The sequence below is a fragment of the Tepidiphilus margaritifer DSM 15129 genome (assembly GCF_000425565.1).
GTDB classification, from domain to species: Bacteria; Pseudomonadota; Gammaproteobacteria; order Burkholderiales; family Rhodocyclaceae; genus Tepidiphilus; species Tepidiphilus margaritifer.
In genome coordinates this window covers 113511-226208 of sequence record NZ_AUDR01000014.1, presented here as the reverse complement: position 1 = coordinate 226208, position 112698 = coordinate 113511, and the positions used below count along the sequence as shown (strand labels likewise).

Genomic DNA, 112698 nt, shown 5'->3' with positions numbered 1-112698 from the left:
TCGATGAGGGCGAGCTCGCGCGCATCGAGGGGCTCTTGATCCGGGCCGGTCTGCCGGTACAGGGGCCCGGCTTGCCGGTGGATGAGATGTTGCACTGGATGGCCGGCGACAAGAAAGTGAGCGGTGGGCGGCTACGCCTGGTCCTGCTCCAAGGGATCGGCAAGGCGGTGGTGACGGCAGACGTGGCGCCATCCGTATTGCGCGCCGCGATCGAAGCAAGGAGCTGAGATGCTGGCCCCGTACGCGGTCCATGAAGCGGCGAGCCGCGGGCGCCGGCACCCGGAGCCGAGCGCGGCGCCGCGCAGCGAGTTCCAGCGCGACCGCGACCGGATCGTGCATTCGAGCGCCTTTCGCCGGCTGGAATACAAGACGCAGGTCTTCGTCAACCACGTCGGGGATCACTTTCGCACGCGGCTCACTCATTCACTGGAAGTGGCGCAGATCGGGCGATCGATCGCTCAGATGCTCGGCGTGAACGACGTGCTGGTCGAGGCGATCACTTTGGCGCACGACCTGGGGCATACGCCTTTCGGGCACGCCGGGCAGGAGGCGCTCGACGAGTGCATGAAAGACGAGGGCGGGTTCGAACACAACCTGCAGTCGCTGCGCATCGTCGACGAACTCGAGGAAAAATACGCCGAATTCGACGGGCTCAACCTCATGTTCGAGACGCGCGAGGGTATTTTGAAGCACTGTCGTCCGGAACACTGGGCCCGGCTGGGAGAGGTTGCCGAGCGTTTTCGCCGCGACTTGCGCCCCTCGCTGGAAGCGCAGATCGCCAACCTGGCCGACGAGCTCGCCTACAACAACCATGACATCGACGACGGTCTGCGCTCCGGCCTCCTTACCCTCGAGGCGCTCGAGGCAGTGCCGATTTTCGCACGCACGCGGGCCGAGGTGGAGGCGCGCTATCCGGGTCTGGAGCGCAAGCGGCTCATCCATGAAACGATTCGCCGCATGATCTCGCTCATGGTGCTCGACCTCGTCGGGGAGACTCGGCGGCGTATCGCCGAGGCCGATCCCGCCTGCGTCGAAGATGTACGCCGCGCGCCGCCGCTCGTGCAGCATTCGAGTGCGATGCGCGAAGAAGTCGCGCTGCTCAAGCGTTTTCTCTTTCTCCAGCTCTACCGCCATCCGCGGGTGATCGACATGAACCGCCGCGCGCAGCGCATCATCCGTGAGCTCTTCGCCGCCTATGCCGCCGATCCTTCCCTGCTGCCAGAGGGGTACCGGCGACGTTTCGCGGAGAAAGGCCGTCGCGCCTTGGCCGATTACATCGCCGGGATGACCGACCGCTATGCCGTTCGCGAGCATCGCCGCATTTTCGGTCTGGAAGAGGCGTTCTGAGCGTTTTGTCCGACTTTGGCTGAAATAGCGCCAGGGACAAATTTTTTCTCGGTGCGATCTTGATCGATGGCCCCTTCGACGGTATATTGTTCCGCCCGCCTTTTCGCGCGCCAGGATACTCCGCCCGTCTCTCGCAACGGTCCCCGGTCGATCCCGTAGCGCCACAGCGGCGCGCCCTTTCTTTCACCGTCATTGGATCCGAGTCGAGGAAAGCCTGACCATGTCCGAATCGTCGCCATCTGCCGGTCTCTATCGTCCCGAGTTCGAACACGACGCCTGCGGCGTCGGTTTCGTCGCCCACCTGAAAGGCGTCAAACGCCATGATATCGTCACTCAGGGGCTGGAGATCCTGAAAAATCTCGATCACCGTGGTGCCGTGGGGGCCGATCCCCTGCAAGGCGATGGGGCCGGTATCCTTATCCAGATCCCGGACCGGCTCTATCGGGAAGAGATGGCCAAGCAGGGAGTGACCTTGCCGCCGGCCGGCGACTACGGCGTGGGGATGATTTTCTTGCCGCAGGAGACTGCCTCGCGCCTGGCCTGCGAGGAAGAGATCGAGCGGGCGGTACGTGCCGAGGGACAAGTGGTGCTCGGCTGGCGCGACGTACCCGTCGATCGCACCATGCCCATGTCGCCGGCGGTGAAGGCCAACGAACCGGTGATCCGGCAGATCTTCATCGGTCGCGGCCCCGAAGTCATGGTCACCGACGCGCTCGAGCGCAAGCTCTACGTGATCCGGCGCCGCTCGGCCAACGCCATTCGTGCGCTCGAGCTCGAGCATGCCAAGGAATTCTACGTCCCTTCCATGTCGGCGCGCACCGTCGTCTACAAAGGGCTGCTGCTCGCCAACCAGGTCGGACGCTACTATCGCGACCTCGCCGATCCGCGCACCGAATCGGCGCTCGCGCTGGTGCACCAACGGTTCTCGACCAACACCTTTCCCAAGTGGAACCTCGCCCATCCGTTCCGCATGATCGCGCACAACGGCGAGATCAACACCCTGCGCGGCAACTACAACTGGATGCGGGCACGCGAGCGGGGTGTCTCCTCCACCTTGCTGGGCAAGGATCTGGAAAAGCTCTGGCCCATCATCTATCCGGGACAGTCGGATTCGGCCTCTTTCGACAACGCGCTCGAGCTCCTGGTGATGAGCGGCTATACGCTCGCGCACGCCATGATGATGCTCATCCCCGAAGCCTGGGAGGCACACACCCTCATGGACGAGCGGCGTCGCGCCTTCTACGAGTACCACGCGGCGATGATGGAGCCCTGGGATGGCCCGGCGGCGGTGGCCTTCACCGATGGCCGCCAGATCGGGGCGACGCTCGATCGCAACGGCTTGCGGCCGGCGCGCTACCTCGTCACCGACGATGATCTCGTCGTCATGGCGTCCGAGGCCGGCGTGTTGCCGATTCCCGAGGAAAAGATCGTGCGCAAGTGGCGCCTGCAGCCGGGGAAGATGTTCCTCATCGACATGGAGCAGGGCCGCATCATCGACGACAAGGAGCTCAAGGAAACGCTCGCCAACGCCAAACCTTACCGCGAGTGGATCCAGCGCATCAACATCAAGATCGATTCCCTGCCCGCGCCCGGCAGCGCCGCCGTGTATGCGGCGCAGTCGCACGTCCCCATCCTCGATCTGCAGCAGGCTTTCGGCTATACCCAGGAAGACCTCAAGTTCATCCTCGATCCCATGGCCGAGACCGGGGAGGAGGCGGTGGGGTCGATGGGCAACGACGCGCCGCTCGAAGTGCTCTCGGCGCGGCCCAAGCCCATCTACCATTACTTCCGCCAGCTCTTCGCGCAGGTGACCAACCCGCCGATCGATTCGATCCGCGAGCAGATGGTGATGTCGCTCGTCTCCTTCATCGGTCCGAAACCGAACCTGCTGGAGTTGAACGAGATCAACCCGCCCTACCGGCTCGAAGTGCCGCAACCGGTGCTCGATTTCGAGGCGATGGCCAAGCTGCGCGACATCGCCCGCTTTACCAAGGATCGTTTCCGCAGTCACGAGATCGACATCTGCTATCCCGTTTCCTGGGGTAAAGACGCGGTGGAGGCGCGGCTCGCCTCGCTGTGCGCCCAGGCCGAGGATGCGGTGCTCAATGGCTACAACCTGCTCATCGTGTCCGATCGCAAAGTCGATGCCGAGCACGTCGCCATCCCGGCGCTGCTGGCCACTTCTGCCATCCACCAGCACCTGGTCAACAAGGGGCTGCGCACCCGCACCGGCCTGGTGGTCGAGACCGGCTCGGCGCGCGAGGTGCACCATTTCGCCGTGCTCGCGGGCTACGGGGCGGAGGCCGTGCATCCCTATCTCGCGCTGATGACGCTGCGTGAGCTCGCCAACGGCGACGAGAAACAGGAGAAGGAATACGTCAAACACTTCATCAAGGCCATTGGCAAGGGGCTGATGAAGACGATGTCCAAAATGGGCATCTCGACTTACATGTCTTATACCGGCGCGCAGATTTTCGAGGCCGTGGGCATCAAACAGTCGGTGTGCGACAAGTACTTCACCGGCACGGTGAGCCAGGTGGAGGGGCTGGACGTCTTCGATCTGATGGACGAGGCGATCCGCCTGCACCGGGCGGCGTTTGGCGAGAACCTCTTCCTCGAGAACCGGCTCGACGTCGGCGGCGAGTACGCCTACCGGCGCTTCGGCGAGGAGCACATGTGGACGCCGGATGCCATCGCCAAGCTGCAGCATGCCACGCGCTCGGGGCGTTTCGAGACGTACGAAGAATACGCCCGCATCATCAACGACCAGAGCCGGCGCCTCATGACCTTGCGTGGCCTCTTCCGCTTCCGCAAGGCGGCGCAGCCGATTCCGCTCGAAGAGGTCGAACCGGCGAGCGAGATCGTCAAGCGCTTCGCCACGGGAGCGATGTCGCTCGGCTCCATCTCCACCGAAGCGCACACCACGCTCGCCGTGGCGATGAACCGCATCGGCGGCAAATCCAACACGGGTGAAGGCGGCGAGGATCCGGCGCGATTCAAACGAATCGCCAAACCGACCAAACTCTCGGAGGTGATCGGACCGCATCGCATCGCCCGCGATCTCGAGCTCAAGCCCGGCGACAGCCTGCGCTCGGCGATCAAGCAAGTGGCGTCCGGCCGCTTCGGAGTGACGGCCGAATATCTCGTCAATGCCGATCAGATCCAGATCAAGATGGCGCAAGGTGCCAAACCCGGCGAGGGCGGTCAGCTGCCGGGGCACAAGGTCACCGAGTACATCGGCTTTCTGCGCCACTCGGTGCCGGGCGTCGGCCTCATTTCGCCGCCGCCGCACCACGACATCTATTCGATCGAGGATCTGGCCCAGCTCATCCACGACCTGAAGAACGCCAATCCGAAGGCCTCGATCTCGGTGAAACTGGTGGCCGAGGTAGGGGTGGGTACCGTCGCGGCGGGCGTGGCCAAGGCCAAGGCGGATCACATTGTGATCGCTGGGCACGACGGCGGCACGGGGGCTTCGCCCATCTCCTCGATCAAGCACGCCGGTTCGGCTTGGGAGCTGGGTCTGGCGGAGACGCAGCAGACGCTGGTGATGAACCGCCTGCGCGGCCGGGTACGGGTGCAGGTCGACGGTCAGATCAAGACGGGGCGCGACGTGGTCATTGGCGCGCTGCTCGGTGCCGACGAGTTCGGCTTCGCCACGGCGCCGTTGGTGGTCACCGGCTGCATCATGATGCGCAAGTGCCATCTCAACACTTGCCCGGTGGGGGTGGCGACGCAGGATCCCGAGCTGCGCCGGCGTTTCTCCGGGCAGCCCGAGCACGTGATCAACTACTTCTTCTTCGTGGCCGAGGAAGTGCGTCGCATCATGGCCGAGCTCGGCGTGCGCACGTTCGATGAGCTCATCGGCCGGGTGGATCTGCTCGACGTGCGCGAGGCCGTCGATCACTGGAAAGCCAAGGGGCTGGACTTCGGCAAGGTGCTCGCGCGCATCGAAGCGCCGGAGGGGGTGGCCACTCGCCACTGCGAGACCCAGGACCACGGGCTCGACAAGGCGCTCGATCTGCACTTGCTCGAACTCGCCAAGCCGGCGATCGAGGCGCGCAAGGTGGTGCACGCCGAGGTGCCGATCCGCAACGTCAACCGCACGGTGGGCGCGATGCTCTCCGGCCGCATCGCCGAGCGTTATGGCCATGAGGGTTTGCCCAACGATACGGTGCGATTCACGTTCCGCGGCACGGCCGGGCAGAGCTTCGCCGCCTTCCTCGTGCGCGGTGTCACCTTCGACCTGATCGGCCAAGCCAACGATTATGTCGGCAAGGGGCTCTCGGGCGGGCGCGTCATCGTGCGCCCCGATCCGGCTTTCCGCGGCGAGGCGCCGGAGAACATCATCGTCGGCAATACCGTGCTCTACGGGGCGATCGAGGGCGAAGCCTACTTCAGCGGCGTGGCCGGTGAGCGCTTTGCCGTGCGCAATTCGGGGGCGGTCGCCGTCGTCGAGGGCGTGGGTGACCACGGCTGCGAATACATGACGGGCGGCACGGTGGTGGTGCTCGGACGTACCGGGCGCAACTTCGCCGCCGGCATGTCGGGTGGCGTTGCCTATGTGCTCGACATCGACGGGGATTTCGCGCAGAAGTGCAACCAGGTGCAGGTGGCGCTCGAGCCTCTGCCCGAGGAGCTGGAGGTGCGGGCGCAGTCCGACTTCGGCCCCGAACTCGAAACGCACGGTTTCGTTCGCATCGACCACCTGACGATGGGCGATGAGCTCATCCTCAAAGGGCTCATCGAGCGCCATGCGCGCCTCACCGGCAGCCGCCGCGCCAAGGAGATCCTGGCGCACTGGAGCCTGTGGCGCGCCAAGTTCGTCAAGGTGATGCCTCATGAATACCGTCGCGCGCTGCGCGAACTCGCTGCCGCCCGTGCGGCCAGCATGGCCTGATTCTCTCTGGAGACTGCAAGGAAATGGGCAAACCCACAGGTTTTCTCGAATACCGCCGCGTCACGGAAGCCTACGATCCGGTTCCCGAGCGGATCCGGCATTACAAGGAGTTCGTGCATCGCCTCTCGGAGAACGAGGCGACGATCCAGGGCGCGCGCTGCATGGACTGCGGCATTCCTTTCTGCCACAACGGCTGTCCGGTGAATAACCTCATCCCGGACTGGAACGACCTCGTCTATCGCAAGCGTTGGCGCGAGGGTTGGAACGCGCTCGATGCGACGAACAATTTCCCCGAATTCACCGGCCGTGTGTGTCCGGCACCGTGCGAGGCGGCCTGTACGCTCAACATCAATGACGAGGCCGTCGGCATCAAGTCGATCGAGCGTTTCCTCATCGATCTCGCCTGGGAACGCGGCTGGGTGCTGCCGCATCCGCCCAAGCGCAAGACCGGCAAGAAAGTCGCGGTGGTTGGCTCCGGCCCGGCGGGCATGGCGGCGGCGCAGCAATTGGCGCGCGCCGGGCACGAGGTGACGCTCTTCGAGAAGAACGACCGCATCGGTGGCCTGCTGCGCTACGGCATCCCCGACTTCAAGCTGGAGAAATGGCTCATCGACCGGCGGCTGGCGCAGATGGAGGCCGAAGGGGTGCGTTTTCGCACCGGCGTGCTCGTCGGGGCGTCGGATACTCCCGCCGCGATCCAAAACGCGGCCAAGAGTTTCGTCTCCGCCGAGGAGCTGCGCCGCGAGTTCGACGCGGTGGTGCTCGCCGCGGGTTCGGAAGTGCCGCGCGATCTGCCGGTGCCGGGGCGCGAGCTCGAAGGCGTCTACTTCGCCCTGCAGTTTCTCATCCCGCAAAACCGGGAAGTGGCCGGCGACGCACCCAATCCGATCTCAGCCAAGGGCAAGCACGTGGTGGTGATCGGCGGCGGCGACACCGGCGCCGACTGCGTGGGCACGGCGATTCGCCACGGTGCCAAATCGGTGACCCAGCTCGAGCTCATGCCGCGTCCGCCCGAGCAGGAGGACAAGGCCCTCACTTGGCCTTACTGGCCGAACAAGCTGCGCACCTCGACCTCGCACCTGGAGGGGGAGGTGAAACGCGAGTTCGCCGTGCTCACCAAGGCCTTCCTGGGTGAGAATGGCCGCGTGCGCGCGCTGCGCCTGGCGCGGCTCGACTGGAGCGGGGGGCAGATGAAAGAGATCCCGGGCTCGGAATTCGAGATTCCCGCCGATCTCGTGCTGCTCGCCATGGGATTCGTCCATCCGCTCGGGGCACTGCTCGAAGCCTTCGGCGTGGAAAAAGATGCACGCGGCAACGCCGCCGCGCCGACCGAAGGACCTGGAGCCTACGCGACCAGCGTGCCGGGCGTGTTCGCTGCCGGGGACGTGCGCCGCGGCCAGTCGCTGATCGTTTGGGCGATCCGCGAGGGGCGGCAGGCGGCTCGCGCGGTCGATCTCTATCTGATGGGCGAGAGTATCCTGCCGGCCTGAGGCGGCGGGATTCGTCGTGAATCTCGAGGAAGCCGGCCGCCTTCGTGGCCGGCTTCGTTTTTGCCGGAGTGTGCGCATGGATGATCGACTCTCTCGCAGCGAACGGATGGCGGTGGTGCGGCTCGCGGCGGTGTTCGCGCTGCGCATGCTGGGGCTCTTTCTCATCCTTCCTGTTTTTTCCGAATACGCCCGGCACTTGCCGGGCGGTGAGGACAGGGCGGCGATCGGCCTGGCGATCGGCATCTACGGGCTTACCCAGGCGGTGCTGCTGATTCCTTTCGGCGCAGCCTCCGACCGCTTCGGGCGCAAACCGGTGATCGTCGCCGGACTCGGGCTCTTCGTGCTGGGCAGCCTCGTGGCTGCTTTTGCGCCCGATCTGCACTGGCTCACCTGGGGGCGTGCCTTGCAGGGCGCGGGGGCGATCTCGGCCGCCGTGACGGCGCTGGTGGCCGACCTCACGCCCGAGACGCATCGCACGCGGGCCATGGCCATGATCGGTTCGACCATCGGCCTCACGTTTGCCCTCTCGCTGGTGCTGGGGCCGGCGCTCTACGGCCTGGTGGGGATGCGCGGCATCTTCCTCTTCACGGGGCTGCTTGCCGCCGGCGCGGCGGTGATGGTCTGGCGGGGCGTGCCCACGCCGAATCGACCCGCTGTTGCCGCAACGGTGCCTCGCACGTCCTTGTGGGGGGTGCTCCGGGATTCCCGGCTGCTGCGGCTCGATGCGGGCGTATTTTTGCTGCATTTCATCCAGATGGCGATGTGGGTGGTGGTGCCGGGGGCCTTGGTTACGCGGGGAGGGTTGCCGCTTGAGCGCCATTGGAGCGTCTATCTGGCGGCAGTGCTCGTTTCTTTCGCGGTGATGGTGCCAGCCATCGTCTTCGCCGAGCGCCATGCTCGCCTGAAACCGGTCTATCTGGCTGCCATTGCGTTGCTCGCCGTGGTGCAACTCGGGTTCGCCTTATGGGCGAACGATTTGTGGATGATCGGGTTGTGGCTCACGGGGTTTTTCGTCGCCTTCAACATCCTGGAGGCGACCCAGCCCTCCTGGGTGTCACGCATCGCACCGCCGGAACGCAAGGGAGCCGTGCTCGGCGTGTACAACACCTTGCAATCCCTGGGACTTTTTTGTGGCGGCTGGGTGGGAGGGCTGATCGCACAAACCCTCTCGCCGCAGGCGATCCACTGGGCGGCGGCAGGGCTCGCGCTCGCATGGTATGCTTTGAGCCTGGGGTTGCAACCGCCGGCAACGCCCAAAGATTCACGCACATCCTGAAGAGGAAGAAACGATGGCATCGGTCAATAAAGTGATCCTGATCGGCAACCTCGGCCGAGATCCCGAGACGCGCTACATGCCCAGCGGCGAGGCCGTGTGTACTTTTTCCCTCGCCACCACCGAGACCTGGAAGGACAAGGCTACCGGTGAGCGCAAAGAGGCCACCGAGTGGCACCGGGTGGTGTTCTTCGGCCGTCAGGCGGAGATCGCGGCGCAATATCTGCGCAAGGGCTCCTCGGTCTATATCGAGGGCAGCCTGCGAACGCGCAAATGGACCGATCAGAGCGGTCAAGAGCGTTATACCACCGAGATTCGCGGCGACGTGATGCGCATGCTCGGTTCGCGCGGTGGTGCCGGAGGCGGCGCCGATGCGCCGATGGATGAGGGCGCTCCTTCGCCTGCTGCCGCACCACGCCCAAGCGCCCAGTCGGCGCCGGCGGCCAAAGGGGGCTTCGACAACGGATTCGAGGAAGACGACATCCCGTTCTGAGGCAGGGGATCGCTCCGGGTTTCGATCATCCCGGTGCAGGGATTTCCCGTATCGGGATTTTCGTTTGCCGGCTCGCCGGAATCGCTGGATCGGGGAACACTGCGGATGCGGCGAGCAGGGTCTTTCGCTACCATGAAGAGGCAGGGCTGGACCTGCCAAGCGAAAGGGGACAACGGTGGACTATGTGATCGCACACGAGGACGGGGTGCTCACCGTCGATACGGGCTATCTTCGCTCGGGGCTGGCGGCGGTGCACCTGATCGTGCAGGACGGGCGGGCGGCAGTGGTCGATACCGGCGTGAATGCCTCGGTGCCGCGGGTCTTGGAGGCGCTGGCGGCGAGCCATGTTCCTCCGCAGGCGGTGGACTACGTCCTGCTCACGCACGTGCATCTGGATCACGCTGGCGGGGCGGGGCACCTGATGGCTGCCTTGCCCAATGCCCGTTTGGTGGTGCACCCGCGCGGCGCACGCCACATGATCGATCCGTCGCGCTTATGGCAGGCGGCCGCCGCCGTCTATGGCGAAGCCGAAACGTATGCGATGTACGGGCACCTCGTGCCGGTGCCGCCCGAACGGGTGATTGCCGTCGAGGATGGCCAAACGCTCCTTTTCGGTGAGCGGCCTCTGACGATCTGGCACACGCCGGGTCATGCACGTCACCATATCGTCATCCATGATCCAGTGGCGCAGGCGATCTATACCGGCGATACGTTCGGGCTTTCCTACCGAGAGTTGGACGTGGCAGGGCGGGCTTCGGTGATTCCGACGACTACCCCCACCGAATTCGAACCGGAAGCGCTCCATGCCTCCATCGACCGGATCCTTGCCGCCCGTCCCACGGCCGCTTATCTGACGCATTTCGGCCGGGTACGCGAACTCGAGCGACTGGCGGCGGATCTGCACCGTTTGATCGACGCCTACGTCGAGGTTGCGCGAGCGGCCCGCGGTGAGGGAGTTGCGCGGCACCTGGAAATTCTCGCCGGCTTGGATGCCCTGATGCAGGAAGAGGCGGAGCGTCAGGCTTGGCCCTTGCGGGGCGAGGCGCTCACCGAATTTCTACGCATGGACATGGAGCTCAACGCCCAAGGCTTGGGGGTGTGGCTCGATCGGCAGAAACGGGCAAGCTCTGGATGAATGAGGCCATCGACCTCGAGCGGCGCTTCGGCGGCATCGAGCGCCTCTACGGTACGGGGACGCTCGCCTGCTTGCTGCGCCGAAAAGTGGCGGTGGTGGGCGTGGGCGGGGTCGGTTCCTGGGCGGCCGAGGCGCTCGTGCGCAGCGGCGTGGGCGGGCTGCGCCTCATCGATCTCGATGTGGTGGCAGAGTCGAATTGCAACCGCCAGGTGCATGCGCTCTCGTCGACGCTGGGGCGAGCCAAGGTGGACGTGATGGCAGAGCGCTTGGCTGACATCAATCCTTCCTTGTCGTGCGAGCCGATCGACGACTTTCTCACGCCGGAGAATTGCGACGCGCTCGTCGCCGGGATGGACGCGGTGATCGATGCCGTGGATGCGGTCCGCGCGAAAGCGGCGCTGGCCGCGCAGTGCCGGACGCAGGGAATTTTCCTCGTGACGACGGGAGCTGCTGGCGGCAAGCGCGATCCGGCGCGGATCGAGGTGGCGGATCTGGCACACACCCTTCAAGATCCGCTGCTGGCGAAGACCCGGGCTCTGCTGCGCCGTGAGTATGGCTTTCCTCGTGGCCGGGAGCGTTTCGGCATCCCGGCGGTGTTCTCCGCCGAGCCGATGCGCCGCGAGGCCCTATGTGATGCCCGCGCCGGGCTCGCCTGTGCCGGCTACGGCTCGAGCATGATGATGACGGCCACGATGGGCTTGATCGCCGCCGAACGGGTGGTCGCACGCTTGGTGCAGGAGGGGAGATGAATACGACCCCGGCGGTGATCCTCTTCGCGCATGGGGCGCGCGATCCCCAGTGGGCGGAACCGGTGCTCGCGGTGGCGCAGCAGCTGCGGCAGTCTCTGCCCGGGGCGTTCGTGCAGCCGGCGTTCCTCGAATTCCTCCCGCCCGGCCTGCCAGAGGCGGTGGAGGTGGCACTCGCGCGCGGCCATCGGCGCGTGGTGCTGGTGCCGGTGTTCATCGCCGTCGGTGGACATCTGCGCGAAGACCTGCCGCGCCTGGTGGATTCCGTGCGTGCCGCGCATCCAGACGTCTCGATCGAGGTTTTGCCGGCCCTGGGGGCGACGGAATCCGTGCGCCGGGCGATGGCCGATACCGTTTTGGAATGGGTCGTGGGAGGCGTATGAAACGCATGGGACCACTGTGGTAATATCGACACACGAACGATAGCCCGCGAACGATCCATGCGTTTCCTGCTCAGCAACGACGACGGTTATTTTTCTCCCGGCCTCGAGGCGCTCGCGCACACCTTGCGCACTCTGGGCGAGGTGACGGTGGTCGCCCCCGAGCGCGACCGCAGCGGGGCGAGCAATTCCCTCACGCTCGATCGTCCGCTCATCGTGCGGCGGGCGCCCAATGGGTTTTATTTCGTCAATGGCACGCCGAGCGATTGCGTACACCTCGCAGTGACCGGCATGCTCGACCTGCAGCCGGACATGGTCATCTCGGGCATCAACATCGGCGCGAACATGGGCGATGACACCGTCTATTCGGGCACGGTGGCCGCGGCAACCGAAGGCTATCTGTTGGGGGTGCCGTCGCTGGCCGTGTCGCTGGTGAGCAAGTCCCCCCAAGATTTTTCCACGGCGGCCTATGTCACGCGCCGGCTGGTCGAACGGCTCATGTCCCATCCTTTGTCGCAGCGGGCGGTGCTCCTGAACGTCAATATTCCCGACGTGCCGCTGCCCCGGTTGAAGGGGTATCGCGTCACGCGCTTGGGGCGGCGGCACAAGGCCGAAGCGGTGATTCCGGCGCAGAACCCGCGCGGTGAGACGGTCTATTGGATCGGCCCTGCGGGTAAGGCCGCCGAGGCAAGCGAGGGAACGGATTTTCATGCCGTGTCCGAGGGCTATGTCTCGATCACCCCCTTGCAAATGGATTTGACGCACTACGAGTTGCTGCCGGAGGTGGAGCGTTGGCTCCAGGAGACGGGCGCGCCATGAACCGGGTACCGGTGCGCTTCGATGGCATCTCGGCGCGGGCGCTCGAGCGTCTGCTCGAGAATCTGCGCCATGAGGGCATCCGCGACGAGCGGGTGCTCGAGGCGATGCGCCGCGTGCCGCGTCATCATTTCGTCGAGGAAGGGCTGCAGCCGCGTGCGTACGACGACATTGCGCTACCGATCGGCTTTCAGCAGACGATTTCCCAGCCCTATGTGGTGGCGCGGATGCTGGAGCTGCTGCTCGCCGGCCGCGAGGCGGGGCGGACGCTGGAAGTGGGGGTGGGGTGCGGGTACCAGACGGCGCTGCTCGCTCAACTCTCGCCGGAAGTCTATGGGATCGAGCGCATCCGGGCGCTGTTCGAACTCGCGCGGGAAAACCTTCGCCCGTTTCGCTTGGCGCACGTGCGCCTGAAACACGGCGATGGTATGCTGGGCCTGCCGGAAGTGGCGCCGTTCGACTCGATCGTCGTCGCCGCCGCCGCGCCCGTCGTCCCGCCGGCGCTCATCGAGCAGCTCGCCGAGGGCGGACGGCTGGTGATGCCGGTGGGCGATGCGGCGCAAACGCTGAGGGTGGTCGATCGAGTCTCTTCCGGTATCGTGATCGCGGAGCACGACCCGGTACGTTTCGTGCCTCTGTTGAATGGGGTGGGTTGAATGAATGCCGAAGGAGCCGTGAGATGACGAACGTGTGGAACCGCCGCGTGGCGTTCCTCTTGGGGTGGACGGTGGTTCTGGCTGGCTGTTCGAGCGCGGTCAAGGCGCCGGTGGCCGACCGTTCCACGGGAAGCCCATCGACCGCGTCGACGCCGGCCGCGAAGGCGCCGGAGGCGGCCTCCGGGCCGGTCTACCACGTCGTGCAGCCGGGCGAGACCTTGCGTGGCATCGCGCGGCAATACGGCGTGACGACGGAAGAGCTGATCTCCCTCAACCAGCTCTCCGATCCGAACCGCATCGTCGTCGGTCAGCGTCTGAAGATCCGCGAGGGAGCCGCGGCGGTGGCGAGCCCGGGGGCGGGGGTGCAGGTGGTGCCGGTACCGGTTGAAGGCGGGCCCGAAGCGGTGAGCGCGGCGCCGGTGGTCACCTCGCCAAAGGGAGGACGCACGGGGGCGGAAGCGACCCCTGCACCCGTCGCACCGAAAGCCGAGGACAAAGCGCCGGCGGCCGCGAGCGAGGGCTGGCAGTGGCCGGCCGACGGGCAGATTCTCACCCGATTCAACGGCACGACCGTCAAGGGGATCGACATCGGTGGCAAAGTGGGCGATCCGGTGCGCGCGGCCCTCGATGGCACGGTTTCCTATACCGGCGAGGGGATCGAGGGCTACGGGCTCATCGTCATCATCCAGCATCCCAACGATTACGTTTCGGTGTACGCCCACAACAGCAAGGTCCTCGTCAAGGAAGGCCAGCAGGTCAAGCGCGGCGAGGTGATTGCGGCCATGGGTCAGACCGGCAAGGACGTGAAGCAACCCAAATTGCATTTCCAGATCCGCAAGGCCGGACAGGCCATCGATCCGCTCAAACTCTTACCGCCACGCTGAGGAGGCGCGATGCCATGGAGGAGGAAGATGTCACCGGAGTCGGGGAGATTCCCGTTGGCGGGGAGCTGACGTGGTGGGACGACGAGGGCAGCGCCGACGAGGAGGTGCCGCCGGAGATCGCCGCCTTCGACGAAGAGGCGGCCGTCGACGATGAGCTCTTCTCGGACGTCACGCAGCGCTATCTCAACGAGATCGGCAGCTTTCCCTTGCTCTCAGCCGAGGAAGAGCGGCGGCTCGCGCAGCTCGCCAAGGAAGGGGACGAGCAGGCGCGCCGCACGATGATCGAGCGCAACCTTCGCCTGGTGGTGAGCATTGCCAAGCACTACCAGCACCGCGGACTGCCTTTCCTCGACCTGATCGAGGAGGGCAACTTGGGGTTGATGCACGCGCTGGAGAAGTTCGACCCTTCCCGAGGGTTCCGTTTTTCTACCTACGCCACGTGGTGGATCCGGCAGAACATCGAGCGGGCGATCATGAACCAGGGGCGCACGATCCGCCTGCCGATCCACGTGATGAAACGCATCAACCGGCTCTATCACGCGCGTCGGGCGGAAGCCACGGAAAACGGCGGTGAAACCCCCCAGTCGCTCGCCGAGCGCCTCGGGCGCCCCGTCGAGGAAGTCCACGAATTGCTTGCGCTGCTGGAGCCGACGGCCTCGCTCGATGCGCAGATCGACCGCGACACCGCGCGTTCTCTCGTCGAATTGGTGGCCGATGAGTCCAGCCTCAGTCCGGAAGAGCAGATCTACAACGCCGAACTCGAGGCGTTGGTGCAGCGCTGGCTCGACGCCTTGCCCCCGAAACATCGTTTCGTCGTCGTGCATCGCTACGGCCTGCGGGGCATCTTGCCCCACACGCTCGAAGATCTGTCCGATCAGATGGGGCTCACGCGCGAGCGGGTGCGCCAGATCCAGCTCGAATCCCTGCGTCGGCTGCGCCGCATGGCGCGTGAGTCGGGGCTCGACGGTCAGATGCTCTTTTCTTGACGCAGGCGCCGGCGCAGCCGGCGCAGGGCGTGTCGCATCGCGGCGGCGGCTTCATCCGCTTCCAGACGGCCACCGTAGCGGGCCGCGAGATAGGGGCGAATCACGGCGTCGATCGCATCGCGTGCTTCCGGGAAACGGTTCATCACTCGCCGGCCGTAGTCGAGTGGTCCCTCCGCGGGGGCGCGCGCCAAGCCGTGCCGTGCCATCAGACGGCAGAATCGCCGCCACTGCCGCTCCAGGGGATCGCGCGGTGCCGGCGGGCGCTGCAGCCACCAGACGAGCAGGGCGGTGAGCGCGAGCGCGATTCCCGTGGCGGCGAGCGCCCAGCCTAGGGCGCGATCCGACCTCCAGCCCAGGCGCTGCCACAGGCGATGCTGGCGTTCGGCGTCGAAACCCGCCACCCAAACGTTCCAGCCGTATTCCCAGGCTTCGAGCTGGGCGCGCAGGCGCCAGGCCCAGCGCCACTCGGGGCGCAGCAACAGGGGCAAGCCCTCGCGTTCGCCGAGTACTTCTCCCAGGGGACGTTCGGCGCGATCGGGCTGGGCGAAGGTGGTGGGATCGACGCGAACCCAGCCCCTCCGGGCGAGCCAAACTTCCACCCACGAGTGGGCATCCGCCTGGCGGATGACCCAGGTACCGTTGGCCGGATTGCGTTCCCCTCCGAGATAGCCGAGCACGATGCGGGCGGGAATTCCCGCGGCTCGAGCCATCACGGCAAACGCATCGGCGAAGTGCTCGCAGAATCCGGCGCGGGTGTCGAAGAGCACCTGGTCGGCGCTGTCGCGCTCCATGGGCGGAGGGGTCAGGGTATAGCGCAGTTGTCGCCTGCGGAAGAAGTCGGCGATGGCTTCCAGCCGGGCTTCGGGCTGGAGGTGCGCTTGGGCGATGGATTCCCCTGCTTCGCGGGTGCGCGGATTCGCCTGCGGCGGCAGGAAGGTCAAGGCGCGGATCGCGGTCGGCGTCAAAGTCTCGGGCAGCGGCTCGCCGGAGCGCGCCTCGCCCGTGAAGAGCGTGCGCTGCAGCAGCGGTTGCCGGGCACGCCAGGAACCGGTCGGAGTGCGCTCCACGTCCACCGCACCGCGCAGCACGTGGGTGCGCTCCAGGGTGAATATCCACGGCAGATCGGACGGCTCCTGCAGGCTGCGGTAGCGCACCTGAGCCGGCCCCTGCGTGGCGTCGAGCGCCGGGTTCGGCACGCGCCAGGGGGAGGGTTTCCAGCTGCGGCCGTCATAGACTTCGAGCACCGGGCCGCGCCAGTAGCGCGCGGAGGGTAGTTCTCCCTCGAGAACTTCGACGACGAAGGCGATTTCGTCGGAGCGGGCAAGGCTCGCGATGCTGCCGGCTTCCAACGTTTCGGACATCCCGGTGCGACCGGCGCGAGCGTCGGCGGGGAGCCCCCACAGCGGCCCCGGGACACGCGGCACCAGAATGAAGAGCAGCAATGCGAGCGGAATCGCCCGGACCATCGTCCTGCCGGCTTCGCGCTCGCCCTCACCGCCGGGCGGGAGTGAAAAGGGGGAGAGCGCAAGCCGGGCGCAGGCCAGCAGCGTGAGCCCGGCCCCGGCGAAGACTGCCAGCGCGTGCAGCGGCGTCTGGCCCCGCAAGAAGACGGCCGTCAGCAGAAAGAGCGTGAGCGAGGCGATCAGGCGTTCGTCCCGTTCGCTGCGCGCCTCGAGCCATTTGAGCCACACCAGCAGGGCGACGAGGGCGACGCCCGGTTCCTGGCCGAACCAGTAGCCGTACTGCCAGCGTACGCCGAGCGCGCAGGCCAGGCCCGTGAGCCACAGGCGCCAACCGGTGAGCGCCCCGGCTCCCTGGCGACGGCGCATGAACCAGACGAAGGCAAGGAGGGCGATGCCGGCCTGGATACCCGGAGGGAATTCCTCGAACTGACTCCCCAGGGCGAGCACGAGGGCGAGGGCGAGCGGGGCGGCGGCCGTGCCGGCCAGCGGCCCAGTAAGCAGGGAAAGCGCACGAAACCGCCGTGCGATCGGTGCCGGCAGGATCATGCCGCCTCCGGGGGAAAGAGAGCGAGGCGGCGCAGCACGGCGTGCAGATGGACTTCTCCCCGATCCGGCGGTATAAGGCCGTCGGGCAACTCCACGCCGAAAGCCATGCCCTGGCGATGCGCGGCAAGGACCCAAGCGCACAAGCGCGACAGGCGCGCTTCCGTCTCTCCGGCCTCCACGGTGTCGCTCCAGCGCAGTAACACGATACCTCCGCCCGGACTTTCCCGCTTGGTCAGCATGCGTGGCCCCCCGCGGGCGACGATTTTCCAGACCACGCGCCGCAGCGGTTCACCCGCCGTCCAGGGGCGGAGATCGGTGAAATCTTCCTCTCCGGGGAGAGCGGCCGGCGAAGGCGCATTCGTCCCGTCGGACAAAGACGCGGTCGCGGGCCAGGGCGGGGCTTCGGGTTCGGGGCGGGGATAGACCCAAGCCGTGGCCGCGGGCCACAGCACCGTCCAGGCGCGAAACCAGCCGAAGGGATGGCGCGTGGCGACGACGAGGCGACCAAGGCGCTGCAGGCCGCGTTGCTCGGCTTGTTGTTCGAGAAAAGCCCGAACGGATCCGGTGGAGGGGGTGAGCAGGGCACAGGCATGCGATGAAGGGGCCGTGAGTTCCAACGGACGGAAACGCGCCACCTCGGAGCGCAGCGTCACCGGCCAGCGCAGGATCGCACCGGCGAACGCGGCTCCGGGTTCGCCGACGCCGATCGTCACGCCGCGCAGGGTGGCGGCCGTGGCCGGGATCGCCACCACCGCGACGGCGGCGAGCCAGAAGACGAGGGCGTGCCCCAGTGAGAGCGAATAATTGATGGCGAGCAGCCAGAGCACGAACAGGGTGAGGGCGTAACTGGCCCCGGCCGCGGTGGGAAGAATGTAGAGGGTGCGGTGTGTGACGGTGAACGTGCCCCCGGGCGCGGCGGCGCGGCGGCGCTGCCAGCTTTCCAGCCATCCCCGCCAGGGCGCGGCGCCACGCGGGATCACGGCACGGGCACCGCGGCGAGGATGCGGGCCGCCGTTTCCTTGGCGGCCTCGCGTTCACCGCCCCGAAGTACCAGACGATGGGCGGTGGCGGCGACGAACACGGCCTGCACGTCTTCGGGCAGGGCAAACTCGCGTCCCGCGAGAAAGGCGTGGGCGCGGGCCGCGGCGAGCAGGGCAAGCCCCCCGCGCGGGCTCAAACCGAGCCGCACGCCCGGGTGCGTGCGCGTTTCCCGTACGAGCGAGAGCACGTAGTCGAGGAGCGCCTCGCGCACCGTCAGGGAACGCACGGCGGCTTGCCAGGTACGCAGCTCGGCGGCGTCCGCCAACGGGCGCAGGGCCGCCAATGCGGCAGTGCCGCCTTCACCAGCGAGCAGGCGTTTTTCCACTTCCGGCGGCGGATAGCCGATCTCCAGGCGCAGCAGGAAACGATCCAGCTCGCTCTCCGGCAAGGGGTAAGTGCCCACCTGTTCGAGGGGGTTCTGCGTGGCGATCACGCAGAACGGGTCGGGCAGGGGATGCGAGATGCCGTCGACGGTGACCTGGCGCTCGGCCATGGCCTCGAGCAGGGCGCTCTGCGTCTTGGGCGAGGCGCGGTTGAGCTCGTCGGCGAGCAGCACTTGATGGAAGATCGGACCCGGCACGAAACGCAGTTCCCGACGCACCTCGTCATACATCGACAGCCCCAGGAGGTCGGACGGCAGCAAGTCGTTCGTCCCCTGCACGCGGCCGAAGTCGAGTCCGAAGACCCGGGCGAGCGCCTGGGCCAGGGTCGTCTTGCCGACGCCGGGCAGATCTTCGAGCAGGAGATGGCCGCCGGCAAGCAGACCGGCAAGGGCCAGACGGACCGTCGCTTCCTTGCCCAAAAGCACAGATTCCAGGGTCTGGCGGATCGCGCACAGGCGTTCGAATGAAGGGCTCATCGCGGGAGATTGTCAGCCAGGAAGAAAGGCCCGATAATAGCCGATACGGACGGGCGAAGTGGAGGAGACGGCCCTGGGAGCCCGCCCGCTCAAGGAGGGGATTCCCACGATGACGATGACCGCCCTGATCACCCATCGCGATTGCGCCTTGCACGAGATGGGTTCCTATCACCCCGAATGTCCCGAGCGGCTGGCGGCGATCCAGGATCGCCTGATCGCCACCGGCCTCGACCAGTACCTCGTCTATTACGATGCGCCTTTGGCCGAGCGTGAGCACCTCCTGCGGGCGCACACTGCCGAGTATCTCGACGCCCTCATTGCCAGTGCTCCGGAGAAGGGCTTGGTGCACCTCGACCCGGACACGGCCATGAATCCGCACACCCTGCGCGCGGCGCTGCGCGCGGCCGGCGCCGGTGTGCTCGCCGTCGATTTGGTGATGAAGGGGGAAGTGGAGAACGCCTTTTGCCTCGTGCGTCCGCCCGGCCACCACGCCGAACGCGGCAAGGCGATGGGTTTTTGCTTCTTCAACAACGTGGCCGTGGCCGCGCTGCATGCGCTGGAGGCGCACGGCCTCGAGCGGGTGGCCATCGTCGATTTCGACGTGCATCATGGCAACGGGACGGAAGACATTTTTCGTGACGACCCGCGGGCGATGATGGTGAGCATTTTCCAGCACCCCTTTTATCCGTATTGCGGCACCGAGGATCCCCCCAGACACATGGTCAACATTCCGGTGCCGGCGGGAACCCGGGGAGACGCCTTCCGTCAAATCGTCTGGGACATCTGGATCCCGGCCTTGCGCGAGCACCAGCCGCAGATGATCTTCATCTCGGCGGGGTTCGACTCACATTACGAAGACGACATGGGCGGATTGGGACTCGTGGAGAACGATTATTTCTGGGTGACACAACAACTCATGGATTTGGCGAAGGAATGTGGTCACCGACGTATCGTCTCCACGCTCGAGGGTGGCTACAATCTCTCCTCGCTCGCGCGCTCCGCGGCCGCCCATATCAAGGCCCTCGCGGAAAGCTGAATCTCCGACGTACAATACGCATCTTGCGCAACTTTTTGCAGGAACCGCTCGCATGAACCGCATCACCGGCTCCCTGGTCGCCATCGTCACTCCCATGCACGAAGACGGCAGCCTCGACCAGGAGCGATTCAAATCCCTGATCGATTGGCACATTGCCGAAGGGACTGACGCCATCGTCGTGGTCGGCACCACCGGCGAATCGCCCACCGTCTCGTTCGAAGAGCACGTCGAGCTCATCCGCGTGGCCGTGGCGCACGCCGCCGGGCGCATTCCCATCATCGCCGGCACGGGGGCCAACGCCACGCGTGAAGCGATCTACCTCGCCCAGGCGGCGAAGGAGGCCGGGGCCACGGCGCATCTCTCGGTCGTGCCCTATTACAATCGTCCGACGCAGGAGGGCCTCTACCGGCATTTCCGTGCCATCGCCGAGGCGGTGGATCTGCCGATGATCCTCTACAACGTGCCGGGGCGCACCGTGGCCGATCTGGCCAACGACACGATCCTGCGTCTGGCGCAGATTCCCAACATCGTCGGCATCAAGGATGCCACCGGCAGCCTCGATCGCGCCTGCGATCTCATCGATCGGGCGCCCGAGGGGTTTCTGCTCTACTCCGGCGACGACATGACGGCGATGGCGTTCATGCTGCTCGGCGGCCACGGCACGATTTCGGTCACTGCCAACGTCGCGCCGCGCCTGATGCACGAAATGTGCGCCGCCGCGGTGGCGGGCGATGCCGTGCGGGCGCGCGAGTGCAACCAGAAGCTGGTCGGCCTGCACCGCGATCTCTTCTGCGAGGCCAACCCCATTCCGGTGAAATGGGCGCTGGCGCGCATGGGGAGAATTGCCGAAGGGATCCGCTTGCCGCTCACCCCTTTGTCTTCCGTCTACCACGACCGTGTGCGCGCTGCCCTGGCGCGTGCCGGTATCACGCTTTGATCTCTTGGAAACGACTGCATGAAGCCTTTTTTCTCACGCGAACTGGCCGGCTCGCTCGCGGCGCTGGCGGCCGTCGGCGTGCTCTCCGGTTGCAGCAGCAGCGAGCTGCTCCAAGGCAAAAAAATCGATTATCGCAGTGAGCAGAAGGTGGCACCGCTCGAGGTGCCTCCCGATCTCATCTCTCCGGCCAAGGACGACAAGTTCGTCGTGCCGACCACCGCCGGCAAGGGTGGGGCCACGTTTTCGGCCTACGTTGCCGAGCGCAACGCCCCCAAGGACGCTTCCCAGCGCGAGGTGCTGGTCGAGCCGAAGGCGGGCATGCGTATCGAGCGCGCCGGCACACAGCGCTGGCTCGTGGTCGAAGGCACACCCGACGCGGTTTGGCCGAAACTGCGGGATTTCTGGCTCACGATGGGTTTTTCGCTGGCAGTCGATCGGCCCGACATCGGCGTGCTCGAGACCGACTGGGCGGAGAACCGGGCGAAGATCCCGCAAGACTTCATCCGCAATACGCTCGGCAAGCTCGTCGACAGTATCTACTCCACGCCCGAGCGTGACAAATTCCGCATGCGCATCGAACCGGGCAAGCGTCCCGGTGAGATCGAGATCTACATCTCGCACCGTGGCATGCAGGAAATCTATCCGAGCGAGGCCAAGGATCGCACGATCTGGCAGCCGCGGCCACCCGATCCCGATCTCGAAGCCGAGATGCTGCGCCGCCTCATGGTCTATCTCGGCGTGAAGGAAGAGCAAGCGCAGCAGATGCTGGCGCAGGCCCAGCCCAACCAGCGCGCGCGACTCGAGACCGACGGCAACGTCGCCCGCCTCGTGGTCGACGACAACTTCGACCGGGCCTGGCGGCGTACGGGCCTGGCGCTCGACCGCATCGGGTTCACCGTCGAGGATCGCGATCCGGCGAAGGGAGTTTATACCGTGCGCTACCTCGATCCGGACGTCGATACCGGCGAGAGCAAAGGGTGGTTCTCGCGCCTCGCGTTCTGGAAGGGCAGCGACAAGCCGCAGCAGAATTCGCAATACCGCGTGCGCGTGCAAGGGCAGGGCGACACGGCGGTGGTGCAGGTGCTCACACCCGACAGCCAGCCGGATACCTCGAAGACGGCCAAGCAGATCCTCGAGCTGCTCTACGAAGAGCTGAAGTAAGGCCGATGGATCGGGTCCGCATCGAATCGCTCGACCTCGAGGGTCGCGGCGTGGCGCACGTCGAGGGCAAGGCCGTCTTCATCGAAGGGGCGCTGCCCGGCGAGCTGGTCGAGTTCACCGTAGTGCGGCGCCGTCCGAGCTACGAGCTGGGGCGGCTCACGCGAGTGGTTCGTCCCTCCAGCCAGCGCATCGCGCCGCGTTGCCCGCACTTCGGCGTGTGCGGCGGCTGCGCCCTGCAACACTTCGAACCGGCGGCACAGGTGGCGGCCAAGCAACGGGTGCTGGAAGACGCGCTGTGGCACATCGCTCGCGTGCGTCCCGCCCGGCTGCTCGCACCGATCCACGGGCCTTACTGGGGCTACCGTAGCCGCGCGCGCATCGGGGTGCGCTTGGTGCCGAAGAAAGGCGGCGTGCTCGTGGGGTTTCGCGAGCGCAAGAGCAGCTACATCGCCGACATGACGCGCTGCGAGATCCTGCCGCCGCACGTCTCGGCGTTGCTGCCGACGCTGCGCACCCTCATCGGTGAGCTTTCTTGCCCCGACCGCATCCCCCAGCTGGAAGTGGCGGTGGGGGACGACGGGACCACCGTCCTCGTCTTTCGCCATCTGGTGCCGTTGCTGCCGGTCGATTTGGAGGCGCTCCGTGCCTTCGGGGCGCAGCACGGGGTGCAGGTGTGGTTGCAGCCGAAGGGGCCGGATTCGATCGTCCCGCTCTTTCTCGGCGAGGGGCGGCCTCTGGCCTACCGGTTGCCCGAGTTCGGCCTGACGCTGCGGTTCACGCCCACCGATTTCACCCAGGTGAACGTGACCGTCAACCGCTTGCTGGTGCGCCGCGCGATCGATCTGCTCGAGCCGCGCGCCGGGGAGCGCATCGCTGATTTCTTCTGCGGGCTGGGGAACTTCAGCCTGCCGATCGCCCGCCGGGGCGCGCAGGTGCTGGGCATCGAGGGTTCGGAGGCGCTGGTGGCGCGCGCTCTGGAAAACGCGCACACGAACGGCCTGGCCGAACGTTGCCGGTTCGATGCCGCCAACCTCTTCACCGTCACGCCCGACAGCCTCGCCGCGCTCGGTGCCTTCGACAAGTGGCTGGTGGATCCGCCGCGCGACGGGGCGATCGAGCTCGTCAAGGCGATCGATCCGGCCCGGGGGCCGCGCCGCATCGTCTATGTCTCGTGCAATCCGGCCACGCTCGCGCGCGACGCAGCGGTGCTGGTGCATGAGAAGGGCTATCGGCTGGAATCGGCCGGGGTGGCGAACATGTTCCCGCACACGGCGCACGTCGAGTCGATCGCGCGCTTCGAGCGGGTGGGCTGAGGGCGGATCGTGCGCAAGAACGAGGGAGGATGGCGGCACGCGCTCGTCGCCTTCGTCTATTCTTGGCAAGGATTGCGTGCGGCCTGGCGCCATGAGATCGCATTCCGCCAGGAGGTGATCATCTTCCTGTGTGCCGTGCCGGCGGCGTTCTGGCTGGGCAGGAGCGCCGCCGAACGGGGGCTGCTGCTTGCCGCGACGCTGGCGGTGCTCGCCGTCGAGGTCCTCAATTCCAGCTTGGAATCCCTGTGTGACCTCGTCTCACCGCAGCACCATCCGCTTGCCGGCCGCGCCAAGGACTTGGGGAGTGCGGCGGTGCTGCTCACCATCCTGTGTGCCGTGCTCATTTGGGGCGGGGTGCTGTGGGATCGTTTCGTTCCTTGAGCTAGTTCGAGGGTAGGTCGATCGCGCGGGCGAGCTCGGCCACCAGGGCATTGCGCCGCTCGGGTGCTTCGAGAATCCCGCCGCGGATGAGGAAGGTGTCTTCGGCACGTTCCCCCAGCGTATCGATGCGCGCCATGTCGATGGCGATGCCGTGGCGCGCGAGCGTGCGCACGATCTTGTAGAGCAGTCCCGGCTGGTCGACGGCGGTCACGCTCAGCACGTAGTGCTGGCCGCGCTCGTCCGGACGCAAATGGATTTGGGGCGGGAAAGGGAAATGGCGGACGAGGCGCGGCAGGCGCCGTGCGCCGAGATCGGGCTCCGGCGGGGGGCCTTGCTGCATCAGCCGCCGGGGGAGTTCATATTCGAGCAAAGGCAAAAGTTCGCGCGCCGGAAGGTCGTCCGGAGCCTGCAACACGAAGCTGTCGAGCGCATGGCCGGCATGGGTGGTGTGGATTTTCGCTTCCCAGACGTCCAACCCCAGCTGGGCGAGACCGGCGATGAGCCGCAAGAGTAGCTCGGGAGCGTCGCGGGTATACACCATGAGCTGGATACTGCCGGCATCGGGCAGCAGCCGGGCGCGCACTACCGGCTCTTCCTGTTGGAAACGGCCGTAGAGGATGCGGGTATGCCATGCGATCTCTTCGGCGGAGTGTCGCAGGAAGTAGGCGGTGTCGAGCGTGCGCCAGAAAGGGGTCTCGGCTTCCGGCCGCAGGCCGTAGAAGCGCAGCAGCCGGCGGGCGTCTTCGAGCCGGGCGGTGAGCGGATCGTGCGCGAGGCCCTGGCGGCGCTGGCGCAGATGGCGGCGCGTCGTCTCGAACAGATCCTGCAGTAAGCGCTCTTTCCACGGCGTCCACACTTTCGGACTGGTGCCGCGGATGTCGGCGTGGGTGAGCAGATAGAGGGCGATGAGGCGACGTTCGTCCCCCACGAGCGTGGCGAAGCGCGCCACCACCTCCGGATCGCTGATGTCTTCTTTTTGCGCGGTGCGCGACATGTCCAGGTGATGGCGCACGAGCCAGACGACGAGTTCGGCCTCTGGCGCAGCGAGCCGGTGTTCGCGGCAGAATCGTTCGGCCTCCTGAGCACCGATGAGGCAGTGATCGCCCCCTCGTCCTTTGCCGATGTCGTGGAAAAGCGCGGCGAGGTAGAGCAACCAAGGCTGTCCGAACTCGAACATCAGCGCATTCATCGCCGGATATTCGTGCGCATGCTCTCCCATGGTGAAGCAGCGCAAGTTGCGTACGACCATCAGCGTGTGGGTATCGACGGTGTAGGCGTGGTAGAGGTCATACTGCATCTGGCAGATGATGCGCCGCCAGGGAGGGAGGTAGCGTGAGAGAATGCCGAACTGATTCATCCGCCGCAGACCATGCACGATGCCGCGGCGTTGTTTCAGGAGGTCGAGGAAGAGCGCCTGGTGGCGGGGCTCGAGGTGATAGGCCTCGTCGATGAGCTCGCGGTGCGCCCAGAGCAACCGCAGGGTGCGGGCGGTGAGGTCGGTGAGCTCGCTTCTTTGCGCGAGCAGCAGGAAGACTTCGAGCAGTGCCTCGGGGTGACGCAGAAAAACGTCCTCGCTCACCACATCGAGCCGGTCGCCCCGCTGCTGGAATCGCTCGTTGATGGGGAAGGGCAGGCGCTGGCGCTCGGGGAAGAGGGCTTCGGCGAAGGTAGCCATGAGGATGGCATTGACCTGCAGCACCTGTTTGGCGGTGAGGTAATAGCGCCGCATGAAGACTTCGGCCGGGCGACGACCCTCGCGCCCGGGAATACCCAAGCACTGTGCGAGTTTCTCTTGGTGATCGAACAGCAGACGATCTTCGGCACGGCGTGCGAGCAGGTGCAGGTGGATGCGTACGCGGACGAGAAAGCTCTGGCAGTGTGACAGCGCTTGCGCTTCGGCGGCAGTGAGCAGCCCTTTGGTAGCGAGCGCAGCCCAACCGCCACGGTAACCGAGCGCCCGGGCGATCCAGATGAGGAGCTGGAGGTCGCGCAATCCGCCGGGGTGTTCCTTGCAATTGGGCTCGAGCGCGAAGGGCGAGCCGAGCATGCGGGCGTGGCGCTGCTCTTGCTCTTGGCGCTTGGCTTCATAGAAGGCGCGCGGATCGAGCCAAGCGCGGTAGCGTTCGCGGAACGTGCGATGGAGGGTGCGCGATCCAGCCACCAGGCGCGATTCGAGGAGCGTCGTGGCGACCGTGATGTCCTCATCGGCGAGCGCGAGCGACTGCTCGATCGTGCGCACGCTCGCCCCGACCTGCAAGCCCACGTCCCACAGCGCCGCCACGAGCGTGTGCACCCGTGCCTCGTCTTCGGCATCCGCCGTTTGGGCCAGCAGGATGAGGACGTCGATGTCGGAGTGGGGATAGAGTTCGCCGCGGCCGTAGCCGCCCACGGCCAGGAGCGCTGCGCCGCGCGGCAAGGGATGGGTTTCGAGCAGGCGACGCAGGGTTTCGTCGACCAGATGCGCATGGTGCGCGAGGTAACGCGTCGGGGAGAGGGTAGATTCGAGAAAGGCGCGTGCGAGCGCTTCGCGCCCGTTGGCGAGTTCATCCTTGAGAGGGGCGAGGTTCTCAGCCGATGAAACCATGGTCAAAACGCTCGCGCACGATTTCGGGTGGCGGCGGACAGCCAGGCGAGACGGTGAGCACTTCCACGCCGGTGTCGGTGACCAGCACCGCGTGTTCCCATTGTGCCGAGAGGCTGCGATCCTTGGTGATGACGGTCCAACCGTCGGGCAACACCGAGGTGGCCGCGCGTCCGGCGTTGATCATCGGCTCGATGGTGAAGATCATGCCGGGTTTGAGTTCGATGCCGGTGCCGGCTTTGCCGTAGTGCAGCACCTGCGGGTCTTCGTGGAACTTGCGCCCCACGCCATGGCCGCAGTATTCGCGCACCACGGAAAATCCGTGGCGCTCGGCGTGGCGCTGGATGGCGGCGCCGATGTCGCCCAAGCGCGCGCCGGGGCGTACCTGGGCGATGCCCAGCCACATGCACTCGAACGTCACCTCCACCAGCCGTTTGGCGAGGATGCTCGTCTCGCCGCCGACGATGAACATGCGGCTGGTATCACCATGCCATCCGTCCTTGATGACGGTGATGTCGATGTTGAGGATGTCGCCTTTCTTCAGTTTCTTCGGCGCGGGGATGCCGTGGCAGACGACGTGGTTGACCGAGGTGCAGATCGACTTGGGGTAGGGTCGGCTACCGCCGCCGGTGTAGTTGAGCGGCGCCGGGATGGTGCCCTGGACGTTGACCATGTAGTCGTGGCAGAGCCGGTCGAGTTCTTCCGTGGTCACGCCCGGCTGCACGTAGGGGGCGATGTAGTCGAGCACTTCGGCGGCCAGGCGCGAAGCGACGCGCATCTTTTCGTGGTCTTCGGGATTGGTGTAGATGGCCATCGTTGGTTCGTTTCCGGTCAGACGCCCTGTTTGAGCGAGGCTTCGATGAAGTCGTCGAGATCGCCGTCGAGCACGGCTTGGGTGTTTCCTACCTCGTAGCCGGTGCGCAGGTCCTTGATGCGCGACTGATCGAGCACGTAGGAGCGGATCTGGTGTCCCCAGCCGATGTCGCTCTTGCTCTCTTCGAGTTTTTGCTGCTCCTCGCGGCGCTTGCGCAATTCGTGCTCGTAGAGGCGGGCGCGCAGCATGGACATGGCCGCGGCCTTGTTCTTGTGCTGCGAGCGGTCGTTCTGACATTGCACGACGATGCCGGTGGGTAGGTGGGTGATGCGCACGGCCGAGTCGGTCCGGTTGACGTGCTGCCCGCCGGCGCCCGAGGCGCGGTAGGTGTCGATGCGCAGATCCGCCGGGTTGATCTCGATCTCGATGGAGTCGTCGACTTCGGGGTAGACGAAGACCGAGGCGAAGCTGGTGTGCCGTCGGGCGTTGGAGTCGAACGGGCTTTTGCGCACCAGGCGGTGGATGCCCGTCTCGGTGCGCAGATGCCCGTAGGCGTAGGGGCCGGAGACCTTGATGGTCGCGCTCTTGATGCCGGCCACTTCTCCTTCGGATTCTTCGAGCAGTTCGGTCTGGAAGCCTTTGCGTTCGCAGTAGCGCAAGTACATGCGCTCGAGCATCGCCGCCCAGTCCTGGGCTTCGGTGCCGCCGGCGCCGGCCTGGATCTCGATGAAACAGTTGCCCGGATCCATCGGGTCGGAGAACATCCGGCGCAGTTCGAGCTCGTGCAGCTTCGCATCCAGCGCGTCGACTTCGGGGATGAGCTGCTCGAGCGAGGATTCGTCGTTTTCTTCCTTGGCGAGCTCGAAGAGTTCGGCGAGCGCCTGGGCCGAGTCGGCCACTTCGTCGAGCGTCAGGACGATGTCTTCGAGTTCGCGCTTTTCCTTGCCGAGTTTTTGTGCCTGCTCGGGGTCGTTCCACACCGCCGGGTCTTCGAGTTCGCGGTTGACTTCTTCGAGCCGGCTTTTCTTCTCGGCGTAGTCAAAGATACCTCCGTAGGTCGGCGCCGCGCTCGGCGAGACCATGGATTCGGGCTTCGAGTTCGTTGATCGCTTGGGCGTCCATCGTTTCTCCTGGGAAATGGGGAAAAATTTTGCTCGGGGATTATACGCTGCCGACTTCGACCCCGGCTGGGCGGGCGAGTTCGATCTGCAATCGCAGCCGCTCGACGCCGTTCCACGCGTCGCGTATGGGGCGGTAGGCGAGCTCGACCTCGGAGGGCAGCGGTTCGGCATGGCCGAAGAAGATCGCCTCGCACGATTGGCGGGCCCGGCGCAGCTTGAGCTGCAGGTGCGATTCCTTGAGGAGGCGCTGTTCGGTGACCGTGAAAGCGTCGAGAAAGACCGGCGGGGGAAAACCCTGTCCCCAGACTTCGCCCTCGAGCTTGCCGACGGTGGCGAGCGTGAGCGCTTCGAGCGGAAGCGACCCGTCGGTGGGCAGCTCCGCCACGCCCAGAGCTTCGGTGCCGATCGTGTGCGCCGCCTCTTCGAAGGCCTGCTCGAAGCGGGCGAGGTCAGCGGCGCGCAGGGTCACCCCGGCGGCCATGGCGTGTCCGCCGAAGCGCAGCAACAGCCCGGGGTGTTTCTTGCTGATCCAGTCCAGCGCATCGCGCAAGTGTAGTCCGGGGACGGAGCGCCCGGAGCCCTTGAGCAGATCTTCATCGCCCGGAGCGAAAGCGAAGACGGGGCGATGGTAGCGCTCCTTGATGCGCCCGGCGACGATGCCGATCACGCCTTGATGCCACTCGGGGTGGAAGAGCGTGAGCGTGGCGCGTCCCTCGAGCGTGAGGGCATCGAGCGCGAGCTCGGCCTGCTCGCGCATCTGCGCTTCGATCCCGCGCCGTTCCCGGTTGATGTCTTCGAGTCGCTGGGCGAGTTCCAGCGCGCGGCTTGGGTCGTCTTCGAGCAGGCAGGCAATGCCCAGGCTCATGTCTTCCAGTCGTCCGGCGGCGTTGAGGCGGGGGCCGAGAAAGAATCCCAGATCCTGGGCGGTGGCGCGGGCGGGGTCTCTCCGAGCCACCTGGAAGAGGGCACGTATTCCCGGTTGCATCCGGCCGGCGCGGATGCGGCTCAGTCCCTGGGTGACGAGGATGCGGTTGTTGTGATCGAGCCGTACGACGTCGGCCACCGTCCCCAAGGCGACGAGATCGAGGAGCTGCGCGAGATTGGGTTCGGGGCGGGCTGCGAACGCGCCGCGCTGGCGCAGCTCGGCGCGCAGGGCCAGCATCACGTAGAAGACGACCCCCACGCCGGCGATCGCCTTGCTGGGGAAGTCGCAGCCGGGCTGATTGGGATCGACGATGGCGTCGGCTTCGGGCAAGACGTCGCCGGGAAGGTGGTGGTCGGTGATCACGAGGCTCATGCCGAGCGCGCGGGCGGCCGCGGCCCCCTCGACGCTGGCGATGCCGTTGTCGACCGTGATGAGTACGTCCGGTGCGAAACGTTCGGCCGCGAGCGCCACGATTTCGGGTGAGAGCCCGTAGCCGTAGGTGAAGCGGTTGGGGACGAGGAAATCGGCCCGGGCCCCCAGGGCGCGCAGCGCGCGTACGGCCACGGCGGTGGCGGTGGCGCCGTCGCAGTCGTAGTCGCCGACGACCACGATGCATGCCTGTGCTTCGATCGCGTCGGCCAACAGCTCGGCCGCCTCGCGCGTGCCTTTCATCGCTTCGGGCGGCAGAAGGCGTGTGAGCGCCGTGTCGGTCTCGGCGGGGTGTTCGATGCCGCGGGCAGCGTAGAGGCGGGCGAGCAGGGGGTCGATGCCGGCTTCGAGCAGTCGCTCCAGGGCACGGCGCGGCGTGGGGCGGACGATGGGACGGGGGGTCATTGGGCGGTTTCCTCCAGCAGCCGCGCGAGCGTATGCGGGCGGCGAAAAAGGCGGCGCAAAGGAGCGAGGCGGCGGCGCGATGGGGTGATCTCCAGGTGCACGCTCGCCTTGTCCCCCGGCAGCACGAGCGAGAGGCACGGCAGGCGGGCTTCGAACCCGGCGAGCCAGTCGCGATCGAGCGCGGCGAGGGCCATGCGCCAGGCGGTGAGATCGAGCCGGCGGCAAGGGACTTCGGTGGCATCGAGGAGCGCCACGTCGAACGCCTGGCCCGGATCGCGTTCGGCGAGCACGAGGTCGTGGCCGGCGGCGCTCGCCCAGCCGCGCGCGAGGGGATCGAGCGTATCCATGCCGAGCACGCGGCGCAAAGGGACGGCGTTCGCCGCGGGTTGTTCGTTGCCCCACAGCCACAGCGAATCGAGGGTGGGCCACCCCCGGCGGCGGCGTTCGGCATTGAGGGGATGTGCATGCAGCCAGACCTGGATTTCGTTCATCAAGCGTCGCCAGCGCCGGGCGTCTTCCCCTTGGGGTAAAAGGAGGTCGAGCGAGCGGCCGGAGGCTTCGTCGAGCGGGGTGAAACGCACCCCCCAGGCAGGAGCGGCAAGCCGCAGATATCCGCGCTGCGGCGTGGCGAGCTCGAATCCCAGGATCCACTCTGGAGCGAGCTGTGTGAGCCAGGCGGAGAGATCGGAGGCCAGGGCAGCGGCTTCTTCAGGGTTGAGTCCGGCTTCGCCCGGTTCGGTAACGACGATGCGATCGCGCGCGAGCGTCAGCGTCACCGGGTCGGCACACAAGAGGAACCCGTCGGCGGAAGGCGGCACCCCTGTTTTACCTCTCCAGCGCAGCTCGGCGAGCGGGGCCGGTGCCGGTCCCAGTACGGAGGCAAGCGTTTCGCGGTATGATCGCGGCGATTCGCGACGGCAGGCGCCCACGGCGAGCCAGCGTTCGAGCGTGGGATGCGCAACGCCGTCGAGCAGGCCATGCGCGCCGGCATTGGGCCAGAGCAAGCCCGGGAGGACGACGGTCGGAATCATGGGGGCGATTGTACCGTCGACGACGTACCCCACGGAAAACGGAAAAGGAACGATGTACGAATGGTTCATCGGCTGGCGCTATACGCGCCGGCAACGCGGCACGCGCACGCGCAACGCGTTCGTGTCGTTCATCTCGCTGGTCTCCATGCTGGGTCTGATGCTGGGCGTGGCCGCCCTCATCGTGGTGCTGTCGGTGATGAACGGTTTTCAGGACGAACTGCGTCATCGCATCTTGGGAGTCGCTTCGCACATCGAGGTCACGGCCCAGAGTGGCATGCTCGAAGAATGGCCGGCGGTACTCGACCGGGTGCGCCGTCATCCGGAGGTGCTCGGGGCGGCACCCTTCATCCAGGAACAGGCGATGGTGAGCGGCAACGGCCGCGTGCAAGGAGTGGGCGTACGGGGCATCGAGCCCTCGCTCGAGCGTGGCGTCGCCCAGTTCGACGATTATCTGCGGGCGGGCAGCCTCGATGCCTTGCAGCCTCATTCCTATGGGATCGTGCTGGGCACGGATCTGGCCCGACGCCTGGCCGTGGGGCTGGGGGACGAGGTGACGCTGATCGCACCCACGGCCACGGCAACCCTGGCGGGTGTCATGCCGCGAGTGCGCGCCTTTCGCGTGGTCGGACTCTTCGAATCCGGCATGTATGAATACGACTCGGGGCTGGTGCTGGTGCATCTGCGCGATGCCCAGGCGCTCTATCGCTACGGCGAGGCGGTTACCGGAGTGCGCCTGAAAGTGCGCGACCTCTTCGCCGCCCCGGCCGTGGTGCGTCAACTCGCCCCGACGCTGCCCGCCGGCCTGTGGCTGCGCGACTGGACGCAGACGCACGCCAATTTCTTCCGGGCAGTGCAGCTGGAAAAAACGATGATGACCCTCATCCTCTTTCTCATCGTGGCGGTGGCCGCGTTCAACATCGTCTCGACCCTGGTGATGGCGGTGCAGGACAAGACCGCCGACATCGCCATTCTGCGCACCCTCGGCGCCAGCCCGGCTTCCATCATGGCGATTTTCATCGTGCAGGGCACGACCATCGGCGTGCTGGGGCTGACGGCGGGGCTCGCGCTGGGGCTCGCGATCGCGCACCACCTCGACGTGGTGGTGCCGGCGCTCGAACATCTCACCGGGGCAACCTTGTGGAACAAGGAGATCTACTTCCTGAGCGAGCTGCCCTCGAAGGTGCTCGCTGCCGACGTGCTGCGCGTGCTCACCGGTTCTTTCGTGCTCACCCTCCTCGCCACCCTCTATCCCAGCTGGCGCGCTTCGCGCCTGCAACCGGCCGAGGCGCTGCGCCATGAGTGAGACGACGATGCCCGACGCTCCGGTGCTGCAGGCGCAGGGGCTGAGCAAGGTGTACCTCGACGCGGGCGCACCGCTCACCATCCTCGAGGGCGTGGATTTGTCGGTGCAGGCTGGCGAGCGGGTGGCCATCGTCGGCGCCTCGGGCTCTGGCAAGAGCACCTTGTTGCACCTGCTCGGCGGGCTTGATCGGCCAAGCAGCGGAGAAGTACGCTGGTCGGGACAGACGGTGTTCGCGCTCGACGAGGCGGCACGCGGGCGGCTGCGCAATGCCATGCTCGGTTTCGTCTATCAATTCCATCATCTGCTGCCGGAATTCACCGCGCTCGAGAACGTGGCACTGCCATGGATGATCCGGCGCCGGCCGAAGGCTGAGGCCTTGGAACGGGCCCGGGCGCTGCTGTGTGAAGTCGGGCTGGAGGCACGCCTCGCGCATTTCCCGTCCCAGCTCTCGGGCGGAGAGCGCCAACGCGTGGCGATCGCCCGGGCGCTGGTCACCGAGCCACTCTGCCTGCTCGCCGATGAGCCCACCGGCAACCTCGACCGGACGAACGCCGAGCGCGTCTTCGAATTGCTGCTCTCGCTCACCCACACGCGCGGCATGGCGCTGGTGGTCGTCACCCACGACGAGCGCCTGGCCGCCCGGCTCGACCGCCGGCTCGTGCTGGAGGCGGGGCGGCTGTACGAATCGGGATAAATTGCTCAGATCAATTCAATGATCTTTTCTCCTCGTGTCAGAGCGTCGATGATGTGCGGAATCAGTGGCTCGAGCCATTGGAGTAATGCTCGGTGATCCGCAAGACGGGATGATCACTTTGACGTGCTGCGTATTCGAGGGCGGCGGTAATATCTTCGTCTTCGAGATAAGGATAATCCTGAAGGATTTCTTCACGCGAAACGCCCGCGGCGAGCAATTCGAGGATGTCTTTGACCCGTACGCGCAGGCCGCGAATGCAGGGTTTGCCGCCGCAGACGTTCGGATCGATGGTGATGCGATGTAATTGGCTCATCTTTCTCTCATCTTCGTGATTCGGCAGGATACGTTTGAATCAGAGCCGCAAGGGAACCTCAGGGCGAGGAGCGATCGAGCAGAAATTCCTCGACGATGGCGATCTGTTCCCGATCCATCAGCGCCGGGGCGTGGCCGACGCCGGGGATCTCGACCAGCTTGGCGCGCGGGCCGCGGCGGGTCATCGCTTCGGCGGTCTCGTGTGTGAGGAGGTCCGATTCGGCGCCGCGCAGCACCAGGGTAGGGCAGCGGATGGCGTCCCAGAGTGCCCAGAGATCGACGTCGAGTGCCGGCTGCGTCTGGAAGGGGACGGCGATGCCCGGGTCGTAGCGCAGCACCCAGCGGCCGTCCACGTCCTGGCGCACCGAATGCAGGGTGAGGTGTCGCCACTGCGCGTCCTTGAGCGGCCCGAAAGGGGCGTGGATGCGCCGCAGGTAGGCTTCGGCCTCTTCCAGCGTGGCGAAGTGCGGTGTTTCGGCCACGTAGCACCCGATGCGTTCGAGCGAGGCGGCCGGGAGCACGGGACCCACGTCGTTGAGCACGAGCTTGTCGATCGGACTCATGGGTTGCGCGGCGAGCGTCATGCCGATCAAACCCCCCATGGAGGTGCCCACCCAGTGCAGAGTCTTGGGCCGGATCTTGCCAAGCAGGGTGAGCATGTCCGAGACATAGAGCGGGATCGCGTAGTCGGTCTTCACCGTGAGCCAGTCGGAGAGCCCGCGGCCAACTATGTCAGGGCAGATGACCCGGTAATAGGGGGCGAGTGCGCGGGCGAGTTCGTCGAAATCGCGTCCGGTGCGCGTGAGACCATGCACGCACAGCAGCACCCGGGGATTGCGGGGATCACCCCATTCGTAATAGACCATGCGGTGGATGCCGTGCGGGCCGACGCACATGATGTGATCGGTGCGCATTTCAGTGGGATGGTCGGTGCGGGGCGGTGCGGATGTACTCTCGGAAGTGCGTGAGGCGGAGCGCGCGCCGGTAAGCCAGCGCTTGGCGCGTTCGATCCAATGAGCAAGATTCATGGGGATGGCTCCTCTTCTTCGCAGGAAGGGTCTTGCCATACAGAATACCAGTAGCGCCGCGTTTCTGCCCGGTGAGTTCGCACGCTCAAGCCCTCGGTCGCGAAGAAGGCCGTGACCGCGCCGTCGCGGTCGCTGCGCCACGCCTGCGCCCCGGCCCGCCGCCAGGCCGAGGCCACGCCGCAGTCCGGATGGTGAAAACGGTTGCGGTAACCAGCGGCGTAGACGACGTGGCGCGCGCCGGTGGCGGCGATCCACTTCGGCGAGGAGCTCGTTTTGCTGCCGTGGTGCCCGGCCACGACGAGCTCGGCGCGCAGCGCCTGCGCCGGCAGGGTGGCGAGCAGATGGCGTTCGCCGCGCTGCCCCAGGTCGCCCGGTACGATCGCCGCCCCGCCGGCCGCCTCCACGCGCAGCACACAGGAGGCGTCGTTGTCTCCGCGCCCTTTCCAGGGATCGGCAAGGTCGGGATGGAGGATGGCAAAGCGCACACCGTCCCATTCCCAGCGATCGTCGCGGCTGCAGGGTAGTGCCAGCGGAGGCAGCGCCGCCAGGCGGGCTTCGTCCATGCCGCCGGCGCGCACGGAGGTCACGGGGACTGCCCGCGCGAGCGCAGGCCAGCCGCCCACGTGGTCGTTGTCCGGATGCGAGAGGATGACCCGATCGAGCCGGCGAACGCCTTGGGTGCGAAGATAGGGGACGAGCACGCGGCTGCCGGCGTCGAACCCGCCTTGCCGGGGGCCGGTGTCGAAGACGAGATCGTGCGCGGCGGTCTGCACGTGTACCGCCAGCCCCTGTCCGACGTCGAGCACCGTGAGGCGCGCCTCTCCCGGTCCCGGGCGCGGCGGCTGCCAGAAAAGGATCGAAGCGATTCCGACGAGACCGATCGATCGGGCCGGCGTGCCGCGCGGCAGCAGCATCCAAGCGATCGCGACGGTGGCGGCGAGCACCACCGGCCAGGGAGGTGGCGGCAGGATCAGCATCGCACCGGGCAGCGCCGCGCAGAAACGCAGCACCGCTTCGAGCGCATCGACGCTCGCATCGAACGCCCCTACGAGAAAGCCGGCCGGGAATGCGAGCACCAGCAGCGCGAGCGGCGTGACCACCCAGCTCACCCAAGGAATGGCCACCAGGTTGGCGAGGGTACCGAGCGCGGCGACGCTGCCGAACCATCCGAGCACCACCGGCGCGAGCAGAAGGGTGAGGCGCCATTGCACTGTGACGAGTTCTCGTCCCACGGCAAGCAGCGGCTGGTACCGGGGCGGAGGGGTTTCTGGCGATGCCGATTCAGATCCTGCCGGATCCTTTGCCGACGGTGAACCATAGACGATGAGCGCCCCCATGGCGAGGAAGGAAAGCCAGAAACCGGGCGCGCCCACCGCCCAGGGATCGAAGACGAGCACCGCCCACAAGCTCAGCATCAGCACCGTCCAGCCAGAGACGAAACGGCCGGTGAAGAGCGCGCCGGCCGCCGCCACCAGCATCACCACCGCCCGCTGCGTCGGCACTTCCATGCCCGAGAGCGCGGCATAGGCGAGCGCCGCGAGCACGCCGGCGACCAGCCCCACCTGTCGCGCCGGTACGCGCAGCAGACGATCCGGATCGCGTCGCCACAGCGCCGCCGCGATACCCCCGGCGAGCACCGCCACCAGCGTCACGTGCAGGCCGGAGATGCTCACCAGGTGCGCCGTACCGGTCGCCGCGATCGTCTGCCAGGATTCTTCGTCGAATCCCCGCATCTCGCCGATCGCCAGTGCCCCCAGCCAGTCGGCGTGGCGCGAACCCGCGCGTTCCAGCCGTTGCCTTGCCGCCTCGCGCCAGCGCTCCAGCCCCACCCGTGGCGTCCACAGGGTGCCGGGAAGGGCCGTGGGCGTCGCCGTCACCCGGCCGGTGGCACCGATACCGCGGGAAAACCAGAAAAACTCACGATCGAAGACGCCAGGATCGGCGAGTCCGTGCGGCGGGCGCAGGGTTACCCGCAGCCGCCAGCGCGAACCGGGTTGCCAGAATGCGTCGGGGAAGGTCGGGGCATTGCGCGCCGCCGGGGCGAGCAGCCACAGAGCGGACGGAACGCCCGCCGGAGCCTTATCGACGGCGAAGGCGAAACGGCGGCCGACCTCATCGGCCGCCCCCAGAGCGCGCACGTAGCCCTCGACGTCGAGCTCACGCTCGGCGAGCGCCTCCGGCAGGCGATCGGCCAAGCGCTGCGCGCTGCGCCAGCCACTCGAAGAAAAAGCGAGCAGCACGGCGGCGAGCAGGATCAGCCCGTGCGTGCCCAGATTCGGCGCCTCGGGCGCTTCGCGCCAGCGCCGCCAGCCCAGAGCGAAGGCGAATACCCCGCCAAGGAACAGGGCTGCCAACGCCCCTCGGCCCGGCAACGCCGGCAGCAGGTGCAGCATGGCGCAACCGAGCAGCCAGCCGGGCGCGAGCGTGGCGATCACGGCCGCTCATCCCGCCGCTCAATGCAGGTAGCGCGGACCCGACGGCGTGTGATTGGGATTGTCGCCCTCGTCCTCTTCTTGGGCGGGCAGCTCGGCGTGCACCAATTCACCCTCGGCATTGGGAAAGAGCGGCGCACCGCAATCCTCGCAGAATTCGAGCGGCAGGGTGCGGCGTAGGGTCACGATATCGTGGATGCCGACCGCCTTGAGGGTCTCCTGGATCTGCCGCTCCGCCTCGGCTTCGGTCTCGTCGGCGCCCAGCAAAGGCCAGGGAATGCCGTGTACCACTTGGCCGCCATGCTTGAGCGCGAGCCCGATGCGGTATTCGAATTCGCCCTGGCTTTCGCAGGGGGCGATCACGGCGCGCAAGTGACTCGCGGCAATGTCGGCCTCGGCGGCGAGGAAGGCGATCGCGGCATGAATCGCGAAGGGGCGGGCGTCACGGTTCGCCTTGCGTGAGGCAGTAAAATAGGCATCGGGCAATTCGGGCTCGGTGCCACAGCCGGGCATGATTTGGGTGAGCACCGGTCCGGCCTGCTTGCGCCATTGGGCAAACGCGAAATCCCGGTCCCCCTCCGCTTCCTGCCAGGTGAAGATGGGACCTTCTTTGGGCACCGCGGCGGCGACCAGAACGTAGCGGATGTCGGACAGGAAAACGGCCGACTCGGGCAGCGCGTCGCGATCGACGGCGTGATCGCGCTCGGCAAGCGCATCCTTGCCCGCGGCTTGCAACCAGCGCCGCGTGGCGACGAACCCCTGGGGCAACTGGTCCGGGCTGAAGAGGTAGTCGAAGAGCGCGAATTTCACCCCGGCGGCGAAAATGTGCGCCCCCAGATGCACGCGCAGATTCTCGCGCACCGCCTGGGGAATGGGGCGGGCGGGAATCTGGAAACGCGACCAGGCAAGCACCGGCGCGGCCACCAGCACCAGGTCGTGGTTCTTGTCGACCCCGGTCAGCGTTTCGGCTTCCGAGTCGAGCACGTCGCTCAGCTCCTCGTAGGCTTGCGGGTCGCCTTGATAGAGGTGGTCGAGCGCGCGCTCGAGGGCGGCTTCATCCTCGGCCTCGAGCAGGGCACGTACCGTGTCGCCGAGCAGCCGCTCCCAATAGCGATCCTCGATGCGGCTGCCCGACTGAGCCAAGCCTTTGGCCAGCCAGCACAAGCGCTCGACGTCGCGCGGCAGGCTGCTCGGGCGGGGAATGCGGGTTTTCTTTTTCATGGGGTCACTCCAAAAAACCCGTCTCACAGATCGGCGTATTTTTGCATCTTCTGCAGGTGCTGCATGATCACGGCGGCAATCTCCTCGATCGATTTGGTGGTCGAATCGATCCAGGGAATGCCCTCGCGGCGCATCAGCGCCAAGGCTTCTTCCACTTCCTTGCGGCAGTTCTCCAATGAGGCATAGACGCTGTTGGGCCGACGCTCCTCGCGGATCCGGGCCAGACGCTCCGGGGAGATCGTCAGCCCGAACAATTTGGCGCGATGTGGCTTGAGCGGCGCCGGTAGCGCCTTGCGTTCGAAATCCTCGGGGATGAGCGGGTAATTGGCCGCCTTCACCGCATACTGCATGGCCAAGTACAGGCTCGTCGGTGTCTTTCCCGAGCGAGAGACGCCGATCAGGATGATATCGGCGTCGTCGAGCGTGCCGTCCTGCACGATTCCGTCGTCGTGCGAGAGCGCGAAGTTGATCGCCTCGATCCGGCGCTGGTAGCTGCGGTTGTCAAGGATGCCGTGGAAACGCCCCACCGCGTGCGTGCTCGGCATGCCAAGCTCGCGCTCCAGCGGCCCGAGAAAAGTGCCGAAGAGATCGACGATGTGCGCGTCGGCCCGATGCAGCACGGCCACTACGTTGGGCTGCACCAGCGTGCTGAAGACGATGGGCCGCACCCCGGTGCGCCGCTTTACGCGCTCGATCCGTTCGACGAGATCGCTCGCTTTTTCCGGTGCATCGATGAAAGGCGCGCGCACCTCGTCGTAGTCGAACTCGGGGAATTGCGCGAGCAGACTGTGACCGAGCGTTTCGGCGGTGATGCCCGTGCCGTCGGAGACGTAGAATACGGTGCGTTTGGGGGTATCCGGCATGGCGGTGGGGCGGCGCCAGTGGCGCTTTGCGCTTACCAAAACGAGGGAAAACCCTTAGAATACCATTTTTCCGTGCCTCACGAACTCAGGAAAGGCTACGATGACTCGATACGTGATTCCGTTCAACGAGCTGCGCATGACCGACGTCGGCATCGTCGGCGGCAAGAACGCCTCGCTCGGCGAGATGATCAGCCAACTGCCCTCGGACGTGCGTGTGCCGGGCGGTTTCGCCACCACCGCCGAGGCCTACCGCCTGTTCTTGGCGCAAAATGGTCTCGCGCAGCGTATCCACGATGCGCTCGACACGCTCGACGTGGACGACGTCACGGCGCTCGCCAAGACCGGCGCCGAGATCCGTCGCTGGATCATGGAGACGCCTTTCCCCGCCGAGTTCGAGGCCCAGATTCGCGCCGCCTATGCCGAGCTCGTCGCGCGCGAGGGCGAGGGCGCGAGTTTCGCCGTGCGCTCCTCGGCCACTGCCGAAGACTTGCCCGATGCCTCCTTCGCTGGCCAGCAAGAAACGCTCTTGAACGTTTCCGGTATCGAGAACATCCTGCATGCCATCAAGGAAGTCTTCGCCTCGCTCTACAACGATCGGGCGATCGCCTATCGCGTGCACAAAGGCTTCCGGCACGCCGAAGTGGCCTTGTCGGCCGGCGTGCAGCGCATGGTGCGCTCCGACGTGGGTGCCTCCGGCGTGATGTTTACCATCGACACCGAATCCGGTTTTCGCGACGTCGTCTTCATTACCGCCTCTTATGGCTTGGGCGAGATGGTGGTGCAAGGGGCCGTCAACCCCGACGAATTTTACGTCCATAAACCCACCCTGATGCAGGGCAAACCCTCCATCATCCGCCGCAACCTCGGCTCCAAGCTCATCAAAATGGTCTTCGGCGAGCCGGGCGAGGGCGTGCGCGTGAAAGTGGTCGACGTGCCCGAATCCGATCGCAACCGCTTCTGCCTCGAAGACGCAGACATCCTCGAACTCGCCCGTTACGCGGTCATCATCGAACGCCACTACGGCCGCCCCATGGACATCGAATGGGGCAAGGACGGCATCGACGGCAAGATCTACATCCTCCAGGCGCGCCCCGAGACGGTGAAGTCGCACGAGAGCGGCCGTGTGATGGAGAAATACCGCCTCAAGCAGCACGGCAAGGCCCTCGTGCATGGGCGCGCCATCGGGCAGAAAGTCGGCGTGGGTCCGGTGCGCATCGTCACCGACCCCAGCCAGATGGAACGCGTGCAGCCCGGTGACGTGCTCGTCACCGACATGACCGACCCCAACTGGGAGCCGGTGATGAAACGCGCCGCCGCCATCGTTACCAATCGCGGCGGACGCACCTGCCACGCGGCCATCATCGCCCGCGAACTGGGCATCCCCGCCATCGTCGGCTGCGGCAACGCCACCGAGATGCTGCAAGAAGGGGAGGTCGTCACGGTCTCCTGCGCCGAGGGTGACACCGGCTACGTCTATCGCGGCAAGCTCGACTTCGAAGTGCAGCGCACCGACTTGGGCGCCTTGCCCGAGCTGCCGGTCAAGATCATGATGAACGTGGGCAATCCGGAGCTTGCCTTCGAGTTCGCCCAGATCCCCAACGCCGGCGTGGGGCTCGCCCGCCTGGAATTCGTCATCAACAACGTCATCGGCGTGCATCCCCGCGCCATCCTCGAATTCGACCAGCTGCCGGCCAAGCTGCGCGAGGAAATCTCGCGCCGTGCCCGCGGCTACGCCAGCCCGCGTGCCTTCTACGTCGAGAAACTCGCCGAGGGCATTGCCACCATCGCCGCCGCCTTCTATCCCAAACCGGTGATCGTGCGTCTGTCGGATTTCAAATCGAACGAGTACCGCAAGCTCCTGGGCGGCGAGATCTACGAGCCCGAGGAAGAAAACCCCATGCTGGGCTTTCGCGGCGCGGCGCGCTACATCGCGCCGAGTTTCCGCGAATGTTTCGAGATGGAATGCGAGGCCGTGAAGAAAGTGCGCGACGTCATGGGGCTCACCAACGCCAAGGTGATGATCCCCTTCGTGCGCACGGTGGGCGAGGCCGAGCGTGTGGTCAAGCTCCTGGCGGCCAACGAGCTCGAACGCGGCAAGAACGGGCTCGAACTCATCATGATGTGCGAGATCCCCTCGAACGCACTGCTTGCCGAGGCCTTCCTCGAGCACTTCGACGGGTTCTCCATCGGCTCGAACGACCTCACCCAGCTCACGCTGGGGCTGGATCGGGACTCGGGGCTGGTGGCCGAATCCTTCGACGAGCGCGACCCTGCGGTGAAGGTCCTGCTCGGCATGGCGATCGATGCCTGCAACAAACTCGGCAAATACGTCGGCATCTGCGGCCAGGGACCGTCGGACCATCCGGATCTGGCCGAATGGCTGATGGAGCGCGGCATTCAGACGATCTCGCTCAACCCCGATACCGTCATCGACACCTGGATGCAGCTCGCCGAACGCCTGCGCGAGTCGAAGGGCGCTTGACACGCATCGGAGAATGGCTATAATTTCAATCTCTGTTGCGCGCCCGTAGCTCAGTTGGATAGAGTACCTGGCTACGAACCAGGGGGTCGTGGGTTCGAATCCTGCCGGGCGCGCCAAGAATCGGAACCCGGAGCTGCCGGCGCGGCTTCGGGTTTTTTTGTCGTCTATACTACGGCCCGTAGCGTTTTACGGGCTGCCTCCTCGCTCCAGCGCCGGTTGCGGCGAATCATCTCCAGTATTCATCCCTCCTTTGCCCGAGGGCGTCCCTCGGCCATCAGACGTTTGGCAGCTGCAGCCGCGACTCCATTCCATCCTGTAGCGTCATTTTTTGCTGGATGGGGGCAAGGTTTGCCGACTCTGCCAAACATTGGCGAGTGATCGCCACGCATCGACGTTGGTTTTCGTCATCTGCTCGAGCATGGCGCGCGATTGCTCAAAGAATCCCTGCAACGTCTGGGCGGATGGGATGGCGTCTACGTCGGGCAAGAGATTTCCGGCCGAGGAATGAAGGGTCTGGCCCCATTCCTGTACTTGGGCGGTGAGGGTCTCCGTGAGCAGGCGGTTGAGCTCCGCCTGGGTTTTGACGGAAAGTTTGACGACCTCATTGATACAGCGCATGATTGCCTCGGCGGATTTCTGGATCAGTTCCTGCTGCACCCTGAGCTGTGCAGCAGGGGTGGGTGTGACGAGTAAGGTGGCCGCGCTCCTCACTTCCTGCTCCAGGATGGCCTTGAACGCTTCGATCTGCACCGTCAGCAGCCGCTGGCCGTTATCGATCATCAGTTGGGCGCACTTCGCTGCGTGATCGAAATATTTGGGCTGGACACAAGGGAAGAAAAGAAAATTTTGCATGCTTCGCTCCTGAGGGTGGAAAATCATTGCCTTGCTAAGGGTTTTAGCCGATTTTAGTCCTCATTGCAACCTCAATGTCAAGATTTTCGTTTGGGCGAAACAACAAGTTTTATAATTCCCCGGTGCCGAGAAAATGACTACGTCCGCCTGGCTTGCCCCGCTCCTCACCCGCAAGATGCTGGTCTGCGTCTTCACCGGCTTCGCTTCGGGCCTGCCGCTTTACTTGCTCATCAATTTGCTGCCCGCCTGGCTGCGCAGCGAAGACGTCGATCTGAAGACCATCGGATTCTTCGCCCTGATCCAGTTTCCCTACACCTGGAAATTCCTCTGGTCGCCGCTGCTCGACCGGTTTGCGCCGCCGCTCGGCCGGCGGCGCGGCTGGATGTTGATCACCCAGATCGGCCTGTTGTTGTGCATCGGCGGCTTGGGCGGGTTCGATCCGCGAACGCACATGCTCGCCATTTCCTGCCTCGCCGCGCTGCTGGCGCTCTGTTCTGCCACGCAGGACGTGGCGCTCGATGCCTTTCGCCGCGAACTGCTCGCCGAGGCGGAATTGGGCTTGGGCAATGCCGTGCATGTCAATGCCTACCGGCTCGCCGGCCTCGTTCCCGGTTCGCTGTCGCTGATCCTCGCCGACCACCTGCCGTGGAACGTGGTCTTCTGGATCACGGCGCTGTTCATGCTGCCGGGCATGGCGATGGCGCTCTTCATCCGCGAGCCGGCCATCGTCGATCGGCCGCGCACCCTGCGGGCGGCCTGCATCGAACCCTGGCAGGAATTCATCGGTCGACGCGGCTGGCGCGATGCGTTGTGGATCCTGGCTTTCCTATTTTTCTACAAGCTGGGCGATTCGCTCGCCACTGCCTTGTCGACGCCGTTTTACCTGGACATGGGCTACGGCAAGACCGACATCGGCCTGATCGCCAAACATGCCGGTCTGTGGCCGGCCATCCTCGGCGGTTTGGCGGGCGGGCTGTGGATGGCGCGCATCGGCATCGATCGCGCCCTGTGGCTCTTCGGTCTGGTGCAGATGCTCACCATCCTCGGTTTTGCCTGGCTCGCCTGGCTCAGCCCTTTTGCGCACATCGGCACCTTCGAGCGCGCCGCGCTCGCCGGCGTGATCTCCGCCGAATACCTGGGCGTGGGCCTGGGCACGGCGGCCTTTACCGCCTTCATCGCGCGTGCCACCCATCCGGCCTACACCGCCACGCAGTTCGCGCTCTTCACGAGCCTTGCCGCTGTGCCGCGCACCGTGGTCAATGCCTTTGCCGGCGTGCTCGCCGAGCACCTGGGTTGGGTGAGTTTCTTCTTCTGCTGCGTGGCGCTGGCCGTGCCGGGGATGCTCTTGCTCGGGAGGGTCGCGCCTTGGAACGGAGGCGGATGGTGCGACTCGGAGTGCCTGATCGAGCATGACTTCGGCATCGAACAGCCCGAGAACTTCGCTCCAAGTCTCCAGGACGATACCCCTGCGGTCGAGGTGGAGAGTAGTCATACTCGTCCGCGCTCAAGGGATATATGAGAGATATAACAAATTGATTAGTGATTAGTCCCGATCGGTTCGACACCCTCTTCATCGACGAAGGGTTTGGCAGCCTCGATCCCGAGTCACTCGACATGGCGATGAAAGCCCTGAGTGAGCTTCGGCAAAAGGGTCGAATGGTCGGCATCATCTCCCACGTCGATGAGCTCAAGCGCCGGATCGAAGTCGGCATCGAGGTGATCCCCGGCAGGAGCGGCAGCCAGGTCCGGGTCGGGATGGTGGGGTGATCGCGGCAGGATTCAACCCGTCGAACGCCGCTGCCGCACGATTTCCCATCGATTCGTGTATAGGGTTATCTGACCGCAGAAGAGATTCCTGCGCGCGAACGCCGCTGGGGTGAGTTCGATGGCCATGGCCTGCGATTGCGGGCTATAGCCGAAGACGAGGGGTTCGGGCAGGAAACGTTCGGGCTCGTTGGCCCAATCAGGGACGGGAATGCCAGCCCTCTCGGCGATCATCTCGGCCATGGCGGCGAGCATCGCGTTCATCCAGGGAATCGCCAAAACGCGCGGTTGTTCCGCGATCATCAGCGCCTTGCGCTGCGGCGGATCGTTGTCCGGATGGCACAGTTCGTCGACGAATTCTTTGGTGTACAGGACGAACTCCGTCGGCGCGCGTTCGCCGAGAGCGGCGATGTACTCGGCGACTTTGGCGAGGGAGCGGCGAGGAGGGGGTAGGGGAGAGTAGGAGATGTGCGTATGACGAGAATCTCGTAACTGCTTGATTTTACTGGTGGTGCAGACGCGACCGGAATCCAACCCACTCTCTCAACGATTGAGCAATCCCGGGCAATCCTGCGGGTTGTTGTGGACGCAATGGCCTCGGCAATGAACGCCGGTCAGTCAGTGCAGGGCGGACTCTCACCTTGTGCGGCGCCGATTGACCGGTAGCGTCGCAGCCTACCATCGAGTGGTTAGCCCCAGCTATGACCGATGGCCCGCCAGCGCGTGTTGGTCAACGAGTTGGCCCGACATCCGCTGGCGTGCAGTTCACGAATTGAATCGAGTAGTCAACCGCCGGAATGACCCTGACGGAGAAGACCATCGAGTCGAGCGACCTCGTTGCCGTTGGCTGTAATCTTCTGGCCATCGACCGTTTCGAGCGATTGCCCCTCTTTCAGGTTGATAGCCCGTCCGAACTTGTCTTCCAGCGCCGTCTTGCCGTCCTCGAATACATACAGGGTTCCACCGTCCTTGAGGAGGAACATTTTCTTGGCGCTGGCCGCTGCCGCGTCACCAGCGAACGATGGGGTTACGATGGCGCTCAGCACGGTGGCGGCGACAACAGCGGTAATCCTGGCTTTCATCTCTACACTCCTTTCAATCAAACGTGAAGGCATTTCTGTCAATGCCTTGTGCGACTGCACAGTATGTATTCTGCGAAGTCACCGCTGACGGGAAGATGAGACGGCCGTTACGTATATATCAGATTCCATTCGGGATGGGATCGGGATTAATCGTGTGCCAATCTCAATGCATTCCTGCTCACCGAGGCGGGGCGCGGACTCATCGCCACATCGGTGCAAGTGCTTATGGCGATGCCGACTGGGCGCCAAGTGCGGTATCGGTGTGAGGCGGCTCAGGTGCCGTGGTCGAGAGCATTCCAGGCCTCGATAGGGATCAGGTGTCCAACGTCGGGTGGCAACCGATACGACAGACCCAGCGATCTGGGAGTGCAACCAGCACCCACCACGGCACGCGCGACGATCCTCGTGTTCAGACAAGACGGACGCCGCGCAAACGCAGCGCATTGCCGATCACCGATGCGGAGCTGAAACTCATCGCCAGGGCGGCGATCAACGGTGAAAGCAGCCAACCGGTGAGCGGATACAGCACGCCGGCCGCAATGGGAATGCCCAGTGCGTTGTAGAGAAAGGCGAACATCAGGTTCTGCTTCATGTTGCGGACCGTGGCCACTGACAAGGCGCGCGCCACCGCAATACCGCGCAGGTCACCCTTGACGAGCGTGATCTGTGCGCTGTTCATCGCCACGTCGGTGCCGGTGCCCATGGCGATACCGACGTCGGCCTTTGCCAAGGCCGGGGCATCATTGATGCCGTCACCAGCCATCGCAACGATACGCCCCTCGCGCTGCAGCCGCTCCACCAGTTGCAGTTTGTCGGCGGGCTTGACCTCGCCATGCACCTCATCGATGCCCAAGCGCGCCGCCACGGCCTTGGCCGTGGTCAGACCGTCGCCCGTGGCCATGACGACGCGCAAGCCCTCCGCGCGCAGCGACGCCAGCGCTTGCGGTGTGGTCTTCTTCACCGGGTCGGCGACGGCCAGGACTGCGGCGAGCACGCCATCGACGGCCAGATGCATCACGCTGGCACCCTCACCGCGCAGCGCCTCCGCCCGCTCGGCCAATGGCCGCACGTCCACACCGAGCTGTTCCATCAGCGCGGTGTTGCCCAGTGCCACGGCATGTCCATCGACGCGCCCGCGCACGCCGATGCCTGAGTGCGAGTCGAACTCCTCGGCGCGTGAGAGCACCAGGCCCTGCTCGCGCGCGGCCGTGACGATGGCTTCCGCCAGCGGGTGCTCGCTGCCCTGGTCGAGGCTGGCAGCCAGTCGCAAGGCTTCGCCGGCGGTGAAGCCTTCGGCTGCGATCGTCGTCTGATAGCGCGGCCGGCCCTCGGTCAATGTGCCGGTCTTGTCGACGATCAGGGTATCGACCTGGCGCATTTTCTCGATCGCGGCGGCATCGCGAAACAGCACCCCCTGCGTAGCCCCTCGCCCGGTCGCCACCATGATCGACATGGGCGTGGCCAAGCCCAGCGCGCAGGGGCAGGCGATGATCAGCACAGACACGGCGTTGATGAGGCCAAAAACCCAACGCGGTTCCGGCCCGAACAGGCCCCAGGCAAAAAAGGTCAGCACGGCGATGGACACCACCGCGACCACGAAATAGCCCGCCACGACATCGGCCATGCGCTGCATCGGCGCCTTGGACCGCTGCGCCTGCGCCACCATCTGCACAATCTGGGACAGCATGGTCGCCGAGCCGACACGTTCGGCGACCATGACGAGCGCGCCACTGGTATTGAGCGTCCCACCGATGACCTTGTCGCCCACCCGCTTGGTCACGGGCAGGGACTCCCCCGTCAGCATCGATTCGTCCACAGCGCTGCTGCCCTCGATTACCGTACCATCTACCGGAACCTTTTCGCCGGGTCGAATGCGCAGCCGATCGCCGACATGGATGTGCGTCAGGGGCACGTCCTCTTCCGTGCCATCGTCGCGAAGGCGCCGGGCGGTCTTGGGGGCCAGTTCGAGCAAGGACTTGATGGCGGCCGAGGTCTGCGAACGCGCCTTGAGTTCCAGTACCTGCCCCAGCAGGGTCAGGGAAATGATCACCGCCGCCGCCTCGAAGTACACCGCGACCCGTCCCATGGACACGAACGAGTCCGGGAACAGTTGTGGGGCCACGGTCGCCGCCACGCTGTAGACGAACGCCGCCCCGGTGCCCAGCGCGATCAGGGTCCACATGTTCGGGCTGCGATGGACCACGGACTGCCAGCCGCGCACGAAGAACGGCCGACCCGCCCACAGGACGATGGGCAGGGACAGAACGAGTTCGATCCAGGTCTGTGTGCGCGCCTCGAACCAATGCAACTGGTGGCCGAACATGGCAAGCACAGTGACCATGACGGTCAGCGGCAGGGTGCACCAGAAGCGGCGCTGGAAATCGCGCAGCTCGGGACTCTCTTCTCCTTCGAGATCCGGCAGCACCGGCTCCAGCGCCATGCCGCACTTCGGACAATAGCCGGGGTGATCCTGCCGGATCTCGGGGTGCATGGGGCAGGTGTAGATCGTGCCTGCCGCCAGGGCCGGCGCTTCGACAGACGAAGGCTCATGGCCGCTGTAGGCATAGCGCGCCGGCTCGGCGACGAACTTCGCCCGGCACTTGGCGCTGCAGAAGTAAAAGAGTCGGCCTGCGTGCTCGACGTGGTGCTCGGACTGCGCGGTCACGTCCATGCCGCAGACAGGGTCCTTCAGACCTTCGGCCCACTGCAGTGCGCTCGGGTGGTCGTGGGCGTGTTGGCGGTGTTCGTGGTCTGATCGCAGGTCCATGACTTCACGCCTCCCTGTTGGCGGGTTTGTCGGGCGGCGCACCATGCCCGCCATCGCCACCGTGGCCATGCAGCAGGTGCATCAGCGGGCACGCCAGCAGCAACAGGTACACCCAATTGCCTGCGACATGGATCCAGTGCTCGCGCAGCAGATAGAAGCCGCCGATGAGGGCAACCATCAGCAACGCGGTCCTCATGCGCCGATTCAGGCTGGACTGGCCGCGCGTGTCGTGGAGGTGTTCTTGGTCAGTCGCGTTCATCGCGGTGTTCCCTTCATCGAGGATCGGCGCGGTCGGCGCCGGCCTCCTGTTCCAGGTTGCAAGACCGCTGCTGCGCCTCATGGATCCAATCGGCACACGGTCAGTGCATGGTTTCTTCACGGATAAGAACCGAAAACTTGCGCTGCTCCGTCTTTCCCAACCAGCAAGACTTTGTAGGCATCACGGCGTCCTCCGTAGGCGACACCATCCATGCCGGGTGAACCAATGGGCATGCCCGGCACCGCCAAGCCCAGGGCTTGGGGCTTTTCCTTGAGCAGCCGCTGGATGTCCGTTGCGGGTACGTGGCCTTCGATCACATAGCCCTGGATCAGGGCCGTATGGCAGGAACCGAATTTCTGCGGCATCCCGAGGCGAGTGCGGGCTGCGCTGTTGCCCTGGTCGACGGCACTCACGCGGAATCCGCTTTTCTCCAGGTGGGCAATCCAGTCCTTGCAACACCCACAGTTCGGGTCCTTCCACACCTGCACGGCAAGCGTCTGCGGTGCGGCGGCTGGTGCCAGGGAGGGAAGACTCAGCGCAAGCACCGCCAGCAGCAGCCTGCGCCGCCGGGGGAACGGTTGATCAACGGTTTGGTGCATGATAAGGACTCCCGGTGACGCTGCTTATTCGACGACGATCTTGCCCGCCATGCCCGCTTCCATATGGCCGGGGACGAGGCAGGCGAAGTCCACCGTACCGGGCTGATCGAACTGCCAAACCAGCCCGCCGCGCTGGCCAGGCTGGAGCGTCACCATGTTCGGCTCGGCATGCTGCATCTGGGGCATCTTGCGCATCATCTCGGCGTGCGCCTTGAGTTCCTTCATTGAGCCGATCACCATTTCGTGCGGCACCTTGCCCGTGTTCTTGACGAAAAAGCGGATGGTCTCGCCCTTCTTGACCGCGATGTTCGCCGGCGTGAACCGCATCGAGTCGTCCATGACCACCTCGATGGTGCGGTCGACCTTGGCGGGATCGCCTGGTTTGCCGACTTCGGAGGGTGATGTGTCCCCGTGCATCGAACCGTGCATGCCGTGCATGCCCTGCATGTCATGCCCGGCCATGCCATGGCCGCCCTGATGGCCCCCACCGGCCAGCGCCAACACAGGCAAGGCGGCCAGCATCAAAACGCTCAGGGTTTTCTTCATCATCGGTTTCTCCTTAGGGTTGGTGAATAAGATCGGAGTTGCGCGTGGCGGCTTCTAGAACCACAGCCGCACACCCGCCACATAACGCGTTTCCCGGGTACGCTGTCCTTCGGCGCGCGCAAAATCGGCGGTCTGTCCGAACTTGCCAGCCCATTCGACGCCGACGTAGGGCGCGAACTGGCGCGAGAACTCGTAACGCAGGCGCAGGCCTGCCGCCGCATCGGCCAGCCCACTTCCCAGGCCACGCGCTTCATCGCGCTGGCCATACAGATTGACTTCCATGCGGGGCTGCAGAATCAGGCGCTGGGTGAGCAGGAGTTCGTACTCGCCCGACAGGCGCAGTGCCGTGCGTCCCGAGCTGCCGACGTAGGCGGTGGCATCGACATCGAACCAGTACGGCGCGAGCCCCTGGATGCCGAAAGCGAGCCAGGTCCGGTCAGGCCCCGTGCCGCTGTCCTGCCGTACCCCGAGTTGGGTGTCCCAGTACGAGGCGATCGCATGGCCCCACAGGACCTCCGTGCGTGCCTCCTCCAATTTGCCTTTGGCGACGTCACCTTCAGCCTTGAGGACCAGGCGGTCGTAGGTGCTGCCGAACCAGGCTTGCGCGTCATAGGCGGTCGCGTTCCCGTCCTTCGTGTAGACGCGCTCCAGGCGATCGAGCAGCACGCTGCCGAACGCATGTTCATCGGACAGCCGAAGTTGCCGTGGCCCGGGGAGTACGTAAGGGCCCGACTCCAAAGTCAAGCCATTGGAATACGCGTGCGGATCACGGGCATCGGCGGGTGCGGGGCCGCCCTGCATGTTCATGCTGCCGTGGTCCATGGTGGCGCTGGGGGCATTCGCGGGAGATTCGGCTCGCGTCGGCGCGGCAGCCGCGCCCGAGTGAGCGGCATGGCCGCCGCCTTCCATCGGTGTTTGTGCCCAGACGGGTGCCGCACCGAGCAACACCATCGCCGCAGTGAAGAGAGAACGGGGTTTCATCGAGAATCGTCCTTGGATGAGTTTCATGACACGACCACCTCGCGGAACATGCCCATGTCCATGTGCAACATCAGGTGGCAGTGCCAGGCCCAGCGACCCAGGGCGTCGGCGGTCACGAGGAAGCTGACGCGCTGCGCGGGTTGAACCGGGATGGTGTGGCGACGCACCAGGAACTGCCCGTCGGGCGTTTCCACCTCGCTCCACATCCCGTGCAAATGCATCGGGTGCGTCATCATCGTGTCGTTGTGCAGGATGACGCGCACCCGCTCGCCGTACTTCAGGTGCACCGGCGTGCTCTTGCCGAACTCGAGGCCGTCGAGCGACCAGGTATAGCGCTCCATGTTGCCGGTGAGGTGCAGCTCGATCTCGCGCTCGGCGCCGCGAGGATCGAGAGGACCGCCGATCGTTTTGAGGTCGGCCAGCGTCAGCACGCGCCGGCCGTTGTTGCGCAGGCCAATGCCCGGATCGTCGAGATTGGTCCGCGGCATGTCCACCCGCATATCCGTGCTTGGGCCGTATTCCGTGCGTGCGTGACGGACCGTGGCGCTGGGCTTGGCCAACGCGCCGCCAGCCATGCCATGCATCGCGTGCTGACCATGGCCCATCGCCATCGCGCCATGGTTCATGCCGGACATGTCGTGCTTCATGCCCGGCATGTCGTGGCCCATCGCCGCGTGGTCCATCGCGCCCATGGCCGAGCCGCCATGCCCCATCGCGCCGTGATCCATCGCGCCCATCATGTCGGCCATGGTGAGCCATTCGACGGGATCGAGCGCAGGCACGGCGGCGCTCAAGCCCTCGCGCACCGCGAGCGTGCCGCGGGCAAAGCCCGTTCGATCCATCGATTGCGCGAAGATCGTGTAGGCGTCCTCCTGGGGCGTGACGATCACGTCGTAGGTCTCGCCCGGCCCGAAGCGGAACTCATCGACGGTGACGGGCTCGACGTTCTGCCCGTCGCTTTGCACCACTGTCATCTTGAGCCCGGGGATGCGCACGTCATAGAAGGTGTTGGCCGCGCCATTGATGAAGCGCAGACGCACCCGCTCACCCGGCCGAAACAGGCCGGTCCAATTGCCGGCAGGGGTGACGCCGTTCATCAGGTAGGTCAAGGTCGCCCCCGAGAGATCGGCCAGATCGGTCGGGTTCATCCGCATCTGGTTCCACATCGCACGCTTGTCGAGTGCGCGGGAAAGCCCCATGTCGGCGACGTCGCGGAAGAAGTCAATGGCCGTCGGCTGGTGGTAGTTGTAGTAGTCGCTCTGCACCTTGAGCTTGGCGAGCACCCGCATGGGGTCTTCGTCGGTCCAGTCGGACAGGTGCACGACGTAGTCCCGGTCGGCACGGATCGGGTCGGCATCGCGCGGCTCGACGATCAACGCCCCGTACATGCCGGTCTGCTCCTGCATGCCGGAGTGCGAGTGATACCAGTAGGTGCCGGTTTGTTCGAGGCGGAACTGATAAGTGAAGGTTTGGCCCGGGGGGATGCCCGGAAAACTGATACCGGGTACCCCGTCCATCTGGTAGGGCAGGATGATCCCGTGCCAGTGGATCGACGTGGCTTCGCGCAGGCGGTTGGTGACGCGGATGGTGACTGTGTCGCCCTCCCGCAGTTTGAGCGTCGGCGCCGGGATGGAGCCATTGATGGTGGTCGCCATCCGTGGCTTACCGGTGAAATTGACCGGCGATTCGCCGACCACCAGGTCGATGTTCGTGCCGCTGAGCACGGGCGCTGCACCCGTGCGCGTGTCGGACAGCCCCTGCGCCGCAGCACGCAGCCAGGGTGACAGGCCGATCATGACGCCGCCAGCGACCAAGCCGCGCACGAAACGCCGCCGAGCGGGCACCAACGGCAACGGTGAATGAAACGGTCTCAAGGGTGGCATGGGCTCCTCGCAATGAATTGCTGATTTCGTGGATGACATGCTAGAGGGCCACCCCTGTTAGGAAGCTGTCTGTCAGATTACATTTTTGTTATCATCGTGTCAGGTGCGCCCAAAATCGTCACACTAGCGGCTATTCGATATGGCGGAGCACCCTCATGAAAATACTGATCGTCGAAGATGAACCCAAAACGGGCGAGTACCTGCGTCAAGGCTTGAGCGAAGCGGGTTTCGTGGTTGATCTGGCGCAGGACGGCACGGATGGCCTGCACCTGGCCTTGCAGGGCGAATACGACCTGGTGATTTTGGATGTGATGTTGCCCGGCCTCGACGGCTGGCAGGTACTCCAGTCCTTGCGCCATCGCGGCCTGCAGATGCCGGTGCTGTTCCTGACCGCACGCGATCAGCTGGAAGACCGGGTCAAAGGCCTTGAACTCGGTGCGGACGACTATCTGGTCAAGCCTTTCTCCTTTGCCGAATTGCTGGCCCGCGTGCGCACGATCCTGCGTCGAGGGCGCAGCGGCAACGAGAGCACCGTGCTGCGCGTGGCCGACCTCGAACTGGACCTGCTGCGCCGACGCGTTTCACGCGGCGGGCGACGAATCAGACTGACGGCCAAAGAGTTCGGCTTGCTGGAACTGCTGATGCGCCGTCATGGCGAGGTCCTGCCCCGCTCGCTGATCGCCTCGCAGGTCTGGGACATGAATTTCGACAGCGACACCAATGTGATCGAGGTGGCCATCCGGCGCTTGCGCGCGAAGATTGATGAGGGGCATGAGGTCAAGCTGATCCACACCGTACGTGGCATGGGTTACGTATTGGAAGCGCCGGAGGAGCACTGAATGTTTCGCTCCCTGTCACTGACGACCCGGCTCACCCTCTTCTTTACGTTGGCGGCTGCGGCTGTGGTGTTTGGATTGGCCTTGTTGGTCATCGCTGCATCCGAGCGGCATTTCATCGAGCTGGATCACATGGCGCTGCAGGACAAGCAGCACCTGATCGAGGATATTTTGGCGCGATCCAATTCGGCCGAGGACGCCAAGTGGCTGCTGCGTGAGGCATTGAGCCACCATCACGGGCTGTACGTCAGCGTCCATGATTCGAAAGGTGAAACGCTCTTCCAGTCCGAAGGATTTCGCCTCCCGCGCGAACTGTCACCGGCGGATGAAGGCAACGGCAACGACGCGCTGATCCATTGGGCCGACGAAGGGCAGGCGTTTCGCGGGATGCTTGTCCGGGTTATTCCAGCCTATGACGCAACGACGCGGCTGGACATCCTCGTTGCCATGGACACGGCGCATCACACACGGTTCATGCTGGAGTTGCGGCGCACCCTGATGACCTATGCCGTCGTGACGATCGTCATCTGTGGCTTGCTGAGCTGGTTTGCCGCGTACAAGGGGCTGGCGCCATTGCGTGCCATGAAATCCAGAGCCACCACGCTCACGAGCCAGCGGCTGCACCAGCGCATGCCCGTCGAGGCGGTACCCATCGAAATGGCCGATCTGGCTCACGAACTCAACAAGATGCTGGACCGGCTGGAAGACGCGTTCACGCGACTGTCGGAGTTCTCGTCGAATCTGGCGCATGAGCTGCGCACCCCCCTGAGCAACCTGCTGACCCAGACCCAGGTCGCGTTGGCTACCCGGCGGGATGCCGATACCTACCGGGAGATTCTGGCTTCCAATGCCGAGGAACTGCAGCGTCTGGGCCGCATGGTGTCCGATATGCTGTTCCTGGCCAAGGCCGAACGCGGGATGATGCTGCCGAACCGGGAACGTTTCTCGGCAGCCGAGGAAACGCACGCCCTGATCGAGTTCTATGAGGCGGTCGCCGAGGAGAAGGGCGTCAGACTGGCTCAGCGTGGTGAGGGCGAGATCGTCGGTGATCGCTTGATGTTCCGCCGTGCCCTGAGCAATCTGCTTTCGAACGCGCTGCGCCACACCCCGCCACATGGCGAGGTCACGATCGAGATCAGCCAGTCTTCCCAAGCCACCCGGGTGAGCGTCGAGAACACCGGCGAGGACATCGACCCGAGGGTACTGCCGCGCCTGTTCGATCGGTTTTACCGTGCTGACCCATCGCGGTCACATCCGGAAACCGACGGCGCAGGGCTGGGATTGGCGATTACCCGCGCCATTATGCAAACCCATGGAGGATCGATCAGCGTGACGTCCGCGCAGGGCAGGACCCGGTTCTGCCTGGAGTTCCCAGGCGGAACCTGATGAGGTGAAGCAGTTGGGGCGAGCCAGCCCAAGTGCCTTTGGTCTGTGCGCTTTCGCAGAGGCAATGGCCCCGATCGCTGTTGAACCGACCGGGCTGACGGCTCCCGATCACGGATCAGCGTGAACGCTACGAAGAGTTTGAGAGAACTCGAGGGCGTGATCATGCGCCGGGGCCCGGTGCCATGGAGCGGCTTTGCCGTCATGTACCGAGGTGGCCTTGCTCTTGGCGATCCACGTCCTGACCGAGATCATGACTCGGACATGCGCTTTGCAACCACCTGCGCGCGAAAACCTCGGCCGGCTCCGGACGGGCGAAGTAATACCCCTGTGCTTCGTCGCAACCCAATGCCAGCAAGTGTTCCGCCTGCGCTGCCTCTTCCACACCTTCGGCCAGGGTCTTGAGGCCGAGGCTCTTCGCCATGGCAACGATGGCGGACACAATGGCGAGATCGTTGCGATCGGTCAGCATGTCCCGCACGAACGAGATGTCGATCTTCAGTTTATGAACGGGAAATCGCTTGAGGTAAGCCAGTGAGGAATACCCGGTGCCGAAATCATCGATGGACAGCGCAAACCCGGCCGAGGTCAGGGCGCGCGTGACCCTCCATCACCGAGATCGCGGCAGCCGAGAGCATTGACCGGGGGCATGCAAGTCGGATCGCGCAACTGACCCGGCTTGCACCTGACATCGTCGAGGCGTGCGTGGTGGAAAAGGCAGTCGGGCTTGTGCTGGAGCGCCTGATCCGGCGAGCCTTGCCATTGGATTGGGCAGCGCAGCGTGAAATTCCAGGGCGGGAATTCAGTCGTTGATATTGCCGGGGCGGCATGTCCCGCGCTCGCTGCTTCAGGCACCGAGGCGCAGGATGCGCCGCGCACCGTTCAATACCAGCAGCGCGATGAGCGAGCCAATCACCAAATCGGGGTAACGCGATCCTGTCCAGGCGACCAACGCCCCGGCCGCGATCACCCCCAGGTTTGCCAGCACGTCGTTCGTGGAGAAAATCCAGCTTGCCTTCATGTGAGCGCCGCCTTTTCGATGACTGGAGATCAAGACAAGGCAGGTAACGTTTGCAATGAGCGCAACGAGCGCGATCCCCATCATGAGCGGTGGCTCGGGCTCGCTACCAAAGACGAAGCGGCGCAGCACCTCGGACATTGCGCCGAGCGCGAGCAACAGTTGCAGCCAGCCTGACAACCGCGCCGCCTTCAGCTGGTGCCCGGTATCACGGCCGACGGCGTAGAGCGCGAGCCCGTAGACGGCGGCATCCGCGAACATGTCCAGTGAGTCAGCCATGAGCCCCGTGGACTGCGCAATCCACCCGGTCGTCACTTCGACGACAAACATGGCGGCGTTGATGGCAAGCAACCATTTGAGAGCGCGAGACTCTTGCTCGGAGGACGGCTGGCTGTCGCTTTGCCCATCGACAGTGTGCGGGCCATTCGATTCAGTTGACGCAATGAGACGGGCGCCCAAGCCGAGACTTTCAAGCTTGCTTGCAATGGGTTCGACGGGGCCGTCGTGAAAAACACGCAACTCGCGCTTGCCAAGATCGAACTCGAGTGCGGCCAGCCCGCTCGTATTCTCGAGCGCGAGCCGGATCATGCGCTCCTCCGAAGGGCAGTCCATCTTCGGCACCGAGAACAGACTCATCCTTCCCGTCCCGGTCGGCGTGGCACCCGTCATGGACTCCGCCTTCCGCTCGGACGCACATCCGCAGGATTTCTGGCATTCATCAGTCATAGTCATTGGTCCTTGATTCTTCTCGTTCCTGATCCGGCGAGGCTCTTGCAGAAACCAGCAAGCATCCGGAGGGTATTTTGAGATTTAACACTCTATAGCTACTATAGAGTCAAGTCGATGATAAAAAGGGGTTGCAGCTATGCAGATCGGAGCGCTTGCCCGGCAAACCGGGTGTCCGATTCAAACGATTCGCTTTTATGAGCAGGAAGGACTCCTGCCGCCCCCGTCCCGGAGCGCGGGCAATTTCCGCTTATATGGCGACGCACACGTCGAACGCTTGCTTTTCATTCGCCGCTGTCGTTCGCTGGACATGACGCTCGACGAGATTCGTGTGCTGTTGCGCCTCAAGAACGTGCCAACCCAAGATTGCAGTGAGGTCAACCGTGTTCTTGAGGCACACATCGAGCAGGTCGCGGTGCGTATCCAGGAACTGAGCGCACTTGAGCAGCAGCTCAGATCCTTGAGGGAAATGTGTTCCGAAGGCAGAAGCGCCGAACAGTGCGGCATCCTGTGCGAACTGTCTCAACCAGTATCTGCCGCCGAGCTCGCCGTACCTTGATGCAAGACGAGGTGAGCAGTGCAGATTCGGTAACCAACGGCCGACCAATTCACAATCGCAACCCGGAAGCCGGAAACCCGCGCCAGTGCTGGCTCTGGCTCGGTGAACGCTCACGAGCCCAGCAGAGAAAAACGGCAGCAGAGAGGCGAGAAGTACTCCGAAACGGCGTCGTTTGGCGGTGCAGCGCTCACGAGGCAACGGGCCGGAACCGCGCCAACACTGGCGCTCAGGGCAAAAAAATCCCAACCGATAAGGGTTGGGATTTTGGGTTTTGGTGGCCAGGGGCGGAATCGAACCACCGACACGCGGATTTTCAGTCCGCTGCTCTACCGACTGAGCTACCTGGCCGCCGAAGACCGCCATTATAGCGGCGGGAAAGAGAAAGTCAATCATCCTTGGCGCGGGGGCGCTCGTCCTGCCGGGCGGGGCTTCGTGCCGGCAGGGGGAAGCGCACGCGGGCGAGCGTGCCCTGGCCGTGGGGGTTGGGTTCGAGGCTGACGTCGGCGCGGTGCATCTCGGCGATCTCGCGCACGATCGCAAGGCCCAGGCCGGAGCCGTCGACGCCGGTGTCGAGCACGCGGTAGAAGCGCTCGAAGACGCGGGGGCGGTCGGCGGGGGGGATGCCGATGCCGGTGTCTTCGATCTCGACGTCGACCGAATCCCCGCGGGCTAGCGCGCGCAGGGTGACGCTGCCGCCGGGCGGGGTGTATTGGATCGCGTTGTCGACCAGATTTTTGAAGAGTTCTTGCAGCATCAGGCGGTTGCCTTCGACTTCCAGCGTCGCTTCGCTTTCGTCGAGTCCGAGCTCGAGCGCCTTGTGCTGGGCCTTGGGATAGAGCTCGAGGGCGACTTCGCGCAGTAATTCCTGTACGTCGAGACGCTCGATACGATGCACCGCTTCGGAGCTCGATTCGGCGCGCGCCAGCGTGAGCAGTTGCTGGATGAGGTGGGCGGCGCGTTCGGCGGCGCCGTGCAGGCGCAGGAGGTCCTGGCGCAGCGCCTGCGGGTCGCGCTCGCGCAAGGCGAGTTCGGCTTGCATCTTCAGCCCGGTGATGGGGGTGCGCATCTGGTGGGCGGCGTCGGCGATGAAGCGGCGCTGGGCCTGGAGGTTTTCTTCGAGGCGGGCCATCATGTCGTTGAAGGCGACGATGAGGGGGCGCACCTCTTCGGGAACGCTCTCGGGTGGAATGGGCGAGAGGTCGGTGGGGCGGCGCTGGCGGATGCGCGCCTGCAGGCGGGCGAGCGGGGCGATGCCGCGGGTGAGGCCGAACCAGACGAGCACGACCGAGAGCGGAATCAGGGCGAATTGCGGCAGCAGCACGCCGGTGACGACGTCGGAGGCAAGCTCGCGGCGCTTGTTGAGGGTTTCTGCCACCTGGGCGATGACGAAGCGCGGCTGCTCGGGGCCGGGGCGGCGGTCGATGCGGGCGGCGACGCGCACCGGTTCCCCGGCGACGACGTCGTCGCGCCAGCGCACTTCGCCGTCGGGCAGCCAGGGGCGGGGTGGGGCGGGGATCTCGGCGTCGCCGCCGACGAATCCTTCGTCGGTGCGCACTTGGAAGAAGACGACGTCGCTCGCCGATGAACGAAAGAGGATGCGACCCGGCGCGGGCAGGTCGAGCTGGACGCGATCGCCGTCGATCGTCACGAAGCGCGCGAGCATATGAACCTGCTCGCCGAGGGCGTGGTCAAATGAGCGGTTGGCGATGCGATCGGCCACCTGGTGCGTGACGATGATGGAGAAAGGCCAGAGAAAGAGCAGCGGGGCGAGGAGCCAGTCGAGGATCTCGCCGAAGACGGAGTTCGGCGAGCCGTCGGGCGTGCGCTTACCCCAGGGAAGCATCGCCGGGCTCCAGGCTGTAGCCGAGGCCGCGCACCGTTTGGATGCGCACGCCGCTTCCTTCGATCTTTTTGCGCAGCCGGTGCATGTACACTTCGATGGCGTTGGTGGAGACTTCCTCTCCCCAGCCGCAGAGGTGCTCGACGAGCTGTTCCTTGCTCACGAGCCGGCCGGGGCGGGTGATGAGGTATTCGAGGAGCGCGAGTTCCCGGCCGGAGAGCTCGAGCGGCGTGCCGTCGAGCCAGACGCGCCGGGCGGTTTGGTCGTAGCGCAGCTTGCCGGCTTCCACCACCGGCGGGGCGGCGAGCGAGCGCCGCGTGAGCGCCCGCACGCGGGCTTCCAGCTCGGGGAGCGCGAAGGGCTTGGTGAGATAGTCGTCGGCGCCGGCATCGAGCCCCCGCACGCGGTCTTCGATTCCGTCCTGGGCGGTGAGGATGAGCACGGGAGTGGTGTTCTTGCGCGCACGCAGGCGGCGCAGCACCTCGATGCCGGGCAGTCCCGGCAGGCCGAGATCGAGGATGACGAGGTCGTAGGGGGTGGTCTGCAGGGCCACGTCGGCCTCGCGGCCGTTCATCACCGTGTCGATGGCGCAGCCGGATTGTTTGAGCGCGCGGGCAAGGCCGTCGGCAATGACGGCGTCGTCTTCGACGATGAGGATGCGCATGCCTGCGTTCTCCCTTGGGCGATGGCTTCGCCCGCATTGTGGGTGCCCCGCCGCCCGCCGTCAAGGGTGGGGTCGGGGCGGGTGATATAATCGATTCCTTTCTTCGGATCTCCATCTCGCGCGCTCATGCCGTTCTATGCCTTGGGTCTGAACCACCATTCGGCGCCGATCGCGATCCGGGAGCGGTTCGCGTTCGATCCGCAGCGCGTGGTGCCGGCCCTGCAGGAATTGTGCGGCGGCGTGGTCGGTGTATCGGAAGCCGCCATCCTCTCCACCTGCAACCGTACCGAACTCTACGTGGCGGCGCGCGAGGCGGAGCCGGTGGTGGCTTGGCTCACCGCCCGCCAAGGAACGCCGCTGCCGGAAGTGGCGCCGCACCTCTTCACCTATATTGACCAGGCGGCGGTGCGCCACGTCTTTCGCGTGGCGAGCGGCCTCGATTCCATGGTGCTGGGCGAAGCGCAGATCCTGGGGCAGTTCAAGGACGCAGTGCGGGCGGCGCAAGCGGCCGGAACGCTCGGCAAGCATTTGCACAAACTCTTCCAGCACACCTTGGCGGTGGCCAAGGAAGTGCGTTCGGGCACGGCGATCGGGGCGAACGTGGTCTCCATGGCCGCGGCGGCGGTCAAGCTCTCCGAGCGCGTCTTCGGGCCGGTATCGGAGCAGCGGGTGCTCTTCGTCGGCGCCGGCGAGATGATCGAATTGTGCGCCACGCACTTCGCCGCCGGCCGCCCCAGGCGGATGATGGTGGTCAACCGCACGCTCGCCCGGGCCGAGGCGATCGCCCAGCCGCTGGGCGCGGGCGTGGGGCGGCTCGAGGACCTGCCGGACATCCTGCCCGAATTCGACACCATCGTCTCGAGCACGGCCAGCCCACTGCCGCTCATCGGCCTGGGGATGGTCGAGCGCGCCCTGAAAAAGCGTCGGCGCCGGCCCTTCGTGATGGTGGATCTGGCCGTGCCGCGCGACGTCGAGCCGGAGGTGGGTGAGCTCGACGACGTCTTCCTCTATACCGTGGATGATCTGGCGCAGATCGTGCAGGCGGGGCTCGCCTCGCGGCAGCAGGCGCTGGTGGCGGCGGAGCGCATCGTCGAGGAGCGGGTGGCCGAGTTCATGGCCTGGGTGCGCTCGCGCGAGATCGTGCCCTGGATCCGCCGCCTGCGCGAGCGGGCCGATGCGCTGCGGGAGGCGGAGCTACAGCGGGCCTTGCGCCGCCTGCATGGGGGCGAATCGCCCGAGGCGGTGCTCATGGCCCTGAGCCATGGGCTGATGAACAAGTGGCTGCACGCGCCCACGCGCTTTTTGCAGGAGGCGGGCGACGCGGAACGCGAGGCGCTGCTCGCGGCCCTGCCGCGGCTCTTCGCGCTGGAAGAAAGTACGCCCCCGGCAAAAGACAAGGGGGAAGACGCGACGCAGGAAGAATCCCTGCCTCTGGCGGTGCCGCGGGGGGAGCGGGGATGAGGGAGCGTCTCCGCGAACGGCTGCGCCGCATGGAGGAACGGCTGCAGGAGCTCGACCGGGCCCTGCTCGATCCGACGGTGGCATCCGACCCGCAGCAGCTGCGCCGCCTGGGGCAGGAACGTGCGGAACTCGAACCGGTGGTGGCGCAGTGGCGCACCCACCTTGCGCTCGAAGAAGAGTTTGCCGCGGCCGAGGCGCTGACTGCCGATCCGGAGCTGCGCGCGCTCGCGGAAGAGGAGAAGACGCGGCTCGCCGAGCGGCTCGCCGAGAGCGAGCATGCGCTCACCGCGGCGCTTACGCCGCGCGACCCGGAGGACGACCGGCCGGCCTTCCTCGAGATTCGTGCCGGCACGGGCGGCGAGGAGGCGGCGCTCTTCGCGGCGGATCTGCTGCGCATGTATCTGCGCTACGCCGAGCGCCGAGGCTGGCGCAGCGAGATCCTCTCGGCGAGCGAGTCCGACCTGGGGGGGTACCGCGAGGTGATCGTGCGGCTGGAGGGGCGCGGCGTCTATGGCCGGCTCAAATTCGAGTCGGGTGTGCATCGGGTGCAGCGGGTGCCGGCCACCGAGAGCCAGGGGCGCATCCATACTTCGGCCTGCACGGTGGCGGTGCTACCGGAGCCGGACGAGGAGGCCGTGGTGCGGCTCGATCCGTCCGAGCTGCGCATCGATACCTTCCGCGCGAGCGGCGCGGGCGGACAGCACGTCAACCGGACCGATTCGGCGGTGCGCATCACGCACCTGCCCACGGGGCTCGTCGTCGAATGCCAGGACGACCGCTCGCAGCACCGCAACAAGGCGAAGGCCATGGCGGTGCTGGCCGCACGGCTGGAAGCGCGGCGGCGGGACGAACAGGCCGCGGCGGTGGCAGCGGCGAGAAAGAGCCTGGTGGGCAGCGGCGATCGCTCCGAGCGCATCCGTACCTACAATTTCCCGCAGGGCAGGGTGACGGACCACCGCATCAACCTCACGCTCTACCAGCTCGATGCCATCCTCGATGGCGACCTGGATCCCCTCATCGAGCCGCTGCGCCTCGAATACGAGCAGGAGCGGCTGCGCGCGCTGGAAACGGCGCCGGAGGGTGAGGCGTGAGCGTGGCACCGGAGCCCCTACCACACGACGCGACGGTGGGCGAGGCGCTCGCCTGGGCCCGCGCCCGTATCGGCGCGCTGGAGGCGCGCGTGCTGCTGCGCCACGCCAGCGGCTGGAGTTCGACCAAGCTCACCGCCTGGCCGGAACGCCCGTTGCCGCCGGAGGTGCTGCAACGCTTCGCCGCGTGGGTGGAGCGGCGCGCGGCGGGCGTGCCGGTGGCCTATCTCGTGGGCGAGCGGGAATTCTACGGACGGCGCATTCGTGTCACACCGACGGTGCTGATTCCCCGGCCGGAGACCGAGACGCTGGTAGAAGTGGCGATCGCGCTCGCCCTCACTCTGCCGCCGGGACACGCGCCACGGATCCTCGATCTGGGTACTGGCAGCGGCTGCGTCGCCATCACCCTGGCGCTGGAACTACCGCAGGCGGAGGTCACGGCGGTGGACGCCTCGCGCGAGGCGCTCGCCCTGGCGCTGGAGAACGCGGCCAGATTGGGGGCGAGCGTGTCGTTTCTGGAGAGCGACTGGTTCTCCCGCCTTGGCCCGGGCGAGGCGTTCGACCTCATCGTCTCCAATCCGCCCTATCTCGCCCAAGACGATCCGCATCTCGAAGAGGGCGACCTGCGCTTCGAACCGCGCCAGGCGCTGGTTGCCGGAGAAACCGGGCTGGAAGCGATCGCGGCGATCGTCTCCGAGGCGCCGCGCCACCTCGCCGAGGGCGGCTGGCTGCTGCTGGAGCACGGCTGGGATCAGGCGCAGCAGGTGCGGGGGCTGCTGCTCGATGCGGGCTTTCTCGAGGTGCAGAGCTGGAAGGATCTGGCCGGGCACGAGCGGGTGAGCGGAGGGCGGCGACGGAAGCGAGGGTAGTGACGTAGGGGAAAACAAAAAGGCCTGCCGCAGGGGCAGGCCTTTCGATTGGTTGCGGGGGCAGGATTTGAACCTGCGACCTCCGGGTTATGAGCCCGACGAGCTACCGGACTGCTCTACCCCGCGATCGATTTGCACATTATAGCCGATTCCCGGGCGGAGTCAAGCATTTTTGTGCACCGCGAAGATTGCGCGGCGCGCGCTTCCGGGGAGGGGCAAGGGGCGTCGTATAATGCGACGCCATGGTTGCCCGTTTCTTCGTTCCCGATCTCGTGCCCGAGGCTGGCGCGCAGGTGCCGCTGCCGCCTGCCGCGGCCCATCATGCCCTGCGCGTGCTGCGGCTGCGTGCGGGCGAGCCGGTGGTGGTATTCGATGGGCGCGGCGGAGAGTGGCGGGGCGTGCTGGAAGCTGCCGGGCGCGATGTGGCGCGGGTGCGGCTCGAAGCCTTCGATCCCGTCTCGCGGGAATTGCCGTTCGCGGTGACGGTGGGTCAGGCGCTCCTGCCGGCCGAGCGCATGGACTGGGCGATTCAAAAGGCGGTGGAGCTAGGGGCGGCGCGCATCGTGCCGCTCCTGACGGAGCGCACCCAGACAGGGGGTGCGCTCGAGCGGGGGGCGCGCAAGCAGGCGCATTGGCAACAGGTGGCAGTGGCCGCGGCGCAGCAGTGTGGCCGCACGGTGGTTCCGGAAGTGGCGCTGCCGCGGCGCTGGCGGGACTGGATCGAGGAAGCGCGAAAGGCGCGTGCCGAGGCCCGTTACTGGCTGCTCGCGCCGGGGGGCGTTCCCCTTTCCCGCCTGTCCGCACCTTCGGCGCCGGTGATCCTGCTCATCGGCCCTGAGGGGGGCTGGAGCGAAGAGGAGCTGGACGAGGCCAGGCGGCTCGGCATCGAGCGCGTCGGCCTGGGGCCGCGGATCCTGCGCAGCGAGACGGCCGCAGCCGCAGCCTTGGCAATGATGCAGGCCCTGTGGGGAGGGATGGACTGATGTTCGAGAACGTGGAATTGGGCCATTGCCTCGACAAGGAGACGTATCGCCAGCGTTCGGAAGCCGTGCGTCTGCAGTTGCTCGATCTGGAATACCGGTTGGTGCAGGAGCGCGCCTTCGCGACGCTGATCCTCATCAACGGGGTCGACAAGGCGGGCAAGGGCGAGACGATGAACCTGCTCAATTCCTGGCTCGATCCGCGCCATCTCGACAGTCACGCGATCGACCGCCCGAGTTCCGAAGAGGAAGAGCGGCCCTACATGTGGCGTTTCTGGCGCCGCTTGCCGCCCCGCGGGCGCATCGGGGTCTTCTTCGACAACTGGTACGCCGACATCATCGAGGATCGGGCGACGGGTCGAAGCAAGCGCACCGCCTTCGAAGCGGCGCTCGAGCGGGTACGCCGGTTCGAGGAAATGCTGGCGGCCGAGGGCGTGCTGCTGCTGAAACTGTGGTTCCACATCTCGGCCAAGGAATTGAAACGCCGCCTGGAGAAACTCTCCAAGGACGAGCGTACGAGCTGGCGGGTGCGGGAGTCGGACTGGCGCTATCTCGAACACTACGACGAATACGCTCAGACGGCTGCTGCCGCCATCCGGCACACGAGCACCGGCGTGGTGCCTTGGGTGCTGGTCGACGGGGCCGATGACCGCTACCGGGCGGTGTTCGTGGGCGAGACGCTCGCCGGCGCCTGGCAGCGCAAGTTCGAGGCCGTCGAGCGCGGGGAGGGGGGCGCGCCGCCCCTCGTCCTCGTGCCGGATCTCGAAGAGCGTCCCAACGCCGTGAGCGCGCTCACGCTCCAGCAGCCGATGGGAAAGAGGGAGTACGAGCGTCGGCTGGAGGAGCTGCAGGGACGGCTCGATACCTTGGTGCGCGATGCGCGTTTCGCCAAGCGCAGCCTGGTGGTGGTCTTCGAGGGGATGGATGCGGCCGGCAAGGGAGGGGCGATCCGGCGTGTGACGGCGGCGCTGGATGTGCGGCGCTATCAGGTGGTTCCGATCGCCGTACCCACCGACGAGGAACTCGCCCAGCCTTATCTGTGGCGATTTTGGCGCAGGATGCCGGGGCACGGCCGGGTGGTGATCTTCGACCGTTCCTGGTACGGGCGCGTGCTGGTCGAGCGGGTCGAGGGGTTGTGTGCGCCGGCCGACTGGATGCGGGCCTATGCCGAGATCAACGATTTCGAGGAGCAGCTGATCGAAAACGGGACCGTGGTGGTGAAATTCTGGCTGGCGATCGATCCCGAGGAGCAATTGCGGCGCTTTCGCGAGCGCGAGGAGGATCCTCTCAAACGCTACAAGATCACGCCGGAGGATTGGCGCAACCGTGAGAAGTGGCCGCAGTACGAATTGGCGGTGGGCGACATGATCGAGCGCACAAGCACCGAGATCGCACCGTGGACGCTGGTCGAGGCGAACAACAAGTACTATGCGCGGGTCAAGGTGCTGCATACCTTGTGCGAGCGACTGGAGGCGTCTTTGTGAAAGGGGGCTGGGAAATGGACGGGCACAGGCAGCAGACGGGGCGCCGCGGGCTGCCCGAAGAGCGCATTCCGGAGGTTTCTCCGCCCGTGTCGCTCCAGGACGGCTCGGCCGCGGCCTTCGTCGGCTGGATGCGGCATTCCGCCCCCTACATCCATGCCTTCGGCGGCAAAACCTTCGTGATCGCCTTCGACGGCGAGGTGGCGCAGGGCGAGCGCATGCAGCGGCTCGCCTACGACTGCAACCTGCTCGCGGCGCTGGGCATCCGCCTGGTGCTGGTGCACGGCGCACGGCCGCAGATCGACGCGGAGATGGCGCGCCGCGGCTTGACGCCCGTGTTTCACAAAGGGGTGAGGGTGACCGATGCGGCGGCGCTCGAGTGCGTCAAGGCGGCGATGATGGTCACCCGCGTCGAGATCGAGGCGAAGCTCTCGCAAGGGCTGCCCAATACCCCCATGGCGGGCAGCTACATGCGGGTGACGGGGGGGAATTTCATCACCGCCCGGCCGCTGGGGGTGATCGACGGGGTGGATTTCCAATACACGGGGGCGGTGCGCCGCGTGATCGCCGAGGAGATCGTCGCCGACCTGGAGCAGGAAAACGTCGTGCTCATCACGCCGCTCGCGCCTTCCCCCTCCGGGGAGATCTTCAACATCACGATGGAAGAGGTCGCCACCGAGGTGGCGGTGGCGATCGGCGCGGAGAAGCTCGTCTTCCTGTGCGATGCGCCGGGACTATTGGATGCTCAGGGCAAGCTCGTCTCCTCCGTGACGGCGGACGTCGCTGCCCGGGCGCTCGCCGAAGGAACCGGGCTCACCGAGGATTTGCACCTCTATCTGCCGCAGGCGGTCGAAGCGGTGCGCCGCGGCGTGGGGCGGGCGCACCTCATCGACCGCGACCTCGACGGCGGCCTCTTGCTCGAATTCTTCACCCATGCCGGCGTGGGAACGCTGGTGACGCGTGACCCGATCTTCCGCTTCCGCGACGCGCGTCCCGAGGACGTGCCGGCCCTCATCGCGCTCATCGCGCCGATGGAGGCCGACGGCACCCTCGTGCGCCGTGACCGTGAACTGCTGGAAAAGGAGATCGAGCGTTTCTTGCTCGTGGAGTACGACGGCGTGGTGGTGGGTTCCGCCGCCATTTATCCGTTCAGCGAGGAACGGGCGGCGGAGTTGGCGTGTCTGGCGGTAGCCCCGGAGTTCCGCCGCGCCGGCATCGGGGAGGAGCTGCTGCACCGGATCGAGGCGCGCGCTCGGGCGATGGGGCTGGAGCGGCTCTACGTGCTCACCACCCGCACGGCGCATTGGTTCCTCGAGCGGGGTTTTCGCGAGGTGGGGCCCGAGGCCCTGCCGCGGCGCAAGCGCGAGCTCTACAACTATCAACGCCGCTCGAAAGTATTCGTCAAGGAACTGACTTGAACCGTGGAGAAAGGAGTATCGATGGCAAGGACCGTGTTTTGCGTGAAACTGGGACGAGAGGCCGAGGGGCTGGAGCGGCCGCCGCTGCCGGGGGCGCTCGGCAAACGCGTCTTCGAGAACGTCTCCAAGGAGGCGTGGCAGGAGTGGCTGCGCTACCAGACGATGCTCATCAACGAGCATCGTCTGAACTTGATGGAACCGGCGGCGCGCAAGTATCTGCAGGAACAGATGGAGCGCTATTTCTTCGGCGAGGGTGCCGACGAGATCGCCGGCTACGTGCCGCCGCAGCGGTGAGCCTTACTCGGGTTCGGGTTTGGCCTCGGGGGTGTAGCGGATGTCGCGCCCCTCGACGAGGTAGACCACCTGCTCGATCACGTTCTTCGCGTGATCGCCCACGCGCTCGAGCGATTTGGCGATGAAGACGAGCTCCAGCGAATGCGAAATCGTGCGCGGGTCTTCCATCATGTAGGTGACGAGCTCGCGCAGGATCCCCTTGAACATCGCGTCTACCGTACGGTCATCGGCGAGGATCTCCTGGGCGTGGCTGTCGTCGAGCCGGGCATAGGCGTCGAGCGAGGCATGCAGCATGGTCAGCGTCGTGCGCGTGATGAGTTCGAGCTCGACCGAGGGGGTGAAAGCAGGCGAAGACTGATAGAGACGGATGCCGCTCTTGGCGATTTTCTTCGCCTCGTCACCGATGCGCTCGAGGTCCTTGCTGATCTGCAAGGAGGACATGACCAGGCGCAGATCGGCGGCCGCGGGCGCATGGCGCACGATGAGCTGGACGCTCTGCTCGAAGACGCGCCGGTCTTCGGCATTGATCGAACGCTCCGTCTGCAGCACTTCGTCGAAGAGCGATTGATCGCCTTTGCGCACGCCCTCGACGGCTTTCTCCACTTGGCGCTCGACGGTGCGCCCCATCTCGAGCACGGTTTGACGCAGCTGGTTGAGCTCGCGGTCGTAAGGGCGGAACGTGTGTTCTTCCATCGTCTTCATGGCATCCTCGGGGCAGGGGCAGATCTCATCATCTCAAAGCAACGTTACCGTTTCGTGACGACGCGCTCACGGCGCTGCACGCCCTCGCCGGTGGCGAGCAGCAAGACGTCGGCACGCCGGTGGGCGAAGATGCCGTTGGTGACGACGCCGGGGATATCGTTGAGCGCCGTCTCGAGCGCGTCCGGGTCGTCGATGACGAGGCCGTGCACGTCGAGGATGGCGTTGCCGTTGTCGGTGACGAAACCGAGGCGCCGGCGCGGCTCGCCGCCGAGTTCGCGCAGCCGGCGTGCGACGAGCCGCTCGGCCATGGGGATGACCTCGATGGGCAAGGGGAATCGCCCCAGGCGCTCGACGAGCTTGCGTTCGTCGCAAATGCACACGAAGCGCTCGGCCATGGCGGCGACGATCTTCTCGCGGGTGAGTGCGCCGCCGCCGCCCTTGATCATGGCAAAGGCAGGGTCGATCTCGTCGGCGCCATCGACGTAGAGCGGCACGGTATCGAGCTCGGTGGCGTCGAGCACGGGGATGCCGTAGCGGCGCAGTCGCTCGGTGGTGGCCTCCGAGCTGGAGATGGCGCCGCGGATGCGCTTGCCGCTGCGCACGAGCGCATCGATGAAGCAATTGACGGTGGAGCCGGTGCCCACCCCGAGGAAGATTCCTTCGGGGACTTCGGCCACGGCGGCCTCACCGGCCAGGCGCTTCAACTCGTCGGCATGCGTCATCGCCATCAGCGCAGGCTCGCGGCGTAGTCGGCGAGCGCCGAGATTTCGGTGTCGGTGAGCTTGTTGGCGATCTGGCGCATCATTTGTTCCGGATCGTTGGCGCGCTGCTGCTCGCGGAACGCCTTGAGCTGCACGACGACATAGTCGGGCGACTGGCCGGCGAGCCGCGGATACATGCTGGGAATGCCCGCGCCGTTGCTGGCGTGGCAGCCGGCGCAGGCGGGTACGGCCTTGTCGGGAATGCCATAGCGCCAGATTTTCTGGCCGAGGGCGAGCGTTTCCTGGGCTTTGGGTTCGGCCGGGACTTGTTTCTGCTGGGCGAAATATTGGGCCAGACCCAGCATTTCTTCCTTGGAATACGCCATGACCATGGCGTTCATCGTGGCGTTCTCGCGGGCGATGGGCTTGTCGTCCCAGCCCTTGAAGTCGACGAGCTGCTTGTAGAGATATTCGGGATGCTGGCCGGCGAGCTTGGGATACTCGGGCATCAGCGGGGTGTTGCCGTCCGGGCCGTGGCAGGAGGCACACACGGTAGTGGCGATTTCCTGCGCGTGAGCGGGGTCGACGGGTTCGGCGGCGTAGACCAGGCCGGAAGCGGCGAGCGCGGTGAGCACGATGGTACGCTTGATCATGGGAATCCTCGACGCGATGGGTGAGAATGTGCAAATTTTGCTATTCTATCGCATCTCCCCGTTTTGCGCAGGCCCGCCTGTCGCCTCTTTCCCATGCCTCTTTTCCGCCATGCCGAGTTCGTCACCTCCATTGCCAAGCCCGCGGGGCTGCCGGCAGCCAAAGGGCCGGAGATCGCCTTCGTCGGACGCTCCAACGCCGGCAAATCCAGCGCGATCAATGCCTTGGTCGGGCACACGCGGCTGGCTTACGTCTCGAAGACGCCGGGGCGGACGCAGTTGCTCAACCTCTTTCGCACGCCGGCGGGGCTCTATCTGGTGGATCTGCCGGGATTCGGCTACGCCAAGGTGCCCGAGGCGATCCGTCGCGGTTGGGCGGAGCTGATCGAGCGTTATCTGCGCGAGCGCGAGGCGCTCGTCGGCCTCATCCACATCATGGACGTGCGCCATCCGCTCACGGCGCTCGACCGGCAGCTGCTCGACTGGTTCCTTCCCAGCGGCAAGCCGGTGCATATCCTCCTCTCGAAAGCCGACAAGCTCTCGCGCGGGGCACGGGCAGCGACCGTGGCCCAGGTCCGCCGCGCTTTGACTTCATGGGAGGGTCAGGTGACGGTGCAGGCGTTTTCGGCGCTCAGCAAGCTGGGGGTGGAGGAGGCCGAGGCGGTAGTCCAAGGGTGGTTGGCGGGCGTTCTGCCTGAGGCGGCAGGCACAGAGGTTGCACCAGAATAAAAAATGGCCCGACCGCAGGGGGTGCGTTCGGGCCGTGAACCCGGCGGCTTGCGCCGGGATCCCGCTCAACTAGGGGGAGTTGATGCCGGGCGGAGTCGAGCTGAGAAAGTAGAAAGTTTTCACGAGCAGAAGTTCCCGCCGCTGCGGGAATGCCGACAAGGAGCGAATGATGCAGTTTTTCGGTAGGTTTCCCACGACGCGCATGCGGCGCATGCGGCGCGACGAGTTTTCCCGACGCTTGATGCGCGAACACGTGCTCACGGCAGACGATCTCATTCTGCCGGTGTTCGTGCTCGATGGCGAAAACCGCGAGGAGGCGGTGCCTTCCATGCCTGGCGTGAAGCGCCTGTCGATCGACCGCTTGCTTGCGCTCGCCGAAGAGGCGGTCGGGCTGGGTATCCCGGCGCTCGCCCTCTTCCCCGTGATTCCGCCGACCCTCAAAACCCCGGGAGCGGAGGAGGCGTGGAATCCGGCGGGTCTGGTGCCGCGGACGGTGCGGGCGCTGAAACAGCGCTTTCCCCAGCTCGGGGTGATCACCGACGTGGCGCTCGACCCCTACACGAGCCATGGGCAGGATGGGCTGATCGCGCCGGACGATCCGCGCGGCTACGTGATGAACGACGAGACGGTGGCTGCCCTCATGCGCCAGGCGCTGTGTCATGCGCACGCCGGCGCCGACATGGTGGCGCCCTCCGACATGATGGACGGGCGCATCGGCGCGATCCGCCACGCGCTCGACGAGCAGGGGCTCATCCACGTGCGCATCCTCGCCTATTCGGCGAAATACGCTTCGGCCTTCTACGGGCCGTTTCGCGATGCGGTGGGCTCGGCGGCCAATCTCGGCAAGGGCAGCAAGGCGACTTACCAGATGGATCCGGCCAACAGCGACGAGGCGCTGCGCGAAGTGGCGCTCGATCTCGACGAGGGGGCCGATGCGGTGATGGTCAAGCCGGGCATGCCGTATCTCGACGTGATCCGCCGGGTCAAGGAGACCTTCGGCGTGCCGACCTTCGCCTATCAGGTGAGCGGCGAGTACGCCATGCTCAAGGCCGCTTTCGGCCACGGCTGGCTCGACGAGCAGGCGGCGATGATGGAGTCGCTCCTTGCCTTCAAACGGGCCGGAGCCGATGCCATCCTCACCTATTTCGCGCTCGAGGCGGCGCGGCTGCTCGCGCGGCGCTGACGTGAGCGTTGCTCAAGGGCGGCGGTGCACGCGAATCACCGCGCGCCCGTCGGGCAGCGTCTTGGGCGCTTCCTTCCAGGCGTGGCCAAAGACGAGCTCGACGGTAATGGGAATCGTGCCGTCGGCCTCGCGCCGCGCTTCCAGCGCCGCGAGCGCCCGCTGCCAGCGCACCTTGCCGGTGAGGGTGCGGCGGCGGTCGCGGCGCGCGTTCGTCGCGCCACTCGCGCGCAGATCCTGCCACAGGCGCGCCGGGTCACGGTAGCGCAGGGTGAGCATCTGCATGTCCATCACCGGATCGGAGAATCCGGCGGCCATGAGCAGGTCGCCCACGTCGTGCATGTCGAGGAAAGGATGCACCGCGGTGGGACCGAGCACCTCGCGCAGTTCGCGCAGCGTGTCGGGGCCGACGGTGGCGAAGAACACCGTGCCGCCCACGGAGAGCACGCGCTGCCACTCCGCGAGCGCGGCGAGCGGTTCGGCGAGCCAGTGTAGCAACAGGTTCGACCAGAGAAAGTCGATGCTGCCGGTGGCAAGCGGCAGCGCGTGCGCGTCGGCCACGATGCCTTTGGTCGGTTCGCGTCGCACCAGCCGGCTGAGCCAGGAGGGGCGGGGAGCAAGGTGTGCGAGCCGCGCCGGGGCGAAGTCGACGGCGATCGCCTCGGCCTGGGGATAGCGTGCGCGTAGCGCCGGCAGGTCGTTTCCGCCGCCGAGATCGAGCACGCGCCGTGGAGTGATGCGCAGGTAGTCGAGCCGCTCGAGCAGGCGCTCGGCCGTTTCCTCGGCCAGAAAACGGTGTTGAGGGTAAGCCGGGGCCGTGCGCTCGGCGCGGCGGCGAATCAGGGCGGAATCGAGGTCGGGGCCCAGCGGGGTCGAGGTATCGGGCATAGTGCAGGGGGAGGAAATGAATCTGCCGGATTTTACGCTGCTCGTCGATTTTTTCCTGCCGTCGCACTGCGGCGTGTGCGGCCTGGGGACGACGGTGCGGGGCGTGTGCGCATCCTGCCAAGCCGAATTCACCCCCTGGACGCAGGAGGCGGCCTGTGGGCGCTGCGGCGATCGTCTGACGGAGGACGAGCGTGAAGAAGGGATCTGCGCCGAATGTACGCTGGATCCACCATTCTTTGACGCCGTGCGGGCGGGGTTCTGGTACGAGCCGCCGCTCGATGCTCTGATTCAGCGCTTCAAGTATGGTGGAGATCTGCGCCTGGGGCGCGCTCTGGCGCGGGCCTTGGCGCAGGAGCTGTCCTCTCCGCCGGCGGTCGACGTCCTCGTGCCCGTGCCGCTCGCACGTCAGCGGCTGCGCTCGCGCGGTTTCAATCAGGCCGCGGTGCTCGCCCGCGATCTGGGTGCCGCATGGCACGTGCCGGTTCTGCTCGAAACAGTGCAGCGCCGGCGCGAGACGCCGCACCAGGCCCGTCTGCACGCCGCGGCGAGGCGCGAGAACTTGCGCGGTGCCTTCGCCGTGGATCGGGCGCAGGGGATCGCCGGCAGACGGGTGAGCGTGGTCGATGACGTGCTCACCACGGGGGCGACGCTGAACGCTCTGGCCGCGGTCTTGCTGGAATGCGGCGCGGCTGCGGTCCGGGGAATCGTGCTGGCACGGGCGCTTTCGCCATCCCGTCGGAGTCGATGAGGAACATGTTCGAGATCGTCCTCTTTCAGCCGGAGATCGCGCCCAATACCGGCAACGTGATCCGCCTGGCTGCAAACACGGGGGCGCGGCTGCATCTGGTGCGACCGCTGGGTTTCGTGCTCGAAGACAAGGGGCTGCGCCGGGCGGGGCTCGATTATCACGACCTTGCGCGGGTGGTGGTGCACGAGGATTGGGCGGCGTGCCGCGTCTGGCTGGGCGCGCGGCGCCGTTTCCTGCTGACGACCAAAGGCGCACGGCGCTATGCGGACGTGGCGTTCGCGCCAGGGGATGTCTTCGTCTTCGGCTCCGAGACGCGTGGCGTGCCCGACGAGGTGGCGGCGGAATTCGCCGAGGAGACGCGCCTGCGCATCCCCATGTTGCCGGGCAACCGCAGTCTCAATCTGTCGAACGCCGTCGCGCTCGTCGTCTATGAGGCCTGGCGGCAGCAGGGATTTCCGGGCGGAGGGTGAGGAGGGTCAAACGCGCTCGAACTTCGGATCGCGCGCGAGCAAGGTCTCCAGCACATCGTCGGCGGTGACGCCCGGTTCGAAGAGCAGACGATGGACGGCCTCGGCGATGGGCAGCTCGATGCCGTGGCGGTGGGCGAGCGCTACCGCGGCGCGGGTGGTGGGCACGCCCTCGGCGACGTGCCCCAGTTCGGTGAGGATCTCCGCTAGCGGCTTGCCGGTGGCGAGCATGAGCCCGACGCGGCGGTTGCGCGAGAGCTGCCCGGTGGTGGTGAGGATCAGATCGCCCATGCCCGCCAGTCCCATCAAGGTTTCGTCGCGCCCGCCGAGCGCTCGGGCCAAGCGGGCGATCTCCGCCAAACCCCGTGTGATCAGGGCAGCGCGGGCGTTGAGCCCGCAGCCCAGACCATCGGCTACGCCCGCGGCGATGGCGATGACGTTTTTGAGCGCTCCGCCCACCTCGGCCCCGACCACGTCGTCGTGGGCGTAGAGGCGCAAGCGCGGCTGGTGCAGCTGCTCGACCCAATGCTTGGCCCAGTGGGCGTCGGCGGCGGCAAGCACCATGGCGGTGGGCAAGTTGCGTGCCACTTCCAGGGCGAAACTGGGGCCGGTGAGCACGCCTGCCCGCGGCGCTGGCAGCTCCAGGGGCCAGGATTCGGCAACGATGCGATGCGGCAGTGCCAGGCGCTCGGGGTCGATACCCTTGCAGGCCCAGAGAAAGGGAAGATTCGGGCGCTCGCGCGCGAGCGCCGCCACCGCGGCCCCAAGCCCCGCGAGCGGCGTGACGATCAGAGCGAGATTCGCCCCCGCGAGTGCCTCGGGCAGACTCGCCGTGATCGCGATTTCTGCCGGCAGCTCCACCTCCGGTAGATAACGGCGGTTGCGGCGTTCGTACGCGATTTGCTGCGCCTGAACCGGGTCGCGACACCACAGGCGTACGTGGTGGCGGCGTGCCATGGCAATGGCGAGCGCCGTGCCCCAGGCTCCGGCGCCGAGTACGGCGAGCTGCATCACAATCCCCAGACGGCGCTGCGGGCAATGAACCCGCGCAGCGAGCCGACCGTGACTTCGGCCCAGCCGTCGCTCGTACCCAGCAGCGCCAGAACGACATTGCGTTCGACCTCGCAGACGATGGCCGCCTCGGGATCGGGCGCCGAGCGGATTTCGGCACGGTCGACGATGACGATCACGGTGCGCAGATCGTCGAGATTGGCGGCAGGCACCCAGTACAACCCCCCTTCAGCATCCCGGATCTGCGCCCATTCCCCCCGGTTTTGAATCCATTCCACCGGGGTGCCGGGCAGCAGCGAAAAAACAGGGACCGGCTCTCCGGGGGCGAGATAGGCCGGGGTGAGGGTGGTGATGTGGCGATACGTCGCCCCTTCGGCATGCACTGGCGCTTGCGCCAGGAGGCCAAAGGCGAGGGCCAGCCAGGCGCATAGCTTGCCGAGACCTCGTGTCAGGGTTCTGCCGCCCCGCCGTTTCATCGTCGACTCACTGCAGGCGGGCTTCGCCTTCGCTGCTCTGGGCGATCTCGGCCTGCCGTTTCTGCTGAGCGTAGAGCGCTTCGAAATTGACCGGCGCGAGGATCACCGGCTGGAAACCGGCGCGCAGCGACGAGGAGGTGATGGCTTCGCGCGCATAGGGGTAGAGCAGATTGGGGCAGGCGACGAAGAGCAGCGGTTCGAGGTTTTCTTCCGGCACGTTGCGGATCTGGAAGATGCCGGCTTGTGCCGCTTCGATGAGGAAGAGCGTTTTGTCCTGGCCGATCTTGGCGGTGACGGTCACGGTCAGTGTGACGTCGAAGAATCCCTCATCGAGGCGCGTGGCGGCGGTGGCCAGTTGGACGTCGATGTTGGGCGTCTCGCGCTCGAGAAAACATTGCGGCGCGTTGGGAACCTCGATCGAGAGGTCGCGCACGTAGAGTTTCTCGACGCTGAAGATCGGCTGATCGGAGGTTTGCGTACCGTTGGTGTCGCTCATGGCAGGGTTCCGTAATGAAGAATAGAATCAATGGGAGGCAGAGGTACCTTGCAGCAGGGCGTCGAGCTTGCCCTGACGCTCGAGTTCATAGAGATCGTCGCAGCCGCCGATGTGCGTCTCGCCGATGAAGATCTGCGGGACGGTGCGCCGACCGGTGAGGCGGATCATCTCGTCGCGCTGCTCGGGATCGCGGTCGATCAGGATCTTTTCGATCTCGGTCACACCCTTGCGCCGCAGCAGCTGTTCGGCCCGGACGCAATAGGGGCAGACTTGCGTGGCGTACATGCGCACTTTGGGGGATTCGCTCATTTCTTCTTCCTCGAGGATTCGCTCTCGAGCGGCAGATTGGCCTTGCGCCAGGCATCGAGGCCGCCGGCGAGCGTATAGGCGTGGGGGAAACCGGCGGCGCGCAGCTTCTTGCAGGCGGTGGCCGAACGCACGCCACTGTCACAGTAGAGGATGAGGTGGCGCGAACGCATCTGCTCGAGGCGATGGTCTTCCAGGAGACGCTCGGCGGGCACGTGGAGGGCATTGGGCAGGTGCGCCTTGCGGTAGTCGGCCTCGCCGCGGATGTCGACGAAGACGGCGTCTTCACGGTTGACCATGATGACTGCTTGAGTGGGGGTGACGCGACTGTCGTCGGTGGCACTGCGTATCGTTTCGACGAGCCACCACAGGCCACTGGCCACGGCGAGCAAGGCCCAGTGCCAGTTCTGCACGAGGAATTCCTGCAACATTGCCTCCTTTCATGACGGGATGGGACGACGCACGTGCGACGGCTGCGATAAAATGCTCGGCTCGATCGTGGTTTGCATCTGCCGTCGCCCGAGCGTCGATCGAGGTGTCCAATCATATCAGAGGATGATCATGTACAAGATCGTGCTGTTGCGTCATGGCGAGTCCGTGTGGAACAAGGAGAATCGTTTCACGGGCTGGACCGACGTCGATCTCACGGAGAAAGGCGTCGAAGAGGCGCGCGCGGCCGGGCGGCTGCTGCGCGAGCGGGGATTTGCCTTCGATCGGGCGTTTACCTCGGTGCTGAAACGAGCGAACAAGACGCTCAACATCGTGCTCGAAGAGCTCGATCAGCTATGGTTGCCGGTGGAGCATTCCTGGCGGCTCAACGAGCGCCACTACGGCGCGCTGCAGGGGCTGGACAAGGCCGAGATGGCAGCCAAATACGGCGACGAGCAGGTGCTGCTGTGGCGCCGTTCCTACGACGTTCCGCCGCCGCCGTTGCCCGAGGGCGATCCGCGCATCACCGCCGACGATCCGCGCTACCGCGATCTGCCCAAGGCCGAGTTTCCCCGCACCGAATGCCTCAAGGATACGGTGGCGCGCTTCGTTCCTTACTGGCAGACGGTGATCGTGCCGCGCATTCTCGCCGGGGAGCGTATCCTCATCGCGGCGCATGGCAACAGCCTGCGCGCGCTCATCAAATATCTCGACCACGTGTCGGACCAGGACATCGTCGGGCTCAACATCCCCACGGCCCAGCCCCTCGTCTATGAGCTGGACGAGAGCTGCCGGCCGCTCAAGAGCTATTACCTCGCTGACGAGGAGACGATCAAGGCGCAGCAGGCGGCCGTGGCGGCGCAAGGGCGCGCAAAAAGGTGAACCGAATGCCTCGGGCGGCGTGCCGATGATCGTGCGCAGACTGGCCGTCCCGGTGGGGGTCGTGCTACTGGCCTTGGTCGGTTCGCTCGCCCATGCAGCCGGAGCGCCGCAGGGAGGGGGGCTAGGAGAAAAACGCTCCGAGCTCCAAAACCTGCAGCGCGAGATGCAGCGCATCGACCGCGAGGTGCGCCAGACCGAGTCGCGCCGCCAGGAGACCGAGGCAAAGCTGCAAGAAGCGGAACGTGCGGCCAATGCCTCGGCGCGCAAGCTGGAGCGGCTGCGCGCGGAAGAATCGGCGCTGTCTGCGCGCATCGCCGAGAACGAGGCGACGCTGGCGGAGTTGGAACGCTCGATCGCCCGGCATCAAGAAGAGGTGGCCTCGTGGGCGCGGGAGTATTACCGCCGCCAGCGGCCGCTCGATCCGATTTTCTCCAGCGAAGAGCCGGCCGAAGCGGGCAGACGCGCGCATTATCTAGAGCTGCTCGCCGCCGATCGGGCCCGGCGCATCGCTGCCTTGCGCGAGCAGCAATCCCGCGCGGTGGCGCTGCGTGCGGAGCTCAAGCGCCGTCAGGAGCGGCTGGCGCAGGTGAGGGAAGAGGTCGCGCAGGAAGCGGAACGCTGGCAGGGGTTGGCGCAGCAGCGGCGGCAGCTGCGCGAGGAGTTGGCGCGACAGCTCCAGGCGGCCAAAGATCGCAAGCGCGAGATCGAGGCGGATGCCACGGCGCTCACCCAGCTGATCCGTCGGCTGGAAGCCCAGGAGCGGGCACGGCGCGAGGAGGAGGCACGGCAGGAGCGTCTGCGGCGGGAGGAAGAGGCAAGACGCGAGCGTGAGCGGCGTGAGGCGGCGCGGCGCGCAGCGGCGCAAGCCAAACGCGAGGCGAACCTTGCGTCCCCTGCCGAGTCTGCGGCATCGAAATCTCCGGAAGACGAGGCGCCGTCGCGCCCGGCGCGGCGCATCGCCGACGCATCGGCCGCCGGAACCCCCCTCTCCGGACTGCACGGCCGCCTGGGCTGGCCGGTGCAGGGTAGTGTGCAGGGACGCTTTGGCGCGTCCCGCCCCGAGGGGGGGACGTGGCGCGGGGTGTTCATTGCCGCGGGGGCGGGGCAGCCGGTACGGGCCGTGGCCGATGGCGTGGTCGCCTACGCTGATTGGCTGCGCGGTTATGGTAATCTGATCATCCTCGATCATGGAGGCGGCTATCTCACCGTCTACGCCAATGCGGACTCCCTTTTGCGTGAGCCGCAGCAGCGGGTGCGGGCCGGAGAGACGATCGCCACCACGGGGACGAGCGGCAACATGGGCCGCTCGGGGTTATACTTTGAAATCAGGCACAATGGCGAGCCGCTCGATCCCCTGCGATGGATCGGCGGCTGACACAATCTCGGGGTGATGCGAATGCGGCGCTGGATCAGTCGGGTTTCTTTGTTGGTAGTAGCGGTGGTGGGCGGTGTCCTGCTCACGCTCAATCTGTCGGCCTGGGCCGAGCGCAATGCCTCGCCCTCCCTGCCGCTCGAAGAGTTGCGGGCGTTTGCCGAGGTCTACGACGCGGTCAAGAAGGGCTACGTCGAGCCGGTGGAGGATCAAAAGCTCATCACCGAAGCCATTCGCGGCATGGTGAGCGGCCTCGATCCGCATTCGGCCTATCTCGATCCCGAGGAATACCAGGAGCTGCAGGTCGGCACCCAGGGCGAGTTCGGCGGTCTGGGAATCGAAGTCGGCATGGAAGACGGTTTCGTCAAAGTCGTCTCCCCGATCGAGGATACGCCGGCGTTTCGTGCCGGCATCAAGGCGGGCGATCTGATCGTGAAAATCGACGAGACGCCGGTCAAGGGCATGAGCCTGCGCGATGCGGTCAAGCGCATGCGGGGCAAACCCGGTACCAAGGTGAAGCTCACCATCGTGCGCAAGGAGGTCGATAAGCCCATCGTGCTCACCCTCACGCGCGAGGTGATCACCGTGCGCAGCGTCAAGAGCAAGCGCGACGGAAACATCGCCTACGTGCGGGTGACGCAGTTCCAGGAAAATACCGGCCCCATGCTCATCGAGCAGCTGCGCAAGCTGCGCAAGGAAGGGGTGCCGCAGGGGGTAATTCTGGACCTGCGCAACGATCCGGGAGGATTGCTCAACGCGGCGATCGGTGTATCCGGCGCCTTCCTGCCCGACGACGCGCTGGTGGTGAAAACTTCCGGCCGCCTACCGGATTCGCAGCGTGAATACCGCGTGCGCCCGTCCGACTATCTGCGCGGACCCCGCGAGCGTGACTACTTGGCCGATCTGCCGCCGGAGTATCGCTCCTTGCCGATGGTGGTGCTGGTCAATGGCGGTTCGGCTTCTGCCTCCGAGATCGTGGCTGGCGCCTTGCAGGATCACGGCCGGGCGAAGATCATGGGGACGCGCTCGTTCGGCAAGGGCTCGGTGCAGACCATCCTGCCGCTCAACAACGGCGCGGCGCTCAAGCTCACCACGGCGCTCTATTACACCCCCAGCGGCCGTTCGATCCAGGCCAAGGGCATCGAGCCCGACTTCGTCGTCGAAGAAACCGAGAAAGGGGCGGCCCGTTTCCTGCGCGAGGCCGACTTGCAGCAACACCTCGAACTCGACGGCAAAGGCATCAAACGGGCCGAGTCCGGCGAGGCAGGCGAGGCGACCAGCGGGGAGAACAAGGAGGAAACGCCTGCCGAGGAACCCGATCTGCCGCCGAAATTCGAGTACGGTTCGGCCGAAGACCGGCAATATCAGGCAGCCTTGAAGTGGCTGCGTGAAGGGGTAGCGCCGCCGGCGCCGCCGGCCGAGACCTCCGCCCTCGGTAAAGCCCCGAAAACGGCGAAACGCTGACCCGATCGATGGACGATGCGGCGCTGCTGCGCTACAGCCGCCACCTGCTCCTGCCCGAGATCGGCATCGAAGGGCAGGAGCGCATCGGACAGGGCAAGGTACTGATCGTCGGGGCGGGTGGCTTGGGCTGCCCGGCGGCGTGGTATCTCGCCTCGGCCGGTATCGGCCGGCTGTTTCTCGCCGACGATGACGTGGTCGATGCTACCAACCTGCAGCGCCAGACGCTCTACGACGAAAGCACCCTTGGTCAGCCCAAGGTGCTGGCGGCACAGACGGCGCTTGCCCGCGTCAACCCGCTGGTCGAGGTGGTGCCGCTGCAGACGCGGCTCGAGGGAGATCGTCTGGCACAGGCGGTGGCGGAGGTCGACCTGGTGCTCGATTGCAGCGACAACTTCCCCACGCGCCACGCCGTCAACCGCGCCTGCGTGGCGGCCGGAAAACCGCTATTTTCCGGCTCGGCGATCCGTTTCTCGGGGCAGATCGCCGTGTTCGACCGGGCGGGGCGCGGCGGGCCGTGCTACCGCTGCCTTTTTCCCGAAGAGGCCGAGGACGAGGAGCTGCGCTGCGCCGTGATGGGCGTGTTCGCGCCGCTCACCGGCCTCATCGGCACGGCGCTCGCCGCCGAGGCGATCAAGTGGCTCGCGGGACTGGGGGCGGCGCTTTCCGGCAGGCTGGTGCTCTTCGATGCCTTGACGATGCAGTGGCGCAGCTTGAACGTGGCGCGCGACCCCTCATGTCCGGTCTGTGGGGCGCAGGCGCAGGCGTAGGTCTTCGCCCAGGCGTTTCGTCTCTTCCACGCGAAAGCGCGGCGCTTCTTCGAGCGTGCCCGGTTCGGGCAGGGCGAAGAGGGCGCGCGCCTGATTCCCGAGCACGCAAGGGGCGGCGTAGTGCAGCCATTCATCGACGAGACCTGCGGTAAGGAACGCGGCGTTCGCCGTGGCGCCGGCTTCGATCAGGACTTCGTTGATCTCGTGTGCTCCCAGCCAGCGGGCGAGCGCCGCGAGATCGATGCGCCCGGCGGCGTCGGCCGGTAGCCGGACGACGCGATGCCCCCGGGCTTCGAGGCGGGCGCGTTTCTCCGGCTCTTCTCGCACCGTGAAAATCCACACCGGCTCGCCGTGCAGCAGGCGGGCGGATTCGGGCAGGCGCAGGCGGCTGTCGAGCACGGCGCGGCGCGGCGCGCGTCGGCAAGGGACGTGGCGCACCGTGAGCTCGGGATCGTCGGCGAGCACGGTGGCGATGGTGGTGAGCACGAGGCAGGAGCGGGCGCGCCAGCGGTGCACGTCGCGTCGGGCGGCTTCGCCCGTGATCCAGCGGCTGCGCCCGTCGGCGAGCGCGGTGCGTCCGTCGAGCGTGGCGGCGGTCTTCAGACGGAACCAGGGCCGGCCCTGGGTCATGCGGGTGAGAAAACCCCGGTTGAGCTCGGCGGATGCTTCGGCGCACAGCCCGACGTCGACGGGGATGCCCGCCTCACGCAGTCGTTCGACCCCTTTGCCGGCCACGCGGGGATTGGGGTCTTGCAGGGCGACGACGACGCGCCCTACGCCGGCGGCGATGAGGGCGTCGGCGCAGGGTGGAGTGCGGCCGTGATGGCTGCAGGGTTCGAGCGTGACGTAGACGGTGGCGCCGCGCGCGGCCGCTCCGGCCTGGCGCAGGGCGTGGATCTCGGCGTGCGGTTCGCCGGCGCGCTCGTGCCATCCTTCACCGAGCAGCTGCCCGTCGGGGGAGACGATGACGCAGCCGACGCGCGGATTGGGCGTGGTGGTCTCCAGCCCTTTGCGCGCGAGCCGCAACGCTCGGCGCATCCAGTACAGGTCGTCAGGAACGGACGAGGTCGGCGGCATCGTCGTCGGTGTTCTTCTCGCTGCGCTTGCGTCGGGCGCTTGCCTGCACGTCGCGGATGAGCTCGGCGAATTTGCCGACGTCCTCGAAATTGAGGTATACCGAGGCGAAACGCACGTAGGCGACTTGGTCGAGGCGTTTCAAGGATTCCATCACCATCTCGCCGATCACGGTGCTGGGGACCTCGCTCGCGCCGCTCGACAAGAGCTCCGCTTCGATGCGCTCGATCGTGTGTTCGATCGTCTCGGCGGGCACGGGGCGCTTGCGCAAGGCCAGCCGCAGGCTGGCGGCGAGCTTTTCCCGGTCGAAGTCCTCGCGCGAGCCGTCGCGCTTGACGACGACCGGGGGTTTGAGGTCGACCCGCTCATAGGTGGTGAAACGGCGCTGGCAGTTGGCGCAGCGGCGGCGACGGCGCACGACGCTGCCGTCGTCGCTCTCACGCGTGTCGAGCACCTGGGTGTCCGCATCGCCACAGAAGGGGCATTTCATCGCGGAGGAATCAATGCTCGTAGACGGGGAACCGGCGGCACAGGTCGGTGACTTCCTCACGGACACGGGCGAGTACGGTTTCGTCGCTGGGCGCTTCGAGCACGTCGGCGATGAGGTGCGCTACCCGTTCGGCTTCGAGCTCGCCAAACCCGCGGGTGGTCATGGCCGGGGTGCCGATGCGGATGCCTGAGGTGACCATGGGTTTTTCCGGGTCGTTGGGAATGGCGTTCTTGTTGACCGTGATGTGGGCCCGCCCCAGCGCCGCTTCGGCATCCTTGCCCGTGACGCCCTTGGGGCGCAGGTCGACGAGGAAGAGGTGCGATTCGGTGCGTCCGGAGACGATGCGCAGCCCCCGCTCTTCCCCCAGCACCCGCGCCATGACCTGGGCGTTGAGCACGACCTGTTCCTGATAGCGCTTGAATTCGGGGCTCATGGCCTCCTTGAAGGCAACGGCCTTGGCGGCGATGACGTGCACGAGCGGGCCGCCCTGCAGACCGGGGAAGATGGCGGAGTTGATCGCCTTTTCATGCTCGGCTTTCATGAGGATGACGCCGCCGCGCGGCCCGCGCAGCGTCTTGTGCGTGGTGGAAGTGACGACGTCGGCGTGCGGCACGGGATTGGGGTAGAAGCCGGCGGCGATGAGACCGGCGTAGTGGGCCATGTCGACCCAGAAGATCGCTCCCACATCGCGGGCGACCTTGGCAAAACGCTCCCAATCGATGCGCAGAGAATAGGCCGAGGCCCCGGCGACGATGATCTTGGGTTTGTGTTCGTGGGCCAGCCGCTCCATGCGGTCGTAGTCGATCTCCTCGCGCTCGTTGAGCCCGTAGGCGACGACGTTGAACCATTTGCCGGAGAGGTTGAGCGGCATGCCGTGCGTGAGGTGCCCGCCTTCGGCGAGGCTCATGCCCATGATGGTGTCGCCGGGCTTGGCGAAGGCCATGAGCACCGCCTGATTGGCCTGCGAGCCCGAGTGGGGCTGCACGTTGGCCGCTTCCGCGCCAAAGAGTTTCTTCAGCCGCTCGATGGCCAGCCGCTCGATGACGTCGACGTGTTCGCAGCCGCCGTAGTAGCGCTTGCCGGGATAACCCTCCGCGTACTTGTTGGTGAGCTGCGAGCCCTGCGCCTGCATGACGGCGTAGGAGACGTAGTTTTCGGAGGCGATGAGTTCGATGTGCTCTTCCTGCCGGCGGTTTTCGGCTTCGATCGCGGCGAAGAGCTCCGGATCGACCTGGGCGAGGCCATCGGTTTTGCGGAACATGGGGGACTCCGTCGGGGTTCGGAAACGGGAAATTCTAGCACGGGGCGCGAGGTCACATCGCGGCGATCTCGTCGCGCGCCGGCGCTTCGAGGTGCGAGGTTTCGGCCCAGGCGAGGATCTCGCGCGTTCGCCCCCAGCGTACCCACGACAGGCCGCAGTTGGGGATGGGGAAGTCGCGCTTGCGCTCGAGCGGCAGTCCCTCGACGTGGCGGCGCACGGCATCGAGCACGCCGCCGTGGGTGACGATGAGCACGGCTTCGCCGCGATGGGCGCGGGCGAGTTCGTCGAGCGTGCGGCCGATGCGGGTGAACGTTTCGCTGAGCGCTTCACCGCCGAGCGGTCGGTAGTGGGGATCACGGCTCGCATAGCGGGCGTAGCCCTGAGGATCGAGCCGTTCGGCTTCTTCGGGCAAGAGCCCCTGGAAGTGGCCGCAGTGCCGCTCGCGCAGGCCCGGATGCGGCTGAAGGGGCGCGTCTTCGCCGAGAATGAGGCGGGCGGTCTCGAGCGTGCGCGCGAGGTCGCTCGCGTAGTGCGCGGCAAAGGGGATTCCGGCAAGGGCACGGCGCACGGCCAGCGCCTGGCGGCGGCCGGTGTCGTTGAGCGGCACGTCGAGATGCCCCTGGATGCGTTTCTCGCGGTTCCAGTCGGTTTCGCCGTGGCGAACCAAACAAAAGAGCGCGTCGTCGCCATCGGGCAACGGAAAAGGGAGTATTCGTTTCATTTTATACGAGGGTTTCGATCACATCGGGATGGGAGAGGAAGGCGCGAGGACTTGCGCTCGCGCCGTAAGCACCGGATTGATAGACCACGAAGAGATCACCCGGTTCGGCCGGCGGTAACGGCACCTCTTGGGCGAGGATGTCGAGCGGGGTGCACAGCGGTCCAACCACGGTGACCCGTTCGCTCGCCGGCAGGTGCATCTTGTTGCCGATCGCCACGGGGTAGTTTTTGCGGATCACTTGACCGAAGTTGCCGCTCGCGGCCAGATGCTGGTGCAGGCCGCCGTCGACCACGAGAAACGTCGTGTCGCGCGAGCGTTTCTTGTCGAGCACGCGGCAGACGTAGAGTCCCGCTTCGCCTACGAGGTAGCGCCCCAGTTCGATGACGAGTTCGGTCGCGGGCAGGAGGCGGTGCAGCTCGGCGGCGAGCGCGCGCAGGTTCTCGCCCACCGGTTCGAGCGCGAGGGGCTGCTCGCCGGGAAAATAAGGGATGCCGAATCCGCCGCCGAGGTTGAGCCAGCGCGGCGGTGCAGGCAGCTGTTCGGCAAGCCGGACGAGGCGCTCGAAGGCGGCGCGCTGCACGGCCACGAGCGCTGCGGCATCCAGGATCTGCGAGCCGGCGTAGAGGTGCAACCCCTCGAGGGCAAGGCCGGCGGCATGCAGAGATTCGAGTATGACCGGAGCGCGCTCGAGGTCGATGCCGAAGGGTTTGGCCCCGCCACCCATCTTCATGCCGGCGCGCTTGAGCTCGAAATCGGGATTGAGCCGCAGCGCGAGGTGCGGTGCGATGCCGAGCGACTCGGCGTGGTCGAGCACGCGCGACAGTTCGCGTTCGGATTCGAGGGTGATCGTGATTCCTGCGGCCAGCGCTTGGCGCAGCTCTTCCTCCCGCTTGCCCGGACCGGCAAAGGCGATGCGCTCGGCTGGCATGCCGCAGTCGAGCGCGAGCGCCATTTCGCCGGCGGAAGCGACGTCGAACCCGTCGGTCTCGCGCGCGAGTAGCGCCACGAGCGGCGGGAAGGGATTGGCCTTGAGGGCATAGTGCAGGCGCACCTCGGGGCCGATCGCCGCGCGCACGCGGGCCACGCGCGCACCTATCCGGCTCCGGTCGTAGGCGTAGAAAGGCGTGCGGCCGATGCGCTCGGCAAGCAGGGTGAGCGGCAGGCCGCCCACGGTGAGCTCACCACGCGCGTCGACGGGGAATTCGTTCATCGGCGCGTGTTCCGGGGTCATGCTCATTTCTGGGTCTTGGCGTGCCGGGCGAGCCGTTCGCGGATCGCCGGGCGGTCGAGCTTGCCGTTGGGGTTGCGCGGCAGTGGGTGATCGGACACGAGGAAGACGTGCGGTACCTGGTAGGGGGGCAGGTGCTGGCGGCAATGTCGACGCAAGGTTTCCGGATCGAAGGGTTCGACCGCCGGTTGCAGCGCCACGGCGATGATTTGGCCGAGCCGCTCGTCTTCCAGCCCGCAGGCGCAGCACTCGCGCACGAGCCCGGAGGCGAGGAGCGCTTCTTCGATCTCGGTGGGGCTGACGCGGTAGCCGGAGGTCTTGATCATCTCGTCGCGCCGCCCGGCGAAGTAGAGGTAACCCTCTTCGTCGAGCCAGCCGTAGTCCCCGGAGAACACCGCCCACTCGCGCACCGGCACTTGCGCTGGGCGCGGATCGACGGCGGCGGGCAAAGGTCGGAAACGCTCGGCAGTGCGCTCGGGGTCGTTCCAGTAGCCTTGCGCCACCAGAGGACCGCGCTGGACGATTTCACCCACTTCGCGCGGGGCGCAGGGGGTGCCGTCGTCGCGCAGTACGAACACTTCGGCGTTGGGGATGGCGCGGCCGATCGAATCCGGGCGGCGGTCGATCTCTTCCGGCGGCAGGTACGTGGCGCGGAAGGCTTCCGTGAGGCCGTACATGAGGTAGGGTTTGGCTTGGGGCGCGAGGGCGCGCAAGCGCTCGAGCACGCGCCGCGGCAGTTTTCCGCCGGTGTTGGCGAAATAGCGCAAGCGGGCGGCGACGGAGGCCGGCCAGTCGAGCTCGGCGAGCGCCACCCACAGCGGCGGCACGGCGGTGAGCCCCGTGACGTGCTCGCGCTCCATGGTGCGCAGCACGTCGACGGGCAGCAGGTAGTTGAGCAGCACCACGCGCGCCCCAGCGCAAAAAGCCGTGGTGAGCTGGGAAAAGCCTGCATCGAACGAGAGCGGCAGCGCTGCGAGCAGTACGTCGTCCGGGGAATTTTCCAGATAGCTCGCCACCGATTGGGCGCCGGCGACGAGATTGCGATGCGAAAGCACCACCCCTTTGGGGCGTCCTGTGCTGCCGGAAGTGTAGAGGATGGCGGCGACATCGTGCTCCGTGGCGGGCGGTGCGGCGAAGGCACCGGCCTGCGCCAGGCACTCATGCCAGGAACGGCCCTCGGGCGGCGTACTTTGTCCTGCTTCTTCCACGGCGAGCACGAGCGGTGCGATGCCTTCGGGCCAGGGCAAGAGAGTGCGCAGCCGCGTCGGGGCGGTGACGAGGCAGCGCGCGCCGCTGTCGCGCAGCAGGTAGTGTACTTGCTCGGCCTTGAGGAGCGGATTGATCGGCACGAAGATGGCGCCGGTGGCGGCTGCGCCGAAACAGGCGATGACCGTCTCGGGTCGTTTGTCGAGCCAGACGGCGACGCGATCGCCGCGCCGAATACCCAGCGACTGCAGGGCCGCGGCGCAGCGCTCGATTTCCCGCGCGAACCGGGCGTAGGTGAGATGTTCGTTGCCGGAAGTGAGCGCCCGCGCTTCGGGGCGACGTTCGGCGTGATACCGTGGCAGATGCCACAGCAGGAGCGGTGGATGCATCGCGGTGCGACCTCCCGTTATAATCATCGTTTCGCCACTTCCGGGCGAGGCAGCACGAAGGAGATGGGTTTGGACGTCGAACGCAGAGTGCTCGAAATCTTGAGCGAGGCACTCGAATTGCCACCCGAGCGCCTGCAGACCCTGGGGCGCGAGAGCGCGCTTTTGGGAGCCGTGCCCGAGCTCGACTCGATGGGGGTGTTGGCCGTGATCCATCTCCTCGAAGAGCGTTTCGACTTCATCATAGGCGACGACGAGATCGATGGCACCACCTTCGCCACGCTCGGCTCGCTCGTCGACTTCGTGGCGGAGAAGCTCGGCGGCTGACGCGCCGCCATCTTCCCTCTACTCGGCCCGGATCATGGTGCCGACCCCATGGTCGGTGAGGATCTCGACGAGCAGCGCATGTTCGACGCGCCCGTCGATGATGTGCACCGAGCGCACGCCGTTCCTGGCCGCTTCCAGCGCCGAGGCGATCTTGGGCAGCATCCCGCCCGAGAGCGTGCCATCGGCCACCAGTGCGTCGATTTCGCGTGGCGTGAGCCCCGTAAGGAGTTTGCCGTTCTTGTCGAGCACGCCGGGGGTGTTGGTCATGAGAATGAGCTTTTCGGCGCGTAGCACTTCGGCGAGTTTGCCGGCCACCAGGTCGGCGTTGATGTTGTAGGTCTGGCCGTCCTCACCCACGCCGATCGGGGCGATCACCGGGATGAAGTCGCCGCGATCGAGAAACTGGATGATCGAAGGGTCGATTCGGCTCACTTCGCCCACCTGACCGATGTCGATGAGCGCCTCGCCGTCGTCGCGCTGGCGCAGGCGCATGCGGCGCGCACGGATGAATCCTCCGGCGTCCTTGCCGGTGAGTCCGACCGCTTTGCCGCCGTGCCGATTGATGAGGTTGACGATTTCCTTGTTTACCTGGCCGCCCAGCACCATCTCGACCACGTCCATGGTCTCGGCGTCGGTGACGCGCATCCCCTGGACGAATTCTCCTTTCTTGCCGATGCGTTCGAGCAGACGCTCGATCTGCGGCCCGCCGCCATGCACCACCACGGGGTTCATGCCGACGAGCTTGAGCAGAACCACGTCGCGCGCGAAACTATCTTTGAGGCGTTCGTCGGTCATGGCGTTGCCGCCGTATTTGATGACGAGCGTCTTGTCGAAGAACTGGCGGATGTAGGGCAGCGCCTCGGCGAGTACGTCGGCTTTTTGCGCGGCGGTGAGCGGGGCGTCGGAGGTTTCCCGGGTCATGGCGTCGTCCTTGGCATCAGGCGTTCTTGGCCGGTTTTTCCGGTTCGATGCGCAGGCGGATGTGCAGCTCGCGCAGCTGTTTCTCATCGACCGGGCTGGGGGCATGGGTGAGCAGGCACTGGGCGCGCTGCGTTTTGGGGAAGGCGATCACGTCGCGGATCGACTCGGCGCGCGCCATCATCGCCACGATACGATCGAGCCCGAAGGCGAGACCGCCATGGGGCGGGGCGCCGTACTTGAGCGCGTCGAGCAGGAAACCGAACTTGGCGCGCGCCTCCTCTTCGCCGATGCCGAGTACGGCGAAGACGCGCCGCTGCACTTCCTCGCGGTGGATGCGCACCGAGCCACCGCCGATCTCCCAGCCGTTGAGGGCGAGGTCATAAGCCTTGGCGCGCACGCTGCCCGGGTCGGATTCCAGCCGCTCGAGGTCTTCGTCCTTGGGCGAGGTGAAGGGGTGATGCAGCGCCACCCAGCGTTTTTCTTCCTCGTCGTATTCGAACATGGGGAAATCGGTGATCCATACCGGCGCCCAGTCGGCTCCCGTGAGAAAGCCTTTTTCGTGCCCGATCTTGGTGCGCAGCGCCCCCAACGCATCGTAGACCACCTTGGGTTTGTCGGCGCCAAAGAAGATGAGATCGCCGCTTTGCGCGCCGGTGCGCTCGAGGATGGCGCGCAGCGCCTGCTCGTGCAGGTTCTTGACGATGGGGGATTGCAGGCCGGTTTCGTCGGGGCGGCTCGCGTCGTTCACCTTGATGTAGGCGAGCCCCTTGGCGCCGTAGATGCCGACGAATTTGGTGTATTCGTCGATTTCGCCACGGGTGAGCTGCGCCCCGCCGGGGATGCGCAGCGCCATCACCAGCCCGCCGGAATTGGCCGGGCCGGAGAAGACCTTGAAGGCGACGTCGCGCACCGCGTCGGTGACGTCGGTGAGCTCCAGCGTCACGCGCAGGTCGGGCTTGTCCGAACCGAAACGCGCCATTGCCTCGGCATAGCTCAGCCGCGGGAAGGGATCGGGCAGGTGCACACCGAGCGCCTCGGCGAAGACCTCGCGGATCATGGCTTCGGCGAGCGCCGTGATCTGCGCTTCCGTCATGAAGGAAGTCTCGATATCGACCTGGGTGAATTCGGGCTGACGGTCGGCACGCAGGTCTTCGTCGCGGAAGCACTTGGTGATCTGGTAGTAGCGGTCGAACCCCGAGACCATCAGCATCTGTTTGAAGAGCTGGGGCGACTGCGGCAGGGCGTAGAAGTGGCCCGGATGCACGCGCGAAGGCACGAGGTAGTCACGCGCACCCTCGGGGGTACTGCGCGTGAGCATGGGCGTTTCGATGTCGACGAAACCCTGCGCGTCGAGGAAACGGCGGAAGGCACGCGCAGTGCGGTAGCGCAGCATGAGGTTTGCCTGCATCACGGGGCGACGCAGGTCGATGACGCGGTGCGTCAGGCGCACCGTCTCCGAGAGGTTGGTCTCGTCGAGCTGAAAAGGCAGGGGCGCGGCGGCGTTGAGCACTTCCAAATCACGGCACAGCACCTCGATCTCGCCGGTGGGCAGATTCGGGTTCTCGGTGCCGGCGGGACGGCGGCGCACCGTACCGGTGACACGAACGACGTATTCGTTGCGCAGGGATTCGGCGGTGCGGAATGTTTCGGGAGAATCGGGATCGCAGACGATCTGCACCAGGCCTTCGCGGTCGCGCAGGTCGAGGAAGATGACACCGCCGTGATCGCGTCGGCGATGGACCCAGCCGCAGAGGGTGACGGTCTGGTCGAGGTGTTCGGCATTGATTTGTCCGCAATAATGAGTGCGCATGGACGATCCGTTTTTGTTTGAAAGAGGAAATCAGTTTCCCGCGTCGGGGGAAGGAGCCGAGGAAGACATCGCCGTCGGCGTGATGGTGCCCAGAGAGATCACGTACTTGAGCGCTTCGTCGATGCCGAGCTCGAGCGGGACGACCTCGCTCTCGGGCACCAAGAGAAGGAAACCGGAAGTGGGGTTGGGGGTGGTCGGTACATAGACGGCGATCATGGGTTCGGCGACGCCGGTGCCGCCGATCAGCGGTGCCGGAGGCTCTCCGGTGACGAAGGCCACGGTCCAGGCGCCGCGGCGGGGATATTCGACGAGCACGGCCGTGCGAAAGGCTTGGCCGCCTTCAGAGAAGAGCGTTTCCGAAACTTGTTTGACGCTCGAATAGAGGCTCTTGACGATGGGGATGCGTTGAATGAGCGCCTCCCACAGCTCGATGAGACGCTGCCCGAGTACGTTGGCGGCGACGATACCCGTACTCAAGACGAGACCTACGGCCACCAGCACGCCGAGCCCAGGGATGCGATAGCCCAGCAGCGCCTCGGGTCGCCAGCGCTCGGGCAACCAGTCGATGAGGGCATCGAGCGTGCCGACGATCCAGGCGAGTACCGCGAAGGTGACGACGATGGGCAGCCAGACGAGCAGACCCGTCACGAAGTAGCGGCGCATCGTCGCCCTCGTTCCTTTCGCCCGTAAGGCTCAGTGGCAGCCGCAGGCGCCGCCGCAGCAGCCCCCGCCGGAAGTCGCGGGCTTGTCACCGCTCTCGCTGCTGGAAGATTTGGCCGATGAACCGCCCCCTTTGAAGTCGGTGGCGTACCAGCCGCTGCCCTTCAGCTGGAAACCGGCGGCGGAGACGAGTTTCTCGTAGTGGGTGCCACCGCAGTCGGGGCAGTGTGCGATCGGCGCATCGCCGAGTTTCTGCAGATGTTCGTGTTGGGCGCCGCAATCGGCGCAGCGGTATTCATAGATGGGCATCGCCGAGTCTCCTTGGTTGGAACGACGTGGAACCGATGCGAACAAACGAAGGAGTCTACCGCAAAATGGGGGCGCCGATCCACCATTGCAAGATCTCGCGTCCCCACAGGAGCGCCACGGCACCGCCGGCAGCGAGAAAAGGGCCGAAGGGCAAGGGTTCTCCCTGCGGCAAGCGCCCGAGGGCTTTGAGGACGATACCGCACAGGGCGCCGACGAGGGAAGCAAGCAGCAGCACCAGAGGGAGTGCCATCCAGCCGAGCCAGGCGCCGATCGCGGCGAGCAGCTTGAAGTCGCCATAGCCCATGCCTTCCTTGCCGGTGAGGAGTTTGAAGAGCCAATAGATGCTCCACAAGATCAGATAACCGGCAGCGGCGCCCAGGACGGCATCGGGCAAGGGAGAAAATGCGCCTTGCACATTGACCAGCAACCCTGCCCAAAGCAGGGGCAGCGTGAGCACATCGGGCAGCAGGCGCGTGTCGAGATCGATGAAAGCCAGTGCGATCATGCACCAGAGAAAGGCGGCGGCAGCGAGCGCTGGCCAACTCATGCCGAAGCGCCACAGCACGGCGAGCGCCGCGAGCGCCCCAAGGAGCTCCACGAGCGGGTAGCGCCAGCCGATGGGGGCGCGGCAATGGCGACACCGACCGCGCAACGCGATCCAGCTCACGAGGGGGATATTCTCCCAGGCGGAGATGGCGTGCCCGCAGTGGGGACAATGCGAAGCCGGCCGCGCGAGGTCGTAGCGCGGCTGGGGCTCGAGGGGCAGGCCTAGGAATTCGCGGGCTTGTATCTGCCAGTCGCGTTCCAGCATGCGCGGCAGGCGATGGATCACGACGTTGAGGAAACTTCCCACCATCGCACCGAGGAGGAGTGCCGCGAGCAGCTGTATGCTCCAGGGCAAGGCAGCCACGATGCTCATATGGTCTGCGCCATCTTGAAGATGGGCAGATACATGGCCACGACGATGCCACCGATGACGACGCCGAGAAAGACCATGATCACCGGCTCGAGCAGCTGGGAGAGCGAAGCGACGGCGTCGTCCACTTCTCGTTCGTAATATTCTGCCACCTTGCTGAGCATGGCGTCGAGCTGACCCGATTCTTCGCCGATCGAGATCATCTGGGTGACCATGGCGGGGAAGACCCCCGTATCGCTCATCGCCACGGTAAGGGAAATGCCCGAAGTGACCGCCTGGGTGATCTTCTCGGTCGCTTCACGATAGACGATGTTGCCCGCGGCATCGCCCACCGAGACGAGCGCCTCGTTGAGCGGCACGCCCGCGGCGAACATGGTGGCTAAAGTGCGAGTCCAGCGTGCGATGGTAGCCTTGCGGATGATGTCCCCTACCACCGGGATACGGAGGATCATGCGATCGATGAGCGCACGGAAAGCCGGGGATCGTCGGTGCAGCATCCCGAAACCGACCACGAGCAAGATCACCGCCACCAGCATGTAATACCAGTTGGCGACGAAAAATTCCGACATGTCGATCACGATCTGAGTCGGAGCAGGGAGGTCGGCGCCAAAACTCGTGAAGATGTCCTTGAACTGGGGGATGACGAAAATCATCATCACCGTGATGACGAGCATCGCCACCACGACGACGGCGGTGGGATAAAAGAGTGCCGATTTGATCTTGCTCTTGATGGCCAGGATTTTTTCCTGGTAAGTGGCCAGACGTTCGAGCAGATCGTCGAGGATACCGGCCTGCTCGCCGGCGGCCACCAGCGAGACGAAGAGCCGATCGAAGTACATGGGGTATTTGGCAAACGCCGCCGCCAGACTGGAACCCGCGGCGATGTCTTCGCGGATGAGGTTCAGGAGTCGCGTCAAGGCCGGATTGGTCGAGCCCTTGATGGCGATGTCGAAGGATTGCAGCAGGGGGACCCCCGCTTTCATCATGGTCGAGAGTTGCCGGGTGAAGAGAACGAGATCTTTTTCGCTGACGCGACCGCGACGTTCCTTGATCTTGGTGATTTTGGTGACGATCACCCCTTGCCGGCGCAGGGCCGTGCGCGCCGAGGATTCGCTCGGGGCACGGATCTCCCCTCGGGCGGGTTTGTTTTGGGCGTCTTTGCCTTCCCAGCTGAACAGCAGTTCTTTGGGTTTGGAAGTCGCGGTTGCCATGGAGCACCTCTCGCAACAGGATCAATCGTTGGTGGCGGCAAGCACTTCGGTGAGCGAAGTAATGCCGTGTTTGACTTTCAAGAGACCTGATTGACGCAAACTACGCACCCCTTCGCGCCGTGCCTGGGCTTCGATCTCCATGGCCGAAGCATTGGCCATGATGAGGCGTTGGATGGCTTCACTGATCGGCATCACTTCGTAGATGCCGGTACGGCCTTTGTAACCGGAACCGCGGCACTTCTCGCAGCCGGCCGGACCATAGGGCTGCCAGCTTCCATCGAGATCTTCTTCAGCGAATCCGGCCGAGATGAGAGCATCGGCGGGAATGTCGATCGGTTTTTTGCAGGTACATAGGCGCCGTACCAGCCGTTGCGCCGTGATGAGGATCACCGAGGAGGCGATGTTGAAAGGGGCGATGCCGATGTTGCGTAGCCGCTCGATGGTACTGGGCGCGTCGTTGGTGTGCAGGGTGGAGAGGAGCAGGTGACCGGTCTGGGCCGCCTTGACGCCGATGTCGGCGGTTTCCAGATCCCGGATCTCACCCACCATGATGATGTCCGGGTCTTGACGTAAGAAAGCGCGCAGCGCTGCGGCGAAGGTCAGCCCCACTTTATCGTTGATGTTGACCTGGTTGATCCCGGGCAGGTTGATCTCCACCGGATCCTCGGCGGTGGAAATGTTGACCTCGGGTTTGTTGAGCAGGTTGAGGCAGGTATAGAGCGAGACGGTCTTGCCCGAGCCGGTGGGGCCGGTGACGAGGATCATGCCGTAGGGGCGCTCGATCGCTTCCAGGAGCGCCGCTTTTTGTTCCGGCTCGTAACCGAGTGCATCAATGCCGAGCATCGCCTGGCTCGCATCGAGGATGCGTAGCACGATCTTTTCGCCCCACAAGGTGGGCAGGGTAGAGACGCGGAAGTCGATTGCCTTGTTCTTGTTGAGAATGAGCTTCGTTCGGCCGTCCTGGGGTACTCGCTTTTCCGAGATGTCGAGCTTGGAGATGATCTTGAGGCGGGCGGCGATCTTCTCCTTGAGCGCCAGTGGCGGACGGGCGATCTCGCGCAACATGCCGTCTTGGCGGACGCGGATGCGGTAGAACTTTTCGTAGGGCTCGAAATGGATGTCGGAGGCGCCTTCGTTGATCGCGTCGATGAGGATCTTCTGGATGAAACGCACGACGGGGGCGTCTTCGACATCGACATCGCCTTCGTCTGCCACGGGCGTTCCCTCGCTCAGGGAAACCCCTTCCAGGAGTTCGTTGTCCTGAACCAGGGTGGAGAGGGCGTTGTTGAGCGATTCGTAGAGTTTGTCGCAAAAACGGGCAAGTGATTGGGCAGGAACGACGACGAGTTCGATCGTCTGGCCCGTCTGAAAGCGGATCTCATCGTAGACGCGCACCAGGGTGGGATCGGCCACGGCGATCACCGTCTTGCCCTTGCGCTGTGACAGGGCGACGACTTGGTAGCGGTTGGCGATCTGCGGATCGATCAGTTTCTTCGGCAGAACATCGGGATTGACGGCGCTGATGTCGAGCACCGGCAAGCCAAACGTCTCTGCCGCGAACTGAGCGACCTTGCGCTCATCGAGCACCCCTGACTTGATGAGCGCGAGCAGCAGACCATTGGGCCCGGCTTCTTCCTTGGCATGGGCTTGTTCGGCGGTCTTTTCGTCGATCCAGCCTTTCTGGATCAACGCTCGCACCAAACCCGTCATCTCGATCATCGCCTTTCCTCGTTTGAGTCTTCGCCGACGCTATTTTCGGACGTATCGCCTTCCCCTGCCGTTGGCGCATACAGGCGCACCGAACGAATACGCCGGTCATGACATTGTAAAACGTCCATGCGGACCTCGCCAATACGCAGCGATACTTCTGCTTCGGGTATCTCCTGCAGGTATTCGAGGATGAGGCCATTGAGGGTGCGGGGACCGTCAGTGGGTAGATCGAGCCCCAGCGCCCGGTTTATCTCACGCACGGGCGTGGCGCCATCGATGATCACCGTGCCGTCTTCCTGCCATTGCAGCACGGTATCGCTGCCGGGGCGACTGGTGGTGAATTTGCCGACCATCTCCTCGATGATGTCGTCGAGCGTCACCAGCCCCTGCAGCTCGCCGTATTCGTCGACCACCAGCGCCAGCCGCTGGTGATGTTCCTGGAAGAACTGCAGCTGCGTCATGGCGTTGGTGTCTTCCGGCACGAAGTAGGGCGGCGAGAGACTGCGCCGGATGGCCTCACGGGAGAAGCCCGAGGTGAGCGTCTCGGCAAGGAGCTGGCGCACGTGCAAAATGCCGAGCACCTCGTCGGGATTGCCTTCGATCACCGGCAGACGGGTATGGTAGGCGGTGGCCAGTTGCGCGCGCAGCGTCTCTTCGTCGTCGGTGAGATCGAGAAATTCGATCGCTTGCCGCGGAATCATCACGTCGGCCACCGTGATGCGTTCGAGGTCGAAGAGGTTGAGCAGGACGTCGCGATGTTTCTCCGATCGCAGCACGCGCGATTCGAGCACGAGGCTGCGCAGCTCCTCGAGACTCGGCGCCTGGGGCGTTGCCCGGCGCGGCAGGTGCAGCAGCCACAGTAGCGCCTTGACGAAGAGGTTGACGAAATCCACCACCGGTCCGAACACGCGCAGGGTTGCGGTGAGCGGATAGGCGATGTAGGGGGCGAGAAGATCGGCGTAGCGGGCACCGATCACTTTCGGGGTGATCTCGGAGAAGACGAGGATGAGGAAGGTGACGACGAAGCTGCCCACGGCGAGCATCGTCTCGTTCTGACCGAAGAGCTCGATGGTGATGACCGAGGCAAGTGTGGCCGCGCCGACGTTGACGGCATTGTTGACGAGCAAAATCACGCTCAACATCCGTTCGGGATGGGCGGTGAGCGCTGCGGCGAGCTGCGCACCACGCTCGCCGTTGTCTGCGCGGGCCTTGAGACGATAGCGGTTGGCCGCCATCATGACCGTCTCGCTCATGGAGGCAAGGCCGGAGGTGAAGAGCAGAATGGCCAATCCGAGCCATTGCCACAGGAGATCAGCGGGAAGGGAAGCGTCCATCGGCGGGGTCATCGACGGTGCAGGAGGTACTCGAGAACGAAATGGGTGCCGAGGTAGGCGAGCGCCAAGGTGACGAAACCGGCCCAGGTCCAGCGCAGGGCCACGCGCCCGCGCCAACCCCAGGCGTGCCGCCCCAGCAGCAGGATGCCGAAGATGGCCCAGGCAAGCAAGGTGAATACGGTTTTGTGGTCGGCGCGCAAGGGCTGACCGAAGAGCGCTTCGGAAAAAACGACGCCGGTGAGTACCGTGATCGTGAGCAGCACGAAGGCTACGCCGATGACGCGAAAGAGGAGCGACTCCATCACGAGTAGCGGCGGCATCCGCCCGAGCCAGGCTGCGGGTTCGCGGCGGTGCAGGGCGCGCTCGAGGACCGACATCAGCACGGCATGCAGCGCCGCGAGCGTGAAGAGCGCATAGGAGAGCAACGCCACGACCAGGTGCAGGCGCATCCAGGGGTTGTCGGTGGCCACGGGCATGGCCGGCAGGGGCAGCCAGGGTACGAGCAGGCACACCAGGGCGGCAATGGGGGTGAGTAGCGTGTAGAGCCAGCCGATGGGGGCGTAGAAAGATTCGATCCAGAAAAAGAGGGCGGCAAGCCACACGGTGAGCGAGAGCGCCGGTGCGAACCCGAGCCGCAATCCCTGGTCCGACAGCAGCAGGGCCGCGGCGCCCCAGCCGTGCGCGAGGATGGCTGCGGTGAGCAGGGCCCGATCGATCGGACGCGGACAGCGGCCGCCTTCTTCCGGTTGGCGGCGGCAGCGCCGCCCGACGGCGATCGCCCCGAGGCCATACAAGAGGAAGGCCAGCAGATGGGGTAGAATCGAATCCATGATCCTAGTTTACTCGAAGAATGCCGAGGTTTTGCGCCCATGCTCGACAACCTGACGCAAAGACTATCCAAAGTCGTCAAGACGCTGCGCGGTCAGGCGCGGCTCACGGAAGACAACATCCAAGAGGCGCTGCGCGAAGTACGCATGGCGCTGCTGGAAGCCGACGTGGCCCTGCCGGTGGTCAAGGACTTCATCGCCCGCGTCAAGGAAAAGGCTGTCGGCCAGGAGGTGATCGGTTCGCTCACACCAGGCCAGGCGCTCATCGGGGTGGTGCACGACGAGCTCGTGGCGCTGATGGGAGGGCAAAGCGAAGGGCTCAAGCTCGAGGCGCGTCCGCCCGTCGTCATCCTCATGGCGGGTCTGCAGGGGGCGGGCAAGACGACTACCGTGGGTAAGCTCGCCAAGTGGCTCAAGGAAGAGAAAAAGAAGAAAGTGCTGGTGGTCTCCACCGACGTCTACCGTCCGGCGGCGATCGAGCAGCTGCGCACGGTGGCCGAACAGGCCGGCGTAGACTTCTTCCCTTCCTCGCCCGAGCAGCAGCCCGAGGCGATCGCACGGGCGGCCAAGGACTGGGCCGAGCGGCATTTCCACGACGTGCTGCTGGTGGATACCGCCGGGCGTCTGGCGATCGATCAGGCGATGATGGAGGAGATCAAGGCGTTACACGCGGCCTTGAACCCGACCGAGACGCTCTTCGTGGTCGATGCCATGCTGGGGCAGGACGCGGTCAATACCGCGCGGGCCTTCAACGAGACCCTGCCGCTCACCGGCGTGGTGCTCACGAAGCTCGACGGGGACGCACGCGGCGGGGCGGCGCTGTCGGTGCGCGCCGTCACCGGCAAGCCGATCAAGTTCGCCGGGGTGGGGGAGAAGCTCTCGGGGCTCGAGCCTTTCTACCCCGATCGCATGGCGAGCCGCATCCTCGGCATGGGCGACATCGTGGGCCTGGTGGAAGAGGCGCGGCGCAGCGTCGACGAGCATAAGGCCAAGGAGCTCGCGCAGAAGCTGCGTACCGGCAAGGGGTTCGACCTCAACGATTTTCGCGAGCAGATCGTGCAGATGCGCAAGATGGGCGGCATCGGGGCCTTGCTCGACAAGCTGCCGGCGCAATTCGCCCAGGCGGCCGGACAGCTGCAGGGCGGGATGGAGGAAAAAGCGATCTCGCGCATCCAGGGCATCATCGATGCCATGACGCCGCAGGAGCGCGCCAACCCCGACATCATCAAGGCGAGCCGCAAACGGCGCATCGCCGCCGGCGCAGGCGTGACGGTGCAGGAGGTCAATCGCTTGCTCAAGCAGTTCGACCAGACGCAGCGCGTGATGAAGCAGTTCTCCAAGGGCGGGATGGGCAAGGTGATGCGCGGCTTGCGCGGCGTGATGCCGCGGCTGCACTGAGGGATGATGGATCTGATCCGCATCGCGCTCTTACGCTCGCTCGCCACCCTGGGGCGGGGCAAGATCCTGTGGGAGATGTTTTGGCCGCTGCTCGCGGCGGGCTTGGTCTGGATCGTGGCGCTCGTGCTCGCCTGGGCTCCGCTCACGACCTGGCTGGCGGGCTGGTTCAACGCCTCGCCGGACGGGGCGCAAGCGGGAATGCTGGCGATGGCCGGATTCTTCGCGCTCAAGGTGTTGCTGGTGCTGGGCGTGCTGCCGCTCATGTACGTCACCATGCTCGTGATCGTGGGTATCTGGGTGATGCCGCGCGTCGTCGCCTTGGTGGGCCGCGAGGAATACGCCGATCTCGAATTGCGCCATGGCGGGAATTTTGCCCGTAGTCTGTGGAACACCCTCAGCGCCTCGGGCCTCTTCCTGCTCGGCTTTCTCGTGAGCATGATTTTCTGGTGGATTCCCGGCGCTGCGCTGGTGCTACCGTGGCTCCTGACGGCTTGGCTCAACAAGCGCACCTTCACCTATGATTGTCTGATGGAACATGCCGACGCCGAAGAGCTGCAGGCGCTGGAAGCCCGCGAAGGGGGAACATTCTTCTGGCTCGGGGCGATCGGTGCGGCGCTCGCCTACGTGCCGCTGCTCAACCTCTTCGCCCCGGCGATCACGGGCGTGCTCTTCGTGCATGCCGGGTTGGAGGCGCTGCGGCGGCTGCGGCTCGAGCGGGGTGCCTGGATCGTGGAGGCGGACGTGGCCACCAGCCATTCGGCATACCATCGTTTGCCCAAGGAGAAGCCATGAGCGCGTTCGGGGCTTACATCATCGGTGACGAAATCCTCTCGGGCCGTCGTGAGGACAAGCACTTTGCCAAGCTGCGCGAGCTATTGCATGCGCGCGGCTTGCGCCTTGCCTGGGTGCACTATCTGGGCGACGAGCCGCGGCGGCTCACCGAGGCGTTTCGCCATAGTTTCGCGAGCGAGGACATCGTCTTCAGTTTCGGCGGCATCGGGGCCACGCCAGACGACCATACGCGGCAGTGCGTGGCGCAAGCCCTAGGGGTGCCGCTCGAGCTGCATCCCGAGGCCGAGGCCCTGATCCGCGCGCGTTTCGGCGAGCGCACCACAGCGCAGCGTCTGGAAATGGGGCGTTTTCCCCGTGGCGCGCGCATCATCCCCAATCCCTACAACCAGATCCCGGGCTTTTCCGTCGGCAACCACCATTTCGTGCCAGGTTTTCCCGTGATGGCCTGGCCGATGGTCGAATGGGTGCTCGACACCCAATACGCGCACCTCTTTCATCGCGAGGACTACGTCGAGGATTCGGTCTATGTGTGGGACGCGCACGAGGGCGATCTGGTCGATCTGATGCAGACGCTCACCGTGCGCTATCCTGAAGGGACGCTCTTTTCGCTGCCGTCGGTACCCGAAGAGACGGGCGGCCGGCGTCGGCTCGAGCTCGGTTTCAAGGGTCCCAGGGCGATCGTGGAGGCGGCGATGCGCGACATCGTCGCCACGCTCGAGGAACGAGGTTTGCCCTGGGAACGCCCTCGGAGTTGATTGTTCCCCAACCAGAAGAAGGAGAGACGTCATGCCCCGTATTTTGCATACCATGATCCGCGTCGGCAATCTCGACCGTTCGATCGAGTTCTATACCAAAGTGCTTGGCATGCGGCTGCTACGCCGTGAAGATTATCCCGAGGGGAAATTCACGCTGGCGTTCGTCGGCTATCAGGACGAGAGCGAAGGGGCGGTGATCGAGCTCACCTACAACTGGGGGGTCGATCATTACGAAATGGGCAATGCGTTTGGGCACATCGCCATCGCCGTGCCCGACGCCAAGGCCGCCTGCGACGAGATCCGCGCCCGTGGCGGGAAAGTGATCCGCGAGGCCGGGCCGATGAAGCACGGCACCACCGTGATCGCTTTCGTCGAGGATCCGGATGGCTATAAGATCGAGCTCATCGAGCGGCCCTGAGTCGGAATCCCAAGGCCGGGATCGTCAGAGTTGGCTCTGGACCCAACGCACGATCTCGGCCGTGCCGACGGCGCCGGAATGCCGCGCCACTTCCCGCCCCTGGTGAAAGAGGATCATCGTCGGGATGCTGCGGATGCCGTAACGGGCGGCCGTTTGTTGGGCTTCGTCCGTATTGAGCTTGGCGAAGAGAACCCGCGGGGCGAGCTGGCTGGCGGCATGGGCAAAGGCGGGCGCCATCATGCGACATGGGCCGCACCAGGGAGCCCAGAAATCGACCAGCACGGGCAGATCGTTCTTCGTCAGATACGTGTCGAAGCTCGCCTCACTGAGTTCGACGGGGTGCCCGGGAAAGAGCGGCTGGTGACATTTGCCGCAGTTGGGCCCTTCATGCACGCGCTCGGCGGGGACGCGATTGACGGCGAAACAGGACGGGCAGACGATATGCAGGGTATCGCTCATGGGGTTTTCTCCACAAAGAAGTTTGATCGAACTATGAGGGCAAAGCCGGCGAGGGTCAAGAGGGTTTGCCCCCATCTTGCCCGGGGAGGAAAGATGTCGTTGAAGAGCTGCTTGTGGACCATGGTGTCCGGGCTCCTGCTGATGCCCTTGGGTGCCTTGGCGCAGCCGCGTGCAGAGCTGACGGTCGGCATGTATCGAATCGTGGCCGAAGTGGCGGCCGACGAGCCTGCGCGCGAGCGCGGTCTGATGTTTCGCGAGCACCTGGGGGTGAACGAGGGGATGGTGTTCGTCTTTCCCGTGGCGGGGCGCCAGTGCATGTGGATGAAAAATACGCCCATCCCCTTGTCGGTGGCTTTCCTCGACGAGGCGGGGCGCATCCTCAACGTGGAGGAAATGGCACCTCGTACCCTGGATTCGCACTGTGCCGTGGCGCCGGCGCGCTATGCGCTGGAGATGCCGGGCGGGTGGTTCCGCGAGCGCGGCATCGTGCCGGGCATGCACGTCGAAGGGCTCGAGCGCCTGCCGGCGGGTCGTTGAGCGGGCGCAAAAGGAGACAGGCGAACAGCCGGACACCGCAAAACACCGCCGTAGCGCCAAGGACTGGTTGGCCGCGGTGTCGGGGGATCACTCGTAGCGCACCTCGACGCGCTCCACCCCGGGGAGCGTCCGCAGGGTGGCGAGCAAAGTCTCTTGCGGATGCAGAGTCCACGGGGAGGAGCATCGCAGCGTCCCCTCGGTGTCGTCGAGGCGCAGGGTGAGCGCGAGCGGCAGCCTACCACCGAGGTGGGGCCGCAGTGCGGATTCCAGTTCGTCGATGAATTCCGGCGTGGTGCGTTCGAGCACGACGGTGAGCGCGATCGCCCGGGCGCGTTCTTCGCGCAGCTGTGCGAGCGTGGCGAATCGTTCGGCCACCACTCGCAAGCCTCCCGAGTAGTCGTCGGGGCTTACTTTCACTTCGGCGAAGAGCGGCTCGTCGAGCACGATGGCGTGGCGCCACGCCTCATAGACTTCGCTGTAGGCGAGTACCTCGACCTGGGCTGTGCCGTCGTCGAACTCGACGAAGGCCATTTTGCCGCGATTGCCCATCTTGGTGCGCAGGTTGGTGACCACTCCGGCAATCCACACCGGCTCCCAGCCGGGTTCGAGGCTAGCGAGCGGCCTCGAGACCAGACGGCGCACTTCCTCGGCCCAGGCATGGAAGGGGTGCCCCGAGAGGAAAAATCCGATGGCGGTCTTCTCTTCCTTGAGCCGTTCGCGCTCGGTCCAGGGGCGGACGGCGGCGAAGGCCGGCTGCATCGCCTCGGCCTGGGGTAGATCGTCGAAGAGCCCCCCTTGCAGGACGTTCGCCTGCGCCTGCTCGGCCGCTTCCATCGCAAGCCCGACGGTGGCGAGCAACTGCGCCCGGTCGCGACCGGCATGTCCCGGCAAGGTATCCAGCGCCCCGGCGCGCACCAGCGCCTCGAGCACACGGCGATTGACCGCCCGTCGGTCGACGCGGGCGCACAGTTCGAACAGGTCGCGGAATGGACCGTTGCGTTCACGCTCGGCGACGATGGCCTCGGCCGCGGGGCGACCCACCCCCTTGATCGCCCCCAGGCCGTAGCGGAGGGTGCGAGTGTCGACCGGTTCGAAGCGATAGGCGGAAGCGTTGACGTCCGGCGGCAGGATCTCGAGGCCGTTGGCGCGCGCGTCTTCGACGAAGATCTTGACGCTGTCGGTGTCGTCCATGTCGGAAGACAGCGTCGCGGCCATGAACGCAGCGCAGTGATGGGCCTTCAGCCAGGCGGTCTGGTAGGTGACCACGGCGTAGGCGGCGGTGTGGGACTTGTTGAAACCGTATTCGGCGAATTTCTCCATCAGGTCGAAGAGGCGCATGGCGAGCGCCTCGTCGTAGCCTTTCTTGCGCGCCCCTTCGCGGAAGATCTCGCGGTGCTTGGCCATCTCCTCGGGTTTTTTCTTGCCCATCGCCCGGCGCAGCAGGTCGGCCCCGCCCAGCGTATAGCCGCCGATGATTTGCGAGATCTGCATCACCTGTTCTTGATAGACGATGACGCCATAGGTGGGTTCGAGGCAGGGCTTGAGATCCTCGTGGAAATAGTCGATGGCCTGCTCACCTTTTTTGCGCAGGATGAAGTCGTCGACCATGCCCGACCCGAGAGGTCCTGGGCGATAGAGGGCGAGCACGGCGATGATGTCTTCGAAACGGTCGGGCTGAAGTTTCTTGAGGAGCTTCTTCATCCCTTCCGATTCGAGTTGGAAGACGGCGGTGGTGTTCGCGTCTTTCAGGATCTGGTAGGTGGCCGGATCCTCGTAGCCCAGGGTCTCGAGTTTGGGACGATTGCCGGTGAGTCGCTCGACGTAGTCGAGGGCGAGGTCGATGATGGTGAGGTTGCGCAGCCCCAGGAAGTCGAACTTGACGAGACCAATCGCCTCGACGTCGTCCTTGTCGAACTGCGACACGGGCACGGCGTCCTCGCCGTCGGCCAGATACAGGGGACAATAGTCGGTGAGCTTGCCCGGGGCGATGAGCACACCGCCGGCGTGCATGCCCACGTTGCGCGTCAGCCCCTCGAGGGGGCGGGCGAGCTGCCACAGTTGCTGGATCGCCTCGCCGTCGTTGGCATCTTCCATCAGCTCGCGCAGCTGCGGTTCGAGCTCGAGCGCCTTGTCGAGCGAGACGGGTTTGACGCCCTCGAGCGGGATCAGCTTGGAGAGGCGGTCGCACAGGCCATAGGGCAAATCGAGCACGCGCCCCACGTCGCGCACCACCGCCTTGGAGGCCATGGTGCCGAAGGTGGCGATCTGGCTCACCGCGTCGTGCCCATAGCGCTCGCGTACGTACTCGATCACGCGGTAGCGCCGATCCTGGCAGAAATCGACGTCGAAGTCGGGCATGGATACCCGTTCGGGGTTGAGGAAGCGCTCGAAGAGGAGCGCATAGCGCAAGGGGTCGAGGTCAGTGATGCGCAGGCTGTAGGCGACGAGCGAGCCCGCACCCGAGCCGCGTCCCGGGCCGACGGGCACGCCGTTTTCCTTGGCCCAGTTGATGAAGTCGGCCACGATGAGGAAGTAGCCGGAAAAGCCCATCTGCACGATGGTTTCGGTTTCGAAGGCGAGGCGCTCCTCGTAGCGCGGACGTTGGCGTTCGCGCTCGGCCTCGATGGGGTAGAGCTCGCGCAGGCGCACTTCCAGCCCCTCCTTGGCGCGCGCGACGAGGTAGTCGTCCAGCGTCACGCCCGGCGGCGTAGGGAAGGGCGGCAGGAAGTTCTTGCCCAGCGTGATGGAGAGCGAGGCGCGGCGCGCGATCTCGCCGGCGTTCTCCAGCGCCTCGGGTAGATCGGCAAACCGCTCGGCCATCTCGGCGCGGCTGAGGAAGTACTGCTCGGCGGTGAAGGGCTTGGGGCGCCGGGGGTCGGCGAGTACCGTGCCCTGGGCGATGCACACGCGCGCCTCGTGCGCCTCGAAATCCTCGGGGCGCATGAACTGGATGGGGTGCGTCGCCACCACTGGCAACCCCAGACGGGCGGCGAGCTCGACGGCGGCGTCGATGTAGACCTCCGTGTCCGGCTGTCCGGCGCGTTGCAGCTCGAGGTAGAACGCGTCGGGGAAAACCTCGGCCCAGCGCCGCGCCGCCGCTTCGGCTTCCTCTTCTTTCTGGGCGAGCAGCAAGCGCCCCGGTTCGCCCTCCATCGCCCCGGAGAGGGCGATGAGGCCGCTGCAGGATTCCCGTTCGAGCCAAGCCGGGTGGATCTCGGCGCGGCCGCGGTACTGGTTCTCGAGATAGGCGCGACTGAGGAGCTCGCACAGTTGGCGATAGCCTTCGCGGTGGCGGGCAATGAGCAGCATCCGCCAGGGGTGGGCGCGGTCCTCTTCGTTGCTGATCCAGACGTCCACGCCGATCACCGGCTTGATGCCCTTGGCGCGCGCGGCCTTGTAGAACTTGACCATGCCGAAGAGGTTCATCGCATCCGAGATGCCCAGGGCGGGCATGCCGTCGGCGGCGGCCGCGGCGACGGCATCCGTGAGGGTGCAGATGCCGTCGGTGAGCGAGTATTCCGAGTGCAGGCGCAGATGGACGTAGGGCGTCATCAGGGCAGCAGAAGGGTGGCGCCGATGGTGCGGCGCGATTCGAGCGCGCGGTGGGCCTCGGCTGCCTGGCTGAGGGGAAAACGCTGGCCGATTTGGACGTCGAGCCAGCCGTCGCGCAGCGCCCCGAAGAGCTCTTCGGCCATGGCGAGCAGATCCTCGCGCCGGGCGATGTAGGTGAAGAGCGTCGGGCGCGTGAGGAAGAGCGAACCCTTCTGCGCGAGAAGCCCGATGTCGAAAGGCTCGACCTTGCCCGAGGCGTTGCCGAAGGAGACCATCAGCCCCAGGGGGCGGAGCGAATCGAGCGAGCCGAGGAAGGTGGCGCGGCCCACCGAGTCGTAGACCACGTCGACGCCTCGTCCGTTGGTGAGCGCACGGGTGCGCTCGGTGAAATCCTCCCGCGTATAGACGATGACGTGATCGGCGCCGTGCGCGCGCACGAGTTCGGCTTTTTCATCGTTGCCTGCGGTGGCGATCACCGTGGCGCCGAGCTGTTTGGCCCATTGCACGAGCAGCAGTCCCACACCGCCGGCAGCGGCGTGGATGAGCACCGTGTCGCCCGGCTGCACGCGGTGGGTGCGGCGTACCAAACACTGCGCCGTCAGGCCTTTCAGCATCACCGCGGCGGCGGTCTCAAAGGAAATGTCGTCGGGCAGGCGCACGGCGCGCTCGGCCGGGAAGTTGCGTACTTCGCTGTAGGCGCCTACGGGTGAGAGAGCCCCGCCGCAGTAGGCGACGCGATCGCCCGGGCGAAATTCGGTCACGCGGGGGCCGACGGCCTCGACCACGCCGGCACCTTCCTGACCCAACCCCGACGGGAGGGCGACGGGATAGAGGCCGGTGCGATGGTAGGTGTCGATGAAATTCACCCCGATCGCCTGGTGGCGGATGCGGAGTTCGCCCGGACCGGGATCGGGCAGCTCTACCGTCTCCCAGCGCAGGACTTCGGGGCCGCCGTGGGCGGAGAAACGGATCGCGTGCGTCAGCATAGCCTTGCTCCTCGGATCATTCCGCCTTGAGTTTGTTGCGCAGTTCGAGCGCATCGACCACCGACACGGCCGTCATGTTGACGATGCGGCGCACGGTGGAAGACGGGGTGAGGATCTGCACCGGCATCGCGGCACCAAGCAACATGGGACCGACGGTGACGCCGTCGCCATTGGCAATTTTCATCAGGTTGAAGGCGATGTTGGCTGCATCGAGATTGGGCATCACCAGGAGGTTCGCCTCACCCTCGAGAGTGCTCTTGGGGATCAGCCGCTGGCGAATTTCCGGCGAGAGCGCCGAGTCACCGTGCATCTCCCCGTCCATGTTGAGCTGCGGGCACAGAGCGCGCAGCAGGTCCCGGGCCTGGCGCATCTTGCGCGCGGAGGGCGTGTCGGCCGAGCCGAAGTTGGAGTGCGACAACAGCGCCACGGCCGGTTCATAGCCGAAGCGGGTGAGCTCCACGGCCGCCATGCGGGCGATCTCGACGATGTCTTCGGCGCAGGGGTCGTAATTGACGTAGGTATCGGTGAGGGCTACGGTGCGCTTGGGCAGCATGAGGATGTTCATGGCCGCGAAAAGGCGCGCATCCGGAGCAAGACCGATGACGTCACGCACGTGCTGCAGGTGGGAATGGTAAGTGCCAAACGTGCCGCACACCAGAGCATCGGCATAGCCGTTCTTGAGGAGCATGCAACCGATGAGGGTGGTGTCGCTCATCATGCGCACCTTGGCGATTTCGGGCGTCACTCCCTTGCGGCACATCAGCTCGAGGTATTGCTGCCACAGCTCCTTGTAGCGCGGGTCGGATTCGGGATTGACGACGTCGAAGTCGCGCTCTGGCATGAGGTTGAGCCCCAGGCGTTTGATGCGCATCTCGATCACAGCCGGGCGGCCGATGAGGATGGGACGGGCGAGTTTCTCGTCGAGCACGGCGCGCGCAGCGTGCAGCACCCGCTCGTCCTCACCCTCGGCGTAGAGCACGCGTTTCTGCTCGGGTGGGATACCCTTGGCGACCGAGAACATCGTTTTCATCACCACACCGGAGTGGTAGACGAAGTTCTGCAGGGTGGCGCGATAGGCGTCGAAATCCTCGATCGGCCGCGTGGCCACGCCCGATTCCATCGCCGCCTTGGCCACCGCCGGGGCGATACGCACGATGAGGCGCGGATCGAAGGGTTTGGGGATGAGATAGTCCGGTCCGAAAGTGAGTGCGGCTTCCCCATAGGCCCCCGCGAGCATGTCGCTCTGCTCGGCGCGCGCGAGATCGGCGATGGCGTGCACGCAGGCGAGCTTCATCTCTTCCGTGATGGTGGTGGCGCCCACGTCGAGCGCCCCGCGGAAGATGAAGGGGAAACACAGGACGTTATTGACCTGGTTGGGATAGTCCGAGCGCCCCGTGGCGATGATCGCGTCTGGGCGCACGGCCTTGGCCACTTCCGGCATGATCTCGGGGATGGGGTTGGCGAGCGCGAAGATGAGCGGGTCGCGCGCCATCTTGGCGACCATCTCGGGCTTGAGCACGCCGGCCGAAGAGAGGCCGAGGAAGACGTCGGCACCGTCGATCACTTCGGCGAGCGTGCGCGCGTCGGTGACCTGGGCGTAGCGCGCCTTGTTCGGTTCCATGTCCGGCTCGCGCCCGACGCGAATCACTCCGCGCGAGTCGCACACGTAGACGTTCTCTCGCTTCACGCCCAAGCGCACCATCAGATCGAGACAGGCAATGGCTGCAGCTCCGGCGCCCGAGCACACGAGCTTGACTTCGTCGATCTTCTTGCCGACGACCGTCAGCCCGTTGATCAAGGCGGCGGAGGAGATGATGGCGGTGCCGTGCTGGTCATCGTGGAAGACCGGAATTTTCATGCGCTCGCGCAGCTTTTTCTCGATGTAGAAACACTCGGGCGCCTTGATGTCCTCGAGGTTGATGCCACCCAGCGTCGGCTCCATGGCGGCGATGATGTCGATGATGCGATCCGGGTCTTTCTCGTCGAGCTCGATGTCGAAGACGTCGATGCCGGCGAATTTCTTGAAGAGACACGCTTTGCCTTCCATCACGGGTTTGGCGGCGAGCGGGCCGATGTTGCCCAGTCCCAGGACCGCGGTGCCGTTGGTGATGACGGCCACGAGGTTGCCGCGGGAGGTGTATTCCCGCGCAGTGAGCGGATCGCGCACGATCTCCTCGCAGGCGGCCGCGACGCCGGGAGAGTAGGCCAGCGACAGGTCGCGCTGGTTGCTCAGGCTCTTGGTGGGAACCACCGAGATTTTGCCTGGAGTGGGGTGGCGGTGGTAGTAGAGCGCGGCGTCGCGGAAGGTTTTGTCCATTGGAAGCTCTCCAGAACGGTTGGATGCGTGCGTCCGCCATCGGTCGCACGTCGGAAACGGGGGTTTCTCTGCCAAGGGAAAAGTATACCGCGGGGAGGGCTTCAGGTGTCGGCGACGAAGACGCGGTTCTTGCCGGCGCGCTTGGCGCGGTACATCGCCTGATCGGCACGCTCGAAGGCGCTCTCCCACGTATCTTCGGGGCGCACGTCGGCGACGCCGGCGCTGAAGGTGACGACGCGATGGCGATCGTCCTGGAAAAAAATCTCGCGCGTGAGAATGCGTTGCAGCCGGCGCAGGATCTCGGCGGAGGTCTCGGCAGTCGCGCCCGGCAGGATGACGACGAATTCTTCCCCGCCGTAGCGGCCGATGACGTCTTGTTCGCGCAGATGCTTGCGGGCGATCTTGGCGAGAAATTTGAGGGAATCGTCGCCGGCTTGATGACCGAAGAGATCGTTGATGCGTTTGAAGTCGTCGAGATCGATCACACCCAGCGTGAGCGAAGGGATGCGGCCGTGGCGTAGCGCCTCGATCGACCGGGAAAAGGCGGTCTCCAAGCCGTTTCGGTTGTAAAGACCGGTGAGGGGGTCGCGCATGAGCCGTTCGTTGAGCGAATGTAGCTGTGCTTCCAATTCACGTACCTTGGCATCGGCATCCTCGGCGTCGCGGCGGGTGCGTTCGAGTTCTTCGTGCGCTTGGCGCGTGACTTTGCTCATGTGATGCGTCGCCTGAAGCAAAGCGCGTAGCTCACCCGCGACGGACGCGAGATCGTCGGCCTGTTCGATGGCCGTTGCTGCCTGCTGGAGCTGTCTCTGATACTGCTTGGTCTCTCGGCTCATGCGCCCCAAGTGCGAGAGGAAATCCGCCAGCAGGCGTTTGAGTTCGGCCTCGGCTGCGCGCTTGTGCTCGAGGGCATGTTGCAAGGGGTCGAGCAGGGCGTCGAGCCGTTCCTGCAGCAGGCGCAGCAACTGCGGGGTGAAGGTTGGGGTTGGCTGGAGCAGTTCAGCGCGCAGATGGGCCAACTCGGCCCTGATGCCGTCGTTGTCGCTGCCGACGAGCTCGAGCGCTTGCAGGGAGCGACGGAGCAGCTCGAGGAGACCCCCGATGAGGGCAACGGTATCGACCGCTCGAACCTCTTGAGTCATCGTGCTCGAGGTTGGAGCAGATTCCCCAGGAGATTGGCGCAACCCCGAGATGAAACGCTCGAGCCGTCGGGGAAACCAACGGCTTTGTCCGTCCGCGAGGATCGATTCCAAAGCGTGAAGTTTGCGCTCCGGCGTCCAACCGGGAGCGGCATGCTCCCAAGCATCGATCAGTTGGCGGATCAGGGCGACCCACGAAACTTCCGTTTCGTGGGCCGGCGGTAGAGCGAGCAAGGCTTCTTCGACATCGGCCAGTGCTTGGGCCGTTTCGTTGCGCTTGAGATGATCCCGCGCTCGCCCGAGCGCCGTGCAGACACGCTCTCCCGCGCGGGGAAGTTTGGCCACGATCTGCTCGAGCAAGCGAACGAGCCTCGGTGGCAGCGGTTCCGGTTCGCCAGCCAGTTCGCAGTAGACGCGAGTGTAGTTCTCGGGGGTGGGCGGTTGCTGCAGCTGAGCCAAGCGGCGCAGGGTATCGCGGGCAAGTTCTAGCGGCGTAGGCGACATGACGGAGCGCGCAGAAACGGGACTTTCGAGTGTATCACCGTTCCGTTCTGCCCGTGGTTCGCAACGGGATTACGAGCATGGAAGGGAAAAACTCACGTTCTGCTTCATCGCCAACCGAACATCATCTGCCGCGCGAAGAGCGCCTTGAGCGGCAGGCAGGCATCGAGCGTGAGCAGGGCGGCACCGCGCGCAAGCGGCAGCAAGCCCTCTTGGGGCAGGAATCCGCGCACGAAACCGTCGGTGATGCCGATGGTGAGCCGTCGATCGGGGGCGCGGCGCCGGGCGTAGCGCTCCAGCGTCCAGGCGCTGCCGGGATCATCGGCCTCACGCAGCAGCTCTACCAGGGTGGCGAGGTCGCGTGCGGCGAGATTGAACCCTTGTCCTGCGACCGGGTGCAGAGTCTGCGCCGCGTTGCCCAGCCAGACCGTGCGCTCGGCCACCGGTCGGCGGCGCCAGCGCAGCACCAAAGGATAAGCGGCACGCCCGCGAATCTCGCTCAGGCGCCAGCGATTGCCGAAGGCGTGTTCCAGACGGGCCGAGTAATCGGCGTCGGGCTGCGCCAGGGCGCGTTCGGCCTCGCCGTGCGGCAGCGCGTGGACGAAGGTCCATTGGCCGTGATCGGGCAGGAGCGCCGCGGGTCCTTGGGAAGTGAAGCGTTCGACGGCGGTCTCCGGCGCAAGCCCCTCGGCGTGCACCCAGCCGATGAGAGCGCTCTGGCCATAGTCGTGGGAGACGACCCCTTCGGCCTCGGCCGGAAGCCGTCCCTCGGCGCGGGCGCAGAGTCGGGCGTGGAAGACGCCTCGGGGCGTGGTGAGGGCGATGCGCTCGCCCTGGGCTTGCGTTTCCTCGACCGGCGTCTCGTCCAGCAGCGGGATGCCGCGCGCCCGTGCCGCCTCGAGCAGCGCCGCGATGAGATCGGCCGCGCGCACGACCGCGCCGAAGAAAGGCACTCCCAGCGTTTTCGCATCCAACCGCACGCGGCCGAAACCGTGCTGCGAGACGTGGATCGTGCGGATCGGCGTGGCCGGGAGCCGCTCGGCGATCTGCAGCCGTTCGAACTGGCGCCAGGTGCCGAGTGAGAGTGCCAGAACCCGGGCATCATCGGTGAGCCGTGCGCGCGGGCGGGCGTCGAACACCGCTGCGTCTCGACCAAGTTCATGCAACCACAGGGCGAGGGTCAGCCCCACGGGGCCGGCACCGACGATGGCGACTTCCGGGGCAGAGGAGGGAATGGGCATGGTGATCGTCCTCGGGTCAAGCCGCTTCGTGTTGCATCAGCGCTTCGATCGCCTCGGGCGCAACCGGTACGTCGCGCGTGAGGAGCCGACAGCCGGATTCGGTGACGAGGGCGTCGTCCTCGATGCGGATGCCGAGGTTCCAGAAGTCGCGCGGTACGTCGTCGGCCTCGGGCACGTAGAGCCCCGGTTCGACGGTGAGCACCATGCCGGGCACGAGCGTCACCGGCTGGCCGTTCTCGTGCGTGGGGCCGGCGTCGTGCACGTCCAGGCCGAGCCAGTGGCCGGTGCGGTGCATGTAGAAGCGTTTGTAGGTCTGCCGTTCGAGCGCTTCGTCGAGCGAACCGGAGAGGAGCCCCAGGTCGAGCAACCCCTGGACGAGCACGCGCACCGCCGCCTGGTGGGGCTCGTCGAAGGTGGCGCCGGGGCGGATCGCGGCGATCGCCGCCTCCTGTGCCGCGAGCACGAGGTCGTAGAGTCGCCGCTGCGGCGGGCGGAATCGCCCGTCTACAGGGAAAGTTCGGGTGATGTCCGAGGCGTAGCCGTCGTATTCGCAGCCCGCGTCGATGAGGACGAGCTCGCCCGCCTTCAGCCGCGAGCGGTTGTCGGTGTAGTGCAGGATGCAGGCATTGGCCCCGCCGGCGACGATGGAGGGGTAGGAGGGGCCTTGGGCGCCGTGGCGGCGAAATTCGGCGATCAGTTCCGCTTCCAGCGTGTATTCATGCATGCCAGGGCGGCAGACGCGCATGGCGCGGCGGTGGGCATGGGCGGCGATGCTCGCACTGCGCTGCATCAGGTCGAGCTCGAAGGCATCCTTGACGCGGCGCATGCGGGCGATGAGCGCGCGGGCGTCGTGCAGGGTAGCCGGGGCCGGCGGGCCGAGCCTGGCCTTGGCGCGCAGATTCGGTAGCAGCCGCCGCAGGCGGGCGTCGATCTCCTCGTTCTCCGCGAGCGGCAGCCACAGCGCCGGCGCGCCGGTGAGAAGTTCCGGCAGTTTCTCATCGAGCTCGGCGAGCGGCAACGCCGCTTCCAGCCCCAATGCCTGGGGGGCGGCGGCCACGCCCAGACGACGCCCTTCCCACAACTCCTTTTCCGGATCGCGGTCGCGGCAAAAAAGCACGCTGCGCGGTTCTTCGTAGGTACGCAGCAACAGCCAGGCGTCTGGTTCGATGTAGCCGGTGAGGTAGTAGAAGTCGCTGTCGAAACGGTAGGGATAGGTGGTGCCGCCGTTGCGGATACGCTCGGGGGCCGTAGGCAAGAGCAAGGCACCGCCGCCGGCGACTTCGAGTTGATGCAAGAGGCTCGCACGGCGCTTGGCGAAGGCACTCAGGTCTTCGTGGTAACGACCGATGGGGAAATCGGGGTTCATTTGCTCTCCTCGGATGCCGCCGACAACTGGCGGCGCAGGGCGTGCAATCGTTCGGGGGTGCCGACGTCGACCCACAGGCCGTCGTAGCGCTCCCCGCTCACCTTGCCCTCTTGCATCGCTGCGCGCAAGAGCGGCGCGAGCGGCGTGCGTTTTCCGGCCGGCAGCGGCCGGAAGAACTCCGCGCAGTAAAAACCGATGCCGGCGAAGGTGAGCGGCTTCCCCCGCGCATCTTCCGCGTCAGGATACACCATCGCATCCTTCCCCAAGGCGAAGTCTCCGCCGGGACGGTGTGCCGGATTGGGGACGAGCAGAAGATGGGCGAGGAACCCGGCTTGGAGCTGGCGCTGGGCGCGGCATACGAAAGCGGCCACGTCGAGCGGGCAATAGACGTCGGCATTGACGACGAGAAACGACTCGGCATCGATGAGCGCCAACGCCTGGCGCACCCCTCCGGCCGTCTCCAGGCCCGGCGCTGGCTCGGGGCTGAAGCGCAATGGCGGGGGTCCCTCGCGCCGCGCGAGGTGCGCAACGATCCGCTCGCCGAGCCAGCAGGGATTGACTACGGCGCGGCGGCAGCCAGCGTCAGCGAGCCGGTCGAGCCAGTGGTCGATGAGCGCCTTTCCGCCCACCTCGACCAGCGGCTTGGGGCAGGTGTCGGTGAGTGGGCGCAGGCGCTCACCGCGTCCGGCGGCGAGCACCATCGCCACGAATCCCTCAGAAGGTATACCCAACGGCCAGATCCTC

105 protein-coding genes, 3 tRNA genes and 1 pseudogene (2 of these 109 running past the window's edge) are annotated in these 112698 nt (G+C 65.8%); 48 read left to right on the top strand and 61 right to left on the bottom strand.

What is annotated here, in order from left to right; translation table 11 throughout:
* The 13 genes from aroB to rpoS form a co-directional block, all read left to right on the top strand.
* Window positions 1-227 carry the 3' end of a 3-dehydroquinate synthase gene (gene aroB, locus H607_RS0103670; protein WP_028874311.1) on the top strand. 853 nt of this gene lie to the left of the window's left edge, so the window shows 227 of its 1080 coding nt (coding positions 854-1080); its start codon lies beyond the left edge, outside the window; its stop codon occupies window positions 225-227.
* Between the two features lies 1 nt (window position 228).
* Window positions 229-1347: a deoxyguanosinetriphosphate triphosphohydrolase gene (locus H607_RS0103665; RefSeq protein ID WP_028874310.1), complete on the top strand. Its 1119-nt coding sequence runs from the start codon at window positions 229-231 to the stop codon at window positions 1345-1347.
* A 220-nt stretch (window positions 1348-1567) separates the two neighbouring features.
* On the top strand, window positions 1568-6247 hold the full coding sequence (locus H607_RS0103660; RefSeq protein WP_028874309.1) for a glutamate synthase-related protein: 4680 nt from the start codon (window positions 1568-1570) through the stop codon (window positions 6245-6247).
* Between the two features lie 23 nt (window positions 6248-6270).
* A complete protein-coding gene (locus tag H607_RS0103655) occupies window positions 6271-7737 on the top strand; it encodes a glutamate synthase subunit beta (protein ID WP_028874308.1) in 1467 nt (488 codons plus the stop codon).
* Between the two features lie 76 nt (window positions 7738-7813).
* A complete protein-coding gene (locus H607_RS0103650) occupies window positions 7814-9013 on the top strand; it encodes an MFS transporter (protein WP_037989417.1) in 1200 nt (399 codons plus the stop codon).
* Between the two features lie 13 nt (window positions 9014-9026).
* On the top strand, window positions 9027-9503 hold the full coding sequence (gene ssb, locus H607_RS0103645) for a single-stranded DNA-binding protein (RefSeq protein WP_028874306.1): 477 nt from the start codon (window positions 9027-9029) through the stop codon (window positions 9501-9503).
* Between the two features lie 175 nt (window positions 9504-9678).
* Window positions 9679-10638 carry an MBL fold metallo-hydrolase gene (locus H607_RS0103640; RefSeq protein WP_028874305.1) on the top strand — a complete coding sequence of 320 codons (960 nt, stop codon included), beginning with the start codon at window positions 9679-9681 and terminating at the stop codon, window positions 10636-10638.
* Complete coding sequence (locus H607_RS0103635; protein ID WP_028874304.1) at window positions 10635-11387, top strand: tRNA threonylcarbamoyladenosine dehydratase; 753 nt, start codon at window positions 10635-10637, stop codon at window positions 11385-11387. The genes H607_RS0103640 and H607_RS0103635 overlap by 4 nt, the downstream gene beginning before the upstream one ends.
* On the top strand, window positions 11384-11767 hold the full coding sequence (locus H607_RS0103630; protein WP_028874303.1) for a sirohydrochlorin chelatase: 384 nt from the start codon (window positions 11384-11386) through the stop codon (window positions 11765-11767). Before H607_RS0103635 ends, H607_RS0103630 begins: the two co-directional genes overlap by 4 nt.
* A gap of 57 nt (window positions 11768-11824) precedes the next feature.
* The gene (surE, locus tag H607_RS0103625) at window positions 11825-12583 is read left to right on the top strand and encodes a 5'/3'-nucleotidase SurE (RefSeq protein WP_028874302.1); all 759 of its coding nucleotides are present in this window, start codon (window positions 11825-11827) and stop codon (window positions 12581-12583) included.
* Window positions 12580-13236 (top strand): protein-L-isoaspartate(D-aspartate) O-methyltransferase, encoded by a 657-nt coding sequence (locus H607_RS0103620; protein WP_083961920.1) that lies wholly within the window; start codon window positions 12580-12582, stop codon window positions 13234-13236. The genes surE and H607_RS0103620 overlap by 4 nt, the downstream gene beginning before the upstream one ends.
* A 23-nt stretch (window positions 13237-13259) precedes the next feature.
* The gene (locus H607_RS0103615; protein WP_051240619.1) at window positions 13260-14120 is read left to right on the top strand and encodes a peptidoglycan DD-metalloendopeptidase family protein; all 861 of its coding nucleotides are present in this window, start codon (window positions 13260-13262) and stop codon (window positions 14118-14120) included.
* A 14-nt stretch (window positions 14121-14134) separates the two neighbouring features.
* A complete protein-coding gene (rpoS, locus tag H607_RS0103610; protein ID WP_083961919.1) occupies window positions 14135-15106 on the top strand; it encodes an RNA polymerase sigma factor RpoS in 972 nt (323 codons plus the stop codon).
* Here rpoS and H607_RS11585 read toward each other — a convergent pair.
* From H607_RS11585 to H607_RS0103595, 3 genes are read right to left on the bottom strand one after another with little or no spacing between them, the layout of a single operon-like run.
* Complete coding sequence (locus tag H607_RS11585; protein WP_051240618.1) at window positions 15088-17115, bottom strand: transglutaminase TgpA family protein; 2028 nt, start codon at window positions 17113-17115, stop codon at window positions 15088-15090. The two genes, rpoS and H607_RS11585, sit on opposite strands and share 19 nt — an antisense overlap.
* A complete protein-coding gene (locus tag H607_RS11580; protein WP_051240617.1) occupies window positions 17112-18095 on the bottom strand; it encodes a DUF58 domain-containing protein in 984 nt (327 codons plus the stop codon). Before H607_RS11580 ends, H607_RS11585 begins: the two co-directional genes overlap by 4 nt.
* Window positions 18092-19015, bottom strand: a complete 924-nt coding sequence (locus H607_RS0103595) for an AAA family ATPase (RefSeq protein WP_028874298.1) — start codon at window positions 19013-19015, stop codon at window positions 18092-18094. Before H607_RS0103595 ends, H607_RS11580 begins: the two co-directional genes overlap by 4 nt.
* Before the next feature lie 109 nt (window positions 19016-19124).
* Here H607_RS0103595 and H607_RS0103590 point away from each other — a divergent pair, with 109 nt between their 5' ends.
* From H607_RS0103590 to H607_RS0103570, 5 genes are read left to right on the top strand one after another with little or no spacing between them, the layout of a single operon-like run.
* On the top strand, window positions 19125-20051 hold the full coding sequence (locus H607_RS0103590) for an arginase family protein (RefSeq protein ID WP_028874297.1): 927 nt from the start codon (window positions 19125-19127) through the stop codon (window positions 20049-20051).
* Window positions 20052-20103: 52 nt separating this feature from the next.
* On the top strand, window positions 20104-20988 hold the full coding sequence (dapA, locus tag H607_RS0103585) for a 4-hydroxy-tetrahydrodipicolinate synthase (RefSeq protein ID WP_028874296.1): 885 nt from the start codon (window positions 20104-20106) through the stop codon (window positions 20986-20988).
* An 18-nt stretch (window positions 20989-21006) separates the two neighbouring features.
* Window positions 21007-22149 carry an outer membrane protein assembly factor BamC gene (gene bamC, locus H607_RS0103580; protein ID WP_028874295.1) on the top strand — a complete coding sequence of 381 codons (1143 nt, stop codon included), beginning with the start codon at window positions 21007-21009 and terminating at the stop codon, window positions 22147-22149.
* A gap of 5 nt (window positions 22150-22154) precedes the next feature.
* Window positions 22155-23462, top strand: coding sequence for a 23S rRNA (uracil(1939)-C(5))-methyltransferase RlmD (gene rlmD / locus H607_RS0103575; protein WP_028874294.1), 1308 nt, complete (start codon window positions 22155-22157; stop codon window positions 23460-23462).
* Between the two features lie 9 nt (window positions 23463-23471).
* Window positions 23472-23843, top strand: coding sequence for a diacylglycerol kinase (locus tag H607_RS0103570; protein ID WP_028874293.1), 372 nt, complete (start codon window positions 23472-23474; stop codon window positions 23841-23843).
* 1 nt (window position 23844) lies between these two features.
* On the opposite strand, the gene H607_RS11575 is transcribed toward H607_RS0103570, so the two are convergent.
* From H607_RS11575 to H607_RS0103545, 5 genes are all read right to left on the bottom strand, one after another.
* The gene (locus tag H607_RS11575) at window positions 23845-26427 is read right to left on the bottom strand and encodes a [protein-PII] uridylyltransferase (RefSeq protein ID WP_051240616.1); all 2583 of its coding nucleotides are present in this window, start codon (window positions 26425-26427) and stop codon (window positions 23845-23847) included.
* Window positions 26411-27238 carry a type I methionyl aminopeptidase gene (map, locus tag H607_RS0103560; protein ID WP_028874292.1) on the bottom strand — a complete coding sequence of 276 codons (828 nt, stop codon included), beginning with the start codon at window positions 27236-27238 and terminating at the stop codon, window positions 26411-26413. The genes H607_RS11575 and map overlap by 17 nt, the downstream gene beginning before the upstream one ends.
* A gap of 17 nt (window positions 27239-27255) precedes the next feature.
* Window positions 27256-28360, bottom strand: a protein-coding gene (gene prfB / locus H607_RS0103555) for a peptide chain release factor 2 (protein ID WP_157381268.1) whose coding sequence is annotated in 2 segments (ribosomal slippage) — window positions 27256-28278 and window positions 28280-28360 — 1104 coding nt in all. Because the reading frame shifts where the segments join, the coding sequence is not laid out codon by codon here.
* A 39-nt stretch (window positions 28361-28399) separates the two neighbouring features.
* A complete protein-coding gene (gene recJ / locus H607_RS0103550; RefSeq protein WP_028874290.1) occupies window positions 28400-30118 on the bottom strand; it encodes a single-stranded-DNA-specific exonuclease RecJ in 1719 nt (572 codons plus the stop codon).
* The gene (locus tag H607_RS0103545; RefSeq protein WP_028874289.1) at window positions 30115-31149 is read right to left on the bottom strand and encodes a hypothetical protein; all 1035 of its coding nucleotides are present in this window, start codon (window positions 31147-31149) and stop codon (window positions 30115-30117) included. The genes recJ and H607_RS0103545 overlap by 4 nt, the downstream gene beginning before the upstream one ends.
* Before the next feature lie 52 nt (window positions 31150-31201).
* Here H607_RS0103545 and H607_RS0103540 point away from each other — a divergent pair, with 52 nt between their 5' ends.
* Both H607_RS0103540 and H607_RS0103535 read left to right on the top strand, forming a co-directional pair.
* Window positions 31202-32452 carry a lipoprotein-releasing ABC transporter permease subunit gene (locus H607_RS0103540; protein WP_028874288.1) on the top strand — a complete coding sequence of 417 codons (1251 nt, stop codon included), beginning with the start codon at window positions 31202-31204 and terminating at the stop codon, window positions 32450-32452.
* Entirely contained in the window at window positions 32445-33146 is a 702-nt protein-coding gene (locus tag H607_RS0103535) for an ABC transporter ATP-binding protein (protein WP_028874287.1), read from the top strand. The genes H607_RS0103540 and H607_RS0103535 overlap by 8 nt, the downstream gene beginning before the upstream one ends.
* Window positions 33147-33207: 61 nt before the next feature.
* Here H607_RS0103535 and H607_RS0103530 read toward each other — a convergent pair whose 3' ends face one another.
* From H607_RS0103530 to ppsR, 5 genes are all read right to left on the bottom strand, one after another.
* Window positions 33208-33459: a DUF433 domain-containing protein gene (locus tag H607_RS0103530; RefSeq protein WP_028874286.1), complete on the bottom strand. Its 252-nt coding sequence runs from the start codon at window positions 33457-33459 to the stop codon at window positions 33208-33210.
* A gap of 58 nt (window positions 33460-33517) precedes the next feature.
* Complete coding sequence (locus H607_RS11570) at window positions 33518-34372, bottom strand: alpha/beta fold hydrolase (RefSeq protein WP_037989527.1); 855 nt, start codon at window positions 34370-34372, stop codon at window positions 33518-33520.
* A gap of 110 nt (window positions 34373-34482) precedes the next feature.
* On the bottom strand, window positions 34483-36921 hold the full coding sequence (locus tag H607_RS11565; RefSeq protein ID WP_051240614.1) for a DNA internalization-related competence protein ComEC/Rec2: 2439 nt from the start codon (window positions 36919-36921) through the stop codon (window positions 34483-34485).
* An 18-nt stretch (window positions 36922-36939) separates the two neighbouring features.
* Window positions 36940-38139 carry a DUF2863 family protein gene (locus H607_RS0103515; protein ID WP_037989414.1) on the bottom strand — a complete coding sequence of 400 codons (1200 nt, stop codon included), beginning with the start codon at window positions 38137-38139 and terminating at the stop codon, window positions 36940-36942.
* Window positions 38140-38162: 23 nt separating this feature from the next.
* Entirely contained in the window at window positions 38163-39002 is an 840-nt protein-coding gene (gene ppsR, locus H607_RS0103510) for a posphoenolpyruvate synthetase regulatory kinase/phosphorylase PpsR (protein WP_028874284.1), read from the bottom strand.
* 100 nt (window positions 39003-39102) lie between these two features.
* Here ppsR and ppsA point away from each other — a divergent pair, with 100 nt between their 5' ends.
* Together ppsA and H607_RS0103500 are read left to right on the top strand one after the other, a co-directional pair.
* On the top strand, window positions 39103-41484 hold the full coding sequence (ppsA, locus tag H607_RS0103505) for a phosphoenolpyruvate synthase (RefSeq protein ID WP_028874283.1): 2382 nt from the start codon (window positions 39103-39105) through the stop codon (window positions 41482-41484).
* 39 nt (window positions 41485-41523) lie between these two features.
* A tRNA-Arg gene (locus tag H607_RS0103500) sits at window positions 41524-41600 on the top strand.
* Window positions 41601-41805: 205 nt separating this feature from the next.
* On the opposite strand, the gene H607_RS0103495 is transcribed toward H607_RS0103500, so the two are convergent.
* Complete coding sequence (locus H607_RS0103495) at window positions 41806-42363, bottom strand: phasin family protein (RefSeq protein ID WP_083961918.1); 558 nt, start codon at window positions 42361-42363, stop codon at window positions 41806-41808.
* A 106-nt stretch (window positions 42364-42469) separates the two neighbouring features.
* Between H607_RS0103495 and H607_RS11560 the strand changes: the two genes are divergently transcribed.
* Entirely contained in the window at window positions 42470-43855 is a 1386-nt protein-coding gene (locus H607_RS11560; protein ID WP_083961917.1) for an AmpG family muropeptide MFS transporter, read from the top strand.
* A gap of 35 nt (window positions 43856-43890) precedes the next feature.
* Window positions 43891-44103: pseudogene (locus H607_RS0103485) on the top strand (hypothetical protein); the annotation flags it as partial.
* 12 nt (window positions 44104-44115) lie between these two features.
* Here H607_RS0103485 and H607_RS0103480 read toward each other — a convergent pair.
* The 8 genes from H607_RS0103480 to H607_RS0103445 form a co-directional block, all read right to left on the bottom strand.
* Window positions 44116-44634: a hypothetical protein gene (locus H607_RS0103480; RefSeq protein WP_028874280.1), complete on the bottom strand. Its 519-nt coding sequence runs from the start codon at window positions 44632-44634 to the stop codon at window positions 44116-44118.
* 251 nt (window positions 44635-44885) lie between these two features.
* Entirely contained in the window at window positions 44886-45182 is a 297-nt protein-coding gene (locus H607_RS0103475) for a CopK family periplasmic copper-binding protein (protein WP_019562338.1), read from the bottom strand.
* 409 nt (window positions 45183-45591) lie between these two features.
* Window positions 45592-47949 (bottom strand): heavy metal translocating P-type ATPase, encoded by a 2358-nt coding sequence (locus tag H607_RS0103470; RefSeq protein ID WP_083961916.1) that lies wholly within the window; start codon window positions 47947-47949, stop codon window positions 45592-45594.
* 4 nt (window positions 47950-47953) lie between these two features.
* The gene (locus H607_RS0103465; RefSeq protein ID WP_037989512.1) at window positions 47954-48145 is read right to left on the bottom strand and encodes a DUF2933 domain-containing protein; all 192 of its coding nucleotides are present in this window, start codon (window positions 48143-48145) and stop codon (window positions 47954-47956) included.
* Window positions 48146-48324: 179 nt separating this feature from the next.
* Window positions 48325-48807 (bottom strand): DUF411 domain-containing protein, encoded by a 483-nt coding sequence (locus tag H607_RS0103460; protein ID WP_028874277.1) that lies wholly within the window; start codon window positions 48805-48807, stop codon window positions 48325-48327.
* A 24-nt stretch (window positions 48808-48831) separates the two neighbouring features.
* On the bottom strand, window positions 48832-49356 hold the full coding sequence (locus H607_RS0103455; RefSeq protein WP_083961915.1) for a cupredoxin domain-containing protein: 525 nt from the start codon (window positions 49354-49356) through the stop codon (window positions 48832-48834).
* A 51-nt stretch (window positions 49357-49407) separates the two neighbouring features.
* Window positions 49408-50361 carry a copper resistance protein B gene (locus H607_RS0103450; RefSeq protein WP_245563165.1) on the bottom strand — a complete coding sequence of 318 codons (954 nt, stop codon included), beginning with the start codon at window positions 50359-50361 and terminating at the stop codon, window positions 49408-49410.
* Window positions 50358-52217: a copper resistance system multicopper oxidase gene (locus H607_RS0103445; protein ID WP_028874274.1), complete on the bottom strand. Its 1860-nt coding sequence runs from the start codon at window positions 52215-52217 to the stop codon at window positions 50358-50360. The genes H607_RS0103450 and H607_RS0103445 overlap by 4 nt, the downstream gene beginning before the upstream one ends.
* A 155-nt stretch (window positions 52218-52372) precedes the next feature.
* Here H607_RS0103445 and H607_RS0103440 point away from each other — a divergent pair, with 155 nt between their 5' ends.
* A complete protein-coding gene (locus H607_RS0103440; protein ID WP_028874273.1) occupies window positions 52373-53056 on the top strand; it encodes a heavy metal response regulator transcription factor in 684 nt (227 codons plus the stop codon).
* Window positions 53057-54439 carry a heavy metal sensor histidine kinase gene (locus H607_RS0103435; RefSeq protein ID WP_028874272.1) on the top strand — a complete coding sequence of 461 codons (1383 nt, stop codon included), beginning with the start codon at window positions 53057-53059 and terminating at the stop codon, window positions 54437-54439. It abuts the gene before it with no gap.
* A 199-nt stretch (window positions 54440-54638) separates the two neighbouring features.
* Here H607_RS0103435 and H607_RS0103430 read toward each other — a convergent pair whose 3' ends face one another.
* Window positions 54639-55028 (bottom strand): EAL domain-containing protein, encoded by a 390-nt coding sequence (locus H607_RS0103430; protein WP_082438493.1) that lies wholly within the window; start codon window positions 55026-55028, stop codon window positions 54639-54641.
* 255 nt (window positions 55029-55283) lie between these two features.
* Entirely contained in the window at window positions 55284-56180 is an 897-nt protein-coding gene (locus H607_RS0103425; protein WP_028874271.1) for a cation efflux transmembrane domain-containing protein, read from the bottom strand.
* A 139-nt stretch (window positions 56181-56319) separates the two neighbouring features.
* On the opposite strand from H607_RS0103425, the gene cadR reads away from it, so the two are divergent.
* Window positions 56320-56739, top strand: a complete 420-nt coding sequence (cadR, locus tag H607_RS11555; protein WP_037989410.1) for a Cd(II)/Pb(II)-responsive transcriptional regulator — start codon at window positions 56320-56322, stop codon at window positions 56737-56739.
* Between the two features lie 272 nt (window positions 56740-57011).
* Here the strand turns inward: cadR and H607_RS0103415 are convergent.
* The 3 genes from H607_RS0103415 to H607_RS0103405 form a co-directional block, all read right to left on the bottom strand.
* Window positions 57012-57087 (bottom strand) — tRNA-Phe (locus H607_RS0103415).
* A 37-nt stretch (window positions 57088-57124) separates the two neighbouring features.
* Entirely contained in the window at window positions 57125-58582 is a 1458-nt protein-coding gene (locus H607_RS11550) for a sensor histidine kinase (RefSeq protein ID WP_051240613.1), read from the bottom strand.
* Window positions 58566-59243, bottom strand: a complete 678-nt coding sequence (locus H607_RS0103405) for a response regulator (RefSeq protein WP_028874270.1) — start codon at window positions 59241-59243, stop codon at window positions 58566-58568. Before H607_RS0103405 ends, H607_RS11550 begins: the two co-directional genes overlap by 17 nt.
* 126 nt (window positions 59244-59369) lie before the next feature.
* Between H607_RS0103405 and hemA the strand changes: the two genes are divergently transcribed.
* Genes hemA through prmC form a run of 3 tightly spaced genes read left to right on the top strand, consistent with a single transcriptional unit; the run spans window position 59370 to window position 62661 of the window.
* On the top strand, window positions 59370-60704 hold the full coding sequence (gene hemA / locus H607_RS11545; protein ID WP_083961914.1) for a glutamyl-tRNA reductase: 1335 nt from the start codon (window positions 59370-59372) through the stop codon (window positions 60702-60704).
* Window positions 60701-61795 (top strand): peptide chain release factor 1, encoded by a 1095-nt coding sequence (gene prfA, locus H607_RS0103395; RefSeq protein WP_028874269.1) that lies wholly within the window; start codon window positions 60701-60703, stop codon window positions 61793-61795. Before hemA ends, prfA begins: the two co-directional genes overlap by 4 nt.
* A 2-nt stretch (window positions 61796-61797) precedes the next feature.
* The gene (prmC, locus tag H607_RS0103390) at window positions 61798-62661 is read left to right on the top strand and encodes a peptide chain release factor N(5)-glutamine methyltransferase (protein ID WP_028874268.1); all 864 of its coding nucleotides are present in this window, start codon (window positions 61798-61800) and stop codon (window positions 62659-62661) included.
* A gap of 49 nt (window positions 62662-62710) precedes the next feature.
* On the opposite strand, the gene H607_RS0103385 is transcribed toward prmC, so the two are convergent.
* Window positions 62711-62787: transfer RNA gene (locus H607_RS0103385), tRNA-Met, on the bottom strand.
* 116 nt (window positions 62788-62903) lie between these two features.
* Here H607_RS0103385 and H607_RS0103380 point away from each other — a divergent pair.
* From H607_RS0103380 to H607_RS0103365, 4 genes are read left to right on the top strand one after another with little or no spacing between them, the layout of a single operon-like run.
* Complete coding sequence (locus H607_RS0103380) at window positions 62904-63644, top strand: 16S rRNA (uracil(1498)-N(3))-methyltransferase (RefSeq protein WP_028874267.1); 741 nt, start codon at window positions 62904-62906, stop codon at window positions 63642-63644.
* Window positions 63644-65125, top strand: a complete 1482-nt coding sequence (pap, locus tag H607_RS0103375; RefSeq protein ID WP_028874266.1) for a polyphosphate:AMP phosphotransferase — start codon at window positions 63644-63646, stop codon at window positions 65123-65125. Before H607_RS0103380 ends, pap begins: the two co-directional genes overlap by 1 nt.
* 14 nt (window positions 65126-65139) lie before the next feature.
* Window positions 65140-66540 carry an amino-acid N-acetyltransferase gene (argA, locus tag H607_RS0103370; protein WP_083961913.1) on the top strand — a complete coding sequence of 467 codons (1401 nt, stop codon included), beginning with the start codon at window positions 65140-65142 and terminating at the stop codon, window positions 66538-66540.
* A gap of 21 nt (window positions 66541-66561) precedes the next feature.
* Complete coding sequence (locus H607_RS0103365; RefSeq protein ID WP_028874264.1) at window positions 66562-66834, top strand: oxidative damage protection protein; 273 nt, start codon at window positions 66562-66564, stop codon at window positions 66832-66834.
* Window positions 66835-66837: 3 nt separating this feature from the next.
* On the opposite strand, the gene phoU is transcribed toward H607_RS0103365, so the two are convergent.
* The 3 genes from phoU to H607_RS0103350 are packed head-to-tail and all read right to left on the bottom strand — an operon-like array spanning window position 66838 to window position 68890.
* Window positions 66838-67536, bottom strand: coding sequence for a phosphate signaling complex protein PhoU (gene phoU / locus H607_RS0103360; protein WP_211218462.1), 699 nt, complete (start codon window positions 67534-67536; stop codon window positions 66838-66840).
* 44 nt (window positions 67537-67580) lie between these two features.
* A complete protein-coding gene (gene rpiA, locus H607_RS0103355) occupies window positions 67581-68258 on the bottom strand; it encodes a ribose-5-phosphate isomerase RpiA (RefSeq protein ID WP_028874262.1) in 678 nt (225 codons plus the stop codon).
* Window positions 68259-68263: 5 nt separating this feature from the next.
* A complete protein-coding gene (locus H607_RS0103350; RefSeq protein WP_028874261.1) occupies window positions 68264-68890 on the bottom strand; it encodes a c-type cytochrome in 627 nt (208 codons plus the stop codon).
* 93 nt (window positions 68891-68983) lie between these two features.
* On the opposite strand from H607_RS0103350, the gene yihA reads away from it, so the two are divergent.
* Together yihA and hemB are read left to right on the top strand one after the other, a co-directional pair.
* Entirely contained in the window at window positions 68984-69616 is a 633-nt protein-coding gene (yihA, locus tag H607_RS0103345) for a ribosome biogenesis GTP-binding protein YihA/YsxC (protein WP_028874260.1), read from the top strand.
* Between the two features lie 169 nt (window positions 69617-69785).
* A complete protein-coding gene (gene hemB, locus H607_RS0103340; RefSeq protein WP_028874259.1) occupies window positions 69786-70799 on the top strand; it encodes a porphobilinogen synthase in 1014 nt (337 codons plus the stop codon).
* A 12-nt stretch (window positions 70800-70811) separates the two neighbouring features.
* Here the strand turns inward: hemB and H607_RS0103335 are convergent, their stop codons facing one another.
* Entirely contained in the window at window positions 70812-71684 is an 873-nt protein-coding gene (locus tag H607_RS0103335) for a methyltransferase domain-containing protein (RefSeq protein WP_028874258.1), read from the bottom strand.
* A 16-nt stretch (window positions 71685-71700) separates the two neighbouring features.
* Here H607_RS0103335 and H607_RS11540 point away from each other — a divergent pair, with 16 nt between their 5' ends.
* On the top strand, window positions 71701-72432 hold the full coding sequence (locus tag H607_RS11540; RefSeq protein ID WP_051240612.1) for a ComF family protein: 732 nt from the start codon (window positions 71701-71703) through the stop codon (window positions 72430-72432).
* A gap of 5 nt (window positions 72433-72437) precedes the next feature.
* Window positions 72438-72902 (top strand): tRNA (cytidine(34)-2'-O)-methyltransferase, encoded by a 465-nt coding sequence (locus H607_RS0103325; protein WP_028874257.1) that lies wholly within the window; start codon window positions 72438-72440, stop codon window positions 72900-72902.
* A 6-nt stretch (window positions 72903-72908) separates the two neighbouring features.
* Here H607_RS0103325 and H607_RS0103320 read toward each other — a convergent pair whose 3' ends face one another.
* From H607_RS0103320 to H607_RS0103300, 5 genes are read right to left on the bottom strand one after another with little or no spacing between them, the layout of a single operon-like run.
* Window positions 72909-73910, bottom strand: coding sequence for an NAD(P)H-dependent glycerol-3-phosphate dehydrogenase (locus H607_RS0103320; RefSeq protein WP_028874256.1), 1002 nt, complete (start codon window positions 73908-73910; stop codon window positions 72909-72911).
* Window positions 73910-74386 carry an SH3 domain-containing protein gene (locus tag H607_RS11535; RefSeq protein ID WP_051240611.1) on the bottom strand — a complete coding sequence of 159 codons (477 nt, stop codon included), beginning with the start codon at window positions 74384-74386 and terminating at the stop codon, window positions 73910-73912. Before H607_RS11535 ends, H607_RS0103320 begins: the two co-directional genes overlap by 1 nt.
* A gap of 7 nt (window positions 74387-74393) precedes the next feature.
* Window positions 74394-74882: a protein-export chaperone SecB gene (gene secB, locus H607_RS0103310; RefSeq protein ID WP_028874255.1), complete on the bottom strand. Its 489-nt coding sequence runs from the start codon at window positions 74880-74882 to the stop codon at window positions 74394-74396.
* Window positions 74883-74909: 27 nt separating this feature from the next.
* Entirely contained in the window at window positions 74910-75191 is a 282-nt protein-coding gene (gene grxC / locus H607_RS0103305; protein WP_028874254.1) for a glutaredoxin 3, read from the bottom strand.
* A complete protein-coding gene (locus H607_RS0103300) occupies window positions 75188-75619 on the bottom strand; it encodes a rhodanese-like domain-containing protein (RefSeq protein WP_037989407.1) in 432 nt (143 codons plus the stop codon). The genes grxC and H607_RS0103300 overlap by 4 nt, the downstream gene beginning before the upstream one ends.
* A gap of 130 nt (window positions 75620-75749) precedes the next feature.
* On the opposite strand from H607_RS0103300, the gene gpmA reads away from it, so the two are divergent.
* From gpmA to H607_RS0103280, 4 genes are read left to right on the top strand one after another with little or no spacing between them, the layout of a single operon-like run.
* On the top strand, window positions 75750-76499 hold the full coding sequence (gene gpmA / locus H607_RS0103295) for a 2,3-diphosphoglycerate-dependent phosphoglycerate mutase (RefSeq protein ID WP_028874252.1): 750 nt from the start codon (window positions 75750-75752) through the stop codon (window positions 76497-76499).
* Window positions 76500-76524: 25 nt separating this feature from the next.
* Complete coding sequence (locus H607_RS11530) at window positions 76525-77874, top strand: murein hydrolase activator EnvC family protein (RefSeq protein ID WP_051240610.1); 1350 nt, start codon at window positions 76525-76527, stop codon at window positions 77872-77874.
* A gap of 21 nt (window positions 77875-77895) precedes the next feature.
* On the top strand, window positions 77896-79335 hold the full coding sequence (locus H607_RS11525) for a S41 family peptidase (protein WP_083961912.1): 1440 nt from the start codon (window positions 77896-77898) through the stop codon (window positions 79333-79335).
* Between the two features lie 8 nt (window positions 79336-79343).
* Entirely contained in the window at window positions 79344-80102 is a 759-nt protein-coding gene (locus H607_RS0103280; RefSeq protein ID WP_028874251.1) for a TOMM precursor leader peptide-binding protein, read from the top strand.
* Here the strand turns inward: H607_RS0103280 and ribD are convergent.
* The 6 genes from ribD to H607_RS0103250 are packed head-to-tail and all read right to left on the bottom strand — an operon-like array spanning window position 80067 to window position 86471.
* Window positions 80067-81179 carry a bifunctional diaminohydroxyphosphoribosylaminopyrimidine deaminase/5-amino-6-(5-phosphoribosylamino)uracil reductase RibD gene (gene ribD, locus H607_RS0103275; RefSeq protein ID WP_425426871.1) on the bottom strand — a complete coding sequence of 371 codons (1113 nt, stop codon included), beginning with the start codon at window positions 81177-81179 and terminating at the stop codon, window positions 80067-80069. The two genes, H607_RS0103280 and ribD, sit on opposite strands and share 36 nt — an antisense overlap.
* Entirely contained in the window at window positions 81154-81666 is a 513-nt protein-coding gene (nrdR, locus tag H607_RS0103270; protein ID WP_028874249.1) for a transcriptional regulator NrdR, read from the bottom strand. Before nrdR ends, ribD begins: the two co-directional genes overlap by 26 nt.
* Before the next feature lie 10 nt (window positions 81667-81676).
* A complete protein-coding gene (glyA, locus tag H607_RS0103265; protein WP_028874248.1) occupies window positions 81677-82927 on the bottom strand; it encodes a serine hydroxymethyltransferase in 1251 nt (416 codons plus the stop codon).
* 52 nt (window positions 82928-82979) lie between these two features.
* Window positions 82980-83648 (bottom strand): histidine phosphatase family protein, encoded by a 669-nt coding sequence (locus H607_RS0103260; protein ID WP_051240609.1) that lies wholly within the window; start codon window positions 83646-83648, stop codon window positions 82980-82982.
* A 1-nt stretch (window position 83649) separates the two neighbouring features.
* Entirely contained in the window at window positions 83650-84879 is a 1230-nt protein-coding gene (locus tag H607_RS0103255) for a pyridoxal-dependent decarboxylase, exosortase A system-associated (protein ID WP_211218460.1), read from the bottom strand.
* 2 nt (window positions 84880-84881) lie between these two features.
* Entirely contained in the window at window positions 84882-86471 is a 1590-nt protein-coding gene (locus H607_RS0103250) for an acyl-CoA ligase (AMP-forming), exosortase A system-associated (protein WP_028874245.1), read from the bottom strand.
* Window positions 86472-86540: 69 nt separating this feature from the next.
* On the opposite strand from H607_RS0103250, the gene H607_RS0103245 reads away from it, so the two are divergent.
* A complete protein-coding gene (locus H607_RS0103245) occupies window positions 86541-86795 on the top strand; it encodes an acyl carrier protein (protein WP_028874244.1) in 255 nt (84 codons plus the stop codon).
* An 18-nt stretch (window positions 86796-86813) separates the two neighbouring features.
* On the opposite strand, the gene argB is transcribed toward H607_RS0103245, so the two are convergent.
* From argB to H607_RS0103200, 9 genes are read right to left on the bottom strand one after another with little or no spacing between them, the layout of a single operon-like run.
* Complete coding sequence (gene argB / locus H607_RS0103240; protein WP_028874243.1) at window positions 86814-87716, bottom strand: acetylglutamate kinase; 903 nt, start codon at window positions 87714-87716, stop codon at window positions 86814-86816.
* 16 nt (window positions 87717-87732) lie between these two features.
* Window positions 87733-89526 (bottom strand): aspartate--tRNA ligase, encoded by a 1794-nt coding sequence (gene aspS, locus H607_RS0103235; protein ID WP_028874242.1) that lies wholly within the window; start codon window positions 89524-89526, stop codon window positions 87733-87735.
* A gap of 30 nt (window positions 89527-89556) precedes the next feature.
* Window positions 89557-90189, bottom strand: a complete 633-nt coding sequence (locus tag H607_RS0103230) for a DUF502 domain-containing protein (RefSeq protein ID WP_028874241.1) — start codon at window positions 90187-90189, stop codon at window positions 89557-89559.
* Between the two features lie 30 nt (window positions 90190-90219).
* Entirely contained in the window at window positions 90220-90495 is a 276-nt protein-coding gene (locus H607_RS0103225) for an FmdB family zinc ribbon protein (protein ID WP_028874240.1), read from the bottom strand.
* 55 nt (window positions 90496-90550) lie between these two features.
* Window positions 90551-91414: a prepilin peptidase gene (locus H607_RS0103220; RefSeq protein ID WP_028874239.1), complete on the bottom strand. Its 864-nt coding sequence runs from the start codon at window positions 91412-91414 to the stop codon at window positions 90551-90553.
* Window positions 91411-92622 (bottom strand): type II secretion system F family protein, encoded by a 1212-nt coding sequence (locus tag H607_RS0103215; RefSeq protein WP_028874238.1) that lies wholly within the window; start codon window positions 92620-92622, stop codon window positions 91411-91413. Before H607_RS0103215 ends, H607_RS0103220 begins: the two co-directional genes overlap by 4 nt.
* Before the next feature lie 21 nt (window positions 92623-92643).
* Window positions 92644-94341, bottom strand: a complete 1698-nt coding sequence (pilB, locus tag H607_RS0103210) for a type IV-A pilus assembly ATPase PilB (protein WP_037989402.1) — start codon at window positions 94339-94341, stop codon at window positions 92644-92646.
* Window positions 94338-95666: an HlyC/CorC family transporter gene (locus tag H607_RS11520; RefSeq protein ID WP_051240608.1), complete on the bottom strand. Its 1329-nt coding sequence runs from the start codon at window positions 95664-95666 to the stop codon at window positions 94338-94340. The genes pilB and H607_RS11520 overlap by 4 nt, the downstream gene beginning before the upstream one ends.
* A gap of 8 nt (window positions 95667-95674) precedes the next feature.
* On the bottom strand, window positions 95675-96496 hold the full coding sequence (locus H607_RS0103200; RefSeq protein WP_028874236.1) for a cytochrome C assembly family protein: 822 nt from the start codon (window positions 96494-96496) through the stop codon (window positions 95675-95677).
* A 39-nt stretch (window positions 96497-96535) separates the two neighbouring features.
* Between H607_RS0103200 and ffh the strand changes: the two genes are divergently transcribed.
* The 4 genes from ffh to gloA are packed head-to-tail and all read left to right on the top strand — an operon-like array spanning window position 96536 to window position 99856.
* Complete coding sequence (gene ffh, locus H607_RS0103195) at window positions 96536-97891, top strand: signal recognition particle protein (protein ID WP_028874235.1); 1356 nt, start codon at window positions 96536-96538, stop codon at window positions 97889-97891.
* Window positions 97892-97894: 3 nt separating this feature from the next.
* Complete coding sequence (locus H607_RS11515) at window positions 97895-98683, top strand: EI24 domain-containing protein (protein ID WP_083961911.1); 789 nt, start codon at window positions 97895-97897, stop codon at window positions 98681-98683.
* Window positions 98680-99438 carry a competence/damage-inducible protein A gene (locus H607_RS0103185; protein ID WP_028874234.1) on the top strand — a complete coding sequence of 253 codons (759 nt, stop codon included), beginning with the start codon at window positions 98680-98682 and terminating at the stop codon, window positions 99436-99438. The genes H607_RS11515 and H607_RS0103185 overlap by 4 nt, the downstream gene beginning before the upstream one ends.
* A 31-nt stretch (window positions 99439-99469) precedes the next feature.
* The gene (gloA, locus tag H607_RS0103180; protein WP_037989400.1) at window positions 99470-99856 is read left to right on the top strand and encodes a lactoylglutathione lyase; all 387 of its coding nucleotides are present in this window, start codon (window positions 99470-99472) and stop codon (window positions 99854-99856) included.
* A gap of 24 nt (window positions 99857-99880) precedes the next feature.
* Here the strand turns inward: gloA and trxC are convergent, their stop codons facing one another.
* The gene (gene trxC / locus H607_RS0103175; protein WP_028874232.1) at window positions 99881-100315 is read right to left on the bottom strand and encodes a thioredoxin TrxC; all 435 of its coding nucleotides are present in this window, start codon (window positions 100313-100315) and stop codon (window positions 99881-99883) included.
* Between the two features lie 93 nt (window positions 100316-100408).
* On the opposite strand from trxC, the gene H607_RS0103170 reads away from it, so the two are divergent.
* A complete protein-coding gene (locus H607_RS0103170; RefSeq protein ID WP_028874231.1) occupies window positions 100409-100852 on the top strand; it encodes a DUF192 domain-containing protein in 444 nt (147 codons plus the stop codon).
* Window positions 100853-100939: 87 nt separating this feature from the next.
* On the opposite strand, the gene dnaE is transcribed toward H607_RS0103170, so the two are convergent.
* The 8 genes from dnaE to H607_RS0103130 all read right to left on the bottom strand — a co-directional run.
* Window positions 100940-104404 carry a DNA polymerase III subunit alpha gene (dnaE, locus tag H607_RS0103165; protein WP_028874230.1) on the bottom strand — a complete coding sequence of 1155 codons (3465 nt, stop codon included), beginning with the start codon at window positions 104402-104404 and terminating at the stop codon, window positions 100940-100942.
* Window positions 104404-105387, bottom strand: coding sequence for an NADPH:quinone reductase (locus tag H607_RS0103160; RefSeq protein WP_028874229.1), 984 nt, complete (start codon window positions 105385-105387; stop codon window positions 104404-104406). Before H607_RS0103160 ends, dnaE begins: the two co-directional genes overlap by 1 nt.
* 19 nt (window positions 105388-105406) lie before the next feature.
* Window positions 105407-107707 (bottom strand): NADP-dependent malic enzyme, encoded by a 2301-nt coding sequence (locus H607_RS0103155; RefSeq protein ID WP_028874228.1) that lies wholly within the window; start codon window positions 107705-107707, stop codon window positions 105407-105409.
* 101 nt (window positions 107708-107808) lie between these two features.
* Window positions 107809-109350, bottom strand: coding sequence for a GGDEF domain-containing protein (locus tag H607_RS0103150; protein ID WP_028874227.1), 1542 nt, complete (start codon window positions 109348-109350; stop codon window positions 107809-107811).
* Window positions 109351-109454: 104 nt separating this feature from the next.
* Window positions 109455-110588: an FAD-dependent monooxygenase gene (locus H607_RS0103145; RefSeq protein ID WP_028874226.1), complete on the bottom strand. Its 1134-nt coding sequence runs from the start codon at window positions 110586-110588 to the stop codon at window positions 109455-109457.
* 16 nt (window positions 110589-110604) lie between these two features.
* Window positions 110605-111954 carry a Xaa-Pro aminopeptidase gene (pepP, locus tag H607_RS0103140; protein WP_051240606.1) on the bottom strand — a complete coding sequence of 450 codons (1350 nt, stop codon included), beginning with the start codon at window positions 111952-111954 and terminating at the stop codon, window positions 110605-110607.
* Window positions 111951-112655, bottom strand: coding sequence for a sugar phosphate nucleotidyltransferase (locus H607_RS0103135; RefSeq protein WP_028874224.1), 705 nt, complete (start codon window positions 112653-112655; stop codon window positions 111951-111953). Before H607_RS0103135 ends, pepP begins: the two co-directional genes overlap by 4 nt.
* Before the next feature lie 13 nt (window positions 112656-112668).
* On the bottom strand, window positions 112669-112698 hold the 3' end of the coding sequence (locus H607_RS0103130) for an aminoglycoside phosphotransferase family protein (protein ID WP_028874223.1). The gene runs 966 nt beyond the window's last position; the window shows 30 of its 996 coding nt (coding positions 967-996); its start codon lies beyond the right edge, outside the window — the gene reads right to left on this strand; its stop codon occupies window positions 112669-112671.

What these genes read in the sequence shown, in the direction of transcription:
- H607_RS0103665 (WP_028874310.1), top strand. Translation starts at nt 229, where the DNA reads ATGCTGGCCCCGTACGCGGTCCATGAAGCGGCGAGCCGCGGGCGCCGG.
- H607_RS0103660 (WP_028874309.1), top strand. Translation starts at nt 1,568, where the DNA reads ATGTCCGAATCGTCGCCATCTGCCGGTCTCTATCGTCCCGAGTTCGAA.
- H607_RS0103655 (WP_028874308.1), top strand. Translation starts at nt 6,271, where the DNA reads ATGGGCAAACCCACAGGTTTTCTCGAATACCGCCGCGTCACGGAAGCC.
- H607_RS0103650 (WP_037989417.1), top strand. Translation starts at nt 7,814, where the DNA reads ATGGATGATCGACTCTCTCGCAGCGAACGGATGGCGGTGGTGCGGCTC.
- ssb (WP_028874306.1), top strand. Translation starts at nt 9,027, where the DNA reads ATGGCATCGGTCAATAAAGTGATCCTGATCGGCAACCTCGGCCGAGAT.
- H607_RS0103635 (WP_028874304.1), top strand. Translation starts at nt 10,635, where the DNA reads ATGAATGAGGCCATCGACCTCGAGCGGCGCTTCGGCGGCATCGAGCGC.
- H607_RS0103630 (WP_028874303.1), top strand. Translation starts at nt 11,384, where the DNA reads ATGAATACGACCCCGGCGGTGATCCTCTTCGCGCATGGGGCGCGCGAT.
- surE (WP_028874302.1), top strand. Translation starts at nt 11,825, where the DNA reads ATGCGTTTCCTGCTCAGCAACGACGACGGTTATTTTTCTCCCGGCCTC.
- H607_RS0103620 (WP_083961920.1), top strand. Translation starts at nt 12,580, where the DNA reads ATGAACCGGGTACCGGTGCGCTTCGATGGCATCTCGGCGCGGGCGCTC.
- H607_RS0103615 (WP_051240619.1), top strand. Translation starts at nt 13,260, where the DNA reads ATGACGAACGTGTGGAACCGCCGCGTGGCGTTCCTCTTGGGGTGGACG.
- rpoS (WP_083961919.1), top strand. Translation starts at nt 14,135, where the DNA reads ATGGAGGAGGAAGATGTCACCGGAGTCGGGGAGATTCCCGTTGGCGGG.
- H607_RS11585 (WP_051240618.1), bottom strand. Translation starts at nt 17,115, where the DNA reads ATGATCCTGCCGGCACCGATCGCACGGCGGTTTCGTGCGCTTTCCCTG.
- H607_RS0103595 (WP_028874298.1), bottom strand. Translation starts at nt 19,015, where the DNA reads ATGAGCCCTTCATTCGAACGCCTGTGCGCGATCCGCCAGACCCTGGAA.
- H607_RS0103590 (WP_028874297.1), top strand. Translation starts at nt 19,125, where the DNA reads ATGACGATGACCGCCCTGATCACCCATCGCGATTGCGCCTTGCACGAG.
- dapA (WP_028874296.1), top strand. Translation starts at nt 20,104, where the DNA reads ATGAACCGCATCACCGGCTCCCTGGTCGCCATCGTCACTCCCATGCAC.
- bamC (WP_028874295.1), top strand. Translation starts at nt 21,007, where the DNA reads ATGAAGCCTTTTTTCTCACGCGAACTGGCCGGCTCGCTCGCGGCGCTG.
- rlmD (WP_028874294.1), top strand. Translation starts at nt 22,155, where the DNA reads ATGGATCGGGTCCGCATCGAATCGCTCGACCTCGAGGGTCGCGGCGTG.
- H607_RS11575 (WP_051240616.1), bottom strand. Translation starts at nt 26,427, where the DNA reads ATGGTTTCATCGGCTGAGAACCTCGCCCCTCTCAAGGATGAACTCGCC.
- map (WP_028874292.1), bottom strand. Translation starts at nt 27,238, where the DNA reads ATGGCCATCTACACCAATCCCGAAGACCACGAAAAGATGCGCGTCGCT.
- recJ (WP_028874290.1), bottom strand. Translation starts at nt 30,118, where the DNA reads ATGACCCCCCGTCCCATCGTCCGCCCCACGCCGCGCCGTGCCCTGGAG.
- H607_RS0103545 (WP_028874289.1), bottom strand. Translation starts at nt 31,149, where the DNA reads ATGATTCCGACCGTCGTCCTCCCGGGCTTGCTCTGGCCCAATGCCGGC.
- H607_RS0103540 (WP_028874288.1), top strand. Translation starts at nt 31,202, where the DNA reads ATGTACGAATGGTTCATCGGCTGGCGCTATACGCGCCGGCAACGCGGC.
- H607_RS0103535 (WP_028874287.1), top strand. Translation starts at nt 32,445, where the DNA reads ATGAGTGAGACGACGATGCCCGACGCTCCGGTGCTGCAGGCGCAGGGG.
- H607_RS0103530 (WP_028874286.1), bottom strand. Translation starts at nt 33,459, where the DNA reads ATGAGCCAATTACATCGCATCACCATCGATCCGAACGTCTGCGGCGGC.
- H607_RS11570 (WP_037989527.1), bottom strand. Translation starts at nt 34,372, where the DNA reads ATGCGCACCGATCACATCATGTGCGTCGGCCCGCACGGCATCCACCGC.
- H607_RS0103515 (WP_037989414.1), bottom strand. Translation starts at nt 38,139, where the DNA reads ATGAAAAAGAAAACCCGCATTCCCCGCCCGAGCAGCCTGCCGCGCGAC.
- ppsR (WP_028874284.1), bottom strand. Translation starts at nt 39,002, where the DNA reads ATGCCGGATACCCCCAAACGCACCGTATTCTACGTCTCCGACGGCACG.
- ppsA (WP_028874283.1), top strand. Translation starts at nt 39,103, where the DNA reads ATGACTCGATACGTGATTCCGTTCAACGAGCTGCGCATGACCGACGTC.
- H607_RS0103495 (WP_083961918.1), bottom strand. Translation starts at nt 42,363, where the DNA reads ATGATTTTCCACCCTCAGGAGCGAAGCATGCAAAATTTTCTTTTCTTC.
- H607_RS11560 (WP_083961917.1), top strand. Translation starts at nt 42,470, where the DNA reads ATGACTACGTCCGCCTGGCTTGCCCCGCTCCTCACCCGCAAGATGCTG.
- H607_RS0103475 (WP_019562338.1), bottom strand. Translation starts at nt 45,182, where the DNA reads ATGAAAGCCAGGATTACCGCTGTTGTCGCCGCCACCGTGCTGAGCGCC.
- H607_RS0103470 (WP_083961916.1), bottom strand. Translation starts at nt 47,949, where the DNA reads ATGGACCTGCGATCAGACCACGAACACCGCCAACACGCCCACGACCAC.
- H607_RS0103465 (WP_037989512.1), bottom strand. Translation starts at nt 48,145, where the DNA reads ATGAGGACCGCGTTGCTGATGGTTGCCCTCATCGGCGGCTTCTATCTG.
- H607_RS0103460 (WP_028874277.1), bottom strand. Translation starts at nt 48,807, where the DNA reads ATGCACCAAACCGTTGATCAACCGTTCCCCCGGCGGCGCAGGCTGCTG.
- H607_RS0103455 (WP_083961915.1), bottom strand. Translation starts at nt 49,356, where the DNA reads ATGATGAAGAAAACCCTGAGCGTTTTGATGCTGGCCGCCTTGCCTGTG.
- H607_RS0103450 (WP_245563165.1), bottom strand. Translation starts at nt 50,361, where the DNA reads ATGAAACTCATCCAAGGACGATTCTCGATGAAACCCCGTTCTCTCTTC.
- H607_RS0103445 (WP_028874274.1), bottom strand. Translation starts at nt 52,217, where the DNA reads ATGCCACCCTTGAGACCGTTTCATTCACCGTTGCCGTTGGTGCCCGCT.
- H607_RS0103440 (WP_028874273.1), top strand. Translation starts at nt 52,373, where the DNA reads ATGAAAATACTGATCGTCGAAGATGAACCCAAAACGGGCGAGTACCTG.
- H607_RS0103435 (WP_028874272.1), top strand. Translation starts at nt 53,057, where the DNA reads ATGTTTCGCTCCCTGTCACTGACGACCCGGCTCACCCTCTTCTTTACG.
- H607_RS0103425 (WP_028874271.1), bottom strand. Translation starts at nt 56,180, where the DNA reads ATGACTGATGAATGCCAGAAATCCTGCGGATGTGCGTCCGAGCGGAAG.
- cadR (WP_037989410.1), top strand. Translation starts at nt 56,320, where the DNA reads ATGCAGATCGGAGCGCTTGCCCGGCAAACCGGGTGTCCGATTCAAACG.
- H607_RS11550 (WP_051240613.1), bottom strand. Translation starts at nt 58,582, where the DNA reads ATGCTTCCCTGGGGTAAGCGCACGCCCGACGGCTCGCCGAACTCCGTC.
- H607_RS0103405 (WP_028874270.1), bottom strand. Translation starts at nt 59,243, where the DNA reads ATGCGCATCCTCATCGTCGAAGACGACGCCGTCATTGCCGACGGCCTT.
- hemA (WP_083961914.1), top strand. Translation starts at nt 59,370, where the DNA reads ATGCCGTTCTATGCCTTGGGTCTGAACCACCATTCGGCGCCGATCGCG.
- prfA (WP_028874269.1), top strand. Translation starts at nt 60,701, where the DNA reads ATGAGGGAGCGTCTCCGCGAACGGCTGCGCCGCATGGAGGAACGGCTG.
- H607_RS0103380 (WP_028874267.1), top strand. Translation starts at nt 62,904, where the DNA reads ATGGTTGCCCGTTTCTTCGTTCCCGATCTCGTGCCCGAGGCTGGCGCG.
- pap (WP_028874266.1), top strand. Translation starts at nt 63,644, where the DNA reads ATGTTCGAGAACGTGGAATTGGGCCATTGCCTCGACAAGGAGACGTAT.
- argA (WP_083961913.1), top strand. Translation starts at nt 65,140, where the DNA reads ATGGACGGGCACAGGCAGCAGACGGGGCGCCGCGGGCTGCCCGAAGAG.
- H607_RS0103365 (WP_028874264.1), top strand. Translation starts at nt 66,562, where the DNA reads ATGGCAAGGACCGTGTTTTGCGTGAAACTGGGACGAGAGGCCGAGGGG.
- phoU (WP_211218462.1), bottom strand. Translation starts at nt 67,536, where the DNA reads ATGAAGACGATGGAAGAACACACGTTCCGCCCTTACGACCGCGAGCTC.
- rpiA (WP_028874262.1), bottom strand. Translation starts at nt 68,258, where the DNA reads ATGACGCATGCCGACGAGTTGAAGCGCCTGGCCGGTGAGGCCGCCGTG.
- H607_RS0103350 (WP_028874261.1), bottom strand. Translation starts at nt 68,890, where the DNA reads ATGATCAAGCGTACCATCGTGCTCACCGCGCTCGCCGCTTCCGGCCTG.
- yihA (WP_028874260.1), top strand. Translation starts at nt 68,984, where the DNA reads ATGCCTCTTTTCCGCCATGCCGAGTTCGTCACCTCCATTGCCAAGCCC.
- hemB (WP_028874259.1), top strand. Translation starts at nt 69,786, where the DNA reads ATGCAGTTTTTCGGTAGGTTTCCCACGACGCGCATGCGGCGCATGCGG.
- H607_RS0103335 (WP_028874258.1), bottom strand. Translation starts at nt 71,684, where the DNA reads ATGCCCGATACCTCGACCCCGCTGGGCCCCGACCTCGATTCCGCCCTG.
- H607_RS11540 (WP_051240612.1), top strand. Translation starts at nt 71,701, where the DNA reads ATGAATCTGCCGGATTTTACGCTGCTCGTCGATTTTTTCCTGCCGTCG.
- H607_RS0103325 (WP_028874257.1), top strand. Translation starts at nt 72,438, where the DNA reads ATGTTCGAGATCGTCCTCTTTCAGCCGGAGATCGCGCCCAATACCGGC.
- H607_RS0103320 (WP_028874256.1), bottom strand. Translation starts at nt 73,910, where the DNA reads ATGCAGCTCGCCGTACTCGGCGCCGGAGCCTGGGGCACGGCGCTCGCC.
- H607_RS11535 (WP_051240611.1), bottom strand. Translation starts at nt 74,386, where the DNA reads ATGAAACGGCGGGGCGGCAGAACCCTGACACGAGGTCTCGGCAAGCTA.
- secB (WP_028874255.1), bottom strand. Translation starts at nt 74,882, where the DNA reads ATGAGCGACACCAACGGTACGCAAACCTCCGATCAGCCGATCTTCAGC.
- grxC (WP_028874254.1), bottom strand. Translation starts at nt 75,191, where the DNA reads ATGAGCGAATCCCCCAAAGTGCGCATGTACGCCACGCAAGTCTGCCCC.
- H607_RS0103300 (WP_037989407.1), bottom strand. Translation starts at nt 75,619, where the DNA reads ATGTTGCAGGAATTCCTCGTGCAGAACTGGCACTGGGCCTTGCTCGCC.
- gpmA (WP_028874252.1), top strand. Translation starts at nt 75,750, where the DNA reads ATGTACAAGATCGTGCTGTTGCGTCATGGCGAGTCCGTGTGGAACAAG.
- H607_RS11530 (WP_051240610.1), top strand. Translation starts at nt 76,525, where the DNA reads ATGATCGTGCGCAGACTGGCCGTCCCGGTGGGGGTCGTGCTACTGGCC.
- H607_RS11525 (WP_083961912.1), top strand. Translation starts at nt 77,896, where the DNA reads ATGCGGCGCTGGATCAGTCGGGTTTCTTTGTTGGTAGTAGCGGTGGTG.
- H607_RS0103280 (WP_028874251.1), top strand. Translation starts at nt 79,344, where the DNA reads ATGGACGATGCGGCGCTGCTGCGCTACAGCCGCCACCTGCTCCTGCCC.
- ribD (WP_425426871.1), bottom strand. Translation starts at nt 81,179, where the DNA reads ATGCCGCCGACCTCGTCCGTTCCTGACGACCTGTACTGGATGCGCCGA.
- nrdR (WP_028874249.1), bottom strand. Translation starts at nt 81,666, where the DNA reads ATGAAATGCCCCTTCTGTGGCGATGCGGACACCCAGGTGCTCGACACG.
- glyA (WP_028874248.1), bottom strand. Translation starts at nt 82,927, where the DNA reads ATGTTCCGCAAAACCGATGGCCTCGCCCAGGTCGATCCGGAGCTCTTC.
- H607_RS0103260 (WP_051240609.1), bottom strand. Translation starts at nt 83,648, where the DNA reads ATGAAACGAATACTCCCTTTTCCGTTGCCCGATGGCGACGACGCGCTC.
- H607_RS0103255 (WP_211218460.1), bottom strand. Translation starts at nt 84,879, where the DNA reads ATGACCCCGGAACACGCGCCGATGAACGAATTCCCCGTCGACGCGCGT.
- H607_RS0103250 (WP_028874245.1), bottom strand. Translation starts at nt 86,471, where the DNA reads ATGCATCCACCGCTCCTGCTGTGGCATCTGCCACGGTATCACGCCGAA.
- argB (WP_028874243.1), bottom strand. Translation starts at nt 87,716, where the DNA reads ATGACCCGGGAAACCTCCGACGCCCCGCTCACCGCCGCGCAAAAAGCC.
- aspS (WP_028874242.1), bottom strand. Translation starts at nt 89,526, where the DNA reads ATGCGCACTCATTATTGCGGACAAATCAATGCCGAACACCTCGACCAG.
- H607_RS0103230 (WP_028874241.1), bottom strand. Translation starts at nt 90,189, where the DNA reads ATGCGCCGCTACTTCGTGACGGGTCTGCTCGTCTGGCTGCCCATCGTC.
- H607_RS0103225 (WP_028874240.1), bottom strand. Translation starts at nt 90,495, where the DNA reads ATGCCCATCTATGAATACCGCTGCGCCGATTGCGGCGCCCAACACGAA.
- H607_RS0103220 (WP_028874239.1), bottom strand. Translation starts at nt 91,414, where the DNA reads ATGAGCATCGTGGCTGCCTTGCCCTGGAGCATACAGCTGCTCGCGGCA.
- H607_RS0103215 (WP_028874238.1), bottom strand. Translation starts at nt 92,622, where the DNA reads ATGGCAACCGCGACTTCCAAACCCAAAGAACTGCTGTTCAGCTGGGAA.
- pilB (WP_037989402.1), bottom strand. Translation starts at nt 94,341, where the DNA reads ATGATCGAGATGACGGGTTTGGTGCGAGCGTTGATCCAGAAAGGCTGG.
- H607_RS11520 (WP_051240608.1), bottom strand. Translation starts at nt 95,666, where the DNA reads ATGGACGCTTCCCTTCCCGCTGATCTCCTGTGGCAATGGCTCGGATTG.
- H607_RS0103200 (WP_028874236.1), bottom strand. Translation starts at nt 96,496, where the DNA reads ATGGATTCGATTCTACCCCATCTGCTGGCCTTCCTCTTGTATGGCCTC.
- ffh (WP_028874235.1), top strand. Translation starts at nt 96,536, where the DNA reads ATGCTCGACAACCTGACGCAAAGACTATCCAAAGTCGTCAAGACGCTG.
- H607_RS11515 (WP_083961911.1), top strand. Translation starts at nt 97,895, where the DNA reads ATGATGGATCTGATCCGCATCGCGCTCTTACGCTCGCTCGCCACCCTG.
- H607_RS0103185 (WP_028874234.1), top strand. Translation starts at nt 98,680, where the DNA reads ATGAGCGCGTTCGGGGCTTACATCATCGGTGACGAAATCCTCTCGGGC.
- gloA (WP_037989400.1), top strand. Translation starts at nt 99,470, where the DNA reads ATGCCCCGTATTTTGCATACCATGATCCGCGTCGGCAATCTCGACCGT.
- trxC (WP_028874232.1), bottom strand. Translation starts at nt 100,315, where the DNA reads ATGAGCGATACCCTGCATATCGTCTGCCCGTCCTGTTTCGCCGTCAAT.
- H607_RS0103170 (WP_028874231.1), top strand. Translation starts at nt 100,409, where the DNA reads ATGTCGTTGAAGAGCTGCTTGTGGACCATGGTGTCCGGGCTCCTGCTG.
- dnaE (WP_028874230.1), bottom strand. Translation starts at nt 104,404, where the DNA reads ATGACGCCCTACGTCCATCTGCGCCTGCACTCGGAATACTCGCTCACC.
- H607_RS0103155 (WP_028874228.1), bottom strand. Translation starts at nt 107,707, where the DNA reads ATGGACAAAACCTTCCGCGACGCCGCGCTCTACTACCACCGCCACCCC.
- H607_RS0103150 (WP_028874227.1), bottom strand. Translation starts at nt 109,350, where the DNA reads ATGTCGCCTACGCCGCTAGAACTTGCCCGCGATACCCTGCGCCGCTTG.
- H607_RS0103145 (WP_028874226.1), bottom strand. Translation starts at nt 110,588, where the DNA reads ATGCCCATTCCCTCCTCTGCCCCGGAAGTCGCCATCGTCGGTGCCGGC.
- pepP (WP_051240606.1), bottom strand. Translation starts at nt 111,954, where the DNA reads ATGAACCCCGATTTCCCCATCGGTCGTTACCACGAAGACCTGAGTGCC.
- H607_RS0103135 (WP_028874224.1), bottom strand. Translation starts at nt 112,655, where the DNA reads ATGGTGCTCGCCGCCGGACGCGGTGAGCGCCTGCGCCCACTCACCGAC.